We start from the raw sequence: 114,276 nt of genomic DNA, 5'->3' as shown, positions 1-114,276 counted from the left end.
GCGATGATCAGGTAGACCCCTGAAATGATGGTGGCCATGCCGGCGAACTGCTGAAGGAACAGGGTGCCGTTGGTGGCCAGCGAGGCAAGGAACTTGGCATGAGCGTCCAGGCGAGTGAGGGCGCCATGGGTCTGTTCCCACTGGTGCTGGCGTTCACTCTCGGCGCCACACACCTTGAGCATCTCCAGCCCGCCGAGCGTTTCAATCAGCAGGGCCTGGCGCTGCGAGCCGAGTTGCAGGCTTTTCTGCACCGTATCGCGCAGGCGCACCTGGATGATCCAGGCGAACAGAATGGTGATGGGGAAGGCCAGTACTGGAATGACCACCAGTGGCCCGCCGATCAGGCCGATTACCAACAGCATCAGCAGGGAGAAGGGCAGGTCGATCAGGCTGGTCAGGGTCACTGCGGTGAGGAAATCCCGCAATCCCTGGAAATCATGGATGCTCTGGGCGAAGCCGCCGATGGTCGCCGGCCGCGCCTTCATCGACATACCGGTGATGCGCTCGAACAGCGTGGCGGAGAGCACCACATCGGTCTTCTTGCCGGCGGTATCCAGCAGGTGCGCTCGCAGCACCTTCAGCAGCAGCTCGAAACCCGTGCCGATCAGCAGACCGATGGCCAGCACCCAGAGCGTCGAGGTGGCCTGGTTGGGCACCACGCGGTCGTAGGTCTGCATGACGAACAGCGGCACCATCAGGCCCAGCAGGTTGATCAGCAAACTGGCCAGCACCGCATCGGTGTAGAGCCAGCGCGACAGCTTGAGGGTGTCGCGGAACCAGGCTTCGATGCGCGGCACCAGTGGTGTACGGGCTTCCTCCAGCTCGTGCCGTGGACGCGCGAAGAAGGCCTGGCCGCTGTACTCGGCGGCCAGTTGCTCGCGGCTGACCCACTGCTCGCCGCCATCAGTCTCGCAGGGCAGTATCTGTGCCTGCTGCTTCGGTCCCCATTGGCGCAGCACTGCGCTGCGGCCATCCTTGAGCAGCAGCAGCACGGGCAGGTTGAGCGGCGAAATGCTGGCCAGATCACGCTGCAGCAGGCGCCCCTGCAGTCCGGCCCGTGCGGCTGCGCGGGCCAGCAGATCGGGGCTAAGGCGCTGGGCCGGCAATGGCAAGCCGGCGCTCAGGCTGCCACGACTGACGCTGCAGCCGTGCAACCGACAGAGGATCAACAAACCATCCAACAGCGGATCGTCGTGACTGAGCCGTGGATCACTGGCTGGCCCTGGCCGTTCCATGGTGGTCAATTTCTACTACTCCTCAGAGCCTGTTCAGCCCTTTGCTGCGCGTCGGTCCCGCGGGTATCCGCGCGGGGCCTTCGAGCCGGGATCACTTCATTTCCGGCAAGCGTGCTTCGCTCTTCACTTCGGTGAGGGCTACAGCTTCCGCCGGGACCACGACCTGTTGCTGACGCAGCAGATCCCCCATGGCCGCAACGACGCGGTACATCGAGAACTCTTCGCCGTAGCGAACCTCGGTGTAGCGGCGATTGGCGGTGAACAGTTCGTTTTCGCTGTCGAGCAGGTCGAGCAGGGTGCGTTGTCCCAGGCTGAACTGCTGCTGATAGGCCTCGCGAACGCGGGAGGTGTAGTCCGCGTAGTCACGTGCCTTGGGGGTTTGCAGGCGTGCGTTTTCCATGGCGTTCCAGGCCAGCGAGAGGTTTTCGTTGAGCACCCGCAGGGCATTGTTGCGGATGTCCATCGACTCGTTGATCTGGTGCGCAGCTGATTGCAGGCGAGCCTTGTCGCGCATGCCGTTGAACAGGTTGTAGTTCATCACTACGGCGGCCCGCCATGTGTTGTAGTGGCCTTCGTCGCCCTGCACGTTGTCATCGGCCGAGGTGGCCAGCTCCAGATCGAAGCGCGGGTAGAAGGGGGACTTGGCAACCTCGTACTGCTTCTCGGCAGCGTTGACGTCCGCTTGCGCCGATTTCAGGAAGGGGTTGTTGTCCATTACCGTTTGCCGAGCGGCCATCAGGTCGGCGGGCATGTTGCTCTTGATCGATGCAGGCGCTTCCAACTGATCCGGCAAGCGCCCGACGGCGCTGAAGAAGTTGGCTTCGGCGTCGGCCAGGTTGACCTCTTCGGTGTACAGGTTGTTCTGTGCCAGGGCCAGACGCGCTTCGGACTGGTCAAGGTCGGCGGTGCTGCCCACGCCCTGACGACTGCGCATGCCGATCTGATCGTTGATGCGCTGATGGGCCTGCAGGTTGTTGCGGGCCAGGGCGACCATCTCGCGGCGCATCAGCAGGTCCAGGTAGACCTCGACGGTGCGCAGCGCCAGGCTTTCGGACGTGCCCAGCAGGCGGTAGGCACGGGAGTTGACAACGGCCTGGGTGCGTTCCACTTCGTTGGGCGTATTGAAACCGTCGAACAGCATCTGGCGCAGGCGCAGCTCGGCGTTGCGATAGTTGAGGGTTTCCGTGTTGTGGTCACCCAGCGCTCGGGTGCTGGGACTATCGGTGTTCTGCCTGCCGTATCCGACCAGCAAGTCGACGCTTGGCAGGTAGCCGCCCTTGGCGAATTTCACATCTTCATCCGATGCGAGTCGGCTATTGGCGGCCGCGTGGATCTCCGGATGGTTATCCAGCGTGTTCTGAATGGCTTCCGAGAGATTCATGGCTTGCGCCTGACTGCAAACAGTCGCCAAAAGCATGGCGCTCCACAGCGGGGTTAAGGTGCGCATTGGCGTTTCTCCTGACTGAAGTTCTTATCCTGTCGCCATAAAAATGGCGTTTTTCCATGTCAAACCGTTTCAGGCTTGTAACATCAGAGCTAAGAACAACTTTTGGAGAAGCTAAGATGATTTTTTCACAAGGTATATTCAGAAAAAATCTTATGAACTCTGCGAAAAGCAGCACATTGTTTGAACCTATGAGCTGCTCGGGTCCGCATTTTTCGTGGGCTGTGCAGCTGAAATGGGCAGTCAGGCATCAAATGGGCGGGGATTCAACTGATGGAGTAGTTCGACGCATGCTGTGGTGACATTTTTTTGTCAGTAGCGTTTTTTGGATTTTGCGCCGTTCCATTTCAATCAGCTGTGTGGGTTCTCTCCTCTGCTTCGAAAAGGTGCTCTGACCCTTTCGGTAAGTACGTGTCGGCGGTGGTCGGCAGCTGTAGTGAGGATGGAATCATGGCTACTCTTATTGGTGTCGTCAGTCAGGTTGTCGGCGAAGTGTTCGCGGTAGCGAGCGATGGATCGCGCCGGCCAGTCAGCGAAGGTGATCGGCTCTATGCAGGCGAGCAACTCATAACCGGAATGTCCGGTGCGGTTGCGGTGGCTCTGACCAACGGTCAGGAGCTCACCCTGGGGCGTGACAGCGGCATCGCCCTCAATGCGCAACTCATCGCGAGTCGCGATGAGCTTCAGGCTCCCGTCGTAGAAGTTTCCCCCACAGCGCCGAGCGACGATGACCTCACCGATGTCGAGCGCCTACAGGCTGCCATCGAAGCCGGTGACGACCCGACCCAACAGGGCGAAGCTACAGCCGCTGGCCCAGGGGCTGGCGCAGGTGGCGCGGGGGGAGCCGGTGGCGGCCATTCCTTCGTGATGCTCAGTGAAGTCGGCGGGGCACTGGATCCGGTCATTGGCTTTCCCACTGGGCCGCTTGCAGCAGCCCCGCTGTTTCCCGAAGGCGAAGTATTCGCTCCTGCCGATTTCAGCCCCGAGCTGACCGTGGTCTTCCTGGACAAGGAGGGCAGTGTGGTCACCGGCCCCGGTGTGGTGGATGAGGCCGCACTGAATGGTGGCGAGAACGGCGGCGGTCAGCCGGGCAGCAACCCCGGCAGCGACGCCGAAACGACCTCGGGCACCCTGATCATCAACTCCCCCGATGGCATCGGCCGTATCGAAGTGCTGGACGCGAGCGGCAACTGGGTCAACGTCACTGGTGGGGGTGTCGTGCAGGGCGCTTATGGCGTGCTGGTGTTCGACGCCGCCGGCAACTGGACCTACACCCTGACCGACAATAGCCTGGATCACAGCAACCCCAATGCGATTGGGGCTGACGATCAGCTGTTCGATAACTTCAGCGTGCGCGTATTCGATCTCGATGGCGACGTGTCGCCCACCGTGCCGCTGATCATCGCCATCAACGACGACGGCCCCAGTGCCGGCCTGGAATTTTCCCGCGAAGGTGGTGAGGTGGTACTCGACGAGAGCGCCGGCCTGCAGCCGGGCAGTCACGACGTCGCTGGTCCGTTAGCGGTGTTCAATGGCGTAGCCAATCCGTCTTCCGACATGCGCGCCTACGCGCAAGGTACTGCTCCGGCGGTCGTGGCCAACTATAACTTCGGTGCCGATGAAGGTGGTGCTACCGCCGTCTATTCCCTGGCGCTGGTCGGAAGCGGTGAAGGCGAACAGGGCCCGCAGGTGCAGGCGGTTGGTCTCACTACTACCAGCGGTAGCCCCATCACCCTGAGTGTGGAAAACGGCCTGGTGGTTGGTCGCGATGCAGGTGGTAACGCTGCGTTCGCCATTTCCATCGACCCGGACACCGGCATTATCAGTGTTGTTCAGTACCAGTCCCTGCATCACCCCGATGCGAGCGACGCCAATGACAGTATCGACCTCAGCGGTCTGATCCGCGCCGTACTGACCGTTACCGACGGCGACGGCGATCAGGCCGTTGCCAGCGCCGATATTGGCCAGTTGATCCGCTTCGTCGACGACGCTCCGACCGCAGCCATCGAGCGAGTCGAGGGCGTGCGCGTTACCCACGACGAGAGTGCCGGCCTGCAGAATGGCATTGCCACACCAACCCCGGGCGGCGATGCCAACGACAACGACACCAACGCTGGGTCTGTGGTGGGCCTTTTCTCAAGCGTGAGCAATACCGGTACCGACCTTTCCAGCCCTGGCTATGCGACCAGCAATGGCGCGGTGGTGGACATCTCCGGCAGCAGCACTGGTGAGGACAACGAAGGGGCCACTACCGTGCTCAGCCTGTCCATCGTCGGTGGTGACGGCAGCGATTCCGGGCTCACCACCACCGATGGGCAGACCATCCGCCTGTATCTGGAGAACGGCCTGATCGTTGGCCGTGTGGACGGTGGTGAAACCAGTCCGGGCGCGGCGGCCTTCGCCATCGCCATTGGCCAGGACGGCAGTATCAGCGTCGCCCAATACATCTCGCTCCACCATCCAGACACCGGCAGTGCTGACGATGCCGTGAGCCTGGCCGGCAAGGTCCGCGCCGTGGTCACCGTAACCGACGGCGATGGCGATGTGGACACTGCGCAGGTTGGTATCGGCGGCGCCATCCGCTTCGAGGACGATGGCCCCACCGCGGTCATTCAGCGGGTCGAGGGTGTGCGTGTCACCCATGACGAGAGCGCTGGCCTGCAGAACGCCACCGAGACTCCGACGCCTCAGGGGGACGCCCTGGATGACGACACCGGCAATCCGGATGTGATCGCTCTGTTCGCCGGCGTGAGCAACGTCGGTACCGACCTGGAAGGTTATGCCGCCAGCGCCGGCCCCGTGGTCAGCATCGCCGGCACCAGTACCGGCGAGGACAACGAAGGCGCAACTACCGTGCTGAGCCTGGAGATCACTGGCGGCGACGGCACCGATTCGGGCCTCACCACCACCGACGGCCAGGTCATTCGCCTCTATATGGAGAACGGCTTGATCGTCGGCCGCGTGGACGGTGGCGACCAGGGCCCTGGCGCAGCGGTGTTCGCCGTCGCCATCGGCCAGGACGGCACCATCAGCGTCGCCCAGTACATGTCGCTCAACCACCCGGATACCGGCAGCCGCGATGAGGGTGTCGATCTCGGCGGCCTGGTCAGGGCCGTGGTCACCGTCACCGATGGTGATGGCGATGTAGACGTGGCCAAGGTCAACATCGGCGGCGCCATTCGCTTCGAGGACGATGCTCCTACCGCCAACATCCAAGTAGTCGAAGGTGTGCGCGTTACCCACGACGAAACCCCCGGCCTGCAGAACGGCACCGCCACTCCGACACCGGGCAGCGATGCCAATGACAATGACACCAACACCCCCAGCGTGATCGCGTTGTTCAGTAGCGTGACCGATGCCGGCACCGCGCTAACGACCGGCTACGCCAGCAGCAATGGCCCGGTGGTGAGCACCAGCGGCAGCAGCACCGGTGAAGATCAGGAGGGCGCGACCACCGTGCTCAGCCTGGCAGTGCAGAATGCAGACTCGGGCCTCAGTGCCCTGGACGGCTCGCCTATCGTTCTCAGCGTGGAGAATGGCTTGGTCGTCGGCCGCGTGGACGGCGGCATCTATAACGGCCAGGCCGCCTTCGCTGTAGCCATCGGCCAGGACGGTAGCATCAGCATTGCCCAGTACCTGCCCCTGCAGCACCCGGATACCACCAGCCATGACGAGGCATTGAACCTCTCCGGCAAGATTCGCGCCGTGGTTACCGTCACCGACGGCGATGGCGATGTCTCGGTGGACTCGGTGGGCATCGGTGGCGTCGTGCGTTTCGAGGACGACGGCCCCACCGCCACCAAGGTGACAGCTACCAATGTGTTTGATGACGAGGGCCTCAACGGTGGCATCAACGGCGGCCCTGGCGATGTCTCCGGCGCCCACACCAGCACCAGCGGCAACCTTGGCTACGACGCCGGCGCCGATGGCCTGAAGTCCATCGAACTTAGCGGCCCCAGCACCTTGGGCAGTGAGAACGTGACGTCTACCTGGGACCCGGACACCAATACCCTGACCATTAGCAGCGTCCGTGGCGACCTGATGACCGTGGTGCTGACCGACCTGGCCAGCGGCGCCTACACCGTCAACCTGCTCAAGCCGCTGATGCACACCGTGGACGGCACCGAGGACAACATTACCCTCAATGTTGGCTACAAGGTCACCGATGGCGATGGCGACACCGCCGACGGTTCCCTCACGGTCGCCATCAACGACGACACTCCGACCTTGCAGGTAGGGGCCCTGGACCTGAACTCCTCGGTGACCTTCCACGGCACCGATGCCGGCTACAGCAACAGCTACGGCTACTACATCAAGGGCGAGGATGGCACCCCACTTAGCGGCAAGGTGATCTGGGCCAACGTCCATGACCAGAGTAGCGGCGACACCTTCGACCTGGGCGACCTGGATCCGGCCAGCACCGGTTTCTTCATCATCCCCAATGGCGGCGGTAACGCCGGCTTGCTCAACGGTGCGGACGTCACCTTCCAACTGGTAGGGGGCAAGTGGCAGGCCTTCGTCGGTGGCACGCCACTGATCGGCGCCGACGGTGCCAACGTGCTGTTCAGCGATGCCACCCTCAACCCCGGTGGTTCGCACCTGCAGGACACCGGCAATGCCGGCAACCAGAACTGGGAAGACAAGACCGATACCTCCGACTACGACTACAACGACGTCAGCACCAGCGTCACCTGGGGGAGCACCTTGCAGCTGCAGGTGGACGAGACCCATCTCGGGCAGGGTAACATTTCCACCGCCACTGCCGATTTCAGTGGCCTGTTCAACGTGCAACCCGGTGCCGATGGTCTGGGCAGCCTGGACTACGAACTGCAGGTCACCAACCCGGCTTCCGGGCTGGTCGACACCGAGACTGGCGAAGATGTCGTGCTGTTCCTGGAAGGCGACCAGATCGTGGGCCGTGTCGGCGACGCCAACGGTGAGGCCGTCTTCACCCTGACCGTGAGCGCGGACGGCAAGATCACCCTCGAACAGCTACGTGCCATCGAACATCCGACCGCCGATCCGGACGAGGCGGCCTTCCTCGGCTCCGGTCACGTCGAGCTGAAACTGACGGTGACCGACGGCGATGGCGACAGCGTCAGTGGCGGCCTGGACATCGGCAAGGTCATCAGCTTCCGTGACGATGCCCCGAGCATCAGCGCTGGCGAGATTGCCACCGGCGAGCTTGAAGTGGATGAGACCAATCTGCTGGTGGACAAGACCGTCGACTACAGCGGTGCTTTCACCAGCAGCTACGGCGCCGATGGTGCCGGCAGCATCAGCTACAAGCTGGACATCAGCGCCAGTGGTACCGACAGCGGCCTGAAGGACTCCGCCAGCGGCGGCAACATCAAGCTATACCTCGAGGGTGGGCAGGTGGTCGGCCGCGTGGGTGGCCCTGCTGGAGCCATCTCCTTCACTGTCTCGGTGGATCCCGATGGCAAGGTGACTCTCGACCAGAAACTTGCCATCGTGCATTCGCCCAACACCGGACCTGACCAGGCCACTGGCCTGTCGGCTGCCGATCTGGTGAAACTGGTGGCGACCATCACCGACAAGGACGGCGACAGCAACAGCGCCAGCCTCAACCTGGGTAATGCCATCAGCTTCAGGGATGACGCGCCGACCATCACTGCCGGTCAGGCCGCCAACGGCAGCCTGGAGGTGGATGAAAGCTTCCTTGGGGTCGACGCCACCCGCGACTTCAGCGGCGTATTCACCCATAGCTTCGGCAATGATGGCGCGGGCACTATCACCTACGCGCTGGCCATCAGCGCCGAGGGCGCCAGTACTGGGCTGAAGGACACCGCCAGCGGCAGCGATATCAAGCTGTACCTTGAAGGGGGCGAAGTGGTAGGCCGCGTCGGCGACCAGAGCGGCGCCATCGCCTTCAAGGTCACGGTGGATGCTGTCGGTAAGGTCACTCTTGATCAGAAACTTGCCATCGTGCACTCACCCGACAGCGGGCCTGACCAGGCAGCCGGCCTTTCCGCCGCCGACCTGGTGAAACTGGTCGCGACCATCACGGACAAGGATGGTGACCCGGACAGCACCACCCTCAATCTGGGCAATGCCATCAGCTTCAAGGATGACGCGCCCAGCATCCGTGCCACGGCCATTCCGGCGGACAGCCTGCAGGTGGACGAAACCAACCTGCTTGGCAACGCTACCACTGACTTCAGCGGCGCTTTCATCAAGGCTTATGGCGCCGATGGTGCCGGCAGCATCAGCTACAAGCTGGACATCAGCGCCAGTGGTGCCGACAGCGGCCTGAAGGACACCGCCACCGGCAGCGACATCAAGCTGTACCTGGAGAACGGCGAGGTGGTCGGCCGCGTGGGTGACCAGAATGGCGCCATCTCCTTCAAGGTCACGGTGGATGCCGACGGCAAGGTCACCCTCGACCAGGTGCGCGCCATCGTCCATTCGCCGAACTCCGGCCCTGACCAAGAGAGCAGCCTGGGTGCGGCCGACCTGGTGAAGCTTGTGGCGACCATCACCGACAAGGATGGTGACTCCAACAGCGCCACCCTCAACCTGGGTAATGCCATCAGCTTCAAGGACGACGCGCCGACCATCAGCGCCGGCCAGGCAGGTGTCGCCAGCCTGCAGGTGGACGAGACCACCCTGGCGATCAACGCCACCACCAACTTCAGCGGCGCCTTCACCAGCAATTACGGCGCCGACGGTGCTGGCTCGATCAGCTACGTGCTGGACGTGAAGTCCCAAGGCGTCGACAGCGGCCTGAAGGACAGCGCCAGCGGCAGCGATATCAAGCTCTACCTGGAAGGTGGTGAGGTGGTGGGGCGTGTGGGCGACCAGAACGGTGCCATTGCCTTCAAGGTTACGGTTGATGCCTCCGGCAACGTCAGCCTTGATCAGGTACGTGCCATCGTGCACTCGCCCAACACTGGGCCTGACCAGGCCACTGGCTTGTCGGCTGCGGATCTGGTGAAACTGGTGGCGACCATTACCGACAAGGACGGCGACTCTAATAGCGCCAGCCTCAACCTGGGTAATGCCATCAGCTTCAGGGACGATGCACCGACCATCAGCGCCGGCCAGGCGGGTGTCGCCAGCCTGCAGGTGGACGAGACCACCCTGGCGATCAACGCCACCACCAACTTCAGTGGCGCCTTCACCAGCAATTATGGCGCCGACGGTGCCGGCACCATTGGCTACGCGCTGGAGGTCAAGGCTCAGGGCGCCGACAGCGGCCTGAAGGACAGCGTCAGCGGCAGCGATATCAAGCTGTACCTTGAAGGGGGCGAAGTGGTGGGCCGTGTCGGCAGTGACACCGGTGCCATTGCCTTCAAGGTCACCGTGGACGGCTCCGGCAACGTTACCCTCGATCAGGTGCGTGCCATCGTGCACTCGCCCAACACCGGACCTGACCAGGCAACCGGACTGTCGGCTGCCGATCTGGTGAAACTGGTGGCGACCATCACCGACAAGGACGGCGACAGTAACAGCGCCAGCCTCAACCTGGGTAATGCCATCAGCTTCAAGGACGACGCGCCGACCATCAGCGCCGGCCAGGCGGGTGTCGCCAGCCTGCAGGTGGACGAGACCACTCTGGCGATCGACACCACCACTGACTTCAGTGGCGCCTTCACCAGCAATTACGGCGCCGACGGTGCCGGCACCATCGGCTACGCGCTGAAGGTCAAGGCGCAGGGTGCTGATAGCGGCCTGAAGGACACCGCCAGTGGCAGCGACATCAAGCTGTACCTTGAAGGGGGCGCAGTGGTAGGCCGCGTCGGCGACCAGAACGGCGCCATCGCCTTCAAGGTCACGGTGAACGCCTCTGGCCACGTCACCCTCGACCAGGTGCGCGCGATCATCCATTCGCCCGACACCGGCCCGGACCAGGCCACTGGGCTTTCCTCCGCCGATTTGGTGAAACTGGTGGCCACCATCACCGACAAGGATGGCGACTCCAGCAGCGCCAGCCTCGAGCTGGGCAAGGCTATCAGCTTCAAGGACGATGGCCCGAAAATCACCGGGTTCGAGTTGCAGGGAGGCGGTCGGGTCTACGTCGACGAATCCGTCGGCACGGCTGGCTCCAGCCGGGACGAAAACGGCTATGTCGCCCCGAATGATGAGCAGGGCCACGGCAATGTGCTGGGCTACGCGCGCATCCAGGGTAGCGATCTGTTCAACCTGGCCACCAACGGTGGTTCGGATGGGCTGGACGCCTCGCGTACCCAATTTGCTCTCAGCCTGGTGAGCGAGGGCGTGGACTCCGGTCTGGACGCCACCGCTGGCGGCAACATCCTGCTGTATACCGACAGCAATGGGAATGTGCTGGGTAAGGTAGGCCTGGATACCATCTTCAAGATCAGCGTCAATACCGTCGACGGCAGCATCACCCTGGAGCAATACAAGGCCATCGCCCATGGCAACACTGCCAGCCATGACGAGCTCGCCTTGATCAGGGAAGGGCTGGTGAAACTGGGTGTGACCGTTTATGACAAGGATGGTGACTCGGACAGTGCCAGTCTGGATCTGGGCAAGGTAGTGGGGTTCGAAGACGACGGTCCCAGTGTGATCCAGCCCGATTGCGCCGAAGTCGAGGAGAGCAATGGTTTCACCACCCAAGGTGTGATCCAGGCCGACTATGGCAGTGATGGCGGCGGCTTCGACCTGTCCGCCAATGCTGGCCTGACCGACGATGGATTGTTCTACACCGTGGTCAAGGAGAACGGTGTTACCACTCTGACCGCCACGGTAGGTGATGCGCAGGGGGACGTGTTCTTCGTACTCAAGGTTTACGACGACCCCAATGTCCTCGGTGGTGGCAACAACTACGAGCTCACCATCGTCAATGCGCGTCCGGTGACCATCGCCGACTTCGACTTGCAGGCCATCGCCGCGGGACAACCGCAGGCCTCATTCCTGGTGCAGAGCGGCGAAGGCCTCGCCGTGACACTGACCGGCAGCGGTCTGGTCAACCCTTCGGAGCAGGGCGTCGGAGTGGGCGGCAACAACCTGATCAACGGCGCTGAGTCGTTGACCATGGCGTTCAGTGCAACGGTCTATTCGGCCGAGGTGAGCGTACAGAAGCTATCGTCCAGCGATCAGCTTTCGTGGACTGCGCTCGATGGCAATGGCCAGGTGGTCGCTGCTGGTACCTACAATGGTCAGGGTTCCGAGAACTCCCAGTTCAGTTTCGATCTGGCCGACTCGGCATTCACCACTGGCTCGGCCGCTGCCCTGGCGGGCGGCTTCACAACGCTGATCTTCGCCTCCAACGACGGTGACTACCGCATCCAGTACATCACGCTGGAGCAGCAGTTCCTGCCGCCAAGCCTGGATCTATCGTTCCAGGTCGATGTGGTGGATGGGGACAATGACGTGGCCAGCACCCAGCTTGACGTCTGCTTCGTCAACGATGAGCCAACTGGCGGCTTCGTCTTCGACCGTGTCGATGAAGATGGCCTGCCAGGCGGGATCCCCGGTGGCGTTCAGGATGACGAAGGGGCTACAACCCTCGTTACCGGCACCTTGGGTTACGACTACGGCGACGATGGCTTCGGCAGCTTCGCCTGGCAACCTTCCGGGCTGCCGAGCGTGACCTCCGGCGGCCAGGCGGTGGAGTATCAGGTCAGTGGCAACGGCCAGGTGCTTACCGCCCAGACCGTCGGCAGCCACCAGCCAGTGTTTACCGTGACGTTGACCAATCCGGCCACCGGTGCGTTCACGTTCGAGTTGCATGCGCCGTTGGATCATCCGGCACCAGCCTCGGGTAGCGTGGAAAACAATCTAGACTTCCAGTTCGCTTACCAGATGGTCGATGGCAATGGTTCCACCGCCCAGGGAACCCTGCATATCTCCGTGGATGACGACTCGCCGGCCCAGCCGAAGGACATCGCCAAATCCGCCAGTGAGCCCCAAGGCATCCATACCAACCTCATGGTGGTGCTGGATCTGTCCGGCAGCATGGACGATGCGCCGTCAGGCGTCAGTGGCTTCAGCACCAAGCTGGCGTTGGCCAAGGATGCCGTGCAACGTCTGATCGACAGCTACGACAACCTAGGCGACGTGATGGTACGTATCGTCACCTTCGCCAATACAGCCAGTGCCGTGGGCAATGTCTGGATGACGGCCAGCGACGCCAAGGCCTGGTTGACCGCGCTGGCCAATAACGCCGGCAACGGTTCGACCAACTATGACGATGCGCTGATCAAGGCGATGAATGCCTACGATTCGACCGGGAAGCTCACTGGTACCGGCGTGCAGAGCGTCTCGTACTTCCTCTCCGACGGGCAGCCGACGTTGTCCAACGCCAACCCTGGCAGCAACAACAGCGGCAGCCAGTACAACCCGGAACTAGGTGATGGCATCGGTGCCGGCGAAGAGGCGGACTGGATCGCCTTCCTAACGGCCAAGGGCATCAAGTCCTACGCACTGGGCATGGGGCTTGGCAGCGACCTCGACAAGACGCTGCTCAACCCGATCGCCTATGACGGCAAGGCTGGCGTCAATACCGATGGCATCCTGGTTTCCAATCTCAATCAGCTCAACGACACCCTGCAGGGGACGGTCACCGGTACGGTGATATCGGGCAACCTGATCAGCGAAGGCAGCAATGGCTTCGGTGCAGACGGCCCGGGTGTACTGCCGGTCGCGGCGATCACCCATAACAATGTGACCTATACCAGTGCCTCGGCGGCCTACGATGCGGCAAGTCATACGCTGACCTTCACCACCGCGGGGGGCGGCTCGTTCAGCGTCAACCTGCTCACCGGGGCCTACACCTACAGCTTCAACGGAGATGTGGCCGAAAACCGGACGGACACCATTCGCTACACGCTGGTCGACCGGGACGGCGATGCTGCGACCGCCGAACTCAAGTTGACCATCACCGATAGCAGCGAGGTGCATGCCTACGACAACTACAGCCAGGCTATCGTGGGGCAGACATGGGTTACGCCCGACCCAGTGACCAAGGTACTGGCGGACTTTTCCAGCACCAGTAATCCTGCGTCCTCAGGGCCCAACTACAATCCCTGGGTGTTCGACACGGTCAATGACTTCCTGCCCTCGGGTGACGAGCGCACGGTCGTTACAACCAACGACTGGGTCAACGTCGCGGCCGACAAGTGGGGCGTCAGCAGCATCGCCGTGAACAACACCAGTGGCAACAGCGGGGTCAACGGCGTACGTGTTGAAGGTGGCCAACTGCAGTTGCGGGACACGAGTAGCGCTGATGGCGTCAGTACCAAAGCCATCACGCCGTCCTTCCAGATCGCCGAGGGTTCGACGGGCACTCTGTCGTTTCAGGTCGGCCAAGCTGCTACCGGTTCCGGTGACAGCTTCACCTGGAAGCTGTACAGCCTGTCTGAAACCAATGTCTGGGATGAAGTCAGTGATGTACAAAGCCAGACCCAGGGCGCGACCATTAGCTTGCTGAACCTGGCTGGCGGCACCTACAGGGTGTATTTCGAGGCCAACGACCGCAGCTCGACCAACCAGACCCGTAACAGCAACCAGTACCGCGTGACGATCGACAACATTACTTTGGTCACCCTTGCCGCCGCGGTACTGGTCGATACCGCCACGGCAGTAGCGGGCAACGTACTGACCGACCCCAATAACTACCTCGGTAGCGATCAGCCGTGGGGTGCGGTGGACAGTAAGGGAAGCGAAGGAGCCGTACTCAGCGTGTTGGACAACGGCAATTTTGTCGCCGTAGGCACCTCGAAGGCTCTCGTCGGCCAGTGGGGAACCTTGCTGATACACGGTGACGGCGCCTACACCTATACCCCTGACCCCGATTACAGCAATCTGGGCAAGGAAGACGTGTTCACCTACCAGCTGACTCAGCCGGATGGTGACGTCAGCACGGCTCATCTGGTGGTCGGAATCGGCGCCGGTGCGGCGGTACAGCCTAACGTGCTAATGGGGAACGAGGGGCTCAACGACACCTTGCTCGGTAGCGAAGCAAGTGATGTGCTGCTGGGGTTGGGCGGCAACGACACACTCCGTGGGCTGGGCGGCAATGATCGTCTGGAGGGCGGTGATGGCAACGACACCCTGATCGGCGGCAAGGGCAACGATGTCCTGGTTGGCGGTATCGGCAACGATACCTTCGTCTGGACTGCTGACGACCGTGGCGGCAACTATCACGACATCGTCAAGGACTTCGGCAATGGCGACGACAAGCTGGACCTGTCGCAGCTGTTGCAGGGGATCGAAGGGCCCGCCACGGCCGATGTGCTGACCCAGTATCTGAGCTTCGACTTCGTCAGCGAGCCAGGCAGCACAGTGATCAACGTGGCCAGCGCGGGGAGCGGCACTCCGGTTGATCAGACCATCACCCTGGAAAATACCGTGCTGTCTGGCGGCAATGCGGCAGATATCATCCAGGGCATGCTGGATCACAACCAGTTGGTCGCCTGAGGTGCGAAGGAGCCGTTGGCCTCAGGTCAGCGGCTTCTCAGACAAACGGAAATGTTTATCAGAGTTTCCTTAGCTGGAGCACTCAACTAGAGTAAGCCCGCTACCCGTTCCGGGAGCGGGCTTTTTTATGGCGTTTGCTGGAGGCATCGATGGTTTACGTACAGCGCGACGCGGCCGGGCGTTTGTTGCGGGTTGAGCACGAGCCCTTCGAGGGGATGACGGAGAACCTGGCGGTCGAGAGCGAGGAGTTGCATAACTGGCTGGCTGCCAAGGAAGAGGTCAAGGCGCGTCTGGACAGCCTGAAACAATCCGACCTGGAGCTGGTGCGCGTTCTCGAGGACGTGGTCAGTGTGCTGGTCGAGCGTGGCGTGATCCGTTACACCGATCTGCCCGAGGCTGCGCGCCAGAAACTCGATCAGCGTGCCATCGCTCGTGCCGAGATCGAAGGTTTGAGCGGCCTGCTTGGCGACGACGAGCACCACCTCGTATGACCGGCGCCTTGCGCGCCGCGATGTATCGCCCCGGCAGGTCCATTGGCAGACGTTGAGCAAGCCCCCGTAAATCACTTCATTGCCAGGGCGTCGGCGCGCCGATCAAACGGCCCATGGCGCCGTTTATTCCCAGTTCGGTGAGCGCCTCGAGTTCGCCCTGGGTTTCCACCATCTCCGCAATCAACGGTAGATCGATGCTGTTGGCGGCACGGAACACTGCTTCGATGAACATCCGCTTGTCGCTCTCCAGGTCGATGGCGCGGATATAGGTGCCGTCGATTTTCAGGTAGGCGAGGCCCAGATGGGTCAGGTTGCCAATCAGGCTGAAGCGTCCACCGAAGTGCTGCAAGCCCAGGCCGTAACCGATTTCACGCAGGTTCTGGCTCAAGGCCTCCAGTTCTGCGGGTGGTGGCAGGTGGCGCTCGTCCACTTCCAGGGTCAGCAGGCTTGCCTGCTCGGGGTGGCTCCTGAGCAAGGCGAGCAGTCGTTCCCGCTGCACAGGTTCGCGCAGGGTCGCGGCGGACAGGCTCAGCGCCAGGGGCTCGGCGTGTTGACCCAGGTGGGTGAGGGCGTGTTCGAGCATCGCCAGGTCGAAACGGGCGCTCCAGCCTAGGCGTTCGATCCATGGCAGGAAGCGCCCGGCGGCGATGGCTTCGCCCTGCGGATCGAGCAGGCGCGCCAGCACCTTGCGGTGCCACAGACGCCCTGAAACGCATTCCACCACCGGTTGGAAGTACAGCTGCAGCTTGCCCTGGTTGAGTGCATCGTCGATCCAACCGCGCCAGTTGTGCAGTCCCTGAGCACCCTGCGCGGTGAAGTCGTCGAGGCGTTCCCAGCAGCGCACTGCATTGCTCTGTGCCTGGGCCAGCGCCTGATCGGCTCGGCCAATCACGCTGGCGGGGGCCTCGCCTGGGCGGAATGCGGCGATTCCCAGGTGGGCCACGGGGTTGCAGTCACTGGCGCCGGTCTGGCGCAGGTTGCTCAGGTGCTCGCTGATCTCTTCAGCGAGACGATCTGCGTCATCGCCGTTCAACCCCGGTGCAAGAAGGGCGAACTCGCCACCGCGGCTGCGCGAGGCCAGCCATTCGCCGCATTCCGGTGCTTCCAGTAGGCGCCTGAGCAGATCGCCCAGGGCGCTGATAAGCGCATCGGTACGTTGCCCGCCCAGACGCTGATTGAGCCCGCCGAGATCGTTGACACGCAACAGCAGCAGATAGCCCTCGGCATTCTGCTCGTTGACTACCAGTTGATTGTCCAGACGAATATCGAACTGGCGACGGTTGGCCAAGCCGGTCAGGCTGTCCTGGTACGCCTCTTCGCGGAGCTTTTCGCTGCGTGTGGCCTCTTCGGCGAACAGCGTCTTGAGCTTGTCGACCATCTGGTTCATGGCCAGGACCACGCGTTTCAGCTCCGGTGTACGTGGCACGCGGGGCAGGGTGAGGAACTCGCGGCGGGTAATGGCTTGCGCTTGTTGCACCATATTGTCCAGCGGGCGCAGTTGGGTGCGCAGCAGCCAGCCGCCGAGCACGGCGCTGACCAGGCCGCAGAGCAACAGCCAGATCAGGCTGCCAATGGCGCCGTCCCACAACTTTGCCAGGGCGAATTGCGGATGGCTGAGCACTTCGACCCTCGCGGCCTGTTCCCAGCCGCGCATGATCAGGGCGTCGCCACCTTCGGGTTCCAGATTCACCAGATCGACGAACCACTGCGGGACATTCTCTGCGCGCACCTCGGTGCTGCGTTCGACCAGCACCTTGTTCTCAGGGATGCTCACCACGCGGATGCTGGCGAAGTAGCCGCTGTCGAAGATCGAGCTGACCATCAGTTCGAGCATCGCCGGGTCATCCACATGGGGCGTCATCGACAGGCCCAGAGCCGTGGCCGCGTCCTGGGCATGGGAGCGTAGCTGGCTGAGTAGTTGTTCACGTGAAGTCTCGACACTGGCGACGAAGCTGCCGGTAAAGGCCACGACCAGGAACAGGCAGATGGCGAGGAACAGTTGTTTCAGTAGGGACATATTCTTTCTCCTAGCCTTCGCCCACGGCGAAGCCCTCGGCATGCATTTTTTTCAGAATGTCCTGCCAGCGCGAGAGCTTCTTCGAGTCGCTCTTGCGGGTGTTGGAACCAGGCAGGTAGAGGCCTTCGGCATTGAAGGCGTAGACCGGGAGCAGGTCCTTGCGCTGTGAGGCGGGGCGGATGTCGTTGATCAGGTTGTCCAGCACCAGCGGTTCGGCGCTCGGGCTGGCGTAGTAGGTCAGCACCATGTGCGCCTGGTTGTAGTTCAGCGCCTTGACGTAGGTGATGCGCAGTTTCTCGCTGGGGATGCCGAGGCGTCGCAGGGTGAAGTACTTGGCGATGGAGTAGTCCTCGCAATCGCCGGCGCCCTTGACCAGCATTTCCACGGGGGTGGCCCAGTAGTCGTTTTCGCGCCAGAGTTGAATGTCGTCGACGAAGCGCACCTTGCGGTTGAAGAAACGATTGACCTCGTTGAGCTTGTCTGGCTCCGGCAACGCCGCGCTGGTCTTGATCAGCTCTTCCCAGTCGAGCAGACGGGTTCGCGCTGGGCCGAGGTTGCCGTAGCGGTTCTCGGCATTCTTGATGATCAGGGCGAAGTCCCAATCCGCCTGGGATAGCGCGGCCAGCAACCCACTGCCGATCCAGAGGATCAGCAGTCGCCACCGCCATCGCTGAATGCGCAGCCGTCGCATGGGTCGAGTCTCAGTGCCTGATCGTCGAAGTCTAGGCGAGGTGTCGACTTCTTGCCGGTCGCTTCGCTGGAAAAAGAAAGCGGTGTCAAAAGGTTGTCGAGGTGTTGGCCGGCTTCGTAGCCCGGATTGCATCCGGGCCATGCAGAGCGCTTACGGATTGGGCAGGGTTTTCTGTTTGAGTATGTAGATGCTCACCAGCACCGCGCTGGTGAGCATGAAGGCGCGTGCCCAGGGTAAGGGCACCAGATAGCAGGAGAAGGCGATGCTCGCCCACATCAGCACCAGCGCGTAGACCTTGCCCTTGAGCGGGATGCCATGACCTTCGAGGTAATCGCGAATCCAAGGCCCCAGGTGCGGATGGGTGACCAGCCAGATGTAGAAGCGCCTCGAGCTGCGCACGAAGCACGCGGCAGCCAGGAGCAGGAATGGTGTGGTCGGCAGCACCGGCAGGAAGATGCCGAGGACCCCAAGGGCGACGCTCAGCCAGCCGATGCCCAGCAGCAGATAGCGGACACTGCGATGGCGGCTTGGCTGGATGTCATGCGGCATGGGCAGTCTTGGCGGCAGCCGGGGCAGTGCCCCGGCTCGCGGTCAGTGGCGGGGCTTGAGCAGCGCTGGTTTTTCTTCCGGAGCCTGGCACAGCAGGAACAGGGCGGTTAGCAGCTCGGGAATCTGATCGATCATGCTGTCCACCAGATCGCGGTCACGGGCAATCTCGGCGAACTCCTGCTGCTCGTCGAACAGCCCGGAGCCGACCATGATCGGCAGCAGCAACTCGCTGACTTCGTCTTCGGCATCCTCGAACCAAACCGCTTCACGCAGGAACACACCTTCCATGAAGCCGATGCACCAACCGCGCAGGTCGGAATCGTCCGGCTCGTCACCAAGATCGAGATCGCAGGGTAGTTCGGGTTCTTCTTCGCCAGCCAGCTGACGTGCGATATGCGCCTTCAGGTGGATCAGGGTGTTCTCGATCTCTTCGCGCTCGGCGTCGCTGCGATAGTGCGGCGGCTCGGCGAACAGCGCATCGATCCACTCGCGCTCCGGCACCTGATCCGGGCAGATCGCCAGGGCAGTGAGATAGCCGTGGGCGGCCACGTAGTCCAACGCCTCTTCGTGCAGCTCATCGGCATCGAGAAAGGCTTGCAGGCGGGACAGTTGCTCAGCGAAGGACATCGTGCGGTTACCTTGGGGCTTGGGATAAACGAGGTTGGATTCTAGTTCACCGCCGCCTCTGCGACCAGCATAGGCGCTCTGCAAGAGGCGATTGAGCGGCTTCGGACGGGTAGGCGCCCTGTTCGGTGCGTTCCTGCGGCATAATGCGCGGCTCGATTTGGAGGCCTTCATGCTCGACCACGCCCTGCGCATTCTCAAAGACGTTTTCGGCTACGACGCCTTTCGCGGCAACCAGGCCGCGATCATCGAGCGTGTGGCGGCAGGCGGTGATGCGCTGGTGCTGATGCCCACCGGTGGCGGCAAATCGCTGTGCTATCAGGTGCCGGCGTTGATGCGCGAAGGCCTGGCGGTGGTGGTTTCCCCGCTGATCGCGCTGATGGACGATCAGGTGGCGACACTCGACGAGCTGGGCGTGGCAGCGGTGGCATTGAACTCCACGCTCAGCGTCGATGAACAACGCGAGATTGCCGACCGCATCCGCCGCGGGCAGATCAAGATGCTCTACCTGGCGCCAGAGCGCCTGGTGCAGCCGCGTATGCTGAATTTTCTGCAGGGCCTGGACATCGCTCTGTTCGCCATCGATGAGGCGCACTGCGTATCGCAGTGGGGCCATGATTTCCGCCCGGAATACCTGCAGCTCGGCCAGCTTGCCGAGCTTTTCCCGCAGGTGCCACGCGTTGCCCTGACCGCCACGGCCGACAAGCGCACCCGCGAGGAGATCGTCCAGCGCCTGCATCTGGATAACGCCGAGCGCTTCCTGTCGAGCTTCGACCGGCCGAACATCTTCTACCGCATCCAGCCCAAGGATCAGCCACGCAAGCAACTGCTCGGCTTTCTCGCTGCGCGCAAGGGCGATGCGGGCATCGTCTATTGTCTGTCGCGCAAGAAGGTCGAGGAGGTCGCCGACTTTCTCAGCAGCCAGGGCTTTCCGGCGTTGCCTTATCACGCCGGCCTGCCCAACGAGCTGCGGGCCTACCATCAGAAGCGCTTTCTCAACGAGGAAGGCCTGATCATGGTGGCGACCATCGCCTTCGGCATGGGCATCGACAAGCCCAACGTGCGCTTCGTCTGCCACCTGGACCTGCCCAAGTCGCTGGAGGCCTATTATCAGGAAACTGGTCGTGCCGGTCGTGACGGGCTGCCGGCCGATGCCTGGATGGCCTATGGTCTGCAGGACGTGATCTTCCTCAAGCAGATGCTGGCCAACTCCGATGGCGACGAGCGCCACAAGCGCATCGAACAGCACAAGCTCGATGCCATGCTGGCCCTGTGCGAGGAAACACGCTGCCGTCGTCAGGCGCTGCTGGCCTATTTCGACGAGGAACTACCGCAGCCATGCGGGCACTGCGACAACTGCATCGACGGCGTTGAGACCTGGGACGCCACCGAGCCAGCACGCCAGGCGCTGTCTGCCATTTACCGCAGCGGTCAGCGCTACGGGGTCGGCCATCTGGTGGATATTCTCCTCGGCCGCGATAACGAGAAGATCCGCGCATCCGGCCACCAGCACCTGGCGGTGTTCGGTGTCGGCAAAGGGTTTTCAGAGGTCGAGTGGCGAACGCTGTTCCGCCAGTTGGTCGCCCGCGGCCTGGCCGATGTCGATCTGGAAGGATTTGGTGGCCTGCGTCTGGACGAGAGCTGCAGGCCACTGCTGCGCGGTGAGGTCAGCCTGCAACTGCGCCGCGAACCGAAGCCGGCGCAGGCGGCCAAGGCCTCCAGCAGCGCCGCCAGCCAACTGGTGCGTGGCCACGAGCGGGACATGTGGGAGGCCCTGCGCAGCCTGCGTCGCAAGCTCGCCGAGGAGCACAGCGTGCCACCTTACGTGATCTTCCCTGACGCCACGCTGCTGGAGATGCTGCGTAGCCAGCCCAGCTCGCTGAGCGAGATGGCCGAGGTCAGCGGCGTGGGTGCGCGCAAGCTGGAGCGTTACGGGCAGGCTTTCCTCGAGGTGCTCAATGGCGCCGCCGCGGATGCAGCACAGGCTCCGGTGGCCGATCTGCGCCACGAGCTGGTCAGTCTGGCACGTGCCGGCATGACGCCTGCGCAGATTGCCGGGCAGCTCAAGTGCACCGAGAAGAACGTCTACAGCCTGCTGGCCGAAGCCATCGCCGAGCAGCAACTGACCCTGGAGCAGGCGCTTGACCTTCCCGAAGAGCTCCTCGGCGAGATTCAGGAGAGCTTCCTCGACGGCGAGGGCGAACTGCCTGCAGTCAGTGAGATCGCGCCTTTGTTCGCCGGACGTGTCGACGAGGCAGTGCTCTACTGCGTGCGTGCGGCCCTGCAGGCCGAGTTCGAACTCTAAAGCATGGGTGGCGAACTCGCCGCTGCGCTTCTGGCGTCATCTCCATGACAAGGCTAAGGTGTCGAGCAGGCCGCCAGATGACGAGGTGACGGTGCCTAACTATCACGCCTGGCTCGATGAAGTTCGTCCGAGCCCCTATGCCGACCAGCTCAGCCTGGGGTTTCGCTGGTTGCGTTTTTCCCGCGTGCTCGAGCGCGAATACCGCGCCCACATGCTCGAAGACAGCTTCGAGCTCAAACGCATCGCGCTGAGCGTCGCCACGCTCATCTGGCTGGCTTTGGCTGCGCTCGACGTGCTGGTGGTGCCCGCATCGCATCTCGGCTGGGTGATCGCCATGCGGATCGTGGTGCTGGTCATCCTGCTGGTGTGTGCCGCGCTGATCCTGCAGCGCCGGCATATCCACCTGCTACTTCCATTGAGCATGACCTGCATCCTGGTGCTTGGCGTGGGCGCGGCAATTATCGTTGGCATCGCCCACCATGCCGATCCCAGCTATCCGTATGAAGGCCTGCTGCTGGTAAGCATGGCGGCGTATTTTCTGGTTGGCCTGCGCCTGAGCGAGGCGTTGGCCTGCTCGCTGGTGGTGCTGCTTGCGTACGTGTTGGCCGAATGGTTCGCAGGGCTGCCCGTACCGAGGCTGGTCAATAACGTGCTGTTTCTCGCGTTCGGCAACCTGATCGGCGCCGTCGGTTGCTATCTGCTGGAGTACAAGTCGCGCGAGCATTTCCTGATCAGCCGCCTGATGCGCCTGCTCGCCTATCACGACAGCCTCACCGGCCTGCACAACCGGCGCAGCTTCAATCGGCAGTTCGAGCGCCTGTGGCGCCAGGCGCAGCGCGACGGCAAGTCACTGGCGTTGCTGCTTTGCGACATCGACCACTTCAAGGCCTACAACGATTGCTACGGTCACCAGGCTGGCGACGTCGCGCTGCAGCGTGTTGGTGCGTTGATAGAGCAGGCCGCTCGGCGGCCACTGGACATTGGTGTGCGGCTCGGTGGCGAGGAGTTCGCTCTGTTGCTGTTCGATATCGGTGCCGACGAAGCTCGGCAGCGTGCCGAAGCCTTGCGCCAGTCACTGGAGGAGGCAGGCATCGCCCATCGTGGTTCCGACAGCGGCGACATGCTGACCATGTCCATTGGCGTCGCCTGCCTGTGCCCCGAGACCCAGCCCGAATTGAGTCAGCTCTACGAACAGGCTGATCGTGCCTTGTACGAGGCCAAGGCTTTCGGACGCAATCAGGTGGCGGCCTGACTTTCTGTAGTGCCGCAGACATTCGGTCGCATTCTGCAACGCTCGCGACGCAATCTGCGCTTGCCCTGCGCATCGGGTTATGGCTAGCTAGCTAATAATTAGTTTTTGACCTTTGTATGAGTCCGCTAGCCCATGTCTTACCCCGATCAACACCGTTTTGCCATGCAAGTCGCCCAGCTGTCACGTGCCTGGCGTTCCGAACTCGACAGACGTCTGGTCGGCCTCGGCCTGTCCCAGGCGCGTTGGCTGGTGCTGTTGCACCTGGCGCGCTTCACAGAAATGCCCACTCAGCGTGAACTGGCGCAAAGTGTCGGAGTGGAAGGGCCTACGCTGGCGCGGCTGCTCGACAGCCTGGAAAGCCAGGGCCTGGTGACCCGAGTAGCCGTACCTGAAGACCGCCGTGCCAAGAAGATTGCCCTGCGGCCCAAGGCGCAGCCGCTGATCGAGAAGATCGAGGCGATCTCCACCCAGCTCCGCCATGAAGTGTTTGCCGGTATCGATGAGGACGATCTGCGCCGTTGTCAGCAGGTGCATGCTCGAGTCCTCGGCAATCTGGTGAAGTGATTCCTTCCGTACTGTCAAATTTGCGATCACTTTTTTGATCGAAGGCATTTAGTGCCTAACTTTTGACTGATTAAGCTTGATGGCACCGTGCTTTCGTCGGCAAACTGGCGTCCAAACCGCTACTTTGTGAATTAGTAGCCATAATGCTATTCGAGACGGCCTCGACAAGGACCTTGTCGAGCGTTCTCGGAACTTTCAAGGGCGCCAACCTCCCGGCCAAGGGAAGCTCGGACAGGAAGTCGAGGAGGTGGCGTTCGAGCCGGATAACCCTGGAGGTCACATGGCTCGGGTGCGTCAGTTAATGTTGGGTTTGGCGTCGGGGTCCGCTCTGTACTCGGGGATGGCGCCGGCGCTTGGTTTGGGTGAGATCACGCTGCATTCGGCGTTGAATCAGCCTTTCGAAGCCGAAATCGAGTTGCTTGAAGTGGGGGACCTGGGCGCGCAGGATTTGCGCGTCGGTCTGGCGCCCGCCGATGTGTTCAATCGTTCGGGGGTCGAACGCTTCTACTTTCTCAATGATTTGCGCTTTACACCGCTTCTGCGCGGTTCGCGTAGCGTGATCCGCGTGGTCTCGAGCCGTCCGGTGCGCGAGCCCTACCTGAATTTCATCGTCGAAGTGGCACGCCCCAACGGTCAGTTGCTACGTGAGTACACCGTGCTGCTCGACCCACCGGGCTCCTCGGCTTATACCACCGTGGCGGCTGCGCCGAGTGCGGCGTCTGTGACACAGGCGTCCGCTCCCATTGCGGCTCCGGCTTCGTCGCTCAGAACGGTCACGCCGCCCAGCGCCGCTGCGGGCCATCGTCATCAAGTCGCTCGTGGCGACAGTCTCTGGCTGATTGCCGCGCGTCTGCGTGAACAGGGCAGTACGCTGTCCCAGCAGGCACTGATGGAGGGGATTCTCGCGCTCAACCCGAACGCTTTCGCAGGCGGCGATCCGAGCCGCTTGCAGGCCGGTGCCGACCTGCTGCTGCCGGATGCCGCTCGCACGGCAGCGCCTGCGCCGGCGGTTGCTCCGGCACCTTCCACGGCGGCAGAGGTCCCGCCTGTCGTTGCCGCAGACACCAGTGCCGAAGGCCCTGTGAGTGCGCCAGCAACATCTGTGGAGCCCGCGCCGGAGCAGGCTGACAGCCTGTTGCAACTGGCAGAAAAGCAGCGTCAGGTCGATCTGGAACTGGCCAATCAGGCCGCGGAGAATCTGCAGCTGCAACAGGGATTGGCGCAGCTTCAGTTACAACTTCAGCAGTTGCAGGAGCAACTGGCGCAGAAGGACGCTCAGTTGGCTGAGTTGTCGGCACGTACGCCGGTCGAACCCGTCGCTGAACCCGCTGCCGCAGCGCCGGTAACTGTCGAGGAACCGGTGGTCGCAGAGCGCGGCTGGTGGTCGACTTTCCTCGCCGGTGGCATTGGCCTGCTGCTATTGCTCGGCGCCCTGTTCTGGGCCGCTCGGCGGCGTGGCGAGAAATCCAGGGCGGTGGTGCAGGTTCAGCCCAAGAAGGAAACGCCGCCACAACCTGCCCGTGCGCAAAGCGCTGCGGCAGTCGCTCCCATCGCCGCTGCGCCTGTCGCAAAGGTGGCGCCGGCTCCGGCACCCGTGCGCGCGCAAGGGCAGGTCGATCCGCTCGAGGCTGCCAATGTCTACATCGCCTATGGGCGTATCAGCGAGGCGCGTGGCGAGCTGAGTAAGGCTTTGGCTCAGCAGCCGCAACGCAGTGACCTGCGTTTCCGTCTGCTGGAGGTTCTGGCAATGCAGGGTGATGGCGCAGGTTTCGCCCGTGAAGAGGCGGTGCTGCGTGCCGAGGAGTTCGACGCCGCACGCATCGATGCACTGAAGGCCCGTCATCCGAACCTTCAGGCATCACCGCAGGCAGAGAGCGAGCCGGTCGCGCCGCTGCAGCCAGTGGCCGAACCTGTTGCCGAGACCGACTTCCAGCTCAACCTCGATGACCTGTCCCTGGATGCTGACTGGGATCTGGTCAGCCCATTCCCGACCAAGGCCAAAGCCAAGCCCAGGGCGTCTGCCGAACCGGAGTTCGACGCGTCTTTCGCCAGCAACCTGCAGGAGCTGCCCGAGGTGTTCGAGCTGCACCACGAGGACGAACAGCTGAGCGCCTTCAGCGAGATGGAGATGGTGCTCAGCGAAGAGGTGGACGAGAACTTCCTCGATGCCTTCGCTGGCGACGCCGATGCCACCGCGGCACTGCAGGGTGATATCGATCAGTTGGCAGGCAACCCGGAGCACATGACCCAGCTCAACCAGGCCCTGGCCTATATCAAGCAGGGCGATATCGCGGCTGCCTGCGACATCCTCAATGAGGTGATCGATCACGGTGATGATGAGCAGAGGAAGGCCGCACGTCAGCTACTGGCAGAAATCGCCTGATTGGCTCTGTTGGACCCAACGAGGCCGCGCAACTGCGCGGCCTCGTCGTTTCAGAAACTCTTGCCGAGATTCAGGTACAGCGCCTTTTCCCGCTCGTCGTTGAAGCCGTAGCTGAAGTTGAGCGGACCGAGCGGCGTATCCAGGCCGAGGAAGATACTGGCCGCGTTGATGTAACCACTGTCGAAGGCGTTGTCATTGTTCCACGCGCGGCCACGTTCCAGCGACATGCCCAGGTACAGCGGGAAATTCAGCGGTAGCAGCGAATTCTGGGTCAGTCGTCGGTAGTAGATCATTCGCGCCAGTGCCATGTTCTGGCCGCTCAGCGAATCCTGACGAAAGCCGGACAGCTCCTGCGCACCGCCAAGGATAAAGCCCGAAGTGACCACTTGCGCTTCATCCAGGGTGCGTCCATAGCGACCGCCGAACAACCAGGTGTTGGGGCCGTGGCTGTAGGCCTTGTCCAGTTTCAGCTGCCACTGACGATAATCGTCGTCCGAGCCCAGGCCGCGGTCGTACTTGCGCAGCATCAGGCCGATATCCTCACCGGTACGCGGGAAGTCGAGGTTGTCGAGCGTGTCGAAGGAGTACAGCAGCTCGTAATAGCCCTCGCTGAAGCTGAAACTGGGCAGCTCGCGCTCACCGACGCGGACATCCGCTTCGCCCCAGGCCTGGCCGATGCCGAAGCGAATCTCCCCGTTGTTGGCGATCTGCCGACCCAGATTGAGGCCATAGCCGTAGCGTTCCAGGCGGTACTCGGCGATGGGATCGTTGTCCAGGATCGCTTCGACGTTCTGCGCCTCGCCGAATAGATAGGGTGCGACGAAGTAGCGTGAGCCGGCGTCCAGCGGTTGGTAGAACTCGCTGTAGAGCTCCTGGCGGTCGCCCAGCTGCAAGCGAGTCAGCCACTCGGCACCCAGTTCGTTGATGCCGTTGACGCGGTAACTGGCGCCGATGTTGAAGGCGCTGTCGCCGCGCATGTCATCGGACAGGTTCAGCCCCAGGCGCAGGTAGTCGGTGCCGGTGCGTTTGCCTCTGGCGTCGATCACCAGGGCACTGCCGCGCTCGTCCAGCGGCTCCACGCGGTACTGCACGCGCTCGAAGTAGTCCAGGCCGTAGAGCGTGCCCATGTCCTTTTGCAGGCGATCCATGTCCAACGGTTCGCCGAGAGGCTGGCGGATGTGTCGGCGAATTACCTCGTCGCCGACTTTAGAGTCGTTCTCTACGTGAATCTCGCGGATCACCGGGGTGCGCTGCTCGCGGGTGCGGGCCATGGCCAGTGCCGGGTTGCCGGCGCTGCTGGTACGCAGGCGGGCCAGCTGTTCGGCCCGGGCCTGCGCGGCGCGGTAGCCCGCATCCATCATTTGCTCGCCACGGTTGAAGTCAGCGACGCCGAAGCCGGCCAGCGGCGGCTGGATCAATACGTCATCGGCGGTCAGCGTCCGTAGCTGTTCCTCGGAGTTCTTGCGCATCATCAGGTTGATCGACTGGTTCATCACGTCGACCACGGTGAGCAGCTCCTTGGCTGGTTTCAGCGGCATGCCGAGGTCGACGACGATGACATGATCGACGCCCATCTGCCGCGCGACATCGATCGGCACGTTGTTGACCATGCCACCGTCGACCAGTAGACGGCCATCCACCTCGACCGGGGCGAATACCGCGGGAATCGACATGCTGGCGCGCATCACCTGCGGCAAGTGCCCAGTGCCCATGATTACCTGCTCGCCGCTGACCACGTCGGTGGCAACGGCGCGATAGGGGACCGGCAACTGGTCGAAGTCGCGCGTGGCGCTACGGTGCACCAGCAGGCTCTCCAGCAGCAGTGCCAGGTTCTGGCCTTGGATCACGCCCAGCGGAAGGCCCAGGCTGCCATCGTCACGGAAGCTGAGTTTCTGCTTGATCAGAAAATCGCGGTCGTCCTGCTTACGCCGGAAAGGTACGTCCTCACGGGGTGGCGAGTCGGAGAGCGCCTGCTGCCAGTCCAGCTCCAGCGCCAGTCGCTCCAGTTCGGGCACCGAATAGCCGGCGGCATAGAGCCCGCCGACGATGGCGCCCATGCTGGTGCCGGCGATGGCATCGATACGAATGCCTTGTTCCTCCAGGGCCTTGAGCACACCGATGTGTGCCAACCCGCGAGCGGCGCCGCCCGATAGCACCAGGCCGACGCGTTCGGCGGCGATGGCAGGCAGGCTGGACAGGGCGAGCAGGCAGATCAGTGCAACGAGCAGGCGACGCATGGCAGTTTCCGACAGAAGCAGAGACAAAGGCCGCTATTATAGGCACCAAGCCCCATCGTAGAGCCGTTGTCATGTCCGATCAGAAGCCTGAAATCGTCATCACCTATTGCACCCAATGCCAATGGTTGCTGCGCGCCGCCTGGCTGGCTCAGGAGCTGCTCAGTACCTTTGCCGATGAGCTGGGGCGGGTCAGCCTGGAGCCCGGTAATGGCGGGGTGTTTCGTATCCTCTGTGATGGCCGGCAGATCTGGGAGCGCAAGGCCGATGGTGGCTTCCCCGAGGCCAAGGTGCTGAAGCAGAGAGTGCGTGACCAGATCGACCCGGGGCGCGATCTGGGCCATAACGACCGTTAGAGCTTCAGGATCAGCGTGCCATTCGCGCTGAAACGAAGATCGCGCTGACGATCAGCAAACCGCCGGCCAGCATGCGCAGCGTCGGCTGCTCGCTGAACAGCCACCAGGCGAACAGAATCCCGTAGACCGGCTCCAGGGCGAAGATGACCGCCGTGGTGCGTGCCTTGAGCACGCGCAGGCTGGCGACGAACAGGCTGTGCGCCAGGCCCGTGCAAAAGATGCCGAGCATGGCCAGCCACAGCCAGTCCACCGGGCGCACGCTGGGCAGTGACGGCCAGGCCAACGGCAGGAAGCACAGCAGCACGGTGATGTTCTGATACAGCGCGGCCTTTACCGGGTCGAGGCCGCGCGTACTGGCTCGATTGAGCAGTGACAGCAAGGCGAACAGAAAACCCGACAACACCGCCCACAGCAGGCCGACGGTGGCGCCGCTGTCCAGGCTGAACTCCGGTGTGACCAGTATCAGCCCCACGCACACCACGCCGACCATGGCGAACTCGCCGGGGCGGGTGCGCTCGCGAAACAGCAACCCCTCCAGCAGTATGGTGAAGGCCGGGAAGCTGGCGAAACCCAGGGTAGCGATGGCCACACCGGAGACTTTCACCGCTTCGAAGAAGGTGACCCAGTGGGTGCCCAGCAGCAGGCCGCCGAGTGCCAGCAGGGCCATCTGCCGCAGACTCGGGCGAACCGCGTTGCGGCTGCGCCAGAGCAAGGCGGCCAGAGCCAGGGCGATGACGGCGAAGAAGGCACGGCCACCTGCGATCATGTTCGGTGTGGTAGCGGCCAGTTTGCCGAAGATGCCTGACAGGCCGAACAGCAGTGCACCCAGGTGAATCGCCAGTAGGGCGTTGCGCTCGCTCATGCCAGGCGCGCTCCGTTAGGCAACGGCTTGTCGAAGCCGGCCAGCACCACTCGGTTGTCGCTGTCATACACACCCGTGACCAGCACTTCGGAACGCACGCCGGCGATGCGTTTGGGGGCGAAGTTGCACACGCAAAGCACCTGGCGACCGACCAGCTCGTCGCACGTGTAATGCACGGTGATCTGCGCGCTGGAGGTCTTGAGGCCCAGTTCGCCGAGATCGACTTCCAGCACATAGGCCGGCTTCACCGCTTTTTCATTGGGACGGGCGCTGCGAATGGTGCCAACGCGCAGCTCCACTTTTTCGAAATCCTGCCATTCGATGGTTTGCATGAGGTACTCCTTCGATGATGCGGCGCAGTCTAGGACTGCGTGCGATAGCTGTCTGTCGCGGGAGTGGTGAGTTTTGTCGCCGGACTCTCGATTGCGTAGGTACGCCACGCGCACGGGGGGGCGGCCGATCGTTTTGCCGTACGCACGGCGCATCCCAGGATCTAGCTGGAGTCCAGGCGATTGCCGGGGTAATCGCGCCGACAAGCTCGTTAGCGAGCGCGACGCAATTGCCTCGGCGTCATCCCCATATGGCGGGAGAGGGCCGCAGTGAAAGCGCTTTGCGAGTTGTAACCGACACGGGAAGCGATTTCGCCAACCGCGAGGTCACTGCCACGCAACAGTTGCTCGGCCAACTGCAGACGCCGCTGGCGAATGTGTTCCATGGGCGTGCGCCCGATCTCGGTGAGAAAGCGGGCGTGGAAGCGCGCCACCGACAGACCGGCCAGACGCGCCAGGTCCGCTACCTGCAGAGGATGTGCGGCGTGCTGATCGATATAGCGGTCCAGGGCTGCCATTGGCAAGCCGGTCGTCTCGGTATGCTGGCGGCTGCAAGCCAGGCTGCCCAGCAGCAGGGCTGCCCCCTGGCCTGCGATGACAGGGTCGTTGATCGGGCTGCTGGCCAGCCAGTTGAGCAACTGGCCCTGCGACGGATCGAGCAGCAGGGCGTTGGGTTTGTCCAGCAGGCGCTGGATATCGCTCGCATGGTGACCTAGCTGACGCTCGAGCCAGTCGTTGGCCGGCAGGTCCAGTACCAGGCACTGACTACCGCGCGGGCTGCCGCAGGTGTGGCGCGATTCGGCTGGCACCACCGCCAGATGATGACGCAGAACCCGGCTGCCCTGACCGTCGACTTCGAATTGCAGCTCGCCAGCCAGACCGAACACGAGCTGGGCATGGTCGTGGCTGTGGCTGAGCATTTCGTGGCTGTAATGACGCAGGGACAGGATCGGGAGCATGACGATTTCCTCGGTAGCGGCGGCAGTGTAATGCCTGGCTGGCGATGATGCTGCGTCATCGAACGGTCTTTTGCCTGTCACATGCCTTTCACCGCAACGCCTCAAGCTCGTCTAAACCCAGCCGGAGGCCGCCCATGACCAGCGCCCAGCTCGCCAAGCCCAGCCGCAAGCAACGTGTCCGTACCCTGTGGATTTCCGACGTGCACCTCGGCACGCGTGACTGTCAGGCGGAGCATCTGGCGGCGTTTCTCAAGCGCTACCATGCCGACCGCATCTACCTGGTGGGCGACATCATCGATGGCTGGAAACTGCGCGGTGGCATCTACTGGCCACAGGCGCACACCAACGTGATCCGCCGCCTGCTGACCATGAGCAAGCGCGGCACCGAGGTGATCTACGTGACCGGCAACCACGACGAATTCCTCCGTCGCTACTCCAGCCTGCTACTGGGCAACATCCAGTTGGTCGACGAAGCGGTGCACGTCACGGCCGATGGACGCCAGTTGCTGGTGATCCATGGCGACCAGTTCGATGTGATCACCCGCTACCACCGCTGGTTGGCCTTCCTGGGAGATTCAGCTTACGAATTCACCCTGACCCTCAACCGCTGGCTCAACCACTGGCGCAGCCGCTGGGGCTATGGTTACTGGTCGCTGTCGGCGTATCTCAAGCACAAGGTCAAGACCGCGGTGAACTTCATCAGCGACTTCGAGGAAGCCATCGCCCACGAATGCGTCAAGCGTGGCCTACAGGGCGTGGTCTGTGGCCACATCCACCACGCGGAAATTCGTCAGGTCAGTGGCGTGGAATACATGAACTGCGGTGATTGGGTGGAATCCTGCACGGCGCTGATCGAACACTGGGACGGGCAGATCGAGCTCTATCGCCTGGCTGAAGCGCAGGCGCGACTGGCCAGCGAGGAGCAGGCCATCGCCCTTGAGACCGGCGCATGAGGATACTGATCGTCTCGGACGCCTGGTCACCACAGGTCAACGGCGTGGTCACCAGCCTGGCGGCACTGGCCGCCGAGCTGAGCGCGCTGGGGCATCAGGTCAAGCTGCTGTCACCTGCGGATTTTCGAGCTGTGCCCTGTCCAACCTACCCGGAGATTCCGTTGGTATGGGATCTCTGGCGAGTGGGCGGTGCGATTCGCGACTTTCGTCCCGACTGCGTTCATCTGGCCACGGAAGGCCCCTTGGGCTGGGCAGCTCGACGCTGGCTGGTCAAGCGTGGCCTGGCCTTCTCCACGGCTATCCACACGCGCTTCCCCGAATACGTCAGCACTCGCTGGCCGTGGATCTCGCCGCGCTGGGGATACGCCTATCTGCGCGCCTTTCACCGTCGCAGTCAGGCGGTACTGGTGACCACCGAACGCCTGCGCGAGGAGTTCGCCGGCTGGGGGCTGCGAAGGCTGCAGCTATGGCGCAAGGGTGTCGATACGCGTCTGTTCCGCCCGGACCCGGCGCGCCAACGGTGTGTGCGGCCGGTGTTTCTCTATGTCGGACGTATCGCTGCGGAAAAGAATCTGCAGGCCTTTCTCGATCTCGATCTGCCCGGAGAGAAACGCGTGGTCGGCAATGGTCCGCAGCGCGAGACGCTGCAACGGCAGTATCCGCAGGTGCGTTTTCTCGGTTATCGCCACGGCCAGGCATTGGCTGAGAGCTACCAGGATGCCTCGGTGCTGGTTTTCCCCTCACGTACCGATACCTACGGGCTGGTGATGCTGGAGGCGCTGGCTTGTGGTACACCGGTAGCGGCCTTACCGGTGGCCGGGCCGCTGGATGTGCTGCTGCAAGGGCTGAGCGGGGTAATGGACGAGGATCTGCGCAGTGCCTGCCTGGCGGCGCTGGAGCTGGATCGAGGGCGTTGTGCCGAGCTGGCTGCGGCGCAGTCCTGGCGTGCTTCGGCGTTGGAGTTTTTGGCCTTGCAGCCTCTGATCGATGGCGAGCCGGTGGTCGTGACTGAGGTGTTGCCAGATAGCGCGCTGTAGTCTGTTTTTTTGCGGCTGAAGCCGCTCCTACGTTCATGCCAGTGCCGACCTAAGTCATGTAGGAGCGGCTTCAGCCGCGAAGCGCTCTAGGTTATTCGCTCAGAGAATGACCTTGTCGCGCAGCTTCTCGGCAGCCTGGTTGAGCGCCTGGATCACTCGTTCCTTGTCGAAGTTCTGGATGCCGTTGGTGTCCAGGTACATGGAGAAGCCCGGTAGCTCGTGCTCGACGTAACTGGAGGTGGCGCCCAGATCGCGGCGGAAATCCACCACCTGGTAGATCTGCACGGGGCGGGTGAAGCCCTTGACGCTTATCTGGCCCTTGTCGCGACACATGATCACGTCCTTGACCAGCGAATAGGTCTCGTGGGAAATCAGGATCTCGCCAGACTCGGCGGCGCTTTCCAGACGGCTGGCGAGGTTCACGTCGCGGCCGATGATGGTGTAGTCCATGCGCGTGTCGGCGCCGAAGTTGCCCACGGTGCAATAGCCGGTGTTGAGGCCCATGCGGATTTCCAGCGGCTTGGTGATGCCCTGGGCGCGCCACTGCTGGCGCAGCACCTTCATGTGCTTGCGCATGGCGATGGCCATGGAAACCGCCGCGACCGCGTCTTTTCTAGCGCCGTTGCTGCTGGGGTCGCCGAAGAACACCATCACCGAGTCGCCGATGAACTTGTCGATGGTGCCGCCGTATTTCAGGCAGATCTTCGACATTTCGTTGAGGTAGGTGTTGAGCAGGTCGGTCAGCGCCTCAGCCTCCAGCTCCTCCGACAGCTCGGTGAAACCCTTGATATCGGAGAAGAACACCGTGAGCTTCTTGCGCTGAGTCTCCAGACGCACGCTCTTCTTGCCGGTGAAGATCGACTCCCACACCTGCGGGGACAGGTATTTGGCCAGGTTGCGCGCCAGGCGCGCGGCCTTTTCCTGCTCGCGCTTGATCTCGCTGCGCACCTGCGCCAGGCGCAGGCCCTGCTGGTTGACGAAGTACGCGGTGATGCAGATGTACAGGGTGGTAAAGAGGATGCTGACCAGCGCTACCAGTGTCGGGGTTTGCGGATTGGGTTGCACATTCACCAGCGCAGCGCACAGTGCCGTGCCGCTGCCGGCCACCAGCAGTGACAGGCCCAGATAACGCAGCCCACCGATGACCAGGGCGCTGAAACACAGGATCAGCAGGAACATCAGGCTGGGTACGACGGAGAAGCTCAGCAGCACGCAGGACGCGCCTGCGTGCAGGGCGTCGACGAATAGCAGGGCCAGGTCGGTCTGCTGCGGATAGTCGCGTTTGAAACGGCGGCTGAGATTGTGCGCCAGATGGGGATAGAGCAGGGCGTAGGGCACCATCCACAGGATGTCGTAGGCGAAGAAGCCCACGTAGGTGCCGGCGGCGATGCTGGCGGCCGTGGCGATATAGGCCAGCACGCGCGAATAGTATTCACGCAACGGCGGCGTCGGCAGCCCGTTGGCGCGACTGGTGGTTGCTGGCTTCATCTGCTGGAACTGTCCCTGCTGGATTTCTGGCGTCTCTGCTGGACGCCTGACTGGTCTGCAAGACCTGAGCCAGAGGCTCGTTGGGCGGGGATCATAACCAAGGGGTGGCGGCCAGCCAAGCACGGCCGCCGAACGGTGGCGTAACAGTGGCCAGCGGTCAGGCGCTGTCCATGGCAGCCAGGTAGATGGAATTCTTCGGTCGGGCGAAGACGCGCTGCAGCATGGGCTCGAAAAAACTCAGCGGCAGGCTTTGGTAATCCGGGTCGAAGGCCGCAGCGTCATACTTGGCGCAGAAGTCGATGGTCGCCTGGTATTGCGGGTGATCCTTGAACTGCTCGCGCAGGTGACGATCCATGCCCAGGTGATGGAAAAAGTAATAGCCCTGGAAAATGCCGTGTTTCTCCACCATCCAGAGGTTCTCGGCGCTGACGAAGGGCTTGAGGATGGCTGCCGCGATGTCCGGGTGGTTGTAACTGCCGAGGGTGTCGCCGATGTCGTGCAGCAGCGCGCAGATCACGTATTCCTCGTCTTGACCGTCGCGATGAGCGCGGGTAGCCGTTTGCAGTGAGTGGGTAAGGCGGTCGACCGGAAAGCCGCCGAAGTCGCCATCGAGCAGACGCAGGTGGTCGAGGATACGTGCGGGTAGCTGGGCGGCATAGGCGGCGAAGTCCTGGGCGATGATGGCCCAGTCTTCGGCCTGGCCATCCTGCATATGGGTGAAGCGGGCTCGGCTATTCATGGTTGTTCTCGTTCTTGTTTTCAGCGTGAGCAGCGAGGTTCTTAGAAACGGATACGGCCGGTAAAGGCATCCTTGAGCATCACCCAGTCGCCCATCAGGCTGTACAGCGGGTAGTCGAAGGTGGCGGGGCGGTTCTTCTCGAACATGAAGTGGCCGACCCAGGCGAAGCCGTAGCCAGCCAACGGCATCGCCAGCAGCCACAGCCATTGTTGGGTAAGCAGGGCATAGGCGAGGATCGCCAGCACCAGCAGGCTGCCAACGTAGTGCAGGCGGCGGCATACCGGATTGCTGTGCTCCTGCAGGTAGTAGGGGTAGAACTCGGCAAAGCTCTGGTAGCGTTCGGTGGTCTGGGCGGTCATGGCGCACCTCCTGTTATTGTCACTGTCAGTGTAAATGCGCTGTCTCCGTAGGCCACTGACTTAAGGTGCCAGTCTAGTATCCTTGCGCCGCCAACCATGGCCTTGCTGATTGATCATAAGAACAAGACGATGAGTGAAAGAACCACCTCTTCCAACTGGGCATTGGCCATCGTGCAGGCGCTGGAACTGGGCGGCGTAGACTGCGCCAGCCTGTTCGCCGAACTGGAGATGGATTACGCCGCACTGAACGATCCCGACGCGCGCTTCCCGCAGGATGGCATGACTCGCCTGTGGCAGCGCGCGGTGGCGCTGTCGGGCAACCCGGCGATCGGTCTGAACATGGCGCAGGTGGTGCGCCCGGCGTCCTTCCATGTGGTGGGTTACGCGCTGATGTCCAGTCGCAATCTGCGTGACGGCTTCACTCGTCTGGTGCGCTACCAGCGCATTATCGGTGAGGGCGCGGATCTGAATTTCCTGGCACAGCCCGACGGCTATGCCCTGACCCTGGCCATTCATGGTGACCGCCTGCCGCCGGCTCGGCAGAGCGCCGAAGCGTCGCTGGCCTACTGTCTGGCGTTCTGCCGCTGGATGACCGGCAAACCCATGCGCCCGCGCGAGATTCGCATGCAAGGTCCTGCACCCGCTGATCTGGCGCCTTATCAGCAGGTGTTCCAGGCGCCGCTGAAGTTCAATGCCGAGCACTATGGGCTGATCTTTGAGCGCGCCGACCTCGAGGCTCCATTGCCCAGTGCCAATGAGGCGCTGGCGCAACTGCATGATCGTTTCGCCGGCGAGTACCTGGCGCGTTTCTGCAGCAGTCGTGTCACCCATCAGGCGCGCCAGGTGCTGTGCCGCCTGTTGCCACAAGGCGAGCCGCGGCGCGAGGTGGTGGCGCAGACGCTGCATTTGTCGCAACGCACACTGCAACGGCGCTTGCAGGAAGAAGGCACCAGCTATCAGCAACTGCTCGACGATACCCGTCGGGAGCTGGCTGAGCAGTACCTTGGGCAGGTCGACCTGACCCTGCTGGAGGTCGCCTACTTGCTGGGGTTTGCCGATCCGAGCAACTTCTTCCGAGCCTTTCGCCGCTGGTTCGGCGAAACACCCGGCGAATATCGCAGCCGTCGCGGCCTTGCGTAGCGCGGGTGCTCAGTGGCGCCAGAAGGCCGGGAACAACAGCACCAGAACGGTGAGGATCTCCAGGCGCCCGAGCAGCATGCCGAAGCTCAGTAGCCACTTGGCCAGGTCGGGGATGGTGGCGTAATTGCCGGCCGGGCCGACCATCTCGCCCATACCCGGGCCAACGCCGGACACCATGGCCGCTGCGCCGGTCAGTGCGGTGATCCAGTCCACCCCGCACATGGCGACACCCAGCGCCAGAGCGGCGATGGTGATGGTGTAGAAGAAGGCGAAGGCGAGGATCGAGCGAACGATATCCTCATCCAGCCGGTGGCGATTGTACTGCTGCTTGATGACCGCACGCGGGTGGATGAGCTGCTTGAGGTTGGCCTTGAGCAGGATGTAGGCGACCTGAAAACGGAAAATTTTCAGGCCCCCGGCAGTGGAGCCGGAGCAGCCGCCGACGAAGCCCAGGTAGAAGAACATCATGCTGGCGAACGGGCCCCACAGGTGGTAGTCGCCCACGGCGAAGCCTGTGGTGGTCATGATCGAGGTGATGTTTACCGCGACCAGGCGCAGTGCATCGAGCCAATAGAGGTCGGTGGTCAGCCATTTCCAGCCGGCCAGCACGAACCAGCTGCTTACCAGCAACAGCAGAAACCCCTGCACCTGAGCGTCGCGCAGCAGCGCCCGGTAATTGCCGCGCAGGGCGCTGACGTAAAGCACGAAGGGCAGGCTGCCGAGCACCATCACCACGATGGCGACCCAGTGAATGGCCGGTGCCTGCCATTTGCCCAATGAGGCGTCCGACGTGGAGAAACCACCGGTAGCGATGGCCGACATGGCGTGGTTTATCGAGTCGAACAGCCCCATCCCCGCCAGCCAGAAGGCCAGTACGGCGAGGCTGCTGAGGCCGAGATAGGCCAGCACCATGTACTTGGCGACCATGTGCGAGCGCGGCATGACCTTCTCCGAGCGGTCCGAGGACTCGGTCTGGAACAGGCGCATGCCGCCGATGCGCAGGATCGGCAGGATCGCCACGGCCATGCCGATGAAGCCGATGCCTCCCAGCCAGTGCAGCAGCGAACGCCAGATCAGGGTGCCGGGCGACATGTCGTCGAGGCCGCTGAACACCGTGGCGCCGGTAGCGGTGATGCCGGACATGCTCTCGAAGTAGGCATCGGTGATGCTGGCGCGTTCGGCGAATATGAACGGCAAGGCTGCGAAGACCGACACCATCACCCAGCTCGACACGGTCAGCATGTACATATCGCGCGGGCGCAGTTGCGTTTGCTGCGGCCTGCCCTGAGCGATCATGGTGATGCCGACGAGCGCGGTGATCAGGCTGGACCAGAGAAAGGCATTGATCTTCTGCGGCTGCTCGAAGATCAGCAGGGTGATTACCGGCACGAGCATGCTCAGCGCCAGGGTGACGAGGAAGATGCCGTTGATGAAGGCGAGGATGCGCAGGCTGGCGATGGGCATCGGTCAGTGTTTCCAGAAGCTGCGGGTGACCAGCACCAGCACGGTCAGAATTTCCAGGCGGCCGAGCAGCATGCCCGCGCTGAGTAACCACTTGGCCGAGTCCGGCAGGCTGGCGAAGTTACCTGCCGGGCCGATGATCGGACCGAGGCCCGGGCCGACGTTGCACACTGCGGTGGCAGCACCGGTCAGTGCGGTGACCCAGTCCAGGCCGACCAACGTCAGGGCCAGAGCCAGCACACCGATGGTGATGGTGAAGAAGAAGGAGAAGGTGATCATCGAGCGGACGATCTCTTCGTCCAGGTTGTGGTTGTTGTACTGCTGCTTGATCACCGCGCGTGGGTGCACCAGCTGCATCAGGTTGGCCTTGAGTAGCACGTAAGCGACCTGGAAACGGAATATCTTCAAGCCGCCAGCGGTGGAGCCGGAGCAGCCGCCGACAAAGGTCAGGTAGAAGAACAGCAGCACGGCGAAGCTACCCCAGGTGGTGTAGTCGCCCAGGGCGAAGCCGGTGGTGGTGACCACCGAGGTGACGTTCACCGCCACGATGCGAAAGGCGTCGAGCCAGGTGTAGTCCGAGTTGATCCACAGCCAGGTACCGAACACCAGCCAGGTCAGCAACAGAAAACCGATGAAGCCGCGAACCTGATGATCCTTGAACAGCGCCTGGCGATTGCCGCGGACGAAGGCGACATAGAGCATGAACGGCATGCCACCGAGCAGCATCAGCACCACGGCCGTCCAGTGCACGGCCGGTTGTGGCCAGTGCGCCAGGGACGCGTCGGAGGTGGAGAAGCCGCCGGTGGAAATCGATGCCATGGAATGGTTGATGGCATCGAAAGGGCTCATGCCCGAGGCCCAGAACGCCAGGAAGCCGAGCAGAGTCAGGGCGACGTAGATCAGCAACAGGTACTTGGCGGCCATGTGCGAGCGCGGCATGACCTTCTCGCCCCAGTCCGATGATTCGGTCTGGAACAGGCGCATGCCACCGACGCGCAGCAACGGCAGAATCGCCACCGCCATGCCGATGAAGCCGATACCGCCCAGCCAATGCAGCATCGAGCGCCAGATCAGGATCCCCGGGGACATGGTGTCCAGGCCGGTCAGCACGGTCGAGCCGGTGGTGGTGATGCCGGACATGGTCTCGAACATGGCGTCCGTGTAGCTGATATGGGCGATCAGCATCAGCGGCAGGGCGGCGAAGCCGCAAACCAGGGTCCAGCTGCCCGTCGTCAGCAGATACATGTCACGTGGGCGTAGCTGAGCGTTCTCCGGGCGGCCAGGAATCACCAGCGCGAGGCCGGCGACCAGGGTGATCAGGCTGGACCAGAGAAACGCATTGAGATCTTCCGGGTGTTCGAAGATCAGCAGGGTCAGCATGGGAATGGCCATGCTCACCGCCAGGGTAATCAGGAATATGCCGATGATGAAACCGATTATGCGCAGCGTCGGCAAGGCCATGTAGAGGGCTCTGGCGGGTGGTAAAAGTGCGCCATTCTACCCGTGGACGGGCTGCTGTAAACCGGCGCATCCGGGCTGTGTGAAAACGTAGCGAGCGAAGGTCAGGCAAGGCAAAAACAGGCGAGAAAGCGCAGTGTACGAGCTGTAAATGAGCAATTTGAGCCTGTTTTTAACGCAGCCTGGCCGAGCGCAGTAGCTTTCACACGTGCCCGGTGAAGGGGCTTTACAAGCGTATGGCCAAGAATAGAATAGCCGCCAGTTGCCGGCGTCCGCCGGTTTCCGAGTCCTCCTCAAATGTCCGAAGCTAATCCCTGTCTCACGTGCGGCGCCTGCTGCGCGTTTTTTCGTGTGTCCTTCTTCTGGGGCGAGTGTCGATCCGCGGGCGGTAGCGTTCCGGACGAACAGGTCATCCAGATCAGCCCTCACTACGTGGCCATGCGTGGCACCGAGAGCAAGCCGGCGCGCTGTACCCAGCTGCTGGGCGACGTCGGCTGTGGCGTACGCTGCACGATGTACGAGCACCGCTCGAGCAGTTGCCGCGAATTCGAGGCATCCTGGGAAAACGGCGTGCATAACCCGCGTTGTGACGATGCGCGCAAGGCCCATGGCCTGCCGCCGCTGACGCCACCAGTGCAGCCGGTGATATCGCCCGACCGCGTCGCCTGAGCTGGCTGCCGCCTGAGCGTCAATCTGCAAGAAAGGACCGTCAGCCGGTTAGCTGGCAAGAGCCTGTTAGAATGCGCCATCTTTGGTTTTTTGGAGGTGGCCAATGGAGGCTCTCGAGGCTCTGCTCAATCGTGTTTCCGTTCCCCGCCTGGTGGACCCGGCTCCGGATGCGGCCCAGCGTGAGCTGCTGTTTCGCGCGGCGTTGCGCGCCCCCGATCATGGCCAGCTTCGCCCGTGGCGCTTTCTGACGGTCGAGGGGCAGGCGCGTGAGCGCATGGGTGAGCTGTTCGCCGAGGCCTTGCAGATCGCCGATGCGCAGGCTGCGCCTGAGGCCCTGAACAAGGCGCGTGGCATGCCGTTGCGCGCGCCGTTGCTGGTGGTGGTGATCGCCCGTGTTCAGGCTCATCCCAAGGTGCCTGCATCCGAGCAGGTAATCGCAGCCGGTTGTGCTGCCCATGGCATGCTGCTGGCTGCGCATGCGCAGGGAATCGGCGCCGTCTGGCGTACCGGTGACATGGCCTATAACGCGCATGTGGCCAAAGGCCTGGGCCTGGCAGCGGACGAGCAGATCATTGCCTATCTCTACCTTGGTACGCCGGAGCGCGAGCTGCGTCGCGCGCCGGAAGTCAAGGTCGAGGATTTCGTCAGCGCCTGGCAGGGCTGAGCGCGCTCAGGCTGTCTGTTGCTTGGCCGGTAGCCTGAGCGTCGCGACGAAACCGCCTTGGGGATGGTTGCTCAGCAGCAGCTCGCCACCATGACGCTGCGCCGCCCGACGCGCGATGGCCAGCCCAAGTCCATGGCCGGAACCGCTCTGGCCTGGCGCGCGGAAGAACGGCTTACCCAACTGCTGCAGGTGCTCGCTGGCCACTCCGGGGCCATGGTCGCGTACGCTTAGCACAACGTCTTGCCCCTGGCGCTGCACGGCGATGATCACGGGCTTGTCCTGCGGGCTGAAACGCAGTGCATTGCGCAGCAGGTTGTCGAGCGCGCGCTCCAGCATGTCCGGCCAGCCTTCCAGCTGAGCCCCCTGATCGAGATCGATCTGCAGCAGTTGCTGCGGGGTGGTCAGGCGCGCATCTTCCTGCAACTTGCCGAGCAGGGCGCTCAGATCTACGGGCTGGGCAGCGCCAGGGTCGGCGTCGAGGCGGGCGAGGGTGAGGATTTCGCTGATCAGCGCTTCCAGCCGATCGCATTCCTGACTGAGTCGTGGCCAGAGTTTTTCCCGTTCGGCGGTGTCTGCTCGCTCCGCGAGGGCCAGGGCGATGCGCAGGCGCGCCAGGGGCGAGCGCAACTCGTGAGAGACATCGCGTAGCAACTGGCGCTGGCTACCGATCAACCCCTGCAGGCGCTCGCCCATGCGGTTGAAATCCTTGGCCAGCAGGCCCAGTTCGTCACGGCGGGTGGCCAGGCGTGCCAGGCTGTTTTGCTGATAGGCGGTTTGACCCAGGTCGTGCACGGCGCCGCGCAGGCGATCCAGCGGGCGGGTGATCGACAGCGTCAGCATCAGGCTGAACAGCGTCAGCACCACCAGGGCGATGCCCAGGGCGCTAAGCGGCCAGAACAGGCTGCCGCGGTGCCATGCCGCCAGTTCGGGATGCGGTATACGGTAGATGAACAGATAGCTCTCGCCGCTTTCCGGGCTGGTGTATTCCGCGGTCAGGCGGCGCCAGGGGAGGCGGCGGTCATCACCGTGACGCGCCTCGAAAGCGGCTGCGCGCGATGGGAAGGTGCCTTTGACCAGTTGCTGACCGCTCTCGCCAAGCACCTGGGTGTCGATGCGGTACTCGCGCTTACGCTGTTCGAGAAAGTCCTGGGCGGCGGCCGGTCCCTGCTGTTCGTAGCGTTTGACCCACTTGCTGTCGAGGTCATCCAAACCCGGATGCAGGCTGAGAATCCAGGCGTCCTGATTGAGTGCGCGGCCGAGCAGCAGCGACAGGCCTGCCACCAGGGCGATGGCCAGCCAGAAGCTCGCCAGGATGCGCCAGAACAATGAACGCACGGTGAATCCTCATGCAAAAGCCGCCGGGCTCGGAGAGCGCGGCGGCGGGTCAGGGGCGACGGATCAGTTGGTCTTGCTGTCCTTCTCGGCCTTCCAGGCCTTGAATTCGGCCATTTCAGCGCGGCGAGCTTCCATTTTCTTCTGATGCTCGTCGAAGGCTTTCTGCTGCTCGGGGTTGAGCAGGTCACGCAGAGCCTTGTGCTGATTGGCACGGGCCTGGTCGAGTTCCTTCTTCATGGCCTGTTTCTCGGCTTCCGGCAGCTTGTCCAGGTAGCGCTTGGTGATGTCGCGATGGGTCTTCATCTGCTCGCCCATCAGTTTGCGGAACTCCTGGCGCTGTTCCTTGCTCAGGTTCAGCTCCTTGAACATGCCGTGGTCGCGGTCATGGTGACGTGGGCCGCCGTCCGGCATGGCGAAGGCCAGGGTCGGCAGAGTGGCAGCGAGCAGCAGAGCGGTGAGGGTCTTGCGCATGGTGAATCTCCTTGTCTCGAAACCGGTAACGACCGGATGGGCTCAGTATGCGGCGGTCAAGGTCAAGGGCAGTCAGGCGTAGGTAAAGCTTGGGTAAAGGCGATGTTGCAGGTCGTTTACGTACAGGCGGCAAACGATCACGACGCGTAGTAATAGCCGCGGCTACGCAGGGCGAGAATGCGTGGGCGGCCATCCGGGTGCGGGCCTAGTTTCTTGCGCAGGTTACTGACGTGCATGTCCAGGCTGCGGTCATACAGGGTCAGTTTGCGGCCCAGCGCCAGTTGTGCCAGTTCCTGTTTGTCCACCGGTTCGCCAGGTTGGCGCAGCAACGCCTCCAGCAGGCGGCTTTCGGAAAGCGTCAGCGGAACGTCATGCTCGCCGATACTGGCTACGCCGCGGTTGGGGCTGAAACTGAGATCACCCAGTTCCAATTGGCTGCTGGCCGGCGCGGGGGCGGTCCGCCGAAGTACTGCACGCAGGCGTGCGGTCAGCTCGCGAGGGTCGCACGGCTTGGCCAGGTAGTCATCGGCGCCCAGTTCCAGGCCAAGGATGCGATCCAGCGGCTCGCCGCGGGCGGAGAGCATCAGCACCGGCAGCTCCGGATGCTCGCCACGCAACTGCTTGAGCAGTTCCAGGCCGCTACCGTCCGGCAGCATCACATCGAGCACCACGGCGTCAGGCGCCTGTGCAGCAAGGGCCTGGCGCGCACCGCCCGCCTCATGGCAGGCGGTTACCTGGAAGCCTTCCTGGGTCAGCCAGCTGGCGAGCAGCTCGCAGAGTTCCTGGTCGTCATCGATCAGCAGCAGTCGGCTCATGGCGTCAGTTGATCCATTCGCGGCGAGTCTTGCGCGAACCTCGGAGCAGGGTGCCGAACAACATCGAAACCAGACTCAGAGCGGCGCCAAGGGCGAACCAGGTCTGCTCTTCACTGAGCAGGCGCGGCTGGCTCTGTGCCTGGCTTTCCTTGAGCTGCATGCGCAGGCGCTGGTTTTCCTGGCGCAGGCGTTGCAGTTGCACAGCGCTGCTGGATTGCTGCTCGTTGCGCAGTTGCTCGCTCTGCGCCAGGCGCTGCTCCAGTTCCTGGTTCAGGGTGTCCACGCTTGCCGCCTGAGTAGACGGTGGAGCGACTTCTTCTGCCTGCAGCGACGCGCAGGTCAGCAACAGGGTGACCAGCAGGGACAGCGGGATCGTACGCATCGCGATTCCTTGTATGCGAAAGCCGCGTGGGTGGTACCGCGTCAGGGCAGCACTTTCTTGAAGGGTTTGACTACAACGCTGGCATACACGCCTGCCGTGCGGTACGGGTCGGCGTCGGCCCATTTCTGCGCGGCTTCAAGGGAGTCGAACTCGGCAACCACCAGGCTGCCGCTAAAGCCCGCCGGGCCTGGGTCATTGCTGTCGATGGCCGGATGCGGGCCGGCCAGCAGCAGGCGACCCTCCTGCTTCAGCTGGTCCAGGCGGGCGAGGTGAGCGGGGCGCGTGGCCAGACGAGTTTCCAGGGAATTTTCGACGTCGGTGGCGATGATGGCGTAGAGCATCTCAATCCTTATTTGGGGTCGAAGAGGGAGAGGGGGAAGCGTTTGCGCCACACGACAAAGGCCTGCTTGCGGCGGATGTGGGGCATAATAACAAACATCAATCTCAACGAAAGCGCCGCCATGATTGTCGATCTGCACTGCCACAGCACCGCCTCCGATGGCGCCCTGTCGCCCGCCGTACTGGTGGCCCGGGCGCATGAGCGCGGTGTGCGGCTGCTGGCACTGACCGACCATGACACCCTCGAAGGGCTCGACGAGGCATGTCGCGCTGCGACTGCCTTGGACATGAAACTGGTCAACGGCATCGAACTCTCCTGCACCTGGGGCGGGGCGACCATCCATGTGCTGGGGTATGCCTTCGAGCGAGAGGCTCCCGCGCTGCGGGCTGCCATAGACGCTCTGCATCATGGGCGCTGGCAGCGTGCCGAGGAAATCGACCGACGCCTGGCGGCCAAGGGCATGCCCGGTGCACTTGAAGGCGCACGTGCTGTCCAACAGGAATTGGGCGATAGTGGCAACGCGCCGGCGCGTCCACATTTCGCCGAGTTTTTGGTGCGAGCTGGCCACGTGCGGGATCGCGCCGAGGCGTTTCGCAAATGGCTGGGCTCGGGCAAGTTGGGCGACGTCAAGCAGCATTGGCCTATGCTGGAAGAAACTATTGCTACCTTGCGTTCGGCCAGAGCCTGGATCAGCCTGGCGCATCCGTGGCAATACGACTTTACTCGCAGTAAGCGCCGACGTCTGGTTGCCGACTTCGCCGCGGCGGGTGGTCATGCCCTGGAAGTGGTCAATGGCATGCAGCCAGCCGAACAAGTCGGTGGCCTTGCGATTCTGGCGCGCGAGTTTGGCTTGATGGCCAGTGTCGGCAGCGATTTCCACGCGCCGGGCGACTGGTCCGAGTTGGGCATGTACCGCCCGTTGCCCGATGACCTGACTGCGCTCTGGGAGCGCTTCGAACATGCACAGCCATCCGCTGTCACTTCATGAGCAGGGAGCAAGCGTGAGTCAATTTTTCCAGGTTCACCCGGAAAACCCCCAGGCACGCCTGATAAAACAGGCCGTGGAAATCATTCGTGGCGGCGGGGTGGTCGTTTATCCTACCGACTCCTCTTACGCACTGGGCTGCGCCATCGGCGACAAGAACGCGGTAGAGCGTATTCGTCGCCTGCGACAACTCGACGACAAGCACAACTTCACCCTGGTCTGCCGCGACCTGTCGCAGATCGGCCTGTTCGCCAAGGTCGACACCGCTGCATTCCGCCTGCTGAAAAACCACACACCAGGGCCCTATACCTTCATCCTCAATGCGACCCGCGAAGTGCCGCGCATGCTGCTGCATCCCAAGCGCCGCACCATCGGTATCCGCGTGCCCAGCCATCCCATCGCCCTGGCGTTGCTGGAGCAGTTGGGTGAGCCGCTGATGAGCGTCAGCCTGATCATGCCGGGCGATGAGTTGCCGATGTCCGACCCTCACGAAATGCGCCAGATTCTCGAGCACCATGTCGACCTGATCATCGACGGCGGTTTTGGTGGGCTGGAGGCGTCCACCGTGGTCAACCTCGCCGACGAAAGCCCGCAAGTGCTGCGCGTCGGATGTGGTGACCCGACGCCCTTCAACGATCTCTGACGCCGGCTTTTCCGTTGTGGGCGCAGCTACCCTATAATCCGTGGTCTTGTCTGGATTTTGGATAGAACGGTTTGAGCCTTAACGACTCCGAACGTCGGGTGCTGTCAGGAATGCGTCCGAGCGGTCGTTTGCACCTCGGGCACTATCACGGTGTACTGAAGAACTGGGTCAGGTTGCAGCACGAGTACGACTGCTTCTTCTGCATCGTCGACTGGCATGCGCTGACCACCGAATACGCCGATGCCGGCCGGCTTTCCCAGCATGTCATGGACATGGCGGTGGATTGGCTGGCTGCCGGTGTCAGCCCCAGCTCCGCAACACTGTTCGTGCAGTCGCAAGTGCCGGAGCATGCCGAGCTGCACCTGTTGCTGTCGATGATCTGCCCGCTCAGTTGGCTCGAGCGCGTGCCCTCCTACAAGGAGCAGCAGGAGCGCCAGAGCGGCAAGGACCTCTCCACCTATGGCTTTCTCGGCTATCCACTGCTGCAGGCGGCGGACATCCTGCTGTATCGCGCCGGTCAGGTGCCGGTCGGAGCGGACCAGCTCCCCCACATCGAATTTGCCCGCGAAGTGGCCCGCCGCTTCAACCATCTGTATGGCAGCGAGCCGGATTTCGAGCTCAAGGCGGAGGCTGCCATTGGCAAGCTCGGCAAGAAAGTCGGCAAGCTCTACAGCAACCTGCGTAAGGCTTATCAGGAACAGGGCGATACCCAGGCACTGGAGACGGCGCGGGCCCTGCTCAAGGAGCAGACCAGCATTACCCTGGGTGATCAGGAGCGCCTGTACGGCTATCTGGAGGGTGGCGGCAAGGTAATCCTGAGCGAGCCGCAGCCACTTCTCACCGAGTTCTCAAGGGTTCCCGGGCTGGATGGGCAGAAGATGGCCAAGTCCAGCGGCAATGCGATATTCCTGCGCGACAGCGATGTCGAGATTGAGGAAAAGCTGCGGCGCATGCCGACCGATCCTGCGCGTGTGCACCGTGACGACCCGGGTGAGCCGCAGCGTTGTCCGGTCTGGTCGCTGCACCAGTTGTATTCCACTGACGAGCAATTGCATTGGGTCATCGACGGTTGTCGCAGCGCCTCGATTGGCTGCCTCGATTGCAAGAACGCGCTGTGCTCGGCCCTGCAGACCGAGCTGGCGCCGCTGCAGCAACGCGCTATCGATTACGAGGACAGCCCGGACCTAGTGCGCAGCATCCTCGCCGAAGGCGCCGAACGCGCACGTGACCAAGCCCGTGAAACCCTGGCCGAGGTGCGCATGGCCATGGGCCTGAATCATCGTTGAAGGAGCGCCAGTCAATGAGTGAAACCGTCACGCCAGTCGCGGACAGTCAGGCCGGCGCGCAGCAGGAGCTGCCGTTCGCCCTGGTCTATGGCGAGGCGGTCACCGAGCTGCCGCTGGACCTGTACATCCCTCCGGATGCCCTGGAAGTCTTCCTCGAAGCTTTCGAAGGGCCGCTCGACCTGCTGCTCTACCTGATTCGCAAGCAGAACATCGACATCCTCGACATTCCGGTGGCCGAAATCACCAAGCAGTACATGGGCTATGTCGAACTGATGAAGTCGGTGCGCCTGGAATTGGCCGCGGAATACCTGGTCATGGCGGCCATGCTTGCCGAGATCAAGTCGCGCATGCTCCTGCCGCGCTCGGCCGAGACCGAGGAGGAGGAGGACGACCCGCGCGCCGAGCTGATTCGCCGTCTGCAGGAGTACGAGCGCTTCAAGGCTGCGGCCGAAAATATCGATGAGCTGCCGCGTGTAGGCCGCGACGTGACGGTGCCGAAGTTGGACGCTCCAGAAGCCCGGGCACGCAAGCTGTTGCCGGACGTCAGCCTGGAGGAGGTGCTGCTGTCGATGGCCGAGGTGCTGCGCCGCGCCGACATGTTCGAAAGCCACCAGGTCACCCGCGAGGCACTGTCCACCCGCGAGCGTATGAGTGAGGTGCTGGAACGCCTCAAAGGTGGGGTTTTTGTGCCGTTCGTCGAGCTCTTCGCTGCCGAGGAGGGCCGGCTTGGCGTGGTGGTGACCTTCATGGCAGTCCTTGAGTTGATCAAGGAATCTTTGGTCGAGCTGGTGCAGAATGAGCCGTTTGCCGCCATCCACGTCCGAGCCCGTGCCGAATGAACCTGAACGATCCCAAAGACCTGGCCCAGTTGCTCGAAGCCTTTCTGCTGGCTTCCGGCAAGGCGCAGTCGCTCGAGCGCCTCTTCGAGCTGTTCGAGGAGGGCGAGCGGCCCGAGCCCGAGCAATTCAAGGCCGCTTTGGAGGTCCTGCGGCAGTCCTGCGAAGGTCGTGCCTTCGAGCTGAAGGAAGTGGCCTCGGGCTATCGCTTGCAGGTGCGCGAGCGCTTCGCCCCCTGGGTCGGCCGGCTCTGGGAGGAGCGGCCGCAGCGGTATTCCCGTGCGTTACTGGAGACCCTGGCGCTGATCGCCTACCGGCAACCTATTACACGCGGTGAAATCGAAGACGTGCGCGGTGTCGCAGTCAACAGCAACATCACCAAGACCTTGCTGGAGCGCGAGTGGATTCGCGTGGTGGGCTATCGCGATGTGCCAGGGCGCCCGGCGATGTTCGCCACCACCAAGGGCTTTCTCGATCATTTCAACCTGAAGAGTCTCGACGAACTGCCACCCCTCGCAGCCCTGCGTGAACTGGAGCCCGAACCGGAGCTGGCGCTGGATGAAGACGCCGAAGTGCCGGCAGGCTTGCAGGCGCGCGCCGACCTGGCTTTGCAGGCGGACGGCGAAGCTACTGAGCCGCGCGAGGAAACCAGTTTTCGCAGCCTTTTGGCCGAGCTGGACGACATGGAACAAGGGCTCAAGACCGACTTCGATGACCTGCGCCTGGCTGAAGAAGGGGCGGATGAAGCGGCCGAAAATGACTCGGTCGAGCTGGACGGTGATCAGCCGCTGCATTGACGGCGTTTAAGTCGCTCATCGAATACTTCAATCTCACCGCCTGTTACCTGGCCTTTATTCTGGCGCTCATCCGATTCTTGTCGTTCGAGGAGAGCCGATGAGCAAGAGCCCGTGTATCAAGGTGTGTGAATTCGAAAAAGACATCTGCCTCGGCTGTGGTCGTAGCCGTGAGGAGATCAAAGGCTGGAAGCGCCTGGACAAAGGCGAACGCCTGGCCCTGCTGGCCGAGGCCGATATGCGCCTGCTGGCGCTGGAAGCGACTGGGCGGCGCAAGTGGTAGCAGGTTTCAGCCGTTCCGCTGACGCTGATAGCGCCCCGGTGTCGTGCCTTTCCAGCGTTTGAATGCATGGATGAAATTGGACAGTTCGCCATAACCCAGGCGTTCGGCGATTTCCTCCAGGCTCAGGCCTCCGGCAGCAAGCAGTTCCTCGGCCAGGGCCTGGCGAACTTCGTCCTGCAAGGTGCGGAAACTGGTGCCTTCTTCGATCAGACGTCGACGCAGGGTGCGGCTGCTCAGGTGCAGATGGCCTGCTACCCGTTCCATGTCGGCAATCTGTCCTGGCGATTGCAGCAGCAACTGGCGTACGCGCCCGGCCAGGCCCTGGTACCATTGATGACGTGCCAGCAATGCCTGGCATTGCTGCTCACAGGCGCTGACCAGTTGCGGGTTGGCCCGCGGCAGTGGGTTGTCCAGCAGCTCGGCGGCGAATGCCATTCGATTGCATGGCGCGCCGAAGCGGGGCGTCTGGCCGAAGGCGGTGATGAAGGGTAAAAGATCGGCCGGAGCGGCCTGGCGCAGTTCCACGTCCAGAAGCCGCAGCGTGCTGCCGAGCAGTTCGCGCACGACCACCAGAGCGCCGAGCATGTCGCGTTGCACGATGAAGTCATGCTGCCGCGGAGGGAGTGCACTGTCGTCGAAGTTCAGGCTGGCGATGCTGTCATCCACGCTCAGGCTGATACGGGTGAACGCATAGGTCAGGCCGTGATAGCGCAGGCCCAGCTCGGCGGCCAGGCGCACTGTGGCGCTGCTGAGAATGGCGTAACCCCAGGCGCCGTAGCTGGTCACGTGATAGCGCCTGCCAGCTTGCAGCCCCAGATCGGCTACAGCGGGCAGTGCCTCGACCAGGTTGGCTATCAGTTGCAGTTCGCGCTGCGCTTCGATCTCCCCATTCAGGCTGGACAACTGCACTGGGCTGAGCCCTGTTTCCTGCAGGCACCTGTCCAGGCTTAGGCCAAGATCGAGCCCCAACTGAGTGAGCAACTGGATGCTAATGATGCTGCGTCGGGCGGGCCAGGGTGCTGACATAGGTTGTCCGAAAATCACAATATCCTGGCCGACTATGCCATAACCCGGGCAGGGCAAGGCAAGTAGCATCAGCTCATCGTCATACACGGGTCATCACAATGAATAACCACCCCCGTACGAACGCGCCATGGCGCGTGTTGATCATCGGCAGCGGTTTTGCTGGCCTCGGCCTGGCCATGCAGTTGCGCAAGGCCGGTGAGAAGGACTTCCTGCTGCTGGAAAAGGCTGGCGAGGTCGGCGGCACCTGGCGCGACAACAGCTACCCGGGAGCTGCCTGCGACGTGCCTTCGCACCTGTACTCCTTTTCCTTCGAGCCCAAGCACGACTGGTCGCGCAAGTTCGCGCCACAGGCGGAAATCCATGCCTATATCCTGCAGTGCGTGGAGAAGTATCAGTTACGCCCGCACATTCGCCTGAACAGTGAGGTGCTTGGCGCGGCATTCGATGCCGAGCGGGGCGTCTGGCAGGTCGAGCTGGCGGGAGGCGAGGTGATCGAGGCGCAGGCGCTGGTCAGTGCCTGCGGCCAGCTCAATCGCCCGGCCTACCCGAGGCTGCCGGGCCTGGAGAACTTCCGCGGCGAGACTTTTCACTCGGCGCGCTGGCGCCATGATCTGGATCTGGCCGGCAAGCGCGTAGCGGTAATTGGTACCGGCGCGTCGGCTATCCAGTTCGTGCCGCAGATTCAGCCGAAAGTTGCCAGCCTGCATCTGTTCCAGCGTTCGGCCGCTTATGTGCTGGCCAAGCCGGATCGCGTCTATCGGGGCTGGGAAATTGCCCTGAAACAGCATTTCCCCCTGTGGCAGCGTGTCGACCGCCTGCTGCAATACCTGCATCACGAGGGGCGGGCGGTAGCTTTCGTCCGCTTTCCCTGGCTGATGCGCCTGTTTCGTCACAGTTTCACTCGCCATTTGCGGCGCCAGATACCCGATGCCAGCAAGCGTGCACAGTTGCAACCGGACTATCCTATGGGCTGCAAGCGCATCCTGATCAGTAATGACTATTTCCCGGCGTTGGCGCAGGCCAATGTGCAGATCGTCGACTCGGCGATTCGTGAGGTGCGCGAGCATTCGCTGGTGACGGCTGATGGGCGTGAGCATCCTTGCGACGTGCTGATCTACGGCACTGGCTTCACGGCCACCGATTTCCTCGCGCCGATGCGTATTCGCGGCCTCGGTGGTGTAGACCTGAACCAGGCCTGGAAGGACGGCGCCGAGGCTTACAAGGGCATCAGCGTCAGCGGTTTTCCCAATCTGTTTCTGCTCTATGGGCCGAACACCAACCTTGGCCACAACTCCATTCTCTACATGCTGGAGAGCCAGTACGCGTATGTGCTGGGCTGCCTGCGGGTGCTACGTGAACAGGGGCTGCGCTATCTCGATCTGCGTCCGGCAGTACAACGCAACTACAACGCCGATCTGCAGCAGGCGACTCATCGAACGATATGGGAACAGGGCTGCGACAGCTGGTACAAGACCGCTACCGGCAAGAACACCAACAACTGGCCGGGTTTCACCTTCACCTATCGCCTCATGACCCGTACTCCGGAGCTTGTCGACTATGACTGCGTCCGCTGATTTCAAAGCCCCGGCCGCCGAGCAGATGCTGCTGCGCGGCTTGTTGCGCGGCTTTCTGCGCCTGTTCTTTCGCGGTCTGGTGCGGCCGCCTATGCCCGTGCCGGCGCAACGACGCATATTGCGCGTGCTTACCGCCATTACCCTGACGCCGCGCGGAGTCAGCCGTAGCGCCGCAACCTTGGGCGGACGGCCATGCGAATGGCATCGGCCGCCAGTCCGCAGCGGCAGCGTGCTGCTCTATCTGCACGGTGGCGCCTTCATGATCGGTGGGCCGGATACGCACCGGGGCATCTGCGCCAGCCTGGCCAAGCGCGGCTCCCTGGAGGTCTGTGCGCTGGACTATCGCCTGGCGCCGGAGCATCCCTATCCCGCTGCGCGTGATGATGTAGTGGCCGCCTACCAGGCATTGCTTGAGGCAGGCTATCGGCCAGAGCAGATCGCCATAGGCGGCGACTCGGCGGGCGGCAACCTGAGCCTGGTCGGCTGCCTAAGCATCATCGAAGGCGGCCTGCCGGCGCCCGCTGCGTTGGTGTGCTTCTCGCCTGCGACCGACTTCACTGGCGAGCAGATGCACGAGCCTCCAGCCGGCGATCCGCTGATCCACCCCAGCTGGATCGAACAGGCCGCCGAGCTTTATTGCCCACCTGAGCTCCCGCGTAACGATCCGGGCATCTCACCGGTGTTCGCCGATCTCAGCCGCTTGCCACCGACGTTGATTCAGGTCGGCGAAGACGAACTGCTGCTCAACGACAGCCTGCGTCTGGCCGAGCGAGCCAAGGCGGCTGGCGCGGATGTACGCCTGGAGCGATATCCGGGGCTGTGGCACGTATTCCAGGCCCATGTCGGCATGTTGCGCGCTGCGGATTACGCCATTGCCCGCGTGGCGGCCTTTCTTCGTGAGCGGGGCGTGTGATGGGTAACATCCTCATCAGCGGCGCTGCATCGGGCATTGGCGCCGCCACTGCGCGGCTTTTTCATGCGCGGGGCTGGCGTGTCGGGTTGCTCGATGTCGATGCGAGTGCGCTGGTGGCGTTGGCCGCGGAGTTGGAAGATGCCTGGCATAGCCGCCTGGATGTGGTGGATGCCGCGGCAGTGCAGGCCGCGCTCGCCGAGTTCTGTGCGCACAGCGGCGGTCAGCTACGGCTGCTGTTCAATGGCGCTGGCATTCTGCACACCGGCGCTTTTGCTGATATCGAGCTGGAGCAGCACACGCGCCTGGTCGAGATCAATGTCCTCGGCGTACTCAACCTCTGCCATGCGGCCTTTCCCTATCTCAAGGCCACCCCAGAGGCGCAGGTGATCAATATGGGCTCGGCTTCGGCGCTGTACGGCGTGCCGCAACTGGCCAGCTACTCGGCCAGCAAGTTCGCCATACGTGGCCTGACCGAGGCACTGGAGCTGGAGTGGCGCGAACATGGCATTCGCGTTGGCGACCTGATGCCGCCGTTCGTCGACACGCCGATGGTTCGCAACCAGGCTCAGCGCCCAGCGGTGATGCGCCGCCTGGGCGTGCGCCTGGAGGCCGAGCAGATCGCCGAAGCCGCATGGCAGCAAGCCCAACGCAGCCTGGTGCATCGCCCGGTTGGGCTGCAGTTCGGTGTGCTGTTCAACCTTGGGCAAATCGCACCAGGCTGGATCAACAGGCTGTTGATGGGCTGGCTCAGTCGCTAGCTGGGCATCCGGACTGGCCAATTGCCGCTGGTCGCCGGTTTTGTCACAAAGGTTTTGCGCATGGCGCGAAACCTTCATTCAGCGACTACGCTTGTGTAGACGGTTTCAGTCTGGCGTTCTGCTGGGCAGTCGTCGATACGCTTGCAGTAGACACATCGAGCACCTGCTCGATTCTCGGGGCGGCACCATCCGGGGACCTCCAGGATCCATTCAGAGGTGCTCGCAGGGGCCGCGACACCGTCCTCAGGGCGGTCGCATTGGGAAAGCGGTTAATCCATCCATAGCCTGAGAGGGGGTCGTTTATGAGCACAGCCTTCCACGAAGACTCCAGCACTTCGGTGTTGCGTCGGATGAAAGAGGGGGGATTCGACTTCGCCCGGTTTCACCCGATCGAGTTCTACGCCATTTTTCCCGATGAGGAACGGGCCAGAATGGCGGCCAGAAACTTTCGCGGCGAGTCGCTCAATGCCCAGATATCCGCCCGTGAGGACGGCGTCTGGCACCTGCAGATCAGCAAAGTGATGTACGCCACCCATGCCGGTATCGGCGAGTTCGAACATGACCTCGAGTCCATCGTCGTTCCGCTGGGCGGCAAGATGGACGGCTGGGGCGTAACGCAGGAGGTGAAAGCGTCAGCCATGCGTGAGGGGCTGTAAGAAAAGTTGCCGAGCGAAGGTGAGGCAAGGCAAAGCAGGCGAGGGCCGGTCGGAGTTGTGTACGGCTTTATGTGTTGCACTGAGCATTCTGATCGGACTCCTGCACGGGCCTGTTTAAGCCGCATCGTCGATGCGTAGGCACGTTTCCCAGGTAGCCAAAGGCGAATACAGCGGTATTCGCCAGTACAGACCACCGGCCGGTTATCCGGTCGGTGGCTTCAACCCCAGTCCATCTCGACTTGCCAACCCTTCTCGCGCAGACTGCGCGGCGGAGGTGCTTATGGCCGATGTTCTGATCCTGACTCATATCGATTATTGCCCGCCAGCGCACCTGGCGCAGGTATTGGAGCTCCGTGGTTGCAGCTTCGATGTGCTGCGCGTCGACCAGGGCCAACTGCATGGTTACGACCTGGAGCGGCCGAAGGCGGTCGCCGTGATGGGCGGGCCGATGAGCGTCAACGATCCGCTGCCCTGGATCGCTGAAGAAGTGGCTGCGCTGCAGCGTTTTATCGAGCGTGATATTCCCATCATCGGTCACTGCCTGGGCGGTCAGTTGTTGGCCAGGGCACTAGGTGCCAGCGTGCGCCGCATGCCTTATACCGAAGCCGGCTGGCAAATCCTCGAACGTCGAGCTGAGTCTGCTGGCAGCCCCTGGCTGGCGCATTTGCCCGAGTCGTTCAGCATCTTCCAGTGGCACGGAGACACTTTCACCATGCCGGAGGGGGCCCAGCCTCTGTTGAGCAGCCGCTGGTGCGACAACCAGGCGTTCGCCTGGGGTGATAAGGTTCTGGCGCTGCAGGGGCATCCGGAAATGACCGAAGATCTGATCGCGCTCTGGCTAGACGACTGGGCGCATTTGCTCGATGCCGGCCAGCCCAGTCAGCAGAGCATAGACGAGATGAGCGAAGGTCTGGGCGAGAAGGTGAGGGCATTGAACCATGTTGCCGAGGGCTTCTACGCGCACTGGTTGAAACTGGCTGGGCTTTGATGCCTGCCCGTTACTGGGCGCAACGCCTACGAGTCGGGTTGAGGCTTTGCCGCAGGAGCGTGCCATCAGGCGGATATGCTCGACTCTCTGCTTGGCTTCACCTGTTGCTCACGACTCATTGGTGGCTATGTCGGCTGCGCCAATCTTCGTTCAGCAAGCCATAGAGCGCAGAATCCGATACCTGACCGTCTATGATCCAGCGCTGGCGCAGCAGCCCTTCCTGACTGAATCCCAAGCGTTCAAGCGCGCGTCCGGAGGCGGCGTTGCTCGGATCGATTTCCGCTTCGACGCGGTTCAGCTCCAGGGTTTCGAATCCGTGGCGCAGCAGCTCGCCGGCCGCCTCCTGAACGTACCCCTTGCCCCAGGCTGAAGATGCAATGCCAAAGCCGATCTCCGCGCGGCGTGACTCGGGGTGGTAGTTGAAAAGCAGGCATTTGCCGATCAGCTCGGCGCTTATCCTGTCGACGATGGCCAGCGTCAGGCGCTGGCCATCGTGCATGGCCTGCTGTTCTTCGCGGATGTAATCCCCTGCCACGGCCTCGCAATCCCAAGGCGGCGTATTCCAGTACTGCATGACCTGCGGATCGGAAAAAATCGCGAATAGCGCCGGAGCGTCCGCCGCTTGTAGAGGACGCAGTACGAGACGCGGTGTCGTCAGGGTGACAGAAAGATCGGGCATCAATGTTCTCGCTTCAGAAACGTTCGTCGGCAATCGCTGGCAGCACCAGCTCGCGTACGTAACTGGCCTCGGACAGGTTCAGCAACACTTGCACCAAGGCCACCACATCGTGCAGCGGAATCAACTGACCCTCGCCATTTTGTGCGGCCTGTTCGACCGGCGTTTGCAAGCCATCCAGGGTATTGAGGTAGCCCAGTTGCAGGCAGGTGACGGCCAGGCGCTGATCGCGAAAACCTTCGCGCAGGCTTTCGGCAATGCCTTTGAGAGCAAACTTGCTGGCGCCGAAGGTGACTTCCGGGCGGCCACTTTGCGGCAGGGCCGAGGTGGAGCCGGTGAGGATCAGTTGCGGCTTGGCGCCGCCGAGCAGGCGCGGTAGCAGGCGTTTGAGCAGCAGCAAGGTCGCGCCGATATTGACGCTGACCATCTCGAGAATCTGTGCGTCGTCATCCTGCAGAAAACTGTAATCATCCTCGAACGCGCGAGCTTCCCAGATACCCAGGTTGTAGATGATCGCGTCCAGCTTTTGCGGTGCCTGGGTTTCGATGGCATCCACCGCTCGCAGCGGAGCGCTCATGTCCGCTTCGATCCATTGTATGTCCGGAGCCAGATCGGCCGGACGGCTACGGGAAACCCCGATCAGCTCATGGCTCTGCGCCAAGCCCTCTACCAGCGCACGGCCAAGACCCCGGCTCGCGCCGATCACCATGATGCGCATCCCATGCCTCCTTTTTGTTCATGCAGGTATCTTCCATGGTTCAGGCGAGGGCTATGCTCGCCCGAAAGCGGAAAGGCTGGGACGTTAATGGCGAGCTGGCTGGCGGTCAAACGACGGTCTGCAAACATAGGGCTTCAAGCGTTACAGATTGTCTCCGTCGTCGGTTCCAAGTACTCGCCTGCATATGACAGCGGCGGTGTTGCTCAGCGGTGGGACGACTATTGGTCGTCCGGCTCCGACCATACGGCGAACTCATTGCCGCCTGGTTCGACGAAGTGAAAGCGCCTGCCACCGGGAAAGGAAAAGATCGGTTTGACTATCTCCCCACCGGCAGCCTCGACCTTGGTCAGGGTGTCCTCCAGCTTTGCGCTGTAGAACACGACCAATGCGCTGCCGTTGTCGCTACGTGCAGACATCTCGGCGCTGAAGAAGCCGCCATCCAGACCTTCGTCGGCGAAGGCGGCGTAATCGGGACCGTAGTCCGTGAAGCGCCAGCCGAAAGCGGCCTGGAAGAAGGCCTTGGTGGCCGGCAGATCGCGGCTGGGGTATTCGACGTAATTGATCTTCTCGTGTGCAGGCATGCCGGACTCCTTGGCAGTGAAAGTGAGGGAGTTACTGGCGTGATTTGGCCAGATCGATGGCAGCTTGAATAGCTGCGCGTGCTTGCGGGCTGTTTTTCCAGCAGGTCGAGCCAAGTTGGCCCGCTACTGCGGTGACGATATCGCCGACGCTCGCTTTGGCCAGCTCGTGCAGCGAGTCGATGCCGATCTGCTCGAGGCGCTGCACGACGGTCGGGCCTACGCCTTTAACGTTTAGAAGGGCTTGGTGTTCGTTGGGCGAGAAGGGCATTGGGGGGCCATGCTTTGGTTAAGGGGCCGGCTTTACCCGGGTCCGAGTGAATGAAGAGAACGGTTTGGGCCAGTTGTTAGGAGGCATCTCGCACGATTTTTAGATTGTGAACGGAGTTGTTCATGAATTTAATTACCAGTAGAGAGTTATGCCAGCCTAAGCCAGAGCACTGCCCTAGCTCATATGAAAATGTTGAGTCAGAGATTTTATCTGGGATTCCGAGAGTTTCAGCGACCTGCTCTTTGGTTTTTCTTTTCAGAATTTCTTTTTGAATTAAATCCAATGCCATTCCTCCGCGCACGCAACCAGGGTCATTGGTGATTTTGTACGGATTAGAAAGATCCATCCAGTTTGATGAGCTGAATGGTTCTGTACCCGATGTCACATCAAAATAGTAACTCCATGTCAGTCCGGCAATAAAAATCACTATTGCTCCTATGGTGAGGAGTGCAAGCGCTTGTATGGCTTTGCAAACAGCACAAAACACCATGATGTTTCCTAACGTTTGATAAAGGGGCGGGCTTTAGCCCGTCCCTGTGAGCGCAGCGAACGACTTGAACCATTTGTTAGGCCGTTGATGTAGAGAATTTTATTCATAGGCCTCTTCGGTCGTACCAAATGCGTATTCATGGAATTGAGGGCCGTTAGGTTCAATAACTAACGATGGTTGTTCAGCATCGTCTGTGAAAGCGACGAATGGCCTGTAACTGCCACCCTTGTACTCGATCTCGCCTTTAGCGTGTCTCGCAATAGGGAGATCCACTGTCTTTGGAAATCACCACAAAGAGATTCAAGTTTCTCGTACGCTACGTCGTCCATGTATTTTCCTTTGTATGTCTAACTATAAATCGACACTAAATGGTACATGCCTGCGAATGACTTTGGTGGATAACCCTCCTGAACATGTTCAAGATCCTTCTCTAGCTCGCGGGATGCAGCGAGGCGGTGAGTTGTTTGGGAGGTTATAGACCATGTTAGATAACCGCTAGCTAGTAGTGGTTGGACTATGAAAGGTATCACGTGAGTCCAGGCTAATTGGCAGGGTGCAGTAAGGCTACCTCATTCCCGAGTAGCCGTTTTCCCGCCAGCATGTTCGTCTGTATTTTCAGTTTTCTCACGAGGGAGAAGCCAGCCTGTCAGGTCATTGCAGTTCATGGGGATCGGGGTGCCGAGCAGTTGGCTGAAGTAGTCCACTTGCTGCACACGCCAGGCCTCGGCCTGTTCACGGATTGCGGCATTGTGAGCGGTGGGATCTTCGCCGTCCTGCAGGACTGAGTGGACGACGGGCATGATCCATTCGGATAGCCCGTCGTTGTAGCGACGCTCTCCAGGCACTACGAACTGAGACTGCTCTTCATTCCATTGCCAGCGCTGATCAACGTCGTTTCCCCATGTGCTCCAGGCAACCAGTTCGCCATGGGCGCCATAATCGAGTCGTCCGCCAGAAGGCCGTTCGCCAGCTCTTTGTACCTCTAGATTGAAGTCGGGGAGCATCCCTCCCTCTCTCCGTTGATACGTTCTGCCGCCGAGGGAAACGTCGGCTGCAGTGAGAACCTCCCGATTTTTTGCAGCATAAATTTGGCAGGGAGAGCTGTGTTGGTTTTGTCGATAGAGAATCACGCTGACGCCGTTGCCACTCTCCGGTAGATCGCCGTAGTCATACGAGGAATTACGCCCTAGCAGCGTCAGCAATAAGGGGCAGGGCCCGTAGAAAGAGCTGAAGCGTTGGGCCTGTCGGCATCTGGGATGAATTTCGCCTGTCAGCGTCACTCCGTCAGCGCCGACATAACGCCAGTTTCCGTAGATAGGTGAATAGGTGATCGAGAACGTGAACAAGCCCATCAGTACTAAGAGGGCGATCAGGTTGGTGTATTTCATGAGCTGTTCTCCAGCACAACTTCAGCTCCGTATCATCGCAAATAGCTAGAACGGTGAAATCCTGGTTACGTAATGCACCCAAGCGAGGGGGAGGGGACAGCAGGGCGACCACGGAATGATTCGGCAGGGAACAGCCAGGAGTCGCCTTTGAGTTTCTTGGCGAGGAGCGCGCTCAGGCTCGCCTTTCCATGGCTTGTCGGCAATGCGCAATTCAAGGTTGCGAAACTTCTCGCGACCTCAGGCGCATGACGAATTTCAGTATTCCGCGATAGCCCAGCAGCAGCCACGCGGAGAGGCCCAACTGCATGAGCGTTGCGGCCATGCTGGCCAGGTCCTGCATGGGAATTATTTGCAGGCCCCATTCGTTATTCAGCGCGGCGATCAGGGTGATGACCCAGTAGGTCGAGTCCGACAGTGACGAGGCCAGCAGCCAGAGCCCTATGAGGATGCAACCGATCTCCAGTGCCGGAACCGTACCGGTCGAGAGGGCCGTGTGTTGCTGGTTAATGCCTGGCAAGAGTATCGCGGCGATACGCAATGGCAACAGCCAAAGCAGCGCGGCGATGAGTAGCGGAAAGATAATCGACAGGATAATGGCCACGATCAGGCTGCCGGTCGGGAGGTTGATGTCCGTGGCTGAAGCCTGTCCTACGAGCTGCAAGGCGCCGATCACGAGGTAGATGGCAAACAGACGTAGTGCAACGGTGAGAATGTCTTCTCGAGACATGCTTGGATTTCCTTTCCTCGGGTTGGTGAGCCTGTGAGCCCGAAACGGCATTGCCCGATAGCGGGCAAGCATCCATGCCATTGTGTTTTAAACTGCGGGGCGCCAACTTACTTTCTTTCAGGGCAGGGAGCTACAAGCGAACGAAAAAAGCGCAGCGGTTAAAACGCTGCGCCTTATGGTTCAGCGGTTGAAGCGTTCAACCAGAGCGTATTGGCCTTGTGCGGTGTTGGTCAGGGCTTCGCTGAGTTTGGCGGTGCTTTGCGCTTCGCCAGCGGTCTGGTCGGCCAATTGCGCGATGGTGGTGATGTTCTGGTTGATCTCGTCAGCGACGGCGCTTTGCTCTTCCGCAGCAGCAGCGATCTGGTTAGCCATGTCGGCGATATTGGCGACCGAGTCGCTGATGCCTGACAGCGCCTGATCGGCCTGCAGCACGCGCTCGACACCTTCGTCGGCCTGCTTGCGGCCGATCTCCATGGTCAGTACGGCCTCTTCAGCGGTGCGCTGCAGCTTGGCGATCAGGCCATGGATCTGCTCGGTGGATTCGGCGGTACGTTGCGCCAGCGAGCGAACCTCGTCGGCCACCACGGCGAAGCCGCGGCCCATTTCGCCAGCGCGCGCGGCTTCGATGGCGGCGTTGAGGGCGAGCAGGTTGGTCTGGTCGGCGATACCCTTGATCACGTCGACCACGCCGCCGATTTCGTTGCTGTCCTGGGCCAGGCGGGTCACGGTTTCACCGGTATCGCCCACCGATTGGGACAAACGCTGGATGGCTTCGCGCGTTTCCGCTGCGATGGTGCGGCCTTCGCCGGTCAGGCGGTTGGCTTCCTGAGTGGCGATGGCCGTACGGGCAACGTTGCTGGCCACTTCCAGGGTGGTGGCAGCCATTTCGTTGACGGCAGTGGCGACTTGCTCGGTCTCCTGGCGCTGGCGTTCGAGACCATCGGAACTGTTGTGCGCCAGCTTGTCGGCTTCACGCGCCTGCTGGGTGAGTTGTTCGGCGGTGTCCTGCAGGCGGGTGAGACAGGTTTTCAGTCGAGCATCCTGGCTGAGCATGGCCATTTCCAGGCGCGCTTCGGCGCCGCGGCTGTCGGTGTACATCTGCGCGATCAATGGGTCGGAGGTGGTTTGCTCGGCAATGCGCAACAGGCGTTTGATACCTCGGGTCTGCCAGGCGATACCGGCCAGGCCCAGCGGCACGGAGAGCAGGGCGGCGAGGATGAAGCCCCAGTTACTGCCGATCCAGTGACCGATCAGGAAGCCGATCTGGCTGACCATGATGAATGGCATCCACGCCTGGACTACGGGCAACCACTGATTGCTGGCAGGGACGGCCGACTTGCCGGCATTGACGCGTGCATACAGGGCTTCGGCGCGGCGCACTTGCTCGGCTGTCGGTTTGACGCGGACGGATTCGTAACCGACGACCTGGTTGTTCTCGGTCATCGGGGTGACGTAGGCGTTGACCCAGTAGTGGTCGCCATTCTTGCTGCGGTTTTTGACGATACCCATCCATGGGCGGCCCTTCTTCAGGGTCGTCCACATGTGGTCGAAGACGGCCGACGGCACGTCCGGGTGGCGCACGATGTTGTGCGGCGCGCGCAGCAGCTCTTCGCGGCTGAAACCACTGATGTCGACGAAGGCGTCGTTGCAGTAAGTGATCTGGCCCTTGAGGTCGGTAGTGGATATCAGGCGCTGTTGTGCAGGGAAGGTACGCTCACGCTGAGTGACCGGCTGGTTGTTACGCATGGCAGGTATCCGTCGTTGTAATGCCCCTGTAATCGGCCGACGAACGGCAAAGTTGAGGGCTGAATGCGTTTTGGCGAGTGTAAACGCTTTTTGAATGGCGTCACATTTCTGTCACGACATCGGCCATCCGTGGCCCGACGGAGGTTGGCATGCCCCACTACGCAGTAGCGGGGCGGGTCCATCAACTGGCGATCATCTGCCGGAGCACGTAATGCAGGATGCCGCCGGCCTTGAAGTACTCGACTTCGTTGAGGGTGTCGATGCGGCAGAGCACTTCGACTTCCTCATGCTTGCCGTCTTCGCGGGTGATGACCAGCGTCAGCGGCATCTGCGGGCGCAGCTCCACGCCTTCCAACCCTTCGATGGCCAGCACTTCCTTGCCGGTCAGTTTCAGGTTGTTGCGGTCGGTGCCCGGCTTGAACTGCAGCGGCAGCACGCCCATGCCCACCAGGTTGGAGCGATGGATACGCTCGAAGCTCTCGGCGATCACCGCCTTGACGCCCAGCAGGTTGGTGCCCTTGGCCGCCCAGTCGCGGCTGGAGCCAGTGCCATATTCCTTGCCGGCGATGATCACCAGTGGCGTGCCTTCGGCCTGATAGCGCATTGCGGCATCGTAGATCGCCAGCTTCTCGCCACTGGGCACGTGCAGGGTGTTGCCGCCTTCCTCGCCGCCGAGTATCTCGTTGCGGATGCGGATGTTGGCGAAGGTGCCGCGCATCATCACTTCATGGTTGCCGCGGCGTGAGCCGTAGGAGTTGAAGTCGGCCTTGTCCACGCCATGCTCGCGCAGGTAGCGTCCGGCCGGGCTGTCGGCCTTGATGTTGCCGGCTGGCGAGATATGGTCGGTGGTCACCGAGTCGCCGAGCAGGGCGAGGATGCGCGCCTCGCGGATATCGGTGATGCGTGGTGGGTCGCCGGCGATGTCCTCGAAGAACGGGGGATGCTGGATATAGGTGGAATCGCCCTGCCAGGCATAGGTGTCGGCCTTGGGCACGGCGATAGCCTGCCATTTCTCGTCGCCGGCGAAAACCTCGGCGTATTCCTTGCGGAACATGGCGGTGTCTACCTGGGCGATGGCCTGGGCGATCTCGCTTTGGGTCGGCCATATGTCCTTGAGGTAGACCGGTTGTCCGTCCTTGCCGGTGCCAAGAGCGTCGCGGGTCAGGTCGATGCGCACGCTGCCGGCCAGGGCGTAGGCCACCACCAGGGGCGGTGAGGCCAGCCAGTTGGTTTTCACCAGTGGGTGCACGCGGCCCTCGAAGTTTCGGTTGCCGGAGAGCACCGAGGCGACGGTGAGGTCGGCCTGGGTGATGGCCTTTTCGATGGGGTCGCGCAACGGTCCGGAGTTGCCGATGCAGGTGGTGCAGCCGTAGCCCACCAGGTCGAAGCCGAGTTTCTCTAGGAAGGGCGTCAGGCCGGCGGCGTCGAAGTATTCGGTTACCACCTTGGAGCCGGGCGCCAGCGAGCTCTTGACCCAGGGCTGGCGCTGCAGACCTTTTTCCACGGCCTTCTTGGCCAGCAGGCCGGCGGCCATCATCACGCTGGGGTTGGAGGTGTTGGTGCAGGAGGTGATGGCGGCGATCACCACGGCGCCATCTTTCAGGCGATGGGTATGGCCCTCGTCCTCATAGTCGATTGCGCCGCTCTGCTTGTCGCCGCCAACGGCGGTACCTCCGCCGCCTTCGCTGAGCATACGACCTTCTTCCTTGGCCGCCGGTTTGAGCTGCAGGCCAACGAAGTCGTCGAAGGCCTGGTGAACCTGGCCCAGCGAGACGCGATCCTGCGGGCGTTTTGGCCCGGCCAGGCTGGCTTCGACGCTGCCCATGTCCAGGCTCAGGCTGTCGGTGAACACGGGCTCGGCGCCAGGCTCGCGCCACAGACCCTGGGCTTTGCTGTAGGCCTCGACCAGTTGCACGGTGGCCTCCGGGCGGCCGGACAGGCGCAGGTAGCCCAGGGTGATCTCGTCCACCGGGAAGAAGCCGCAGGTGGCGCCGTACTCGGGGGCCATATTGGCGATGGTGGCGCGGTCGGCCAGCGGCAGGTCGGCGAGGCCGTCACCGTAGAATTCGACGAATTTGCCCACCACGCCTTTCTTGCGCAGCATCTGGGTGACGGTGAGCACCAGGTCGGTGGCGGTGATGCCTTCTTTCAGCTTGCCGCTGAGCTTGAAGCCGATCACTTCGGGAATCAGCATCGACACCGGCTGGCCGAGCATGGCCGCTTCCGCCTCGATGCCGCCGACGCCCCAGCCGAGAACGCCGAGGCCGTTGATCATGGTGGTATGCGAGTCGGTACCGACCAGGGTGTCGGGGTAGGCGAGGGTGATGCCGTCCTCTTCCTTGGTCCACACGGTGCGCGCCAGGTATTCCAGGTTGACCTGGTGGCAGATGCCGGTGCCTGGTGGCACCACGCTGAAGTTGTCGAAGGCGTGCTGGCCCCAGCGCAGGAAGGCGTAGCGCTCGCCGTTGCGCTGCATTTCCAGCTCGACGTTGTCGTGGAAGGCGCTGGAGGAGGCGTAGCGGTCGACCATCACCGAGTGGTCGATGACCAGATCCACCGGCGACAGCGGGTTGATCCGCTGCGGGTCGCCGCCGGCCTTGGCCATGGCATCGCGCATGGCGGCCAGGTCGACCACCGCGGGTACGCCGGTGAAATCCTGCATCAGCACGCGCGCCGGGCGGTACTGGATCTCGCGGTCGGAGGCGCGCTTATCCAGCCAGTCGACCATGGCTTGCAGATCCTGTGGCTGTACGGTCTTGCCGTCTTCGTTGCGCAGCAGATTTTCCAGCAGCACCTTGAGCGACTTGGGCAGGCGGTCGATGTTGCCGAGGCTCTGGGCGGCTTCTGGCAGGCTGAAGTAGTGGTAGGTGGCGTCGCCGACTTTCAGTTCGCGGCGGCAGTTCAGGCTATCGAGGGAGGGCATTGCACATCTCCTTGGGCCCGCACGGTTCGGGCTGTGTCTGATGGCGGCAGACCTTCAAGCTAGTTCGGCTTGGGCGGTCTGGCTAGCGCATATCCTTTCGGTTGTTATGCGCTGCCTGTCTGTTGCGACGACGCGGGGCGGCCAGCTTGCCGGTCCGTAGCTGCAGACAGCGCATATGTAGCTGGACAGGTTTAGCGGCTCGGGGTTCCGGTCTCGGGTATCATGCGCGCCTCGAGGATACCCTTTGATGAATACCCTGTTTCTGCATTGCCGCCCCGGTTTCGAGGGGGAGGTTTGCGCCGAGATCACCGACCTGGCCGCGCAGCTGGATGTGCCCGGCTACTCCAAGGCCAAGCCCGGCAGCGCCTGCGCCGAGTTCGTCTGCAGCGAGGCAGCCGACAGCGAGCGGCTGATGCGCAGCGTGCGCTTCAATCAGCTGATTTTCCCCCGACAGTGGGCGCGCGGCGCGTTCGTCAGCCTGCCGGAGAGCGATCGTATCAGCGTGTTGCTCGAAGCCCTGGCCGATTACCCGGTGTGCGGCAGCCTGTGGCTGGAAGTGGTGGATACCAACGACGGCAAGGAGCTCTCGACCTTCTGCAAGAAGTTCGAGGCGCCGCTGCGCAAGGCGCTGCTCAAGGCCGGCAAGCTGGTGGACGACGCGAGGAAGCCGCGCCTGCTGCTGACCTTCAAGAGCGGCCGCGAGGTGTTCGCTGGCATCGCCGAGGCGGACAACCAGGCGATGTGGCCCATGGGCATTCCGCGTCTGAAGTTTCCCCGTGAGGCGCCGAGCCGCTCGACGCTCAAGCTGGAAGAGGCCTGGCACCATTTCATCCCGCGCGAACAGTGGGACCAGCGCCTGGCGCCCGGCATGACCGCCGTGGACCTGGGCGCCGCCCCGGGCGGTTGGACCTGGCAGCTGGTCAATCGGGAAATCCGCGTGACCGCCGTGGACAACGGGCCGATGGCCGAAAGCCTGATGTACTCGGGGTTCGTCGTGCACCAGCGCGCTGATGGTTTCACCTTCCGCCCGCGCCATCCGGTGCACTGGATGGTCTGCGACATCGTCGAGAAGCCGGCCCGTACGGCGGCGATGATCGAAACCTGGCTGGGCGAGGGCCTGTGCCGCGAGGCGGTGGTCAACCTCAAACTGCCGATGAAGCAGCGCTACGCCGAGGTTCGGCGTTTGCTCGATCGCATCGAGTCGGGGCTGGTCGAGCGTGGCCTGAAGGTCAGCATCGGCTGCAAGCAGCTGTATCACGATCGCGAGGAAGTCACCTGCCACCTGCGTCGGCACGGCAAATAACGGAGTGAACCGGGCGCGGACATTCGTCCGGCCCGGACTCCCGCGTCGCTTTGGGCTCCGCCCGAAGCTGGCGTGCGAACCTTCCATGATTCGCTGGAGCGCAGGCACTTTGCCGCAGTTGCCAGGCATGCGCTGCCCATCCAAGGTTGTGCGCGCAGGGTGACCTGAAGGTCAGCTTTGCGCGACAATGCGCGCCTGCCTGTGGAGCCCCCTATGTCCGAAGCCCTGACCCTCAACCACGATGACCTGCTCGATGCCAGCGGCCTGAATTGTCCGGAGCCGGTGATGATGCTGCACAACAAGGTGCGCGACCTGTCGCCGGGCGGCTTGCTCAAGGTGATCGCCACCGATCCCTCGACCCGTCGCGACATCCCCAAGTTCTGCGTGTTTCTCGGCCATGAGCTGATTGGCCAGGTGGAGGAAGACGGCACCTACCTCTACTGGATTCGCAAGAAAGCGGATTAGTTAGGTTTGGCGGGCTGTTCGTTTCGCTCCTGAGCCCGCCCTACGACTCTACTGCGTTATTCCATCCCGCCTGTCCCGGCGCCAGGCCGCAGCTGTTCAGTAGCGTTTGCCAGGCCTTGACGTGGCGCGCCGTGGCCGCGCGGAAATCCTGCCATAACGAATCCTGCTCGCCGGCCAGATGCTGCAGATGCATTCGGGTGGCAGGAGGAATGCCCGCTATAGGCTGCAGTTGCAGCAGCGCCGCCTGCCACTGCTGGCCGCGCTGGTCGACCTGTGCCAGATAGGGCTGCAGGCCGCCGGCGTAGAACTTGATGAAGATGTTCTGCAGGATGCGACCGCGTGGCGTCGGCTGGCCCATCGGGCAAAGGGGGCGGTTCTGTTGGCGTTGCTCGAGCATTTCGCTACCGGTGTCGAGGGTGTGGCGCAGGCTGGCCAGGCTGGTGATCAACTGGCCGCCCTGTTCGCTGGCGTAGAGGGCGAAGAACAGCGGGTCCAACTCCCCGGCACTCGGCGGTAGCTGGGTTGGCAGGCCGTCGCCGATGCTGGCCAGCCGTTGTAGTGCGTCCAGTGCGGCGCTGTCTTCCTGCGTGTCCACCGGCAAGGCCTGATCGGCAAAGCGCAGATAGTTCTCGAATTCCGGGCTGCCGTTCAGGGCATTCCAGAACACCGCTGGCAGTTGCTGGCGCTTGTCGCTGGCCAGGCGCTGCAGAGTGGTCTTGAGGCTGGAGTCGTCCTGCAGATGTGGCAGGCAGTCATCGATGGCGCGCAGCAGGTCGCCTTCGTAGCCCAGGCGCTGGCTAGGCATCAGCTGCTTGCCCAGGCTGCTGTTGCGCTGGCTGATCAACTGCTGCAGATGCGGACAGCGCCGCGCATCGATGACCAGATCGAGCAGGCCGATGCGCAGCTCGGGAATCTCGCTAAGCCGCTCACGCCGGGCCGGCAGGCGGTACTGGCTGACACTGCGACTGTCGAAGGCGTCGACGTCAGCAGCATCGAGCGAACGCTGCAGGCGTTCGAGGTAATCGCTCTGCAGGGCCAGGCCGTCGTTGGCCGGGCCGCATGCAGCGAGCAGAAGCAAGCAGAGGAGCAGGGCTGGTCGAATCATGCGCTCAGTCTAGAGCTGATCTCCTGCCTATCCAATCACTCAGGCGGCTCGGCGAATGCGCTTGCGTGCACTGCGCGCAAGGCGCACGGTGAGCATCGCCGCAGCGCAGGTCAGGCCCACCACCAATCCTTGCCACAGGCCGCTGGGGCCGCTCGGCTCGCCGAACAGGTCGGACAGTCCCAGCGCATACCCCACCGGCAGGCCGATGCCCCAGTAGGCGAACAGGGTCAGCAACATGGTGATTCGGGTGTCCTGGTAGCCGCGCAGCGCGCCGGCTGCAGTCACCTGAATGGCATCGGAGAACTGGAACAGCGCGGAGTAGACAATCAGCGTCGCTGCCACGGCGATCACCGTCTTGTCCGGAGTGTAGATCTGCGCGATCTGCTCGCGCAGCAGGAACATCAGGCTGGCCGACAGGCAGGCATAACCCAGTGCCGCGCCCATGCTCACTCCGGCAGCGAAGCGTGCTTCGCGCGGCCGGCCGCGACCCAGTGCCTGGCCAACGCGCACCGTGGCGGCCATGGCCAGTGAGTAGGGGATCATGAATACCATGGAGCTGAAGTTCAGGGCGATCTGGTGGCCGGCGACCACGGTGGCGCCCAGGCCGCCGATCAGCAGGGCGATCACCGCGAAGATGCTCGATTCGGCAAATACTGCCACACCGATCGGCACGCCGATGCTCAACAGGCGTTTGATCACCGTCCACTGCGGCCAGTCGAAATGGGCGAACAGGGCGCTGGCGCGGTAATAGGGCGCCCATTTCACCCAGACCAGCATGCCGATCAGCATGAAGCCCATCACTAGTGCGGTCGCCCAGCCGCAGCCGACGCCGCCCATGGCCGGCACACCGAACTTGCCATAGATGAAGATGTAGTTGGTCGGAATGTTGAGCAGCAGGCCGATGATGCCCAGCACCATGCTCGGGCGGGTATGGCCCAGTCCATCGCTGAAGCAGCGCAACACGTGGTACAGCGCCACTGCCGGAAAGCCACAGGCCACGGCGCGCAGGTAACCCATGGCCGGAGCGATCAGCGCCGGGTCGACGTTCATCGTGCGCAGGATGAATTCGGCATTCCACAGCAGCGCTGCGGCGCTGCCGCCCACGGCCAGCGCCAGCCAGAGTGCCTGACGCACCAGCGGGCCGATGGCTGCTTCCTCGCTGGCGCCGAAGCGCTGCGCCACCTTGGGCGTGGTCGCCAGCAGGATGCCGGTCATCAGCAGGAACACCGGCACCCAGATCGAGTTGCCCAGCGCCACGGCCGCCAGGTCCTGCGGGCTGACGCGCCCGGCCATCAGGGTGTCGACGAAACCCATGGCGGTATGCGCCAGCTGGGCGATGATGATGGGCGTGGCCAGGATCAGCAGGCTGCGCAGTTCCGTGCGCACGCGGCCAAGGCGGGTGTCGGTGGACATTTCGACTCTTCGGGATAACAGGAAACCGCGTAGTCTACGCCTTGACGCAGCGGTCAGGAAAGTGTGGCGTGAGGCTCTGCCGGGCGCCCTGCGGGGCGACGCTGGGGACCGCGCTGGCATAGAATGGCGACCTGCCCGATGGAGCCTGTCATGCACATAGTCGCCGACGAGAACATTCCCCTGCTCGATGAATTCTTCGCTGTGTTCGGCAGCATCCGCCGTCTGCCTGGGCGCAGCATCACGGCGGCCGATGTGCGCGATGCCGACCTGCTGCTGGTGCGCTCGGTCACTCAGGTAAACCGTGCTCTGCTCGAAGGCAGCCGAGTCCGCTTCGTCGGTACCTGCACCATCGGCACCGACCATCTGGATCTCGATTACTTCGCCGAGGCCGGTATCGCCTGGAGCAGTGCACCAGGCTGCAACGCCCGTGGCGTGGTGGATTACGTGTTGGGCAGCGTGCTGACCCTGGCCGAACGTGAAGGCGTCGATCCGGCGGTGCGCGTCTATGGTGTGGTGGGCGCGGGGCAGGTCGGTGGGCGTCTGGTCGATCTGTTGCGTGGTCTTGGCTGGCAGGTGCGGGTGTGCGACCCGCCACGCCAGGCTGCCGATGGCGGCGACTTCGTCAGCCTGGAGCAGATCATCGACGAATGCGATGTGATCAGCCTGCATACGCCGCTGGACGCTTCGACGCGCCATCTGTTCGATGCGACTCGCCTGGCGACGCTGAAGCCGGGAACCTGGCTGATCAATGCCAGCCGTGGTGCGGTGGTGGACAACGCCGCGCTGCGCACGTTACTGCCGCAACGTCCCGACCTGAAAACGGTGCTGGACGTCTGGGAAGGCGAGCCGCAGGCCGATGTCGAGTTGGCCGCCCTGTGCCAACTGGCGACGCCGCACATTGCTGGCTACAGCCTGGACGGCAAGCTGCGCGGAACCGCGCAGATCTACCAGGCCTGCTGCCGCGTGCTGGGCGTACCTGAGCAGGTGAGTCTGGCCGACCTGCTGCCGGCGCCCTGGCTCCGCGAAGTGAGCATCGATGGCAGCGCCGATCCAGCCTGGGCGCTGGCCAGCCTGTGCCGCGCCGTCTACGACCCGCGCCGCGATGATGCGGATTTCCGCCGTAGCCTGGTCGATGATGCCGATACCCGTCGCGCGGCGTTCGACCGCCTGCGCAAGCATTACCCGATGCGCCGCGAGATCGATGGCTTGCGCGTGCGTATTCAGGGGGATTCAGCTCCGCTGGCCGCGCTGGTGCAAGCCCTGGGCGCCACCGTTTTGTAGGGCGGGTTAGCCGCCTGTCGCGCTTGTTGATCAACTTGGAGCTCGATGCGGCGGATGGCCGCCCCGCGATAACCACCATCGGTGCAACGCGATACATCGCCTCGTGGATTACGCAGCGCGCAGGGTTCATCTGTGGCAGCAATAGCGATGCGCGGCGCCGCTAACCCATCCGGATAGTACGATATCTGCATGCCTTATCTTGCAGCAATTAAATTGCATGCAATTTAATTGCTCGCTATTTTGCCCGTCACTTTCAGCCCATTCAGGACGACTCTCCATGAGCAATGCGCTTTTCGATATCCCGGTCACCACCATCAAGGGCGAGCAGAAGACTCTGGCCGACTTCGGTGGCAAGGCCGTACTGGTGGTCAACACCGCCAGCAAGTGCGGTTTCACCCCGCAGTACAAGGGCCTGGAGAACGTCTGGCAGCAATACAAGGACAAGGGCCTTGTGGTGCTGGGCTTTCCCTGCAACCAGTTCGGCAAGCAGGAGCCGGGTGACGAGGGCGCCATCTCGGAGTTCTGCGAGCTGAACTTCGGCGTCAGCTTCCCGCTGTTCAAGAAGGTCGACGTCAACGGCGCCGATGCCCATCCGCTGTTCGTCCAGCTGAAAAAGCGTGCGCCCGGCCTGCTGGGTAGTCAGGGTATCAAGTGGAACTTCACCAAGTTCCTGATCGGCAAGGATGGCCAGGTGGTCAAGCGCTTCGCCCCGACCACCAAGCCGGAAGAACTGAGCAGCGAGATCGAAGCGCTGCTGAAATGACCGCGTTCGATACCGCTACCCTGCAGTTGGACAACCAGCTGTGCTTCAAGCTGTACGCAGCCTCGCGCGCCGTGATTCGCGCCTACAAGCCGATGCTCGATGCCCTTGGCCTGACCTACCCGCAGTACCTGGCGATGCTGGTGTTGTGGGAGTGGCAGGAGCGGGCGCCCGAGCAGCCGACGCTAAAGGCGCTTGGGCAACGCCTGCAGTTGGACTCAGGGACCCTGACGCCGCTGCTCAAACGTCTGGAGCAGATGGGCCTGGTGCAGCGCCGTCGTGCGCAGGTGGACGAACGTGAGGTGCATCTGGCACTGAGCGAGGCCGGCAGGGCACTGCAGGCGCAGGTCCTGCCGCTGAAGGCGCAGTTGCTCTGCCAGTTCGGTGATCAGGACCTGCTGGAGATGGAGGGGCTGCGCCGCAGCCTGGATCGTCTGCTGGCGAGACTCAGCGAGTGACGTCGCTGGGCAGCCAGGCATCGAGCATTGCTGCCAGTTCCTCACGACGGAAGGGTTTGGCCAGGTAGTCGTTCATCCCGGCGGCGCGGCAGCGTTCGCGCTCGTCGGACAGCGCATTGGCCGTCAGGGCAACGATTGGCAGTTCCGGCCAGCGGCCGTTACTACGGATGCGCCGGCTGGCCTCGTAGCCGTCCATCACCGGCATGTTGCAGTCCATCAGGACCAGATCGACAGGCTGCTGCTCCAGTATTTCCAGTGCTTCACCGCCGTGACCGGCGACCAGCACCTGATAGCCGAGCTTGGTCAGCATGCCCTTGGCGACCATCTGGTTCACCGGGTTGTCTTCGACCAACAGCACGCGCGCCAAGCTTTCCCGATTGGTTTGCGCCTGGGTGCTGCTGTCCAGGTCGCCCTCGTCGCTTTGCAGGATGTGTCGCAGCATCTGTAGCAGCCCGTTGCGCGCCAGAGGACGGGCGATCTGCAGCAGGGGCATGAGCCGTTGAGCCTGGTCATGCGGCAGGAAATTGCCGTAGGCCGTGACCAGCAGCACGGGGGTGGTGATCGTTGGGCGAATACCGAGCAGGCACTCGGGGCAGTCGCTGATCAGCAAATCGGCCTCTACACCGAGCAGGCTGGCGTCGGTGTCCAGGCGCTGGTAGCTCAGGCCCCAGGTCGGCAGCCATTGGCTGAGCATTTGCTGCAGGCCGCTGCTGGCCGGCGTCATGGCGACGATGCGGCCTTGCAGGGAGGGCTGCATGGCAGCTTGGGCATGGGCTGGCAACGGTAGCTCGGCGCAGAACTCGCTGCCGAAGCCTTCCTTCGATTGCAGGGTCAGCTTGCCGTGCATCGCCTCGCAAAGACGCCGTGTCAGCGCCAGGCCCAAGCCGGTGCCGCCGTACTCGCGGGTAATGCCCACTTCGGCCTGGGCGAAGGGCTGAAAAATGCGCGCCTGGGCATCTTCGGCAATGCCGATGCCGGTATCGCGCACGCGAATGCTGATGCCGTCCGTACTACTGGCGACGATCAGGTCGACACGACCGAAGCGGGTGAACTTGAGGGCATTGGACAGCAGGTTGCTGACGATCTGGCGCACCCGCGTCGGATCGCCCAGCACCTGCGCCGGCAGTGCGGGATCGATCAGGCAGGTCAGCTCCACGGCGCTGGCGGCGTTCTGCGACAGCAGACTGGCGGTTTCTTCGGCCAGGACGCCGAGGTCGAAGGGGATTTCTTCCAGCTCGAGCTGGCCGGCTTCGAATTTCGACAGATCGAGGATGTCGTTGAGCAGTTCCACCAGTACCTTGCCGGAGTCATGGGCGATACCCAACTGCTGACGTTGTTCGGCGCTGAGTGGCCCGTCCAGCGCCAACGCCAGCATACCCAGCAGGCCGTTGAGCGGTGTGCGGATCTCATGGCTCATATTGGCCAGGAAGGCCGAGCGTGCCTGCGCCATGTTCAGCGCGGTGGTGCGCGCGGTCTCCAGCTCGCTGTTGGACTGACTGAGGCGGACGTTGGTGGCCTTGAGTTCGGCGGTGCGTGCCGAGACGATGTTCTCCAGCTCGCCGAGGTATTGGGTCAGCCGGTCTTCGGCGTTGCGTCTTTGCTCGATCTCCTGGGCGATGCTCGACAGCTGGCGGTTGGTGACTTCGACCAGGATGCCGATTTCATCGCGCTCATGGCCCTTGGGGCAGGGCACCGGGCGGTGCTGCGGCGCTTGCGGATTGCGTTGGCTGAGTGCGCGAATCACGCCGGTCAGGGGTTTGGTCAGCATGAAGTAGAACAGCACCAGCAGGATCAGCGATAGCAACAGGCTGCGTGCGAAACCGGTGAGCAGGGTCAGCAGCGAGCGCCGCAGAAAGTGACTGCCGAACGCGTAGGTATCGATCTCCAGACGGAGGAAGCCCAGGGGCTCGTGGGGCGCATGGGATACGAACAGCGGGTCCTGAAATGCACGCTCGGCGCCAAACAGGCTGTCACTCAGGAAACGGTAGCGACTCTCGCTGCGCGGACGACTGACGCTGGCCAGCACCAGGCCGCTGTTGTCGATCAGCTCGGCACGGGTCACCGCTGGAGAGCGGAGCAGGCCGAGTACCAGTTCCTGCGCCAGTTCCGCGTCGATGTTGTAGGCGATACGGGCGGCGGGGTTGTGGCTGATCTCCAGCAACGCGCGAATCTCGCGGTTGATGGAGGCCTCTTCGCTGGCATAATCGATCGCCACCTGGGTAAGGCTCAGCAGCGTGCCAAGGATAAACGCCACCAGCACGGTTAGGCTGGCCTGTTTGAATGACAGGCGGTTGGTGAGCGAAATATCCATAAATGCGTGCGTAGTCTCTGATCCTTGGCGCCTTGCCAAGCATAGCTGATAGCGACCTTGTACCGGCAGAGCCTGCAACGTGCGGCTCTGCGCAATAAGGAGTAGTAGACCGTGGATTCCCGATTGCTGGATTTTCTCGCCCGCGCCGAGCAGGTGCTGGAGCGTCTCGAGCCCTTGCTGCCTGCGCTGCGCCCGCAGGTGGACTGGAATAAATGCGTGGCCGCGCGCTGGGTGCGTGATGGCCGCAGCGGCTATCTGATGCCGCTGGAGGTCAGCCTCGACCTGTCGTTGAGCGACCTGCTGGGTGTGGACGCGCAGCGCGAGCAACTGGCACGCAATACCCGCCAGTTCGTCAGCGGCATGCCGGCCAACCATGCGCTGCTCTGGGGCGCGCGCGGTACCGGCAAATCTTCCCTGGTGCGTGCGCTGCTGGCCGAGCACGCCAAGGCCGGTCTGCGTCTGATCGAGATCGAGCGCGATCATCTGGCCGACCTTCCGCGCGTCGTGGAGTTGTTGGCCGGTTTGCCACAACGCTTCGTGCTGTTCTGCGACGACCTGTCATTCGAGGCGGGCGAGGGCGACTACCGGGTGCTCAAAAGTGTGCTCGACGGCTCGCTGGAACAGGCGCCGGACAACGTGCTGCTGTATGCGACTTCCAACCGTCGACACCTGGTGCCCGAGCGGCAGAGCGACAACGAGAACTGGAAAATGGTCGACGGCGAACTGCACCCCAATGAAGCGGTGGAAGACAAGATCGCATTGTCTGACCGATTCGGTCTGTGGCTGTCCTTCTATCCCTTCAGCCAGGATCACTTCCTGATCGTGGTGCGCCACTGGGTGGACGTGCAGGCGCGCCAGGTGGGGCTGAGCTGGAACTGGGACGAAGCGCTGGAGAAGGCAGCCATTCGTTGGGCGCTGGGGCGCGGTAACCGCAATGGGCGCTGCGCCTATCAATTCGCCCGTCACTGGGTCGGGCTACAGCTGCTGGAGCAACAGGCATGATCGATCTTTCTCAGGCCGGTGGTGATCTCAACGGCTATCCCCTGTTGAGCGCGCAATTGCAGGCGCTGCTGTCCGGTGAACGTGACTTCATCGCTAATGCCGCGCAGTTCTCCGCCTTCCTGTTTCACGAGCTGGCCGACCTCAACTGGGCTGGCTTCTATCTGGTCAAGGATGGTGAACTGGTGCTTGGCCCGTTCCAGGGCAAGGTGGCCTGTGTGCGTATCGCTTTCGGTCGCGGCGTTTGCGGTGCGGCAGCGGCGAGTTTGCAGACGCAGCGAGTCGAAGACGTGCATGCCTTTGCCGGGCACATTGCCTGTGACAGCGCGTCGAACAGCGAACTGGTGGTGCCCCTGGTCAAGGATGGCCGCCTGATCGGCGTGCTGGACCTGGATAGCCCGTCGGTAGGGCGTTTCACCGAAGAGGATCAGGCTGGTATCGAAGCGCTGGCGGCGATCTTCCTGGCCGCCAGCGACTGCTGAGTGCGCCTTTGGCGATGCGGGGGGCTCGAGCCGGTAGGGTGCGCACGACGCACCCTACGATGCTGGCTCAGCGCTTGGCGCCGATCTTCTCCAATGTACGCAGCTCGCGCGGCAGTAGTTGCTGCATGGATGCACTGGTCTTGATGCGCTGAAAGTGCGCGCTCAGGTTTGGCCAGCGTGTAGCATCCAGTACCTCGCTGCCGTGCTCCATGTTGATCAGCTGGCAGGCCAGCGCCAGATCGGCCATCGATAGCTGTTCACCAAGGAAATAGGGCGCATCGCCCAGCGTGGCCTCGAAGTAGTCGAAGTGGTTCGGCAGCTTGTCCCTGAGCGCCTGCTGCACCTTTTCCTCGTCGCAGGGCTGGCCCATGGTGGCTTTCAGCACGCGGTTGCGGAACACGGTGAAGGTGCACAGTGGTGCCAACTCGTAGTCGGCGTATTTTTCCAGCCAGCGCACCTTGGCGCGTTGCTCGGCATTGGCGCCGTACAGCGGCTTGTGCTCGGGGTAGCGCTCTTCCAGGTACTGGCAGATGACGCTGGAGTCAGCCAGCTTGAGGTCGCCGTCGCGAAAAGCAGGAATCCGCCCCAACGGGTTCAGCTCGCGAAACCAGTCGGGCTGGCCGAAGGGCATGACCACTTCGAGTTCGTAAGCCAGACCCTTCTCGACCAGGCACAGACAGACTTTACGGACGAACGGGGAGAGTGGCGCCCCGTAAACGGTCATGCTCATTGCAGCTCCTAATCTTCGGTCAGCGTGTTGGGCTGAGCGAAGGCGAACGTTGTCCTGCCGCCGCTCAGTCGTAGATGTTCTTCTTTTTCCAGCCGTCGTCTTCCAGGTCTTTCAGACCTTCGGTCAACTGGCTCGGTTCTTCCGCTGTGGGAGTGTTCTTGTTGAGGACCATGGCGTTGGCACGCGCCAACTGCTCCTCGAAGCGTTTGAGTTGCGCCTGGTAAGGTGCAGGCTCGGGTTGCTTGCGCAGGTACTGCACGCCGCGCTCGAAGGCCAGACGCGCCTGGCCAGGCTGATTTTGCTGCATCGCCGTCTGGCCAAGGGTGCTGAAGAACTCGATATGCACCAGCACCAGCATATGGCGGATTTGCTTGAGCCACTGCTTGCCTTCGCTGGCCGGCAGCAGGCCGCCCTGTACCGAGCCGGTGATCAGCGCATGGAGGTTTTCCAGGAGGAAGCGCACATCCTTGGCCTTGGCCTCGTTGATGATGGGCTGTGGCGGGTTCTGCACTGTAATGGATTCACCCTTGGCGACCTCGCTCTTCAGTGTGGCGATATCGTTCTGCAGCGTGGCGTTCTGCTTATCCAGCGGCAGCAGTCGTTCGCTGACCTGAAGTTGCAGCTGGCTCAGCAGCAGCTTTAGCTGCGGCGTCATCAGTTGGCCGGGCATGCGTTCGGAAATGTCCTGGCAGCGACGAATGCGGTCTAGCAGGTCGGCGCGCTGGCGGGCTTTTTCCAGTTTGCTGTTTTCGACGGCATGGTTGATGTAGGCAATCACCATCAACAGGGCGATGCCGCCGACTATCAGCATGGTTATCACGAGTGCGGACACTGCTTGGGACCTCTCGAGAATCGACTTTTCGACCGAGTGTAGTGGCTTGCTCGCATCGCTCCTAGTGTCATGTCAATTTATGGGCTGAAGTCTTTGATTTTAAAAATTTTTTATAGAGTGGTTGACGACCTCTCAAAGCCTCCATAGAATGCGCGCCACTTCCAGCGCAAAGCCAAAAGCGAAGCGAAGGAAGCCGGAAAGTTGCTTGATGTTCCGGGGTGTGTCCCCTTCGTCTAGTGGCCTAGGACACCGCCCTTTCACGGCGGTAACAGGGGTTCGAGTCCCCTAGGGGACGCCACTTTCAAGCTGTAATGCGGGAATAGCTCAGTTGGTAGAGCACGACCTTGCCAAGGTCGGGGTCGCGAGTTCGAGTCTCGTTTCCCGCTCCAAAATTTCGAAATGCTGCTTCGGCAGGGTTTCAAACGAAGTTCCAGGTCCCCTTCGTCTAGTGGCCTAGGACACCGCCCTTTCACGGCGGTAACAGGGGTTCGAGTCCCCTAGGGGACGCCACTTCAAGTTGTACTGCGGGAATAGCTCAGTTGGTAGAGCACGACCTTGCCAAGGTCGGGGTCGCGAGTTCGAGTCTCGTTTCCCGCTCCAAATAAACGAAAACGCCGCTCAATCGAGCGGCGTTTTCGTTTCTGTTGTTTGTACAGGCGCAAAACAAAAGGCCCGCCGGTTTACCGTGCGGGCCTTTTGTTTATTGGCCGATCAGTGCTTGGCGCCGTCGGTGGGCAGGGCCAGCAGCTGTTTTTCCTGGTTCCAGTCGAACGGCTCGTCGTTCTCTTCAGCTTCGAAGCGACGCTCGTCGAGGGCCTGGTAGAGGGCGATTTCCTCGTCCGGCATAAAGTGCAGGCAGTCGCCACCGAAGAACCACAGCAGGTCACGTGGTACCAAATGGGCGATCTGCGGGTAGCGGTGGAATACCTGGCTGATCAGGTCCTGGCCCAGATACTGACTGGATACTGGGTCACGCGGCAGTTCGGCGAGCAGTTCGTCGTAGCGCTCGAGGAATAGGGCATGGCTGTCGTCGAGCACCTGTTCGGCTTCGCCCAGGGCGACGAGAATGCCGCGCAGGTGGTTGAGCAGGGCGAGGTGGTGTTCGAGATGGCTGGCCATTGCAGTGTCCTGAAAGGTAAAACGGGCGCAGGAGTATAGAGTTCCTGGCGCCCGCTGTCCTGCATAGCTTGCCTTCGTGTAGGAGGCGCTTTCGGCTCGGGCATCCCGCTTCGTTCTACCTCCTGCAGCCCTGCAGTCATAGACGCGAGCTGCTTGAGTAGCGGTAAAACCCCTCCCACTAGCCGTTTGTCAACGCACCTTGCCAATGCCCAGTTCGAGCTCTTCCTTGGCGAAGTCGTCGACATCGATCACCCGGCGACGTGCCGCTTCGGCCGCCTGCAGGCGTTGACCCTGCTCGCCATCGAGAATGCCGGCAGCGATCGCCGCTTCGATGGCATCCTGGCCTGGTGCCGGTTGCAGGCTGCCGTCCTTGAGCGCCTGCTGCAGGCGTTTGCGCGCGTCGTGGCTGGCCTGTACCAGGTTCAGTGCATGCTGCAGGGCGCCGACCGAGTCCTGATCGGCCTGCGGGCGATAGCAGCCTTCCAGCACCGATTCCAATGCCGGGTCGCCAGCCTGGCGGCCGATGATCGCGGCCACTTCGGCATCCAGCTCATCGCTTGGGCCGTTATGACGACGACCCAGCGGGAACACCAGTACCTTCAGCAGGCAACCGAACAGGCGGTTGGGGAAGTTGCTCAGCAGGTCATCGAGTGCCTGCTCGGCGTGGTAGAGGTTTTCCTCCATTGCCCAGCGCAGCATCGGCCTGACGGATTCCTGATAGTCCAGATCGTGGTAGCGCTTGAGTGCAGCCGAGCCCAGGTAGAGGTGGCTGAGCACATCGCCCAGGCGCGCAGACAGGCGCTCGCGGCGCTTCAGGTCACCGCCGAGCAGCATCATGCTGCTGTCGGCGCACAGGGCGAAGGCGGCGGCCAGACGGTTGAGAGCACGGTAGTAGGGCTGGCTGAGGTCGTCACCTGGGACGGTGCCCAGGCGGTTCAGCGTCAGGCCCAGCAGCAAGCTGCTGGCGGCATTGCTGACGGCGAAACCGATATGACTCATCAGCAGCGAGTCGAACTCGACCTGTGCCTGATCCTTGTCCTCCCGCTCAGCCAGGGCCATTTCCTTGAGCACATAGGGATGGCAGCGGATGGCGCCCTGGCCGAAGATCATCAGGTTGCGCGAGAGAATGTTGGCGCCCTCGACGGTGATGAAGATCGGCGCACCCTGCCAGGAGCGGGCCAGGTAGTTGTTCGGGCCCATGATGATGCCCTTGCCGCCGTGCACGTCCATGGCGTGGCTGATGCACTCGCGGCCGCGTTCGGTCAGGTGGTACTTGAGCACCGCCGACAGCACCGAGGGCTTCTCGCCGAGATCGACGGCATTGGCGGTGAGAATGCGCGCGCTGTCCATCAGCCAGGCGTTGCCGCCGATGCGTGCCAGGGCTTCCTGGATACCCTCGAAGGCAGCCAGCGGCACGTTGAACTGTTCACGCAGCTGGGCGTACTGGCCGGTGGTGAGGCTGGTGAACTTGGCCGCGCCGGTGCCGACGGCGGGCAGGGAGATGGAGCGACCGACCGACAGGCAATTCATCAGCATCATCCAGCCCTTGCCGAGGTATTCCTGGCCACCGATCAGGTAGTCGAGCGGAATGAATACGTCCTTGCCCGAATTCGGCCCGTTCATGAAGGCCGCGCCCAGCGGCAGGTGGCGACGACCGATCTCCACGCCGGGGGTGTCGGTGGGAATCAGCGCCAAGCTGATGCCCAGGTCTTCCTTGTCGCCCAGCAGGTGATCCGGGTCGTAGGCCTTGAAGGCCAGGCCGAGCAGGGTGGCTACCGGACCGAGGGTGATGTAGCGCTTTTCCCAGTTCAGGCGCAGGCCGATCACTTCCTCGCCGTTGTACTGGCCCTTGCAGATGACACCGGTGTCCGGCATGGCGCCGGCGTCGGAGCCGGCCAGCGGGCCGGTAAGGGCGAAGCAGGGAATATCTTCACCGCGCGCCAGGCGTGGCAGGTAGTGGTTGCGCTGTTCTTCGGTGCCGTAGTGCAGCAGCAGCTCGGCCGGGCCGAGGGAGTTGGGCACCATCACGGTGGAGGCCAGGTCGCCGCTGCGTGTGGCCAGCTTCATCGCCACCTGCGAGTGGGCGTAGGCGGAGAAGCCCTTGCCGCCATATTCCTTGGGAATGATCAGGGCGAAGAAACCGTGCTGCTTGATGTGCTCCCAGGCTTTCTCCGGCAGGTCCATCTCCTGGCCGACCTGCCAGTCGCTGATCATCGCGCAGAGTTCTTCGGTGGGGCCGTCGATGAAGGCCTGTTCCTCCTCGGTCAGCTTGGCCTTGGGGTAGGCCAGCAGCTTGTCCCAGTCTGGCTTGCCACTGAACAGCTCGCCATCCCACCACACCGTGCCGGCTTCGATGGCGTCGCGCTCGGTGGCCGACATTGGCGGCAATACGCGCTGGAACCAGGCGAACAAGGGGCGAGTGAACAACTGCCTGCGCAGATCGCCAAGCAGGATGAAGGCGGCGACTGCGCCTGTGATGATCCATAGCAGCAGTTGCAGCCAACCAGGCACCGGACTGAACAGGGCCATGGCCACCAGGTAGGCCGCGGTGATGCCGAGGGCGGGGCGTGCGGCGGTACGGCTATGGGCCAGGTAGATGACCCCGAGCAGCAGCACCAGCAACCAGATGACGAGCATGTGCATTCCTCCATGATTCGAGCGGGCAACGCCCCGAGCATAGCCATTAAATGGCGCGAGGGGCGGTGAGCTTGGCCGGATCGTCCTGAGCGTCGCGCAATTGGCGGATTAGACTGAAGCGAACTTCAGGAGCCCCCATCATGCAGACCTATCTACGCCCCGGCCGCTTCATTGACAGTGACCATCCATTGGTAGTCGAGTTCGCCGAACGTTGGCGTGGTGCCTCACGAGAACCGATCAGTCAGGCCGCGGCTCTGTATTCGGCAGTGCGCGATGAGATTCGCTACAACCCCTATGCCTTCAGCCTCGAGGCGCAGACGTTGAAGGCCAGCCACGCGCTGACGGTCGGGGAGTCCTACTGCGTGCCCAAGGCCAATCTGCTCGCCGCGTGTGCAAGGCATTGTGGCATTCCCGCGCGTATCGGTCTGGCCGATGTGCGCAATCACCTGTCGACGCCGCGCCTGCTGGAGTTGCTGCGCAGTGAGGTGTTCGCCATGCACGGCTACACCGAGCTTTACCTGGACGGGCGCTGGGTCAAGGCCACGCCAGCGTTCAACGAGGCGCTGTGCCGCGTATTCAAGGTCGCGCCGCTGGAATTCGATGGTGTGCATGACAGCGTCTTTCATCCCTACAACGAGCGGGGCGAACGCTATATGGAGTATCTGCAGGACCACGGCCAGTTCGAGGACCTGCCGGAGCAGCTGTTCTTCGCGCACTTGCGCGATTGCTATCCGCATCTGTTCGAAGCGGACGCGGCCTCGATCAGCGGCGATCTTCATGCCGAGGCTGCCACCGTTAGAACGGAGTAACGAGGCTGTCCTGTGTCGGGCTTCTTGCCCTAGCCCAACCTGCGTTCATCCCAAGCATGCATTCGTCCATCCGCCACCCCGCTCGGGTCGATATGCGTTATCAACGCAAATCCTTGGCCAAGCAGGGGGGGATTGCCTCTAGAATCGACGCCTCGTGAAACGACAGGACAATCACAGATGCTGAAAATCTGGGGCCGCAAGAATTCGTCCAACGTGAGAAAGGCGCTATGGGCCGCCGAGGAAGCCGGTGTCGCTTACGAGGCGATCGATGCCGGGGGCGCCTTCGGGCTGGTCAACGATCCCGAATACCGGGCGAAGAACCCCAACGGCCTGGTGCCGCTGGTAGAGGATGGTGAGCTGGTGCTCTGGGAGTCCAACGCCATCGTCCGCTACCTAGCCGCGCGGTACGCCGCGGGCGATCTCTATCCCGAGGACCCGGCACTGCGTGCCCGTGGCGACAAGTGGATGGACTGGACCACTTCGGCCTTTGCCCCGGTCTTTCGCGATCTGTTCTGGGGCACACTGCGTACCCCACCGGCAGAGCGCGACCCGGCACGCATGGCCGCTGCTCTGGCCCGTTGCGGCGAGCTGCTGGCCATGCCAGAGCGCGCCCTGGCCGAGCAGCCATTTCTTTCCGGCGAACGCTTCGCCATGGGTGACATCCCGTTGGGCAGTTTCATCTATGCCTGGTTCGAGATGCCGATCCAGCGTCCCGAACTGCCGGCCCTGGAGGCCTGGTACGGACGGTTGAAGGAGCGCCCGGCCTACTGCAAGGCGGTGATGACCGCGCTGACCTGATGATAGGCTCAACCCATCTAGCGTCCTGTTTGTGTTCATAGCCATCAGGACCAACTTCCATTCATTTCGCAAAGGCATGTCATGACATCTGCTTTGTCCATTCGGCAGTTGACCAAGACCTACGGCAACGGCTTCCAGGCCCTGCACGGCATCGATCTGGATGTCGCCGAAGGTGATTTCTTCGCCTTGCTCGGCCCCAATGGTGCCGGCAAATCCACCACAATCGGTATTCTCTCCACGCTGGTGAACAAGAGCGGCGGTACGGTCAGTGTGTTCGGCCATGATCTCGACCGTGAGCCTTATGCTCTCAAGCGCTGCCTGGGCGTGGTGCCGCAGGAATTCAATTTCAACCAGTTCGAGAAGGTGTTCGACATCGTCGTCACCCAGGCGGGCTACTACGGCATTCCGCGTTCGATCGCCAAGGAGCGCGCCGAGCAGTATCTGACTCAGCTCGGCCTGTGGGAAAAGCGCGACGTCGCTTCGCGTGAGCTGTCCGGCGGCATGAAGCGCCGCCTGATGATCGCCCGCGCCCTGGTGCATCAGCCGCGCCTGCTGATCCTCGATGAGCCGACCGCAGGGGTGGATATCGAGCTGCGCCGTTCGATGTGGAGTTTCCTCACCGACCTGAACAAGCAGGGCATCACCATCATCCTCACCACCCACTATCTGGAGGAGGCCGAGCAGCTCTGCCGCAACATCGGCATCATCGACCATGGCCGTATTGTCGAACTGAGCAGCATGAAGGATCTGCTGAAGAAGCTGCACGTCGAGACGTTCCTGCTCGACCTGAAGGACTCCTACAGCGAGGCGCCGAACCTGAGCGGTTATCCGGCACGTCTGCTCGACCACCACACCCTGGAGGTGCAGGTGGAGAAGAGCCAGGGCCTCAACGCGCTGTTCCAGCAACTGGCGCAGCAGCAGGTGCAGGTGCTGAGCCTGCGCAACAAGACCAATCGCCTGGAGGAGCTGTTCGTCTCCCTGGTGGAAAAGAACCTGGCGAAGGTGGCGCAATGAATACCCAGTACCTCAATAGCGAGTTCGCTGCCAACCTGATCGCCCTGCGTACCATCGTCCATCGCGAAGTACGCCGCTTCGTGCGCATCTGGCCGCAGACCCTGCTGCCGCCCGCGATCACCATGGTCCTGTACTTCGTCATCTTCGGTAGCCTGATCGGCCGGCAGATTGGCGACATGGGCGGCTTCACCTACATGGAGTACATCGTGCCGGGGCTGATCATGATGTCGGTGATCACCAACAGCTACGGCAACGTGGTGTCGAGCTTCTTCGGCAGCAAGTTCCAGCGCAACGTCGAGGAGCTGCTGGTCTCGCCGGTGTCGCCGCACACCATCCTCATCGGCTTTGTCGTCGGCGGTGTGCTGCGCGGGCTGGCGGTGGGGGTGATCGTCACCATCCTGTCGCTGTTCTTCACCCATCTACAGGTGCACCACTTGGGCGTGACCGTGCTGGTGGTGTTGCTGACGGCGACGATCTTCTCCCTCGGCGGCTTCGTCAACGCGGTCTATGCGCGCAACTTCGACGACATTTCGATCGTCCCTACCTTCGTGCTGACGCCGCTGACCTACCTGGGCGGAGTGTTCTACTCCATTACCCTGCTGCCGCCGTTCTGGCAGACCGTGTCGATGGGCAACCCCATCCTGCATATGGTTAACGCCTTCCGTTACGGCATTCTCGGGGTGTCCGACATCCGTATCGGCGTAGCCATCGGTTTCATGCTGCTGGCCACCGCTGCGCTCTATACCTTGTGCATCCGCCTGCTGATCAGCGGCCGTGGCATGCGCCAGTGACGGTTTTGTGGGAGCGGATTCATCCGCGATTTTCGCGGCGCAGGCCGCGCCGGTAGCCCGGATGAAATCCGGGGTATGGCTGCTGTGTTCCCGAGGGTTCATCCGGGCTGCCGTTGAATGCTCGCGGCTGAAGCCGCTCCTGCTGGACGTGCTGGCGACCGAAAAAATATAGCGAAATAACTTGCGCACCTGTCAGTAACGCAGGAGCCGGTTAGACTCCGCCTCTACCAATAAGAAGGGGCTGATCATGACCGGGCTGTTACGTGCGCTTCCGTGGCTGTTGCTGGGCTTTTGTGCGTTGCCTGCAGTGGCTGCCGAAGGGCCGATGGTCGAGGTGGTGCCGGTGCGCCAGATGGAGGTGCGCGACGAGCTGATCACCTTCGGCTCGCTGCGTTCCGACGAGTCGGTGATGATCCGCCCGGAAATCGAAGGGCGTCTGGCCACCCTGCATTTTCGTGAAGGCCAGGCGGTAACTGCGGGGGATCTGCTGGTCAGTCTCGACGACGCCATTGCCCGCGCCGAATTCGCTCAGGCCCGCGCCAACCTCGATCTGGCCGAGAAAAACCACCAACGGGCGCAGATGCTCTTCCAGCGCGGCGCCAGTAACGCCCAGGCGCTGGACGAAGCGCAAAGCCAGTTGCAGGCCGCTCGAGCCGCGCAGGCGTTGGCCCAGGCACGGCTCGACAAGACCCAGATCAAGGCGCCCTACGACGGCACGCTCGGCCTGCGCCAGGCCAGCGTCGGCGACTACCTCAGCGCCGGGCAGAACATCGTCAACCTGGAAGTGCTCGACCCGCTCAAGGTCGACTTCCGCATTCCGCAGAAGGCCGTGGCCCAGGTGCGCCTGGGCCAGACTGTGGAAATCACCCTCGATACCTACCCTGGCGAGCGCTTTCGCGGCGAGATCTACGCCATCAACCCGCGCCTGGACGAAGCCGGCCGCAGCCAGGCGATCCGCGCACATATCGCTAACGATGACCGCCGCCTGCGCCCGGGCCAGTTCGTCCGCGTTTCGGTGATTCTCGACGTGCGGCCCGACGCGCTGGTGATCCCTGAAGAAGCGGTGATGCCGCAGGGCGACAAGCTGCTGGTCAATCTGCTGGTCGATGACAAGGTCGAGCGCCGCGATGTGAAGCTGGGCAAGCGCTTCGATGGCCTGGTCGAGGTACGCGAAGGCCTGCAGGGTGACGAGACCATCATCAGTGCCGGCTGGCAGCGGGTGCGCGAAGGCTTGGCCGTGCGCAGCAAGAGCGGGGAGCGCCAGCTGTGACACTTTCCGACGTCTGCATTCGCCGGCCGGTATTCGCCACCGTCCTGTCGCTGATTGTGGTGCTGCTGGGGCTGATGGCCTATGACCGCCTCAACGTGCGCGAATACCCCAATATCGATGTGCCCATCGTCACTGTGCAGGTCACCTATCCCGGCGCCAGCCCGGAGATCATGGAGTCGCAGGTGGCGCAGCCGGTGGAGGACGTGCTCTCCGGCATCGAGGGGCTGGATTTCGTCACCTCCATCAGCCGCGCGGAGAACACCCAGATCACCGCGCAGTTTCGCCTCGGTCGTAGCGCCGACGAGGCGGCCAACGATGTGCGCGACCGTCTCGGGCGGGTGCGCAGCCTGCTGCCGGACGAGGTCGACGAGCCCATCGTGCAGAAGGTCGAGGCTGACGCCCAGCCGGTGGTGTGGATCGCCTTCCATAGCCAGCAGCACAGCGCCATGGAGATCACCGACGTGCTGGAGCGGGTGATCAAGGATCGTCTGCAGACCATTCCTGGCGTCTCCGAAGTGCAGGTGCGCGGTGCGCGTACCTTTTCCCTGCGCATCTGGCTCGACCCGGAGAAGCTCGCCGCGCACAACCTCACCGTGCAGGACGTGGAGGACGCCCTGCGCCGGCAGAACGTGGAGATTCCAGCAGGCCGCATCGAGTCGCGCGAGCGTGAGTTCAGCGTGCTGTCGGAAACCGATCTGCGTACCCCACAGCAGTTCAACGAACTGATCCTAGATGACTCGCAAGGCTATCTGCTGCGCCTGTCCGATGTCGGCCGCGCCGAGATTGGCCCGCGTGACGAGCGTAGCGTAGTGCGCTTCAACGGCCTGCCGGCGGTGACCCTGGGCCTGGTCAAGCAGGCCACGGCCAACCCGCTGGACATTTCCGATGGGCTCCAGGCGGCCTGGCCCGAGATCAAGACGTTGTTGCCCGACGGCATGAAGATGACCGTGGCCAACGACAACTCGCAGTTCATCCGCGAGTCCATCGATAACGTCTTCACCACCATCTGGGAAGCCGTAGCGCTGGTCATCCTGATCATCTTCATCTTCCTGCGTTCGCTACGCGCCACGCTGATCCCGCTGGTGACCATCCCGGTATCACTGATCGGCGCCTTCGCCCTGATGTCGCTGATGGGGTTCACCATCAACACCCTGACCCTACTGGCCATGGTGCTGGCCATCGGCTTGGTGGTGGATGACGCCATCGTCATGCTGGAGAACATCCACCGCCATATCGAGGCGGGCATGAAACCCATGCAGGCAGCGTTCAAGGGCAGCCGCGAGATCGCCTTCGCGGTGATCGCCATGACCCTGACGCTAGCTGCAGTATTCGCGCCCATCGGTTTCATGCAGGGCACCACCGGCAAGTTGTTCACCGAGTTCGCCTGGACGCTGGCCGGCTCGGTATTGGTGTCGGGCTTCGTCGCCCTGACGCTGACGCCGATGATGTGTGCGGTGCTGCTCAGGTCGCACCAGCACGAGCAGCGCCACGGTCGCGTGTACAACCTGATCGAAGGTTTCCTCAATGGCCTGACCTATAGCTACAAGCACAGCCTGGATCGCGCTCTGCGCGCCTGGCCGCTGGTGCTTGGCGTGTTGCTGGGGGCCTTCGTGCTGTGCGCCTGGCTGTTCAGCGGCCTGCGTTCGGAGCTGGCGCCAACCGAGGACACCGGAACCATCGTTGGCGTGTTCAATGGCCCGGATGGTGCCACCATCGACTACACCGCGCGCTATGCCCGCGAGGTGGAGGCGGCCTACGCCAGCATTCCCGAGACCAATCGTTATCTGGTGGTGGCCGGCTTCCCGACCGTGGCCCAGGGCATTTCCTTCATGAAGCTGGAGGACTGGGGCGACCGTGCGCGCAGCCAGTTCGAGATCCGTAACGAGCTGCTGCCCAAGTTGCAGGACATCGCCGGCATGCGTGTCACCCCGGTCAACCGCCCGCCCCTGGGGCAGAGTGCGCGCAACCAGCCGATCAACTTCGTCATCCGCTCGTCCATGGAATACGCCGAGCTGCAGGGCTACGTCGACCAACTGATGGAGCGCATGCGTGATTATCCCGGCCTGGAGGGCTTGGACAGCGATCTCAAACTCAACTCGCCGCAGCTCAAGATTACCGTCAATCGCGAGCAGGCCGCCGCCGTGGGCACCGACGTGTCGGTGATCGGGCGCAGCCTGGAGAGCCTGTTCGGCAGCCGCCAGGTGACTCGCTTCAAGCAGAACGGCGAGCAGTACGACGTGCTGGTGCAGTTGCAGGATATCGACCGCAGCAACCCGCAGGATCTGGACCGCGTCTACGTGCGCGATCGCGAAGGCGGCATGGTGCAGCTGTCCAACCTGATCGAAGTGCGCGAGACGGTGGCGCCGCGCGAACTCAACCACTTCAACCAGCTGCGCGCGGTGACCATCAGTGCCAACGTCGGGGCGGGCTACACCTTGGGCGAGGCGCTCAATCATCTGGAGGCGGCCGCCCGCGAGGTATTCCCGCCGGAGACGCAGTACGACTACACCGGCACCTCGCGGGATTTCAAGGAATCCAGCTCGGGCATTCTGCTGATCTTCGCCCTGGCCCTGGCCTTCATCTTCCTGGTGCTGGCGGCGCAGTTCGAAAGCTTCAGCGATCCGCTGATCATCCTGTTCAGCGTACCGCTGTCGATGGCCGGCGCCTTGCTGGCGCTGAAGCTGTTCGGCGGCACCTGGAACATCTATTCGCAGATCGGTCTGGTGACCCTGATCGGCCTGATCACCAAGCACGGCATCCTTATCGTCGAGTTCGCCAACCACCTGCTGCGTGAGGGCAAGGCACTGCGCGAGTCGGTAATCGAGGCATCGGTGCAGCGCCTGCGGCCGATCCTGATGACCACCGGCGCGATGGTGCTGGGTTCGCTGCCCTTGGCCATTGCCACGGGGGCGGGGGCCGAAAGCCGCCAGCAGATCGGCCTGGTGATCGTCGGTGGGCTTTTGGTCGGCACCTTCTTCACGCTCTACGTGATTCCGACCCTGTATCTGCTGCTGCGCCGCTGGGCGCCGCTGCGCAAGATCGAGGACGAACCGGTGGCGGTCTGAACCCTGTAGGAGGCGCTTCAGCGGCGAGCTTTTGACGCTGTCGCGGCTACGACTGCAGGGGTAGAGCGAAGCAGGATGCCGGAGCCGAAAGCCCCTCCCACAGTTTGTCTGCGGGTGCGGCCTGGCGCGCAACCCGTTAAACTCGCGCGGTTTTTCGCCACCCTGGATTGCGCGCCATGCAGCACCCCGCCGAACATTCCCCGCTGGGCAAATCCAGCCAGTACATCGCAGAGTACAGCCCCGAGTTGCTGTTTCCCATTTCACGCAGCACCAAGTGGGCGGAGCTAGGCCTGGATGGTGCCAGCCTGCCGTATCAGGGCGTGGACTACTGGAACTGCTACGAGCTGTCCTGGCTGCTACCGTCCGGCAAGCCGGTGGTGGCCATCGGTGAATTCGCCATTCCTGCCGATTCGCCGAACATCATCGAGTCGAAGTCCTTCAAGCTCTATCTCAACTCGCTGAATCAGACGGTATTCGCCAGCTGGGACGAGGTGCAGGCAACCCTGGCGCGCGATTTGTCGAAGGTGGCCGGCAAGCCGGTGGCGGTGCGCCTGCGCTCGCTGGGCGAGGTGTCGGCAGAGGGCATGGCGACGCTGCCGGGCCAGTGCATCGACGAGCTGGAGATCAGCGTCAGCCAGTACCACCAGCCACAGCCGCAGTTGCTGCGTTGCGACGCCGGGCGTGTGGTGGAGGAGAGCCTGCATAGCCATCTGCTCAAGTCCAACTGTCCGGTCACCGGCCAGCCGGATTGGGGGAGTCTTGTCGTGCAGTACCGGGGCGCGGCCCTGGATCACGCCAGCCTGCTGGCTTATCTGGTGAGATTCCGCCAGCACGCCGACTTTCACGAGCAGTGCGTGGAACGTATCTTCCTCGATCTGCAGCGCCTGCTGCAGCCGCAGTCGCTCACCGTCTATGCGCGCTATGTGCGCCGCGGTGGGCTGGATATCAACCCGTACCGCAGCACCGAGGCAATCACCCCGGACAATGCTCGCCTGGCGCGCCAGTAATCCATGAAAAATGCCGCCATTGGGCGGCATTTTGTTTGAGTTCTCGGGCTCTATCTGCGGTAGGGCGTTCAGATGCCCATGTTGGCCAGGGTCTGCATGATATTGCGCAGGGTGCCGGCGAGGGTGGGATGGCTCGCCTCGAAACGTTCCACCGCCAGATTGACGCCATCGACCAGCGTGGCGTCGGGCGCCGCTGCGGCTTCGCGTGCCAGTTGCACTTCGATTTCCTGAGTCAGCAGGTAAAGCGATGCGCGTTCTTCCTCACTGAGCGGCGTGTCCTGGGCCAGGTGCTGCTGGAGGGCTTCCAGTTGCTGCTGCAGGTCGCTTGCGGGCATAGAGTTCTCCTTCTCGAATCGGCATAGGCATTGACCCCCAGCGTCGCCGGAAGTTTTCAGCCCGTACCTGAAGGTTAATCCAAGCAGGCCGGCTTTGCCTGATCCTGATCAAGCGCTCAGGGCTTTTCGCCCTTGCTGCGGCGCATACCGATATCTTCGAGGCTGGCCGCGATCTCGCCCAAGTGATCGACTACCGAATGTACGCCCAGGCGATAGAGCTGCAGTGTCGCCTCGGCCCGCAGTCGTTCCTGCTCGCTTGCACCGAGCGCTTGCCAGTCGGCTGGGGCCTGGCCGCACAGAGGCCCACAGGTTGCCAGGCCGATGGTCCAGCAGCCGGCATTGAGCCCAGCCTGCAGCAGCAGGGGATTGCCGCTGACGACAATACAGCCATCCAGGCGCTCCACGCTCAGGTGGCTCAACGCTTTCCAGCAGTTGTCTGGCGCCGGCCAGGGCCTGGCCTGGTGAGGTATCACTTCCTCGATGTGGGACGGCAGTGCCTGCGCCAGGCGCAGGCTGGCCTCGGCGGGTAGGTTGTCCAGCCATGCGCAGGGTGTACCTGTGTCATGCAGGGTTTGCAGCAACTGTGCGGCGCCAGGGGTCAGCTCGGCATGTTCGCCTGCAACTTCACCGAGCATCTGTTCCAGCGCCTGCAGTTGCGCTGCCGTGGCGGGTTTGCCGAGCAGGACCTCCAGCGCCTGCTGAGGTGCGCCAATGGTGGGCTTGGTCGTGAGCTCGGGATACAAACGCTGCAGGGCGACAGGCAGCGTACGGGCGCCGAAGTCGACCAGGCAGCCGGACAGTTGAAAGATCAGGGCAGTGCAGGAGGAGGGCATGGGATCATCCGCGGCAATGGCCCAAGCCAATCTAGCGGCAGCGGATGACCGCCATGTGACCGTCAGGTGACGGCGAACAGGGCGCGAACGTGCTCGGGCAGGGCGACCGACTTGCCGCTGTCGTGGTCGATCCATACCAGTTTGCAGTAACCCTCGCCGTAGATCGTCAGCGGATCCTCGACAGTGCTCAGACTATGCTCGATAACCAGGCTGCTACGGCCTACTGCACCAGCCCTCAGTTGCACCACCACGGTAGCGGGATGGACCACGGGTTTAAGGTAGGTGTGCTGGGTCTGCAGTACTACCGGGCCGAATGGCACGTTGCTCATCGCCACGCCGGCCAGCTCGAACCAGGCGACACGGGCTTCCTCCAGGTACTGCATGTAGATGATGTTGTTGACGTGCCCATAGCTGTCCATGTCGCCCCAGCGAACGGGGATGTGTGCGGTGTGCAGCAGGGGTTTATCAGTCATCGCTTTTCTTCGCTATGCTGCCCAATGCGGGCTTCAGGCTTTATACTACGCGGCCTTCAGGCCACTGGCGTTGGCCACCTTATTTCCCTCAAGGAGAGATTTCAATGCATGTGATCGGTGCTCGCTGGATCGCGCGCCTGGGTGGCCTGATGGCCCTTGTTGGCCTGGGCTTGTTGCCTGCCATGGGCCAGGCTGCTTCGGAAGAAGATCCTTGGGAAGGTTTCAACCGCCCGATCTTCCGTTTCAACGACGCGCTCGACACCTATGCGTTGAAGCCCATCGCACAGGGTTACCGTGCGGTGACGCCGCAGTTTCTCGAGGACGGTGTGCATAACGTCTTCGGCAACATCGGCGACGTCGGCAACCTGGCCAACAACCTGCTGCAGGGCAAGGTGCACGATGCTGGCGTCGATACCGGTCGTCTGATCTTCAACACCACCTTTGGCGTTCTGGGCTTCTTCGATGTGGCGAAACACATGGGCCTGCAGAAGAGCAACGAAGATTTCGGCCAGACCCTGGGCGTCTGGGGCTTGGAAAGCGGCCCGTATCTGGTCATCCCGTTCCTCGGCCCAAGCACCGTGCGCGACGCTGCCGGGCGTGTACCGGATAGCTTCCTGACCCCCTATCCGTACATCGACCATGTGCCGACCCGTAACGTCACTCGTGGCGTCCAGGTGGTCGACACCCGGGCCAGCCTGCTGCAGGCCGAGCGCCTGATCAGCGGCGACAAGTACATCTTCATCCGTAACGCCTATCTGCAGAGCCGTGAGTTCAAGATCAAGGATGGGCAGGTCGAAGACGACTTCTAAGTGCAGATGAGCTCACGAGGGCGGAAGCAACGCTCCGTGGATACGAAAAAGGCGGCCCTCGGGCCGCCTTTTTCGTAAATGCAGATTTCAGCTCATGGAGATGATGGCCAGGCCCAACGACTGCCGGCCGTCGCCCAGATCACTTACCCGAACCACTTCCGCCTGAGCATCGAGACCGGCCAGCTCGCTGTGCTCGGAGGGGATGTGGACCTTGACCTTGTCACCCATGCTCAAGGCGACTTCAGCCTCGATTTGCATGCCGGTGCTGGAGAGATCCAGGCACATTGCAGGGATTTCCCGGCCAGCGTGATGGAGGACGACTGCTGCTTCCAGTCGCATGCGGATATAGTCGCGTTTCTCGCTGTACGCTCGATCATTCTGACTCATGGACCCTGTCCTCTTCTTATGAGCTCTTCCGCGGCTCTTATAACCCTCGTCGATTTGACCTGTAAAGCTGCCGAACGACGACCGGTCCCGGCTTGAATCGGCCGGCGGATGGGAGTACCGTCTGCCCCTTGAAATCGCCCTGGCGCCAATGACGCGGCGCCGCGCCACGGGCAGTGACCAAAATTGCCCTGGCGCAGTTTGCCTGGATACCCCATGCACAAAACCAGTGCCACTCTGCTGATCATCGACGACGACGATGTCGTGCGTGCAAGCCTTGCGGCCTACCTCGAGGACAGCGGCTTCAAGGTGTTGCAGGCCAACAATGGTTTGCAGGGGCTGGAAGTGTTCCAGCAGGAAGGCCCCGACCTGATGATCTGCGATCTGCGCATGCCGCAGGTCGACGGTCTTGAACTGATCCGACGTATCAATGCGCTCGGCGTCGAAGTCCCGGTGATCGTGGTCTCCGGCGCTGGCGTGATGAACGATGCCGTCGAAGCCCTGCGTCTCGGCGCTGCCGACTACCTGATCAAGCCCCTCGAAGACCTTGCCGTGCTGGAGCACTCGGTGCGCCGTGCGCTGGATCGTTCACGGCTGCGTGTCGAGAACCAGCGTTACCGCGAGAAGCTGGAGGCGACCAACCGCGAGCTGCAGGCCAGCCTGCACCTGCTGCAGGAAGACCAGAACGCTGGGCGCCAGGTACAGATGAACATGCTGCCGGGAACGCCCTGGCAGACCGATGGCCTGACCTTCGCACACCAGATCATCCCGTCGCTCTACCTGTCCGGCGACTTCGTCGATTATTTCCGTATCGACGAGCGGCGCATCGCCTTCTATCTGGCCGATGTTTCCGGCCATGGCGCTTCCTCGGCATTCGTCACCGTACTGCTCAAGTTCATGACCACGCGCCTGCTCTACGAGTGGAGACGTGGCGGCACGCTGCCCGAATTCAAGCCATCCGATGTCCTTGGCCACATCAACCGTGGCCTTATCAACTGCAAGCTGGGCAAGCACGTAACCATGCTTGGCGGAGTGATCGACGAGGAGAGCGGCATGCTCACCTACAGCATCGGCGGGCATCTACCGCTTCCGGTGCTGTTCGAGAATGGCCAGGCGCGTTACCTGGAAGGCCGTGGCCTGCCGGTCGGCCTGTTCGAAGAAGCGCAGTACGGTGATCTGGTAATGAAACTACCGGAGTCGTTCAGCCTGACCCTGCTGTCGGACGGCATTCTCGATCTGCTGCCGGGGGACACGCTTAAAGAGAAGGAATTGGCGTTGCCACAACTGGTTAGCCAGGCTGGCGGTACGCTGAGTGGTTTGCGTCAAGTTCTCGGTCTGGCCAATCTGGGCGAGATGCCGGATGATATCGCCTTGCTGGTGTTGAGCAGGAACCTTGCATGAACCCTGGGATTAGCCCCGGTCGCATCCAATTTGCCGAGCAGGATGGAACATTCGTCCTGAAGTTCGTCGGTGAAGTCCGTCTGACCCTGTGTTCAGCGCTGGATGCCACGATTGAAAAGATTTTTACCGCGTTGAATTTTTCGGCCATCGTCATCGACCTGACCGAAACTCGCAGTATCGACAGTACTACCCTTGGTTTGCTGGCGAAATTGTCCATTTTGTCGCGGCAGAAGGTTGGTCTGTTGCCGACCGTTGTCACCACTCACGACGACATCACCCGCCTGCTGGAGTCCATGGGCTTCGATCAGGTGTTCAATATCGTCGATCGGCCAATCCCGTGCCCCGAGTGCCTGGATGATCTGCCGTCGCAGGATCAATCCGAGGAAGTGGTCAAGGCCAAGGTGCTGGAGGCTCACCGTATTCTGATGGGGCTCAACGATTCCAACCGCGAGGCGTTCCACGATCTGGTCAGCGCGCTCGAACGGCATTGATCGATCGCTTTCCGTAGGGTGCGCGCAGCGAACCCTACCTTCGAACTCGCAATGTAAAGGGGCGTCAGCTTGGCTGGCGCCCCTTTGTCATTCAGGCCTTGGCGGCCAACAGTGTTTCGAGCTTTTCCTGATCTCGGGCGAATAGGCGGATGCCCTCGGCCAGTTTCTCGGTGGCCATGGCATCCTCATTCAGGGCCCAGCGGAAGGCGCTCTCATCGAGACTCTGGCGCGGCTGGCTGGTCGCGCCGGGGTTCAGTTGGCGACTCAGGACGCCGTCATCCTCGGCCAGTTTCTGCAGCAGATCCGGGCTGATGGTCAGGCGGTCGCAGCCAGCCAACGCCTCGATCTGGCCAAGGTTGCGGAAGCTCGCGCCCATCACCACGGTGTCGTAGCCGTTGGCCTTGTAGTAGTCATAGATGCGCGTGACCGACTGTACGCCTGGGTCTTCGCTGCCCGCAAAGTCACGGCCTTCGGCCTTCTTGTACCAGTCGTAGATGCGGCCAACGAACGGCGAGATGAGAAACACGCCAGCGTCGGCGCAGGCTTGCGCCTGGGCGAAGGCGAACAGCAGGGTGAGGTTGGTCTGCACGCCGGCTTTTTCCAGTTGCTCGGCCGCGCGGATGCCTTCCCAGGTGGAGGCGATCTTGATCAGCACGCGGTCGCGACCGATGCCGGCTTTTTCATACAAACCGATTAGGCGCTCGGCGCGGCGCAGCGTGGCCTCGGTGTCGAACGACAGGCGCGCATCAACCTCGGTGGAAATACGCCCAGGAATGACCTTGAGGATCTCCTGGCCGACGGCTACCCCGAAATGATCGCAGGCCAGACCCAGGTCGCCCTGGCCAGCGCTTACCGCCTGTTTCAAGAGGTCAGCATAGCGGGGCAGCGCGGCAGCCTTGAGCAGTAGCGAGGGATTGGTCGTGGCGTCCACCGGTTGCAGGCGGGCAATGGCATCGAGGTCGCCGGTGTCAGCGACTACGGTGGTGAACTGCTTGAGTTGTTCCAGCTTGGAGGTCATGACATAGCCTTGTCGTTGCAGATGAAGCGACCTTACCCGAGGCGCTCTAGGCGCTCAACGGGTAGGGCGCTGACACAATATTTACCATTTGCGGATGCGTTTTTTCCCATCTCGTTCGTCTCTATTGAAGAGACCCGAAAAAACGCTCGAAGTCGGTGGAGTCCGGCTTTGTTACACAGCCAAGGAGCCCGAACATGTCGACCCAGCACAACCCGTCTCGTTCACTGAACTCTGCCGAGAATGCGCCGGACAGTCGCCAGTGCCGCGCTTTGCTGCAGGCCGTCGGGCTGCGCTTCAGCATGCCACGGCAGAAGGTGGTGGAGGCACTGTACGGCGCCGACGAGGATGAAGGGATTTCCAGCCGCGAGCTGCACCAGCAATTGAATCAGGCCGGCGAGCCGCTCTCGCTGGTGAGCGTGCGTCAGGTACTACGGCGCATGGAGGAAGGCGGCATGATCCAGGCGACAGGGCGCAGCCGCTATCGCCTGACGATCACGGCTCAGTGCCCGCGCAACAGCTCGGCGGCCTGATCGAGCAGGCCGAGCGGATCCTGAACCTTGTGGATGTCCACCGACAGCAGTTGGCGGAAGCGTCGTGCGCCGGGAAAACCCTGTGCCAGACCGAGCACGTGGCGGCTGACGTGATGCAGGGTGCCGCCCTCGCGTAGATGTTGTTCAACATAGGGCTTGAGGGCGAGCAGGGCGTCCATGCGTGTGATGGGCGTGGTATCCGCCCCGAACAGCCGATTATCTACCTGGGCCAGCAGGAAGGGGTTGTGGTAGGCCTCGCGGCCGAGCATCACGCCGTCGAAGGTTTGCAGGTGCCGTTCGCATTCCTCCAGCGTCTTGATCCCGCCGTTGAGGATGATCTCCAGGTCGGGGAAATCCTGCTTGAGCTGCGCGGCGACGTCGTAGCGCAGCGGCGGAACCTCGCGGTTTTCCTTCGGCGACAGGCCTTCGAGGATGGCGATGCGGGCATGCACGGTGAAGCTGCGGCAACCGGCATCGCGTACCTGGCCGACGAAATCGCACAGCTCGGCGTAGCTGTCACGGCCGTTGATGCCGATGCGGTGCTTGACCGTCACCGGTATGCTCACGGCGTCCCGCATGGCCTTCACGCAGTCGGCCACCAGCGCCGGGTGGCCCATCAGACAGGCGCCGATCATGTTGTTCTGCACGCGGTCGCTGGGGCAGCCGACGTTCAGGTTCACTTCGTCATAGCCATGTTCTTCAGCCATCCGCGCGCAGGTCGCCAGGTCCTGCGGGTTGCTACCGCCCAACTGCAGGGCAATCGGGTGTTCACACTCGCTGTAACGCAGGAAACGCTCACGGTCGCCGTGGATCAGCGCGCCGGTGGTGACCATCTCGGTGTAGAGCAGGGCATGGCGCGACAGCTGACGGAGAAAGAACCGGCAATGACGATCCGTCCAGTCCATCATCGGAGCAACGGAAAAGCGGCGGGACAGGGCAGGGCGGTTGGAATCCTGGGACATGGGACGCTGTGACGGGCTGGAAAATGGCCGCGTATTCTAACAGCAAGCCCGCGTGGCACGGGCTTTTGTTGCTGGCCGGCCAGCGGCTTTGCATCAGGCGGTCGGCCCGGACTCGGTCCAAAGCAGCATTGCCGGACCGAGGGGCAAGGGGCAAGCTAGCGACAAGCAGCCCAGAGAACTGACGATGTCCAATCAAGCTCCCGTTACCCGGCGCCTGGCCAATGGCGCCGAACTGCGCGCGCAGCAACAGCCCTGGGCGCAGCAGGCAGGGGTGTGTCTGCGGGTGGCGGCGGGCAGTCACGATGAGCCGCCAGCCTATCCGGGTCTGGCGCACTTTCTCGAACACCTGCTGTTTCTCGGTAGCCGCAATTACCCGGTCGATCAGGGTTTGATGGCGTTCGTCCAGCGCCACGGTGGGCTGGTCAATGCCTCGACCCAGGCTCGGCACACCGATTTCGTCTGCGAACTGCCGGCCGAACTTCTGCAGCCGGCGTTGACGCGTCTGCTGGATATGCTCTGCCAGCCGCTGCTGGATATCGACGCGCAGTTGCGCGAGCGCGAAGTGCTGCACGCCGAATACCAAGCGCGCAGCCAGGATGTGAACTGCCGCATCGATCATGCCTTGGGCCAGGCGCTGGCGGTCGATCATCGCTGCAGTGACTTTCTGGCAGGTGATCGCAACACGCTGCTTGTCGAATCCGAGGCGTTTCAGCAGGCGCTGCGTGCGTATCACCAGCGCCACTACCAGGCCGGACATATGTGCCTGAGCCTGGTGGGGCCGCAAGCGCCAGAGCAACTGCTGGATATCGCCGAGGCGCTGCTGGGGCCATTGCCGGGCGCACAGATCGAAGATTCCAGACCTGTGGCCGATTTGCTTCCGCTGCGCGCCTCACGCCTGAGTCTGCAACACGATCGGCCTGCCGTGCATTTGGGCTTTGCCGCTCAGGTCGATGCGTGCCAGTTGCAGGCACCACTGGAGTTATTGTTGGACACCCTACATGACCCCGCATCTGGCGGCCTGCTGGCTGGCTTGCGTGAGCGGCAGCTGTGTCGGCAATTGCAGGTGCGGGAGTTGTATCGGCATCAGGGCCAGTGTCTGCTGCGCTTCGATTTTCCCGGCGCCACGACGGAGCAGGGCCCGGCCTTGCGTGCAGCGGTGCAGAGTTGGGCGGCGCAGCTGCAGGGCCATGAACATTGGCCGCAGCGGCTGCAGGGTCATCAGCAGGCGGTCGCACTGAGGTTGTTAGGGCTTAGCTCACTGGCACTGGCTCAGCACCTGCAGGCCCCCGAGCAGGAAAACGACACCACCTTGCGCTCCCTGGCCGCGCTGCTCGGGCAGTTGGCGCAAGGCGACGGATTGATAGAGCTGCAATGCAGCCAGCGTACACAATCAGAGTGGCCCGCGACTGGATTGGCGCTGCCCCTACAGGCCTTGCCGGCCCAGGCGCCGCTACCCTTTGAGCACGAATGGCAGCTGTGCTGCGACGAGCTACTGCTGGATGAGCGGGGCTCTGTCTCGGCCGTTTTGCCGCTGGCTGAGCTGAGGCATTACCCTGGGCAGCCCGAGGGCGGCCCGGCCGCGCTTTACTGGCGCGGCGCGTTTGTCGGTAGCGGCGATATGACGGCCATCGAAGCCGCCCTGTTGGCGCGTAGCGCTGATCTGCGCTGGCGTGGAGAGCGACTTGGCATCGCCAGTCAACTGAGCGTGCATGTCTCTGGCTGGACCTTGGCCTTGCGGGGGGCTGCGGCATTGTTGCCGACTTTCAGCACGCAACTGCTGCCGTTGCTGTTGGCCCCCGTAAACGAGCCTGTCGAATTCACCTCGCAGGGGATGCTGTTGCGGGTGCTGCTGCAGCGTTTGCCGCAGCTGTGCGAGTTGCCCGCTACATCGAACCTGCAAGGACTGAGCGTCGGGCTGGGCGAGCGGCAGCAGGCGCGACTCGCAGAGTTGTGCACGGCGGTCGAGCCCCTGGCGGGTTTGCCGCCAGCATCAGGTACCTGGAGAGGAGTCGACTGGCACGAGGTCTCGCAGCCCGGCGCGGATGCGGCACTGCTGCTGTTCTGCCCGCTGCCTGACGCTACCGCTCCTACCGAGGCGGCCTGGCGGGTGCTCGGGCAACTGCTGCAGGGACGTTTCTACCAGCGCCTGCGAGGCGAGCTGCAACTGGGTTATGCCTTGTTCGCCGGCTTTCGCCAGGTGCTGGGCAGCAGAGGCCTGCTGTTCGCCTTGCAGTCGCCGGTCTGCGATGCGGCCGGTATCTTCGCCCATGTCCGTGCCTTTCTCGATGAGCAGCGCTCACTGCTCGAAGGGCTGGATGATGCGACGCTGTCGGGCGCCCTTGATGCGTTGCAAGCTGCGTTGAGTCCGGCCAGGTCCAACCAGGCTCGCGCCGAGCAGCTGTGGCATCTGTATCTGGCGGGCTTGCCCGAGTTGCATCCGCAGCAGGTTTTACAGGCATTGCAGGCACTGTCCACGAGCGATCTGCTGCGGACGCATGAGCAGTTGCTGCTTGCCCGCGATTGGCGAGTATTGGCCAGCGGAGCTCCGGCGCCCGTCTAGGCAAGCGCTGCTTCCCACGCATCACCATGAACCCGGCCCGGAACGGCCAGGCGCTCTGCCGTGGGCGTTTTTCTGTATCCCTTCTTGAGAACTTCTGCGCGCCTTGTCTGCACGTCTACGCCCTAGGGCTGGCCAGGTACTACGACCTTTCTCCCGCTACCGGTAGCAAGTCGGTCGCGAGCCGGCGGGAGCGGGCCGGTAGCGCCCGGCCAAAGCAGCAGTGAATCGCTGCCAAGGCAGCGTATGGCCCGTCTGACCTGCTTTCGATAATCGCCTCCGACACGACTGCCCTGGCGGTCGCCACTCAAGCGGAGAGCGTTATGCACAACAACAAGATCGCCATCACTCGATTTCTGCCCCTGACCTTGGCCACGGCCGTCGCCCTGGCGACCGCGCAGCAGGCCGCCGCCGAGATCGTCCTGTACGACAAGGACGACACCACTTTCTCTACCGACGGCTATATCAACGCCTTCTACGTCAACAGCGACGTGGACCGTGACGGCGAGCAGTTCGACCGTCGCCAGTCGCGGGTGAAGATGGGCTTTCTGCCCAACTGGATCGGCTTCAACTTCGGCAAGCAGATCGATGATCTGAAGCTGACCGGTCGCTCGTCCTTCTGGGTCACCATCAACGACAGCGAAACCAATGGCACCGATACCGCCATCGACGTCCGTCAGTTCTACGGCACCGTTTCCAGCTCGGAGTGGGGCGAAGTGCTGGTGGGCAAGGACTTCGGTCTGTTCTCGCGCTCCAATATCTTCCTCGATGAGCTGCTGGCCGGGTACGGCAACGTCTCCGATACCCTGGGCCTGGTGGACGGCAACGGCGTGTCCTTCGGCAATATCGGCACCGGCTACCCGTATCCGTTCCCGACCTCGCAGATCACCTACCGCAACAACAACCTGGCCGAAGGCCTGCGTGTCGCGGTGGGCATCATGGACCCGGTAGACACCAACGACGACAGCCCGACCGGTAAGGCCTACCAGGAAAACCCGCGCTTCGAATCGGAAGTCAGCTACCAGTTCGATCTGGGCGGTTCGACCATCTACACCTGGGTCAACGGTGCCTACCAGACCTCCGAGAATACCGACGACACCGTCGACAAGGTCACCTCCAAGGGCCTCGGCTATGGCGTGCAGGCCAAGTTCGGCGGCCTGTCGCTGACTGGTTCGGGCTTCCAGGCCAAGGGCATCAACCCGTTCTTCACCAACAACCTGGGCGAGCCGACCCTGCGTGACATCGACAGTGACGGCTACCTGCTGCAGGGCTCCTACACCTGGGGCAAGAACCGCGTGGCGCTGTCCTATGGCAAGACCGAGGACGACGGCAACGGCCTGGGCGTGGCAGCGGACTACGAGACCCGCGGCATCGCCTACTTCCGCACCATCAACGACAACCTCAAGCTGGTCGCCGAGTACAACCAGTACCAGATCGACGCCGCCGCCGGCAGTGGTCTGAACGAGGACACCGACACCTTCGCCGTGGGTGCGGTACTCAGCTGGTAAGCCACATGGCTTGCGGACGACGGGAGGCCCATGGGTCTCCCGTTCTTTTTATGAATCGAAAGGAAGAATTCAATGATCGGACTCTGGAGCGAATCGGCTCAAACCTATCTGCTGGTGCTGGCGATCAGCACCACGCTGGTCTTCGCGCTCCCCATCTTCCTCCTGCCGCTGACCTGGGCGCGCCTGATGCGCTGGCGCATCCCGCAGGACATCGACCTCGCGGTGTACTTCGGACGTTGCCTGGGCGCCTTCATCCTCATTGTCGAGGCGCTGATGCTGCGCGCCGCGCTGACTGGTGAAGCGCTGCACACCACCTTCGAGGTGCTGGCCGCGGTGGCCCTGCTGATGGTTCTGGTGCATGTGCATGGCGCGATCAAGCGCATCCAGCCGTGGACGGAAACCCTGGAGATCGGCTTCTACGCTGGGATGTTCGTGCTGACCCTGATGTTCTGGCCGGTGCATTGAGGGTCATGGTGCGCGAGGCGCACCCTACACAAGCATGGCGGCGTCCCAGGTAGGGTGCGCCATGCGCACCAGCGATTCCGGGCCGTGATGGAGAGCCGGGTAGGGCCCGATGGCAGACTCTGTCATTGCCCTTGGCGCCGCCGTACTGCTTCGCGAGTACGTCCTACGGATCTACTACCCAGTACTCAAGTAGCATGGGGCGGGCAGCGCCGGCTTCGTAGAATTTCCCCATGATCAGCACGTGAATTGGGGCGTGATATGGCCTTGGAACAGTCGGAGGGCGTGCTCAGCGCTGTCTCCAGCACGAAGGATGTGGAATTGGCCGCCCAGGAACTGGCACGCCAGCTGATCCATCCCTATCTCGGTTTCGTGCTGTTCTTCTGCTCGGCCGAATACGATCTCGACGGCCTCGGCCAGGCGCTGGAAGCGCATTTCGGCGGTGTCAGCCTGGTGGGCTGCACCAGCGCCGGCGAGATCACCCCACAGGGCTACGACCGTGGCTGTGTGGTGGCGTTGGGCTTCGACCTGCGCTGTTTCTCCATCGCCAGCGTGCTGATCGACGAGATGGAACGCTTCAATCTGCTCGATGCGCAGCATCTGGTCGATGGTCTAGTCAAGGATTGCCGCAGCAACGAGCTGGCCTCGATCAAGGGCCACAGCTTCGCCCTAACCCTGCTCGACGGACTTTCCAGCCGCGAAGAACTGGTGCTCGGCGCACTCAGCGCGGCGCTGGGCAGTATCCCGCACTTTGGCGGCTCGGCCGGCGACGACAACCACCTGACCCACACCCACGTCTATCACGGCGGCCGCTTCCACAGCGGCGCAGCGGTCGTGGTGCTGTTTAACACCTGGCTGGAGTTCGAGGTGTTCAGCACCCACCACATCCAGCCCAGCGCGGAAAAGCTGGTGGTGACCCGCGCCGACAGCGCCACGCGCCGGGTGTTTGAGCTCAATGCCGCGCCGGCCGCGCAGGAATATGCCGAGCTGATCGGCGTGCCGGTCGAGGCGCTGGATCTGCGCGCGTTCGCTGCCTATCCGCTGGCGGTTCGCATCAGCGATCACTACTACGTGCGCTCGATCCAGCAGGTGCACGACGACCTCAGCCTGACCTTCTACTGCGCGGTGGAGAACGGCATCGTCCTCACCGCCATGCACCCCGGCCCCTTGCTGCCCAACCTGCAGCAACTGTTCGCCGGGCTGGAGCAGCGCCTCGGTCCGCTGCTGCTGACCATCGGCTGCGACTGCTTCCTGCGCCGCCTGGAGATCGAGAACGATGGCGGCGTCGAGTCGGTCGCCACACTGCTGCGCCAGCAGCGGGTGATCGGCTTCAACACCTACGGAGAGCAGTTCAATGGCATGCACATCAACCAGACCTTCACCGGTGTCGCCATTGGCCGACCTGTTGGGCGTGGCGAGCGCTGAGCTGCAGGCACGCTGTACGGCGCTGGAGCAGGAAAACGCCAAGCTCAAGCGCATCAACGCCGCGCTGATCGAACGGGTCGAGTCGATTCATTCCCGTGGCGACGATGCCTACGCGGCCTTCCAGCATTCGGTGGTGCTGTCCGAACAGGTGCGCGAGCGCACTGACGCGCTGAACCAGGCGATGGCCGAACTGAAATCCAGCAATCAGTTGCTCAGTGATGCGCGGTTGCGGGCCGAGACAGCGCACCAGCATTTGATCGACGCCATCGAGAGCATTTCCGACGCCTTCGTGCTGTTCGATGATCGCCAGCGCATCGTGCTGTTCAACAGCCGTTTCAAGGCGCTGTGGGCGCGCAGCCGCGCGCGCATCGGCACCGGTACGCGGTTGGAAGAAATTCGCCGGCTGAGCCGCAGTACCGGCCTGGTGGCGGAGGCACAGTTGGGCAAGGAGGGCGAGCCGAGCCTGTTCCGCCTGCAGGACGGGCGCTGGGTGCAGGTCAGCGAGCGGCCGACCCGCGAGGGCGGGCTGGTGATCCTCTACACCGACATTACCGAGGTGAAGCAGAGCGAGGCGTTGCGCCGCGAGCAGGCCCTGGCGCAGAAGTCGCGCCTGCTGCAGCGCGCGGTCGACAACCTGTCGCAGGGCATGGCCATGGTCAATGCCGAGGGCGCGCTGGAGTTGTGGAACCACCGTTTCCTCGAACTTTGCGGCCTGGCGCCGATCAACGCCCATCGGCCGTTCGCCGAAGTGATGGCGGAAAGCGAACTTGAGCCGCTGACCCCGGACAGCCGCGATGCCGCCGGCAAACCGCTGCGCCAGGTGGAGGTGCGCCTGTTCGACGGGCGCATGCTGGAAGTGCGTACTCATCCGTTGCCCACCGGCGGCTTCGTCAACACCTTCACCGATATCACCGAGCGCCATCGCCAGGCTCAGGCGCTGAGCGACAGCGAGCGCTGGATTCGCCTGATCACCGACCACGTGCCGGCGCTGATCGCCTACCTGTCGGCTGATCTGGTCTACGAATTCACCAACAAGGTCTACGAGGAATGGTACTGCTGGCCGCGCGGCGCCATGCTCGGCCAGAGCCTGCGTGAAGTGCACAGCGAGGAGCATTGCCAGCGCCTGGAGCCCTACGTCGAATTGGCTCTGTCCGGCGAGAGCGTAACCTTCGAGTTCGCCGAAACCAACCACAACGGCCAGGAGCGCTACATGTTGCGTTCCTACGTGCCCAACCGTCAGGCCAGCGGCGAAGTGGTCGGCATCTTCGTATTGATCCGCGACATCACCGAGCGTCGCCGCACTGCCGAGGCATTGCACCAGGCTTATCAACATCTGGAGCAGCGCGTGCGTGAGCGCACTGCCGAGTTGACCACGGTGAACGACCAACTGCGCCGCGAGATCGACGAGCGCACGCAGATGGAGGCGCGCCTGCGCGAAGCCAAGGGCGAGGCCGAGCAGGCCAATCTGTCCAAGACCAAGTTCCTCGCGGCGGTCAGCCATGATCTGTTGCAGCCGCTCAACGCGGCGCGGCTGTTCACCAGTGCCTTGTTGGAGAAGAAGGACCTTTCCGGCTGCGCGCCGCTGGTACGTAATGTCAGCAACTCGCTGGAAGACGTCGAGAGTTTGCTCGGCACGCTGGTGGACATTTCCAAGCTCGATGCCGGGGTGATCAAGCCCGATATCGCGCCATTCGCCGTCAGCGAGTTGCTGGAGAACCTGGCCGCCGAGTATCACCAGATCGCTGGTAGCGAGGGTTTGCGCCTGGACTACCTGCCCAGCTCGGTGCTGGTGCGCAGCGACGTGCAATTGCTGGCACGGATTCTGCGCAACTTCCTCAGCAACGCCATTCGCTACACCGCCAGCGGGCGCATCCTGCTGGGCTGCCGGCGGCGCGGCAACAGCCTGTCCATCGAAGTCTGGGACACCGGCATCGGCATCGCTCAGGACAAGCTGGTGGAGATATTCCAGGAGTTCAAACGCGGCGATAACGTGCAGCGCAAGCAGGATCGTGGCCTGGGCCTGGGCCTGGCGATCGTGGAGAAGATCGCGCGCATGCTTGGCCACCGCATTCGCGTGGCGTCGCAGCAGGGCAGGGGCTCGATGTTCGCCGTCGAGGTACCGCTGACCCGCCGCGCGCCGCGCGTGCGTACGGTGCAGGACAGCCCGGATCAGTTGCTCGAACGCCTTAGCGGTACACGGGTCTGGGTGCTGGATAACGACGCGGCGATCTGCGCCGGCATGCGCACCCTGCTCGAAGGCTGGGGCTGCCGGGTAGTGACTGCGCTGAGTGAAGAAGACCTGGCGTGCCAGGTGGACAACTACCACGCCGAAGCCGACCTGCTGATCGCCGACTACCACCTCGACGACGAGCGCAATGGCGTCGACGCCGTGGCGCAGATCAACGCCCGGCGTAGTACACCGCTACCGGCGCTGATGATCACCGCCAACTACAGCAACGAGCTCAAGCAGCAGATGCGCGAGCTGGGCCACAGCCTGCTGCACAAACCGGTGCGACCGATGAAGCTGAAGGCGGCGATGAGTCACCTGATGGAGCGTGGGGCAGGGGCTTGAAATCCGGTGCGCACGGCGCACCCTAGGGTTTACCCGAGCGAGCAGAGCGCAGGAACTGTAGGGTGGATGTTGCTTTTTACATCCACCGCAGCGGTGGATCGGTACAGCGTGATCCACCCTACGACACTGCGTCGATCATCCTGTAGGGTGCGCTGCGCGCACCGAGGCGAGCCCGTAGCCCGGATACAATCCGGGAACGATCACGCCGTTCTACCCCGGATTTCATCCGGGCTACGATAAGGGCGCCTCGTCAATCATCCGCGATCAGGCGTTTGCCCAGACTGACCGACGCGTCGATCTTGTAGCCAAGCCGCTCGTAGAAGGCCAATGCCGCCGCGTTGGTGTCGCGCACCTGCAGGCTGAGCTTGGGGCAGCCCAGAGCGAGCAACTGTTCTTCGATATACGCCATTAACTGACGGGCCAGGCCTTGCTGGCGTTGCTCGGGGCACACAGCCAGGTAGTTGACCCAGCCGCGATGCCCCTCGTAGCCGGCCATGGCCGATGCCACCAGCTTGCCGTCGATCTCACCCACCAGAAACAGCTCGGGCTGCACCGTCAGCTTGCGCTGGATGTCCTTGTGTGGGTCGTTCCACGGGCGGGTCAGGTCGCAACGTTGCCAGAGATCGATGACGGCGGCTTCGTCAGCGAGCCGGAAGGGGCGGATGTGCATGGTGGACTCCAATCGGTGAGGCCGCCGTTTTAGCACGGCTTGATGACGGGAGTCAGGACAACCTCGTTCGTCACTCCCGCGAAGGCGGGAGCCCAGGTGCTTCTTGGGTTCTGGCTTCCCGCCTGCGCGGGAATGACAGTCAACCTATCGGGCGCTAGCGGCGCAGGTAGGAGGCGAAGTCGATATCGCCAGCCGAGAGGATCGCCTGCACACGGTTATGCACGCCCAGCTTGCGCAGGATGGCCGAGACGTGGGCTTTGACCGTGGTTTCGGCGATATCCAGGCTGTAGGCGATCTGCTTGTTCGACTCGCCCTTGGTCATGCGCTCGAGCACCAGCAGTTGCTTGCGCGTCAGGGCTTGCAGCAGTTCCGGGGCGATGCTGTGGTTGTCGTGATGCTGGCGCGAGCTGCCGCTCTTCTGCGAACGGATGATGTCCGGCGGCAGGTAGACGTTGCCGTCGAGAATCTGCGCGATGGCGTCGGTCATCTGCGCACGCGGTGAAGACTTGGTGATGAAGCCCACCGCGCCATAGGTGATGGCCTGCAGCACGATCTGCTTGTCCTGCTCGGCGGAAACGATCACCACCGGGATGGTTGGCGCCTCGTTGCGCAGGTTCATTAGCCCGCCTAGACCATGCATACCGGGCATGTTCAGGTCGAGCAGGATCAGATCCAGATCGTCGTGGCTCTGGGTCAGCTCCAGGGCGCTGTCCAGGTCGGCGGTTTCCATGATCTCGCTGCCGGGAAAACCGTCGGCGATGACGTTATGGATGGCTTCACGAAACAGCGGATGGTCGTCGGCAATCAAAATCTTGTACATGGCCTTGCACCTCGTTGTTGTGATTATGGTGTGGCAGTGGGCGTGAGGAAAGCAGCAGGCAGTTCGGCGGGTTGGGCGGGCACCAGGGGCAGGCCGGCCTGTTCCCAGGCATCGACGCCGTCACGGTACCAGTAGAGTTGGCGATAGCCCATGGCATGGGCGCGACGTGCGGCGTTCCAGCTCAGCCAGCAATCGGAGCGGCAGTAGAACACGAAGGGTTGGCGCACGTCGCCACGGCTCTGCTGGTGCAGGTAGTGGGTGAAGTAGCGCTGCCATTGTGGGGCCAGGTTGCCGTCGCCGGAGTTGGCCAGCCACAGGCTGCCGGGCAGGTTGGCGTGGGGTGCGTCCTCGACGAAGCGGTCCTGCACGAAGGGGCGTCGATACACGTCGATCAGGCGGGTATCCGGGCGCTCGGCGAGCAGCTTCTGCAGGGCGGGAGTATCGACGATCTGCACGCCGTCCAGGCTGGATGGCGTGGGGCTGCGGTACTGGCTGCTGCGATAACCGTCGGCGTCGAACAGATCTTCGGCATGCGCAAGGCAGGCCAGTAACACCGAGGCGAGCATCAGGCCTGCTTGCACGGGCAGACGGTACTTCATGGCAAGGTCTCTACTTATTTTTGTAGCGGTATTACAGGCCATGGTCGCAGGCTTGGGAATTCTACGTTGGAGAGGAAAACCAGTACCAAAGTAGTAGAAGGGCTGCTGAGACGTTGATGGCTCCCACGCTCTGCGTGGGAGCAGATGAAATGGCGCTCTGCGCCCTTGCTGACTGACGGCAAGTTCGACAGCGGACACGGAGCGTCCTGGGATGCATTCCCACGCGGAGCATGGGAACGATCATGTTCAGCCCGCCTTGCGCAGCGCCGCGTGCTGCGGGTTGAAGCTGGCTACGGCGAGCAGCGTCAGTAATACCGTCAGGCCGGCGCAGATCAGCAGCGCCTCGATATGCAGGCGCAGGTACAGCGCATTGCGCACCAGCTCCACGGCATGGGTGAAGGGGTTGAACGCGCACAGCCAGTACAGCCACTCGCTGGACTCGCGCATCTTCCACAGCGGATACAGCGCAGACGAGAGGAAAAACATGGGGAAGATGACGAAATTCATCACCCCGGCGAAGTTCTCCAGTTGCCGGATGCCGTTGGACAGCAGCAGCCCCAGCGCACTGAGCAGCAGCGCCACCAGCAGCAGCGCCGGCAGTGCGGCGAGCAGGCCCCAGGCTGGCGGTTGCACGCCGTACACCCAGGCGATGACGAGAAAGGCATAGACCTGCAACAGCGAGATCAGCGCCGTGGCCAGCAGCTTGGCCACCAGCAAAAAGGCGCGCGGCAGCGGGCTGGTGAGCAGCACGCGCATGCTGCCCATCTCGCGGTCGTAGACCATCGACAGCGAGCCCTGCATGCCGTTGAACAGCAGGATCATGCAGGCCAGGCCCGGCACGATATAGGTGTCGTAGGTGATGTAGGTGTCGTACGGCTCGATGATGGCGATGCCCAGCGCGGCGCGAAAGCCGGCGGCGAACACCAAGAGCCACAGCAGCGGGCGCACCAGGGCGCTGAGAAAGCGCGAGCGTTGCAGCACGAAGCGCAGCCATTCGCGCAGGACGATACCGCGCAGGCATTCCCAGTAGGCGGTCATGGTTGCGGCTCCTTTGTGGAGTCTGTGGGTGGTGTGGACGGAGTGGGAGGGGCTTTAGCCGCGATACCCTCGATATTGGAAATCTCGCGGCTGAAGCCCCTCCCACCGTTCGGTCGAATCGCCTCACGCACATGCCCACGACCCAGCGCCTCGTCACCGGTGAGACGGGCGAAGCTGATGGCCAGGTCGTCGCCGAACTGGCTGGCCTTGCCCCAGGCCACGCGCTCGCCACGATGGAGGATCAGCAGGTCATCGCTGGATTCGATCTCGTCCAGCAGGTGGGTCGTCCACAGCACGCACAGGCCCTGCTCGCGGCACAGGTTGCGCACATGTCGGCCCAGCGCCAGACGGCTGGCCGGGTCGAGCCCGGCGCTGGCTTCGTCGAGCAGCAGCAGGCGCGGTTGATGGAGTAGGGCGCGGGCAATCTCCACGCGGCGGCGGTGGCCGCCGTTGAGCGTGCGCACCTTGTCGTGACGGCGCTCAGCGAGATCCTGGCGCAGGAGCTCCTCGTCGATACGCGCCTGTGCCTCGCGGCGCGGCATGCCGTGCAGCGCGGCGTGATAGGCGAGGTTCTGTTGCACCGACAGGTCGAGATCCAGCGTGCTTTGCTGGAACACCACGCCGAGCTGGCGTAACGCCTGGCGCGGCTCATTGCGCAGGCTGTGGCCGAAGATGCGGATATCGCCCTGCTGTAGGTCATAGAGGCGAGTGAGCAGGGCGATCAGCGTGGACTTGCCGGCGCCGTTGGGGCCGAGCAGGGCACCGAAGCGGCCTGGCGCCAGCTCGAAGGCCAGATCATTCAGGGCCTGGCGGGCCCCATAGGCGAAACCGACGCCGCTCACCTCCAAGGCGTTCATGGCGTCACCACCACGCCCCAGGGATAGCGGCCGACCTTGATCGACTTGGTCACCTTGAGTGAATCGATGTCGATCACCGATACGTCGCCACTGACGCCATTGGTGGTCAGCAGGCGCTTCTGATCCGGGGTGAACGCCAGGTGCCAGACGCGCCGACCCACCAGCAGGTAGTCGAGAATCTCGAAGGTCTTGGCATCCACCACGGCCACATGGTTGGCCGGGCCGAGGGCGACGAACGCGTACTTGCCGTCGTCGGTCAGCTTGACTCCGACCGGCTGCACCTTGTCCGGGTGTACGCCCTTGATGGCGAAGTTGAGCACCTTGAGCACCTGGCGCGAGTCGACGTCCAGCACAGTCACCGTGCCGCCGATCTCGGCCGAGGCCCACAGGCGCTTGCCGTCCTTATCGAATTCGACGTGACGCGGGCGCTGGTCGACCAGGGTGTTGTCCACCAGTTGATTGGTGCTGGTGTCGATCCAGTGCAGCATGTTGGTGGTTTCGCTGGTATTGACCGCCCACTTGCCGTCCGGGCTCACCGCCATGCCCTCCGGCTCCACGCCGACTTCGATCTGCGCCAGCACCTCGTCGCTCTGGGAGTCGACCACCGTGACCAGCGCATCGTCCTCGTTGGAGATGTACAGCCAACGGTCGTTGGGGTGCAGGGCGAACTGCTCGGGGTCGGCGCCGGAGGGAAGCTCCTTGATGATCTTACGCGTGGCCAGGTCCATCACCTGCACGCGATCCGAATCGCTGGCGCAGATGTACAAGAGTTTGTTGTCGGAAGACAGCAGCAAGCCGCGCGGGCGCATGCCCACGTCGAGTGTGGCCGTGACTTCGAGGCTGTCGAGGTCGATGACGCTGATGCTGTCATCCTTCTCGTTGGACACGTAGGCGGTGGCGGCAAGGGCCGAGTGGCAGGCCAGGCCGAAGGCGACGGCGCAGGCGAGACGGGTCAGGTGCATGGGGTTGAGCCTCTTGTTGTAATGATTTGCAGCCGTCGGCTGGGCGCTTTTTGTGGGAGGCGCTTTAGTGGCGACTGTCGCGGCTAAAGCCCCTCCCACAGGTGTTCTCCTACAGGGATATACCCGCCAGATCGCAGCTCACCTCCGGCTGGTCATAACCGAGGCTGTCCATCTCGTTGCTGGGGTGGAGAAAACCGTCCTGCGGCGAGGTGCTGACCAGCGCGCGCGGGTGCACCAGCTCGATGGGCTGGCGCAGCTCGCCATTCCACGGGCGAAAACTCAGCTTGCGGCCCTTGAAGCCGTCCAGCGGCAGGTCGGCGGACAGCGCCAACATGCGAATGGCCTGCGGCTCGGCGGCGCGCAGCTTGGTCACGGCGGCGGCGATGCTGCGCACGGCCATCCAGGCAGCGAAGTCGCGGTCGTTCATCCAGCGTCCGGCCAACTCCTCGAAGCGTTTCTGCAACTGCGCGGCGCCGAAGGTTTCCACCGTCTTGTGCCAGGCAGTCGGGGTCAGGCCCTGGGTTCCGGCCACCGGGCGTGGGTACCAGGTGTTGTAGGGCAGGTATTCGCCGAAGTCGCCGCGCTCGTCGGCCACCAGCACTACGTCGTACTCGCTGGCCTGGGTGAACAGCGGTATCTCCGCCTGGGCGCTACGGCGCTGGTCGTTGTCGAAGCTCCACGGCTTCTCGGCGACGATCTTGTGGCCGAAGCGTTTGGCGGCGCGCTTGAGTGCGTCGGCGTAGGCGATATCGTCCTCGGTGCTGCCGGTTATCAGCAGCCAGCGCGTCCATTTGCGCACGGCGAGGAACTGCGCCAGGGCGTCGGCCAGCATGGCGCGGCTGGGCAGGGTATGCAGCACGTTGTCCAGGCACTGTTCGCGGCGCAGGCCGTCGTCGGGGCTGCCGGCATTGAACAGCACGCTGTCCGGCAGGCGCGCGCTGAGCTGGCGTAGGGTAGCGGCGGGGGCGTTGACCACGAACAGGCGAATGCCGGCCTGGTGCTGTTGTTCGGCAGCGGCAAGCAGCTCGGTTGCATCCTCGCTCTCGGCGCTTTGCAGTTCGAACTGCTGCTTGAGGAAGCGCCCGGTGCTGTTGCTGTCGATGATCGCCAGCTCGGCGCCACGGCGGCCGGCGTCCAGCGGTTCGGGGATGACGTTGGACAGCAACGGCCCGCGTGGCGGCAGATGTGCCAGGTAGCCGATGCGCACCTGCAGCTCGTCCGCGCTGGCGCTAGCCGCTACGCCGAACGCGGCGGCGAGGCATAACAACAGGCGGCAACTGATCCGGTGCATGGGACGACTCCTGCAAAGGGTGTCGCCAGCATAGGAAGCGCTTAGGTCTCGGGAAATATGCCCAAGGTAGCGCCGGACACGTACGAAGGTAGTAGTCCGCCCGGTCGCAAGAGCCTGGGCGGCGCGGCGGCATGCCGGGAAATCTGCCCAAAGTACCAGCCCGCCAGTACCAAGGTAGTAACCCGGCGCAGGCCTTTAGTTTCTAGCATGGCAGGCAACGTCCAATAACAAGAACAGGTGAACGTCATGCGTATTTTCAAGGCTCTGCTGCTGCCGCTGTTGCTGATCATCAGCCTGCTCGGCGTCGATCAACTGCACGCCGCCGGTGATATGACCCGCCGCCCGGTGGCATTGCCTGACCTGGTGCTGGGTAACGATGACAGCGACTACTTCATGTCGCAGACCGAATACCAACTGGAAACCGGCCAGGCCTACCAGCTCAAGATCATCGCCAGTGGGCAGAAGGAATACGCCTTCCAGGCGCCGGAGTTCGCCACTTCCATCTACCTGCGCAAGGTCGAGGCAGGCGGCGTTGAGGTGAAGGCCGTCACCCTGACCGAACTGGAATTCGAAGAGGCCGGTGAGGCGGAGATCTTCTTCCTGCCGGTCAAGCCAGGCAAATATCGCTTCTACGCCAAGGGCCTGGAAGGCAAGGGCATGCTCGGTTACTTCGTGGTCAAGTAGCGCGGCCAAGTAGATGACCACCCTGGGCCGTATCAATCTTGGCGTCAGCCTGCTGTTCGTGCTGGTGACCTTGTCTGGGCTGGCGCTGCTGCTGCGCCAGGCCAGCCACGATGTGCAGCGCGAGCTGCTGGCTGCCGAAGCTGTGGTCGAATACCTCGGTGAAGTGGCGCGCAGCAACCCCGGTAGCCTGCGCCCGGAGCTGACCGAGAACCTGCGGCATATTCGCGTGAGCTGGCTACGCCCGGGTGAAGAGCCCGAGCAGCAGAGCGAAAGCATCATCGAGCACTGGATCGCCGAACGCCTGCTGGGCTCGGCCTCACTGGTGGCTGATGCCTGGCCACTGGAGGATGGCCGGGAGCTGCGCATCGCCCTCGATCCCTACGACGAGATCGAGGAAATCCAGGACTCGCTGCTGCAACTGCTGCTGCTCAGCGCCTTCGCCCTGATCCTCAGCCTGCTCACCATCCGCTTCGCCGTAAACCGGGCTCGGCGCGTGCTGGACGAGCTGCTTGCCGGCCTGCGCGAAGTCGGCGCCGGTCACTTCGATACGCGTTTGCACGACCACGGCCTGGCCGAGGCCAAGCACCTGGCGGCGCACTTCAACGAGATGACCATCACCCTGCAACAGGTGCAGGCGGACAACGCCGAGTTGACCCAGGCGCTGCTGGAACTGCAGGAGCGCGAGCGCACGCGCCTCGGTCAGACCCTGCATGACGACCTCGGGCAATACCTCAGCGGTATTCGCGCTCAGGCCTGCCTGCTCAAGGTAATTGCCGACCGGCCGCAGCAGGTGCAGGACACCGCACGCCTGCTCGACGACAACTGCGAGCGCCTACAACAGGGCTTTCGCAGCCTGATTCGCGACCTCTACCCGGTGGTGCTGGAGCGCCTGGAGCTTGGCCCGGCGCTGCAGCAACTGGCCGCCGACTGGCAACAGGCGCAAGGCATTCGCTGCCGCCTGCAACTGAGCGAACAACTGCCGAGCCTGCCGCTGGCGAGCAAGGCCCACCTCTATCGCCTGGTGCAGGAGGCGCTGACCAATGTCGCCCGCCATGCCGAGGCCAGCGAAGTACGCATTCGCCTGCAACGCCGTGGCCAGGGCCTGCGCTTGTTGGTACGCGATAACGGCCAGGGCACTGCTTTACCGCTGCGCCCCGGCATCGGCCTGCGCTCGATGCGCGAACGCAGCCGCAGTTTGGGCGGTGAGCTGCGCCTGCATAGCCGCCCGCAAGCCGGCTGGGCGCTGTGCCTGAACATTCCTCTGGAGGTAACCCCATGAAGGTATTGTTGGTGGACGATCACGCCGTGGTGCGCCAGGGCTACGCGAGCCTGCTGCGCGCCCTGTTGCCGGACGTGCAGCTGCGCGAGGCTTGCGACGGCGAACAGGCCCTGCAGCGGGTGCAGGAAGAGATACCCAACCTGGTGATCATGGACATCGGCCTGCCCGGTATCAGCGGCCTGGAAACCACCCGCCGCCTGCGCCAGCGCCTGCCGCAACTGCGCGTGCTGTTCTTCAGCATGCACGACGAACTGCCCCTGGTACGCCAGGCACTGGACGCTGGCGCCATCGGCTACCTGACCAAGAACTCCTCACCGGAAGTGCTGGTAGAAGCGGTCAAACGTACCGCCGCCGGCCAAGCCTATATCGAGCAGCAACTGGCCACCCAGCTGGCCTGCAACCCCGCCAGCAGCGATGGCCTCGACCCGCGCTTGCGCGAACTGACCCAGCGCGAGTTCGAAATCTTCGTCATGCTCGCCCGCGGCCTGCCACCCCGGCAGATCGCCGAGAAGCTGTGCATCAGCGCCAAGACCCTGTCCAACTACCAGACCCTGGTAAAGAACAAACTGCAAATCGCCTCGCAGGCGGAGCTGGTGCATTTGGCGATTGATAGTGGGGTGGTAAGGGTGGGGTTGGAGAGTGCCTGAGGCCGCAATGGTTGGCTCACTGGGCTGCTTTTATCGCGTGGTATGCAGCTCTTGACGCTCCGCCTCCACTGGCGAGGCGCAACTGAATTCGCAGGCGACGCAGAGCGCCGCAGGCTGGTTCCCACGCGGAGCGTGGGAGCCATAGGCGATAGGTGTGACCGCTTGCTTAGCCTCACTCGCTACCTTCTCGCACCACCCGCCAAACCGTATTGGCCAGATCATCCGCCACGATCAGTGCGCCGCTCGGATCGACCGTTACGCCCACCGGGCGGCCGCGGGTCTTGCCGTCTTCGGTGCGAAAGCCAGTGACGAAGTCGATGGGGTCGCCTGCAGGGCGGCCGTTTTCGAAGGGCACGAAGATCACCTTGTAGCCCACCGGGTTCTTGCGGTTCCAGCTGCCGTGCTCGCCGATAAATACGCCGTCGGCATATTGCTCGCCCATCACTTCGCTGGAGAAGTCCAGGCCCAGCGCCGCGACGTGGGCGCCGAGGGCGTAGTCCGGGACGATGGCGCTGGCGACCTTGTCCTCGTCCTGCGGTTTCACCCGTGGGTCGACGTGTTGGCCGAAGTAGCTGTAGGGCCAGCCGTAGAAGCCGCCTTCCTGCACCGAGGTGAGATAGTCGGGTACCAGGTCCTCGCCCAGTTCGTCGCGCTCGTTGACCACCACCCACAAAGTGCCAGTGCCCGGCTGAATGGCCAGTGCGGTGGGGTTGCGCAGGCCGGTGGCGTAGGGCTTGTAGGCGCCGGTTT

The 114,276-nt window shown here is 62.8% G+C and carries 100 protein-coding genes and 4 tRNA genes (2 of these 104 cut by a window edge); 53 read left to right on the top strand and 51 right to left on the bottom strand.

The window, feature by feature from the left end; translation table 11 throughout:
• Positions 1–1,235: the 5' portion of a type I secretion system permease/ATPase gene (locus tag EL191_RS14235; protein WP_085982473.1), read on the bottom strand. Its footprint begins 916 nt before the window's first position; 1,235 of the gene's 2,151 nt are visible here — the first part of the coding sequence; the start codon lies at positions 1,233–1,235; its stop codon lies off the left edge, out of view.
• 91 nt (positions 1,236–1,326) lie between these two features.
• Entirely contained in the window at positions 1,327–2,682 is a 1,356-nt protein-coding gene (locus EL191_RS14230; RefSeq protein ID WP_041980940.1) for a TolC family outer membrane protein, read from the bottom strand.
• Between the two features lie 447 nt (positions 2,683–3,129).
• On the opposite strand from EL191_RS14230, the gene EL191_RS14225 reads away from it, so the two are divergent.
• Entirely contained in the window at positions 3,130–15,084 is an 11,955-nt protein-coding gene (locus EL191_RS14225) for a retention module-containing protein (protein ID WP_126403485.1), read from the top strand.
• Positions 15,085–15,233: 149 nt separating this feature from the next.
• Positions 15,234–15,575 (top strand): hypothetical protein, encoded by a 342-nt coding sequence (locus EL191_RS14220; RefSeq protein WP_013716143.1) that lies wholly within the window; start codon positions 15,234–15,236, stop codon positions 15,573–15,575.
• 76 nt (positions 15,576–15,651) lie between these two features.
• Here the strand turns inward: EL191_RS14220 and lapD are convergent, their stop codons facing one another.
• The 4 genes from lapD to EL191_RS14200 all read right to left on the bottom strand — a co-directional run bounded on the left by lapD (position 15,652) and on the right by EL191_RS14200 (position 19,459).
• Entirely contained in the window at positions 15,652–17,592 is a 1,941-nt protein-coding gene (lapD, locus tag EL191_RS14215; protein ID WP_041980942.1) for a cyclic di-GMP receptor LapD, read from the bottom strand.
• A 10-nt stretch (positions 17,593–17,602) separates the two neighbouring features.
• Complete coding sequence (gene lapG / locus EL191_RS14210; RefSeq protein ID WP_041980944.1) at positions 17,603–18,283, bottom strand: cysteine protease LapG; 681 nt, start codon at positions 18,281–18,283, stop codon at positions 17,603–17,605.
• A 150-nt stretch (positions 18,284–18,433) separates the two neighbouring features.
• Positions 18,434–18,832: a YbaN family protein gene (locus EL191_RS14205; RefSeq protein ID WP_013716140.1), complete on the bottom strand. Its 399-nt coding sequence runs from the start codon at positions 18,830–18,832 to the stop codon at positions 18,434–18,436.
• Positions 18,833–18,874: 42 nt separating this feature from the next.
• Positions 18,875–19,459 carry a UPF0149 family protein gene (locus tag EL191_RS14200; RefSeq protein WP_013716139.1) on the bottom strand — a complete coding sequence of 195 codons (585 nt, stop codon included), beginning with the start codon at positions 19,457–19,459 and terminating at the stop codon, positions 18,875–18,877.
• A 169-nt stretch (positions 19,460–19,628) separates the two neighbouring features.
• On the opposite strand from EL191_RS14200, the gene recQ reads away from it, so the two are divergent.
• The 4 genes from recQ (at position 19,629) to EL191_RS14180 (ending at position 25,960) form a co-directional block, all read left to right on the top strand.
• The gene (recQ, locus tag EL191_RS14195; RefSeq protein WP_013716138.1) at positions 19,629–21,761 is read left to right on the top strand and encodes a DNA helicase RecQ; all 2,133 of its coding nucleotides are present in this window, start codon (positions 19,629–19,631) and stop codon (positions 21,759–21,761) included.
• 91 nt (positions 21,762–21,852) lie between these two features.
• Positions 21,853–23,013, top strand: a complete 1,161-nt coding sequence (locus EL191_RS14190; protein ID WP_026042119.1) for a GGDEF domain-containing protein — start codon at positions 21,853–21,855, stop codon at positions 23,011–23,013.
• A 132-nt stretch (positions 23,014–23,145) separates the two neighbouring features.
• Complete coding sequence (locus EL191_RS14185) at positions 23,146–23,577, top strand: MarR family transcriptional regulator (protein WP_041980945.1); 432 nt, start codon at positions 23,146–23,148, stop codon at positions 23,575–23,577.
• Between the two features lie 358 nt (positions 23,578–23,935).
• A complete protein-coding gene (locus EL191_RS14180) occupies positions 23,936–25,960 on the top strand; it encodes a FimV/HubP family polar landmark protein (RefSeq protein WP_455580178.1) in 2,025 nt (674 codons plus the stop codon).
• 50 nt (positions 25,961–26,010) lie between these two features.
• On the opposite strand, the gene EL191_RS14175 is transcribed toward EL191_RS14180, so the two are convergent.
• A complete protein-coding gene (locus EL191_RS14175; RefSeq protein WP_041980947.1) occupies positions 26,011–28,197 on the bottom strand; it encodes a patatin-like phospholipase family protein in 2,187 nt (728 codons plus the stop codon).
• A gap of 71 nt (positions 28,198–28,268) precedes the next feature.
• Here EL191_RS14175 and EL191_RS14170 point away from each other — a divergent pair, with 71 nt between their 5' ends.
• Positions 28,269–28,550, top strand: coding sequence for a SelT/SelW/SelH family protein (locus tag EL191_RS14170; protein ID WP_041980948.1), 282 nt, complete (start codon positions 28,269–28,271; stop codon positions 28,548–28,550).
• Between the two features lie 10 nt (positions 28,551–28,560).
• Here the strand turns inward: EL191_RS14170 and EL191_RS14165 are convergent, their stop codons facing one another.
• The 3 genes from EL191_RS14165 to EL191_RS14155 all read right to left on the bottom strand — a co-directional run bounded on the left by EL191_RS14165 (position 28,561) and on the right by EL191_RS14155 (position 30,700).
• A complete protein-coding gene (locus EL191_RS14165; protein ID WP_041980949.1) occupies positions 28,561–29,412 on the bottom strand; it encodes a DMT family transporter in 852 nt (283 codons plus the stop codon).
• On the bottom strand, positions 29,409–29,744 hold the full coding sequence (locus EL191_RS14160) for a tRNA-binding protein (RefSeq protein WP_041980950.1): 336 nt from the start codon (positions 29,742–29,744) through the stop codon (positions 29,409–29,411). The genes EL191_RS14165 and EL191_RS14160 overlap by 4 nt, the downstream gene beginning before the upstream one ends.
• 209 nt (positions 29,745–29,953) lie before the next feature.
• Positions 29,954–30,700, bottom strand: a complete 747-nt coding sequence (locus tag EL191_RS14155; protein ID WP_013716130.1) for a helix-turn-helix transcriptional regulator — start codon at positions 30,698–30,700, stop codon at positions 29,954–29,956.
• 134 nt (positions 30,701–30,834) lie between these two features.
• Here EL191_RS14155 and EL191_RS14150 point away from each other — a divergent pair, with 134 nt between their 5' ends.
• Together EL191_RS14150 and EL191_RS14145 are read left to right on the top strand one after the other, a co-directional pair.
• Entirely contained in the window at positions 30,835–31,653 is an 819-nt protein-coding gene (locus EL191_RS14150) for a UDP-2,3-diacylglucosamine diphosphatase (protein WP_013716129.1), read from the top strand.
• Positions 31,650–32,690, top strand: a complete 1,041-nt coding sequence (locus EL191_RS14145) for a glycosyltransferase family 4 protein (RefSeq protein ID WP_041980951.1) — start codon at positions 31,650–31,652, stop codon at positions 32,688–32,690. The genes EL191_RS14150 and EL191_RS14145 overlap by 4 nt, the downstream gene beginning before the upstream one ends.
• Positions 32,691–32,789: 99 nt before the next feature.
• Here the strand turns inward: EL191_RS14145 and EL191_RS14140 are convergent, their stop codons facing one another.
• The 3 genes from EL191_RS14140 to EL191_RS14130 form a co-directional block, all read right to left on the bottom strand.
• Positions 32,790–34,178 (bottom strand): adenylate/guanylate cyclase domain-containing protein, encoded by a 1,389-nt coding sequence (locus EL191_RS14140; protein WP_013716127.1) that lies wholly within the window; start codon positions 34,176–34,178, stop codon positions 32,790–32,792.
• Between the two features lie 157 nt (positions 34,179–34,335).
• Complete coding sequence (locus tag EL191_RS14135) at positions 34,336–34,917, bottom strand: HD domain-containing protein (protein ID WP_013716126.1); 582 nt, start codon at positions 34,915–34,917, stop codon at positions 34,336–34,338.
• A gap of 41 nt (positions 34,918–34,958) precedes the next feature.
• Complete coding sequence (locus EL191_RS14130) at positions 34,959–35,276, bottom strand: Mpo1-like protein (protein ID WP_013716125.1); 318 nt, start codon at positions 35,274–35,276, stop codon at positions 34,959–34,961.
• Between the two features lie 129 nt (positions 35,277–35,405).
• Between EL191_RS14130 and EL191_RS14125 the strand changes: the two genes are divergently transcribed.
• Complete coding sequence (locus EL191_RS14125) at positions 35,406–36,416, top strand: AraC family transcriptional regulator (RefSeq protein WP_041981027.1); 1,011 nt, start codon at positions 35,406–35,408, stop codon at positions 36,414–36,416.
• A 9-nt stretch (positions 36,417–36,425) separates the two neighbouring features.
• Here EL191_RS14125 and EL191_RS14120 read toward each other — a convergent pair whose 3' ends face one another.
• Together EL191_RS14120 and EL191_RS14115 are read right to left on the bottom strand one after the other, a co-directional pair.
• Positions 36,426–37,880 (bottom strand): TrkH family potassium uptake protein, encoded by a 1,455-nt coding sequence (locus EL191_RS14120; RefSeq protein WP_041980952.1) that lies wholly within the window; start codon positions 37,878–37,880, stop codon positions 36,426–36,428.
• A gap of 3 nt (positions 37,881–37,883) precedes the next feature.
• A complete protein-coding gene (locus EL191_RS14115) occupies positions 37,884–39,338 on the bottom strand; it encodes a TrkH family potassium uptake protein (protein WP_013716122.1) in 1,455 nt (484 codons plus the stop codon).
• Between the two features lie 294 nt (positions 39,339–39,632).
• Between EL191_RS14115 and EL191_RS14110 the strand changes: the two genes are divergently transcribed.
• On the top strand, positions 39,633–40,004 hold the full coding sequence (locus tag EL191_RS14110; protein ID WP_026042117.1) for a YkgJ family cysteine cluster protein: 372 nt from the start codon (positions 39,633–39,635) through the stop codon (positions 40,002–40,004).
• Positions 40,005–40,107: 103 nt separating this feature from the next.
• Positions 40,108–40,668: a nitroreductase family protein gene (locus EL191_RS14105; RefSeq protein WP_017362853.1), complete on the top strand. Its 561-nt coding sequence runs from the start codon at positions 40,108–40,110 to the stop codon at positions 40,666–40,668.
• A 6-nt stretch (positions 40,669–40,674) separates the two neighbouring features.
• Here EL191_RS14105 and EL191_RS14100 read toward each other — a convergent pair whose 3' ends face one another.
• The 5 genes from EL191_RS14100 to EL191_RS14080 all read right to left on the bottom strand — a co-directional run bounded on the left by EL191_RS14100 (position 40,675) and on the right by EL191_RS14080 (position 44,012).
• Positions 40,675–42,003 carry a sensor histidine kinase gene (locus tag EL191_RS14100; RefSeq protein WP_041980953.1) on the bottom strand — a complete coding sequence of 443 codons (1,329 nt, stop codon included), beginning with the start codon at positions 42,001–42,003 and terminating at the stop codon, positions 40,675–40,677.
• Between the two features lie 63 nt (positions 42,004–42,066).
• Positions 42,067–42,474, bottom strand: coding sequence for a Spy/CpxP family protein refolding chaperone (locus EL191_RS14095; RefSeq protein WP_041980954.1), 408 nt, complete (start codon positions 42,472–42,474; stop codon positions 42,067–42,069).
• A 137-nt stretch (positions 42,475–42,611) separates the two neighbouring features.
• A complete protein-coding gene (locus EL191_RS14090) occupies positions 42,612–43,289 on the bottom strand; it encodes a response regulator transcription factor (RefSeq protein ID WP_013716117.1) in 678 nt (225 codons plus the stop codon).
• A 4-nt stretch (positions 43,290–43,293) separates the two neighbouring features.
• The gene (locus tag EL191_RS14085) at positions 43,294–43,671 is read right to left on the bottom strand and encodes a hypothetical protein (RefSeq protein WP_013716116.1); all 378 of its coding nucleotides are present in this window, start codon (positions 43,669–43,671) and stop codon (positions 43,294–43,296) included.
• 41 nt (positions 43,672–43,712) lie between these two features.
• On the bottom strand, positions 43,713–44,012 hold the full coding sequence (locus EL191_RS14080) for a YciI family protein (RefSeq protein WP_017362848.1): 300 nt from the start codon (positions 44,010–44,012) through the stop codon (positions 43,713–43,715).
• 120 nt (positions 44,013–44,132) lie between these two features.
• On the opposite strand from EL191_RS14080, the gene EL191_RS24760 reads away from it, so the two are divergent.
• The 6 genes from EL191_RS24760 to EL191_RS14050 all read left to right on the top strand — a co-directional run bounded on the left by EL191_RS24760 (position 44,133) and on the right by EL191_RS14050 (position 48,838).
• Positions 44,133–44,999: a PHP domain-containing protein gene (locus EL191_RS24760; RefSeq protein ID WP_026042116.1), complete on the top strand. Its 867-nt coding sequence runs from the start codon at positions 44,133–44,135 to the stop codon at positions 44,997–44,999.
• A gap of 13 nt (positions 45,000–45,012) precedes the next feature.
• Positions 45,013–45,639: an L-threonylcarbamoyladenylate synthase gene (locus EL191_RS14070; RefSeq protein WP_041980955.1), complete on the top strand. Its 627-nt coding sequence runs from the start codon at positions 45,013–45,015 to the stop codon at positions 45,637–45,639.
• Between the two features lie 110 nt (positions 45,640–45,749).
• Positions 45,750–46,925, top strand: coding sequence for a tryptophan--tRNA ligase (locus EL191_RS14065; protein WP_041980956.1), 1,176 nt, complete (start codon positions 45,750–45,752; stop codon positions 46,923–46,925).
• Between the two features lie 14 nt (positions 46,926–46,939).
• Positions 46,940–47,764: a segregation and condensation protein A gene (locus EL191_RS14060; protein ID WP_041980957.1), complete on the top strand. Its 825-nt coding sequence runs from the start codon at positions 46,940–46,942 to the stop codon at positions 47,762–47,764.
• The gene (scpB, locus tag EL191_RS14055; RefSeq protein WP_041980958.1) at positions 47,761–48,558 is read left to right on the top strand and encodes an SMC-Scp complex subunit ScpB; all 798 of its coding nucleotides are present in this window, start codon (positions 47,761–47,763) and stop codon (positions 48,556–48,558) included. Before EL191_RS14060 ends, scpB begins: the two co-directional genes overlap by 4 nt.
• A gap of 97 nt (positions 48,559–48,655) precedes the next feature.
• Entirely contained in the window at positions 48,656–48,838 is a 183-nt protein-coding gene (locus EL191_RS14050) for a DUF1289 domain-containing protein (protein WP_013716109.1), read from the top strand.
• 6 nt (positions 48,839–48,844) lie between these two features.
• On the opposite strand, the gene EL191_RS14045 is transcribed toward EL191_RS14050, so the two are convergent.
• Positions 48,845–49,864 (bottom strand): AraC family transcriptional regulator, encoded by a 1,020-nt coding sequence (locus tag EL191_RS14045; RefSeq protein ID WP_232005479.1) that lies wholly within the window; start codon positions 49,862–49,864, stop codon positions 48,845–48,847.
• A 98-nt stretch (positions 49,865–49,962) separates the two neighbouring features.
• Here EL191_RS14045 and EL191_RS14040 point away from each other — a divergent pair, with 98 nt between their 5' ends.
• The 5 genes from EL191_RS14040 to EL191_RS14020 all read left to right on the top strand — a co-directional run bounded on the left by EL191_RS14040 (position 49,963) and on the right by EL191_RS14020 (position 54,753).
• Positions 49,963–51,438 carry a flavin-containing monooxygenase gene (locus EL191_RS14040; RefSeq protein ID WP_041980959.1) on the top strand — a complete coding sequence of 492 codons (1,476 nt, stop codon included), beginning with the start codon at positions 49,963–49,965 and terminating at the stop codon, positions 51,436–51,438.
• Positions 51,422–52,351: an alpha/beta hydrolase gene (locus tag EL191_RS14035; RefSeq protein ID WP_041980961.1), complete on the top strand. Its 930-nt coding sequence runs from the start codon at positions 51,422–51,424 to the stop codon at positions 52,349–52,351. Before EL191_RS14040 ends, EL191_RS14035 begins: the two co-directional genes overlap by 17 nt.
• Positions 52,351–53,109 carry an SDR family oxidoreductase gene (locus tag EL191_RS14030; RefSeq protein WP_041980962.1) on the top strand — a complete coding sequence of 253 codons (759 nt, stop codon included), beginning with the start codon at positions 52,351–52,353 and terminating at the stop codon, positions 53,107–53,109. The genes EL191_RS14035 and EL191_RS14030 overlap by 1 nt, the downstream gene beginning before the upstream one ends.
• A gap of 302 nt (positions 53,110–53,411) precedes the next feature.
• Positions 53,412–53,765, top strand: coding sequence for a ribonuclease E inhibitor RraB (locus tag EL191_RS14025; RefSeq protein WP_017363211.1), 354 nt, complete (start codon positions 53,412–53,414; stop codon positions 53,763–53,765).
• Between the two features lie 280 nt (positions 53,766–54,045).
• The gene (locus EL191_RS14020; protein ID WP_041980963.1) at positions 54,046–54,753 is read left to right on the top strand and encodes a type 1 glutamine amidotransferase; all 708 of its coding nucleotides are present in this window, start codon (positions 54,046–54,048) and stop codon (positions 54,751–54,753) included.
• A 115-nt stretch (positions 54,754–54,868) separates the two neighbouring features.
• Here the strand turns inward: EL191_RS14020 and EL191_RS14015 are convergent, their stop codons facing one another.
• From EL191_RS14015 to acnA, 9 genes are all read right to left on the bottom strand, one after another.
• Complete coding sequence (locus EL191_RS14015) at positions 54,869–55,432, bottom strand: GNAT family N-acetyltransferase (RefSeq protein WP_041980964.1); 564 nt, start codon at positions 55,430–55,432, stop codon at positions 54,869–54,871.
• A 13-nt stretch (positions 55,433–55,445) separates the two neighbouring features.
• Complete coding sequence (locus tag EL191_RS14010) at positions 55,446–56,147, bottom strand: SDR family NAD(P)-dependent oxidoreductase (protein ID WP_041980965.1); 702 nt, start codon at positions 56,145–56,147, stop codon at positions 55,446–55,448.
• A 218-nt stretch (positions 56,148–56,365) separates the two neighbouring features.
• Positions 56,366–56,728 carry a VOC family protein gene (locus EL191_RS14005; protein ID WP_041980966.1) on the bottom strand — a complete coding sequence of 121 codons (363 nt, stop codon included), beginning with the start codon at positions 56,726–56,728 and terminating at the stop codon, positions 56,366–56,368.
• Between the two features lie 31 nt (positions 56,729–56,759).
• Positions 56,760–56,996 (bottom strand): helix-hairpin-helix domain-containing protein, encoded by a 237-nt coding sequence (locus EL191_RS14000; RefSeq protein ID WP_026042165.1) that lies wholly within the window; start codon positions 56,994–56,996, stop codon positions 56,760–56,762.
• A gap of 76 nt (positions 56,997–57,072) precedes the next feature.
• Positions 57,073–57,486: a hypothetical protein gene (locus EL191_RS13995; protein WP_126403484.1), complete on the bottom strand. Its 414-nt coding sequence runs from the start codon at positions 57,484–57,486 to the stop codon at positions 57,073–57,075.
• 569 nt (positions 57,487–58,055) lie between these two features.
• The gene (locus EL191_RS13990; RefSeq protein WP_041980968.1) at positions 58,056–58,874 is read right to left on the bottom strand and encodes a hypothetical protein; all 819 of its coding nucleotides are present in this window, start codon (positions 58,872–58,874) and stop codon (positions 58,056–58,058) included.
• 211 nt (positions 58,875–59,085) lie between these two features.
• Positions 59,086–59,601 (bottom strand): hypothetical protein, encoded by a 516-nt coding sequence (locus tag EL191_RS13985; protein ID WP_041980969.1) that lies wholly within the window; start codon positions 59,599–59,601, stop codon positions 59,086–59,088.
• A 180-nt stretch (positions 59,602–59,781) separates the two neighbouring features.
• The gene (locus EL191_RS13980; RefSeq protein ID WP_017363219.1) at positions 59,782–61,347 is read right to left on the bottom strand and encodes a methyl-accepting chemotaxis protein; all 1,566 of its coding nucleotides are present in this window, start codon (positions 61,345–61,347) and stop codon (positions 59,782–59,784) included.
• 181 nt (positions 61,348–61,528) lie between these two features.
• Positions 61,529–64,270, bottom strand: coding sequence for an aconitate hydratase AcnA (gene acnA / locus EL191_RS13975; RefSeq protein ID WP_041980970.1), 2,742 nt, complete (start codon positions 64,268–64,270; stop codon positions 61,529–61,531).
• Between the two features lie 247 nt (positions 64,271–64,517).
• Here acnA and rlmM point away from each other — a divergent pair, with 247 nt between their 5' ends.
• Both rlmM and tusA read left to right on the top strand, forming a co-directional pair.
• Complete coding sequence (gene rlmM / locus EL191_RS13970; protein WP_041980971.1) at positions 64,518–65,573, top strand: 23S rRNA (cytidine(2498)-2'-O)-methyltransferase RlmM; 1,056 nt, start codon at positions 64,518–64,520, stop codon at positions 65,571–65,573.
• Positions 65,574–65,786: 213 nt separating this feature from the next.
• Entirely contained in the window at positions 65,787–66,038 is a 252-nt protein-coding gene (tusA, locus tag EL191_RS13965) for a sulfurtransferase TusA (RefSeq protein WP_017363222.1), read from the top strand.
• 40 nt (positions 66,039–66,078) lie between these two features.
• Here the strand turns inward: tusA and EL191_RS13960 are convergent, their stop codons facing one another.
• Together EL191_RS13960 and EL191_RS13955 are read right to left on the bottom strand one after the other, a co-directional pair.
• Entirely contained in the window at positions 66,079–67,143 is a 1,065-nt protein-coding gene (locus tag EL191_RS13960; RefSeq protein ID WP_041980972.1) for a DUF3080 domain-containing protein, read from the bottom strand.
• Between the two features lie 39 nt (positions 67,144–67,182).
• Positions 67,183–68,556: an MATE family efflux transporter gene (locus EL191_RS13955; RefSeq protein WP_041980973.1), complete on the bottom strand. Its 1,374-nt coding sequence runs from the start codon at positions 68,554–68,556 to the stop codon at positions 67,183–67,185.
• 150 nt (positions 68,557–68,706) lie between these two features.
• Here EL191_RS13955 and pdxB point away from each other — a divergent pair, with 150 nt between their 5' ends.
• From pdxB to EL191_RS13940, 3 genes are all read left to right on the top strand, one after another.
• The gene (gene pdxB / locus EL191_RS13950; RefSeq protein ID WP_013716090.1) at positions 68,707–69,837 is read left to right on the top strand and encodes a 4-phosphoerythronate dehydrogenase PdxB; all 1,131 of its coding nucleotides are present in this window, start codon (positions 68,707–68,709) and stop codon (positions 69,835–69,837) included.
• Positions 69,838–70,114: 277 nt separating this feature from the next.
• A complete protein-coding gene (locus EL191_RS13945; RefSeq protein ID WP_013716089.1) occupies positions 70,115–70,600 on the top strand; it encodes a glutathione peroxidase in 486 nt (161 codons plus the stop codon).
• On the top strand, positions 70,597–71,055 hold the full coding sequence (locus EL191_RS13940) for a MarR family winged helix-turn-helix transcriptional regulator (protein ID WP_017363226.1): 459 nt from the start codon (positions 70,597–70,599) through the stop codon (positions 71,053–71,055). The genes EL191_RS13945 and EL191_RS13940 overlap by 4 nt, the downstream gene beginning before the upstream one ends.
• On the opposite strand, the gene EL191_RS13935 is transcribed toward EL191_RS13940, so the two are convergent.
• Positions 71,045–73,366 (bottom strand): response regulator, encoded by a 2,322-nt coding sequence (locus EL191_RS13935; RefSeq protein WP_041980975.1) that lies wholly within the window; start codon positions 73,364–73,366, stop codon positions 71,045–71,047. The genes EL191_RS13940 and EL191_RS13935 overlap by 11 nt on opposite strands.
• A gap of 111 nt (positions 73,367–73,477) precedes the next feature.
• On the opposite strand from EL191_RS13935, the gene EL191_RS13930 reads away from it, so the two are divergent.
• Both EL191_RS13930 and EL191_RS13925 read left to right on the top strand, forming a co-directional pair.
• A complete protein-coding gene (locus EL191_RS13930; RefSeq protein WP_041980976.1) occupies positions 73,478–74,368 on the top strand; it encodes an ATP-binding protein in 891 nt (296 codons plus the stop codon).
• On the top strand, positions 74,365–74,847 hold the full coding sequence (locus tag EL191_RS13925) for a GAF domain-containing protein (RefSeq protein WP_013716085.1): 483 nt from the start codon (positions 74,365–74,367) through the stop codon (positions 74,845–74,847). The genes EL191_RS13930 and EL191_RS13925 overlap by 4 nt, the downstream gene beginning before the upstream one ends.
• Before the next feature lie 67 nt (positions 74,848–74,914).
• On the opposite strand, the gene EL191_RS13920 is transcribed toward EL191_RS13925, so the two are convergent.
• Positions 74,915–75,577 carry a glutathione S-transferase family protein gene (locus tag EL191_RS13920; RefSeq protein WP_041980977.1) on the bottom strand — a complete coding sequence of 221 codons (663 nt, stop codon included), beginning with the start codon at positions 75,575–75,577 and terminating at the stop codon, positions 74,915–74,917.
• 64 nt (positions 75,578–75,641) lie between these two features.
• Complete coding sequence (locus EL191_RS13915; protein ID WP_026042167.1) at positions 75,642–76,409, bottom strand: hypothetical protein; 768 nt, start codon at positions 76,407–76,409, stop codon at positions 75,642–75,644.
• Positions 76,410–76,631: 222 nt separating this feature from the next.
• Here EL191_RS13915 and EL191_RS13910 point away from each other — a divergent pair.
• The 4 genes from EL191_RS13910 to EL191_RS13895 all read left to right on the top strand — a co-directional run bounded on the left by EL191_RS13910 (position 76,632) and on the right by EL191_RS13895 (position 77,009).
• A tRNA-Glu gene (locus EL191_RS13910) sits at positions 76,632–76,707 on the top strand.
• Positions 76,708–76,722: 15 nt separating this feature from the next.
• Positions 76,723–76,798: transfer RNA gene (locus EL191_RS13905), tRNA-Gly, on the top strand.
• A gap of 45 nt (positions 76,799–76,843) precedes the next feature.
• Positions 76,844–76,919: transfer RNA gene (locus EL191_RS13900), tRNA-Glu, on the top strand.
• Between the two features lie 14 nt (positions 76,920–76,933).
• Positions 76,934–77,009: transfer RNA gene (locus EL191_RS13895), tRNA-Gly, on the top strand.
• A gap of 111 nt (positions 77,010–77,120) precedes the next feature.
• On the opposite strand, the gene EL191_RS13890 is transcribed toward EL191_RS13895, so the two are convergent.
• Entirely contained in the window at positions 77,121–77,528 is a 408-nt protein-coding gene (locus EL191_RS13890) for a PA2817 family protein (protein WP_013716082.1), read from the bottom strand.
• Positions 77,529–77,717: 189 nt separating this feature from the next.
• Positions 77,718–80,165: an acyl-CoA dehydrogenase gene (locus EL191_RS13885; protein ID WP_041980979.1), complete on the bottom strand. Its 2,448-nt coding sequence runs from the start codon at positions 80,163–80,165 to the stop codon at positions 77,718–77,720.
• 140 nt (positions 80,166–80,305) lie between these two features.
• Here EL191_RS13885 and EL191_RS13880 point away from each other — a divergent pair, with 140 nt between their 5' ends.
• The 7 genes from EL191_RS13880 to queF all read left to right on the top strand — a co-directional run bounded on the left by EL191_RS13880 (position 80,306) and on the right by queF (position 88,919).
• The gene (locus EL191_RS13880; protein WP_041980980.1) at positions 80,306–80,974 is read left to right on the top strand and encodes a transglutaminase-like domain-containing protein; all 669 of its coding nucleotides are present in this window, start codon (positions 80,306–80,308) and stop codon (positions 80,972–80,974) included.
• 177 nt (positions 80,975–81,151) lie between these two features.
• Complete coding sequence (locus EL191_RS13875) at positions 81,152–81,772, top strand: glutathione S-transferase family protein (protein WP_041980981.1); 621 nt, start codon at positions 81,152–81,154, stop codon at positions 81,770–81,772.
• An 81-nt stretch (positions 81,773–81,853) separates the two neighbouring features.
• A complete protein-coding gene (locus EL191_RS13870; RefSeq protein WP_041980982.1) occupies positions 81,854–82,786 on the top strand; it encodes an ABC transporter ATP-binding protein in 933 nt (310 codons plus the stop codon).
• On the top strand, positions 82,783–83,577 hold the full coding sequence (locus tag EL191_RS13865; protein WP_041980983.1) for an ABC transporter permease: 795 nt from the start codon (positions 82,783–82,785) through the stop codon (positions 83,575–83,577). Before EL191_RS13870 ends, EL191_RS13865 begins: the two co-directional genes overlap by 4 nt.
• Before the next feature lie 247 nt (positions 83,578–83,824).
• Positions 83,825–84,847, top strand: coding sequence for an efflux RND transporter periplasmic adaptor subunit (locus EL191_RS13860; protein ID WP_041980984.1), 1,023 nt, complete (start codon positions 83,825–83,827; stop codon positions 84,845–84,847).
• Positions 84,844–87,912 carry an efflux RND transporter permease subunit gene (locus EL191_RS13855; RefSeq protein ID WP_041980985.1) on the top strand — a complete coding sequence of 1,023 codons (3,069 nt, stop codon included), beginning with the start codon at positions 84,844–84,846 and terminating at the stop codon, positions 87,910–87,912. Before EL191_RS13860 ends, EL191_RS13855 begins: the two co-directional genes overlap by 4 nt.
• Positions 87,913–88,088: 176 nt before the next feature.
• Positions 88,089–88,919: an NADPH-dependent 7-cyano-7-deazaguanine reductase QueF gene (queF, locus tag EL191_RS13850; protein ID WP_041980986.1), complete on the top strand. Its 831-nt coding sequence runs from the start codon at positions 88,089–88,091 to the stop codon at positions 88,917–88,919.
• A 68-nt stretch (positions 88,920–88,987) separates the two neighbouring features.
• Here the strand turns inward: queF and EL191_RS13845 are convergent, their stop codons facing one another.
• The 3 genes from EL191_RS13845 to EL191_RS13835 form a co-directional block, all read right to left on the bottom strand.
• Entirely contained in the window at positions 88,988–89,254 is a 267-nt protein-coding gene (locus EL191_RS13845; RefSeq protein ID WP_013716073.1) for a DUF4404 family protein, read from the bottom strand.
• A gap of 116 nt (positions 89,255–89,370) precedes the next feature.
• Positions 89,371–90,087 (bottom strand): phosphatase, encoded by a 717-nt coding sequence (locus EL191_RS13840; RefSeq protein WP_041980987.1) that lies wholly within the window; start codon positions 90,085–90,087, stop codon positions 89,371–89,373.
• Between the two features lie 62 nt (positions 90,088–90,149).
• A complete protein-coding gene (locus tag EL191_RS13835; protein ID WP_017363238.1) occupies positions 90,150–90,560 on the bottom strand; it encodes an acyl-CoA thioesterase in 411 nt (136 codons plus the stop codon).
• Between the two features lie 104 nt (positions 90,561–90,664).
• Between EL191_RS13835 and EL191_RS13830 the strand changes: the two genes are divergently transcribed.
• Positions 90,665–91,369 (top strand): MlaA family lipoprotein, encoded by a 705-nt coding sequence (locus EL191_RS13830; protein ID WP_041980988.1) that lies wholly within the window; start codon positions 90,665–90,667, stop codon positions 91,367–91,369.
• Between the two features lie 87 nt (positions 91,370–91,456).
• Here the strand turns inward: EL191_RS13830 and EL191_RS13825 are convergent, their stop codons facing one another.
• Positions 91,457–91,756: a PilZ domain-containing protein gene (locus EL191_RS13825; RefSeq protein WP_041980989.1), complete on the bottom strand. Its 300-nt coding sequence runs from the start codon at positions 91,754–91,756 to the stop codon at positions 91,457–91,459.
• Positions 91,757–91,969: 213 nt separating this feature from the next.
• On the opposite strand from EL191_RS13825, the gene rssB reads away from it, so the two are divergent.
• Together rssB and rssC are read left to right on the top strand one after the other, a co-directional pair.
• Positions 91,970–93,154, top strand: a complete 1,185-nt coding sequence (gene rssB / locus EL191_RS13820; protein WP_041980990.1) for a two-component system response regulator RssB — start codon at positions 91,970–91,972, stop codon at positions 93,152–93,154.
• Between the two features lie 8 nt (positions 93,155–93,162).
• Positions 93,163–93,645, top strand: coding sequence for an anti-sigma factor antagonist RssC (gene rssC / locus EL191_RS13815; RefSeq protein ID WP_024308595.1), 483 nt, complete (start codon positions 93,163–93,165; stop codon positions 93,643–93,645).
• Between the two features lie 91 nt (positions 93,646–93,736).
• On the opposite strand, the gene tal is transcribed toward rssC, so the two are convergent.
• The gene (gene tal, locus EL191_RS13810) at positions 93,737–94,663 is read right to left on the bottom strand and encodes a transaldolase (RefSeq protein WP_041980992.1); all 927 of its coding nucleotides are present in this window, start codon (positions 94,661–94,663) and stop codon (positions 93,737–93,739) included.
• Between the two features lie 194 nt (positions 94,664–94,857).
• On the opposite strand from tal, the gene EL191_RS13805 reads away from it, so the two are divergent.
• Positions 94,858–95,193, top strand: a complete 336-nt coding sequence (locus EL191_RS13805; RefSeq protein WP_041980993.1) for a winged-helix domain-containing protein — start codon at positions 94,858–94,860, stop codon at positions 95,191–95,193.
• On the opposite strand, the gene dusA is transcribed toward EL191_RS13805, so the two are convergent.
• Positions 95,163–96,155: a tRNA dihydrouridine(20/20a) synthase DusA gene (dusA, locus tag EL191_RS13800; RefSeq protein WP_080764315.1), complete on the bottom strand. Its 993-nt coding sequence runs from the start codon at positions 96,153–96,155 to the stop codon at positions 95,163–95,165. The two genes, EL191_RS13805 and dusA, sit on opposite strands and share 31 nt — an antisense overlap.
• Positions 96,156–96,339: 184 nt before the next feature.
• Between dusA and pqqF the strand changes: the two genes are divergently transcribed.
• The 5 genes from pqqF to nahK all read left to right on the top strand — a co-directional run bounded on the left by pqqF (position 96,340) and on the right by nahK (position 104,679).
• A complete protein-coding gene (gene pqqF, locus EL191_RS13795; RefSeq protein ID WP_041980995.1) occupies positions 96,340–98,715 on the top strand; it encodes a pyrroloquinoline quinone biosynthesis protein PqqF in 2,376 nt (791 codons plus the stop codon).
• Between the two features lie 320 nt (positions 98,716–99,035).
• Entirely contained in the window at positions 99,036–100,220 is a 1,185-nt protein-coding gene (locus EL191_RS13790; RefSeq protein WP_041980996.1) for a porin, read from the top strand.
• Positions 100,221–100,292: 72 nt separating this feature from the next.
• Positions 100,293–100,685 (top strand): hypothetical protein, encoded by a 393-nt coding sequence (locus EL191_RS13785; protein ID WP_041980997.1) that lies wholly within the window; start codon positions 100,293–100,295, stop codon positions 100,683–100,685.
• 258 nt (positions 100,686–100,943) lie between these two features.
• Positions 100,944–102,107, top strand: a complete 1,164-nt coding sequence (gene nosP / locus EL191_RS13780) for a nitric oxide-sensing protein NosP (protein ID WP_041980999.1) — start codon at positions 100,944–100,946, stop codon at positions 102,105–102,107.
• Positions 102,037–104,679 (top strand): hybrid sensor histidine kinase/response regulator NahK/ErcS', encoded by a 2,643-nt coding sequence (gene nahK, locus EL191_RS13775; protein ID WP_164722333.1) that lies wholly within the window; start codon positions 102,037–102,039, stop codon positions 104,677–104,679. Before nosP ends, nahK begins: the two co-directional genes overlap by 71 nt.
• Positions 104,680–104,929: 250 nt before the next feature.
• On the opposite strand, the gene EL191_RS13770 is transcribed toward nahK, so the two are convergent.
• The 7 genes from EL191_RS13770 to EL191_RS13740 form a co-directional block, all read right to left on the bottom strand.
• Positions 104,930–105,349 carry a GNAT family acetyltransferase gene (locus tag EL191_RS13770; RefSeq protein ID WP_041981001.1) on the bottom strand — a complete coding sequence of 140 codons (420 nt, stop codon included), beginning with the start codon at positions 105,347–105,349 and terminating at the stop codon, positions 104,930–104,932.
• Between the two features lie 154 nt (positions 105,350–105,503).
• Positions 105,504–106,169, bottom strand: a complete 666-nt coding sequence (locus tag EL191_RS13765; RefSeq protein ID WP_017363255.1) for a response regulator transcription factor — start codon at positions 106,167–106,169, stop codon at positions 105,504–105,506.
• A gap of 23 nt (positions 106,170–106,192) precedes the next feature.
• Entirely contained in the window at positions 106,193–106,768 is a 576-nt protein-coding gene (locus EL191_RS13760; RefSeq protein WP_017363256.1) for a PQQ-dependent catabolism-associated CXXCW motif protein, read from the bottom strand.
• 246 nt (positions 106,769–107,014) lie between these two features.
• The gene (locus EL191_RS13755; protein WP_017363257.1) at positions 107,015–107,806 is read right to left on the bottom strand and encodes an ABC transporter permease; all 792 of its coding nucleotides are present in this window, start codon (positions 107,804–107,806) and stop codon (positions 107,015–107,017) included.
• Positions 107,803–108,663, bottom strand: coding sequence for an ABC transporter ATP-binding protein (locus EL191_RS13750; protein ID WP_041981002.1), 861 nt, complete (start codon positions 108,661–108,663; stop codon positions 107,803–107,805). The genes EL191_RS13755 and EL191_RS13750 overlap by 4 nt, the downstream gene beginning before the upstream one ends.
• Entirely contained in the window at positions 108,660–109,625 is a 966-nt protein-coding gene (locus EL191_RS13745) for a YVTN family beta-propeller repeat protein (protein ID WP_041981003.1), read from the bottom strand. Before EL191_RS13745 ends, EL191_RS13750 begins: the two co-directional genes overlap by 4 nt.
• Positions 109,626–109,734: 109 nt before the next feature.
• A complete protein-coding gene (locus EL191_RS13740; protein WP_041981005.1) occupies positions 109,735–110,916 on the bottom strand; it encodes an ABC transporter substrate-binding protein in 1,182 nt (393 codons plus the stop codon).
• Between the two features lie 246 nt (positions 110,917–111,162).
• Between EL191_RS13740 and EL191_RS13735 the strand changes: the two genes are divergently transcribed.
• From EL191_RS13735 to EL191_RS13725, 3 genes are read left to right on the top strand one after another with little or no spacing between them, the layout of a single operon-like run.
• Positions 111,163–111,600: a cupredoxin domain-containing protein gene (locus tag EL191_RS13735; RefSeq protein ID WP_013716050.1), complete on the top strand. Its 438-nt coding sequence runs from the start codon at positions 111,163–111,165 to the stop codon at positions 111,598–111,600.
• A gap of 13 nt (positions 111,601–111,613) precedes the next feature.
• Positions 111,614–112,879 (top strand): HAMP domain-containing sensor histidine kinase, encoded by a 1,266-nt coding sequence (locus EL191_RS13730; RefSeq protein ID WP_041981006.1) that lies wholly within the window; start codon positions 111,614–111,616, stop codon positions 112,877–112,879.
• The gene (locus tag EL191_RS13725) at positions 112,876–113,526 is read left to right on the top strand and encodes a response regulator (protein ID WP_041981007.1); all 651 of its coding nucleotides are present in this window, start codon (positions 112,876–112,878) and stop codon (positions 113,524–113,526) included. Before EL191_RS13730 ends, EL191_RS13725 begins: the two co-directional genes overlap by 4 nt.
• Positions 113,527–113,698: 172 nt before the next feature.
• On the opposite strand, the gene EL191_RS13720 is transcribed toward EL191_RS13725, so the two are convergent.
• A protein-coding gene (locus EL191_RS13720; RefSeq protein ID WP_017363263.1) for a PQQ-dependent sugar dehydrogenase crosses the window boundary here: on the bottom strand, positions 113,699–114,276 show its 3' portion. 724 nt of this gene lie beyond the right edge of the window; 578 of the gene's 1,302 nt are visible here — the last part of the coding sequence; its start codon lies off the right edge, out of view — the gene reads right to left on this strand; the stop codon is at positions 113,699–113,701.

The sequence above is a fragment of the Pseudomonas mendocina genome, assembly GCF_900636545.1.
Lineage (GTDB): Bacteria > Pseudomonadota > Gammaproteobacteria > Pseudomonadales > Pseudomonadaceae > Aquipseudomonas > Aquipseudomonas mendocina.
The sequence above is the reverse complement of the archived record's forward strand: the minus strand, read 5'-3'. Positions and strand labels throughout refer to the sequence as shown.

Coding starts and splice junctions, on each gene's coding strand:
- EL191_RS24760 (WP_026042116.1), top strand. CDS start 44,133: ATGATTGTCGATCTGCACTGCCACAGCACCGCCTCCGATGGCGCCCTG.
- EL191_RS13990 (WP_041980968.1), bottom strand. CDS start 58,874: ATGAAATACACCAACCTGATCGCCCTCTTAGTACTGATGGGCTTGTTC.
- EL191_RS13845 (WP_013716073.1), bottom strand. CDS start 89,254: ATGCCCGCAAGCGACCTGCAGCAGCAACTGGAAGCCCTCCAGCAGCAC.
- EL191_RS14220 (WP_013716143.1), top strand. CDS start 15,234: ATGGTTTACGTACAGCGCGACGCGGCCGGGCGTTTGTTGCGGGTTGAG.
- EL191_RS14085 (WP_013716116.1), bottom strand. CDS start 43,671: ATGCGTACGATCCCGCTGTCCCTGCTGGTCACCCTGTTGCTGACCTGC.
- EL191_RS14020 (WP_041980963.1), top strand. CDS start 54,046: ATGGCCGATGTTCTGATCCTGACTCATATCGATTATTGCCCGCCAGCG.
- EL191_RS13945 (WP_013716089.1), top strand. CDS start 70,115: ATGAGCAATGCGCTTTTCGATATCCCGGTCACCACCATCAAGGGCGAG.
- EL191_RS14145 (WP_041980951.1), top strand. CDS start 31,650: ATGAGGATACTGATCGTCTCGGACGCCTGGTCACCACAGGTCAACGGC.
- lapG (WP_041980944.1), bottom strand. CDS start 18,283: ATGCGACGGCTGCGCATTCAGCGATGGCGGTGGCGACTGCTGATCCTC.
- EL191_RS14155 (WP_013716130.1), bottom strand. CDS start 30,700: ATGCTCCCGATCCTGTCCCTGCGTCATTACAGCCACGAAATGCTCAGC.
- EL191_RS14090 (WP_013716117.1), bottom strand. CDS start 43,289: ATGAGCCGACTGCTGCTGATCGATGACGACCAGGAACTCTGCGAGCTG.
- EL191_RS14225 (WP_126403485.1), top strand. CDS start 3,130: ATGGCTACTCTTATTGGTGTCGTCAGTCAGGTTGTCGGCGAAGTGTTC.
- EL191_RS14095 (WP_041980954.1), bottom strand. CDS start 42,474: ATGCGCAAGACCCTCACCGCTCTGCTGCTCGCTGCCACTCTGCCGACC.
- EL191_RS14165 (WP_041980949.1), bottom strand. CDS start 29,412: ATGAGCGAGCGCAACGCCCTACTGGCGATTCACCTGGGTGCACTGCTG.
- nosP (WP_041980999.1), top strand. CDS start 100,944: ATGGCCTTGGAACAGTCGGAGGGCGTGCTCAGCGCTGTCTCCAGCACG.
- EL191_RS14000 (WP_026042165.1), bottom strand. CDS start 56,996: ATGCCCTTCTCGCCCAACGAACACCAAGCCCTTCTAAACGTTAAAGGC.
- EL191_RS13730 (WP_041981006.1), top strand. CDS start 111,614: ATGACCACCCTGGGCCGTATCAATCTTGGCGTCAGCCTGCTGTTCGTG.
- EL191_RS13750 (WP_041981002.1), bottom strand. CDS start 108,663: ATGAACGCCTTGGAGGTGAGCGGCGTCGGTTTCGCCTATGGGGCCCGC.
- pdxB (WP_013716090.1), top strand. CDS start 68,707: ATGCACATAGTCGCCGACGAGAACATTCCCCTGCTCGATGAATTCTTC.
- EL191_RS14035 (WP_041980961.1), top strand. CDS start 51,422: ATGACTGCGTCCGCTGATTTCAAAGCCCCGGCCGCCGAGCAGATGCTG.
- EL191_RS14135 (WP_013716126.1), bottom strand. CDS start 34,917: ATGAATAGCCGAGCCCGCTTCACCCATATGCAGGATGGCCAGGCCGAA.
- EL191_RS13740 (WP_041981005.1), bottom strand. CDS start 110,916: ATGCACCGGATCAGTTGCCGCCTGTTGTTATGCCTCGCCGCCGCGTTC.
- EL191_RS13880 (WP_041980980.1), top strand. CDS start 80,306: ATGCAGACCTATCTACGCCCCGGCCGCTTCATTGACAGTGACCATCCA.
- EL191_RS13890 (WP_013716082.1), bottom strand. CDS start 77,528: ATGGCCAGCCATCTCGAACACCACCTCGCCCTGCTCAACCACCTGCGC.
- EL191_RS13785 (WP_041980997.1), top strand. CDS start 100,293: ATGATCGGACTCTGGAGCGAATCGGCTCAAACCTATCTGCTGGTGCTG.
- EL191_RS13830 (WP_041980988.1), top strand. CDS start 90,665: ATGCATGTGATCGGTGCTCGCTGGATCGCGCGCCTGGGTGGCCTGATG.
- EL191_RS13985 (WP_041980969.1), bottom strand. CDS start 59,601: ATGTCTCGAGAAGACATTCTCACCGTTGCACTACGTCTGTTTGCCATC.
- EL191_RS14175 (WP_041980947.1), bottom strand. CDS start 28,197: ATGCGTCGCCTGCTCGTTGCACTGATCTGCCTGCTCGCCCTGTCCAGC.
- EL191_RS13840 (WP_041980987.1), bottom strand. CDS start 90,087: ATGCCCTCCTCCTGCACTGCCCTGATCTTTCAACTGTCCGGCTGCCTG.
- EL191_RS14160 (WP_041980950.1), bottom strand. CDS start 29,744: ATGCAAACCATCGAATGGCAGGATTTCGAAAAAGTGGAGCTGCGCGTT.
- EL191_RS13835 (WP_017363238.1), bottom strand. CDS start 90,560: ATGACTGATAAACCCCTGCTGCACACCGCACACATCCCCGTTCGCTGG.
- tusA (WP_017363222.1), top strand. CDS start 65,787: ATGTCCGAAGCCCTGACCCTCAACCACGATGACCTGCTCGATGCCAGC.
- EL191_RS14050 (WP_013716109.1), top strand. CDS start 48,656: ATGAGCAAGAGCCCGTGTATCAAGGTGTGTGAATTCGAAAAAGACATC.
- EL191_RS14105 (WP_017362853.1), top strand. CDS start 40,108: ATGGAGGCTCTCGAGGCTCTGCTCAATCGTGTTTCCGTTCCCCGCCTG.
- EL191_RS14060 (WP_041980957.1), top strand. CDS start 46,940: ATGAGTGAAACCGTCACGCCAGTCGCGGACAGTCAGGCCGGCGCGCAG.
- EL191_RS13770 (WP_041981001.1), bottom strand. CDS start 105,349: ATGCACATCCGCCCCTTCCGGCTCGCTGACGAAGCCGCCGTCATCGAT.
- EL191_RS13940 (WP_017363226.1), top strand. CDS start 70,597: ATGACCGCGTTCGATACCGCTACCCTGCAGTTGGACAACCAGCTGTGC.
- EL191_RS14200 (WP_013716139.1), bottom strand. CDS start 19,459: ATGTCCTTCGCTGAGCAACTGTCCCGCCTGCAAGCCTTTCTCGATGCC.
- EL191_RS13870 (WP_041980982.1), top strand. CDS start 81,854: ATGACATCTGCTTTGTCCATTCGGCAGTTGACCAAGACCTACGGCAAC.
- EL191_RS14140 (WP_013716127.1), bottom strand. CDS start 34,178: ATGAAGCCAGCAACCACCAGTCGCGCCAACGGGCTGCCGACGCCGCCG.
- EL191_RS14040 (WP_041980959.1), top strand. CDS start 49,963: ATGAATAACCACCCCCGTACGAACGCGCCATGGCGCGTGTTGATCATC.
- pqqF (WP_041980995.1), top strand. CDS start 96,340: ATGTCCAATCAAGCTCCCGTTACCCGGCGCCTGGCCAATGGCGCCGAA.
- EL191_RS13875 (WP_041980981.1), top strand. CDS start 81,152: ATGCTGAAAATCTGGGGCCGCAAGAATTCGTCCAACGTGAGAAAGGCG.
- EL191_RS14170 (WP_041980948.1), top strand. CDS start 28,269: ATGTCCGATCAGAAGCCTGAAATCGTCATCACCTATTGCACCCAATGC.
- EL191_RS13860 (WP_041980984.1), top strand. CDS start 83,825: ATGACCGGGCTGTTACGTGCGCTTCCGTGGCTGTTGCTGGGCTTTTGT.
- EL191_RS14080 (WP_017362848.1), bottom strand. CDS start 44,012: ATGCTCTACGCCATCATCGCCACCGACGTCGAAAATTCCCTGGAAACT.
- queF (WP_041980986.1), top strand. CDS start 88,089: ATGCAGCACCCCGCCGAACATTCCCCGCTGGGCAAATCCAGCCAGTAC.
- dusA (WP_080764315.1), bottom strand. CDS start 96,155: ATGTCCCAGGATTCCAACCGCCCTGCCCTGTCCCGCCGCTTTTCCGTT.
- EL191_RS13760 (WP_017363256.1), bottom strand. CDS start 106,768: ATGAAGTACCGTCTGCCCGTGCAAGCAGGCCTGATGCTCGCCTCGGTG.
- EL191_RS14185 (WP_041980945.1), top strand. CDS start 23,146: ATGTCTTACCCCGATCAACACCGTTTTGCCATGCAAGTCGCCCAGCTG.
- EL191_RS14030 (WP_041980962.1), top strand. CDS start 52,351: ATGGGTAACATCCTCATCAGCGGCGCTGCATCGGGCATTGGCGCCGCC.
- EL191_RS13995 (WP_126403484.1), bottom strand. CDS start 57,486: ATGGTGTTTTGTGCTGTTTGCAAAGCCATACAAGCGCTTGCACTCCTC.
- EL191_RS13920 (WP_041980977.1), bottom strand. CDS start 75,577: ATGAGCATGACCGTTTACGGGGCGCCACTCTCCCCGTTCGTCCGTAAA.
- EL191_RS13935 (WP_041980975.1), bottom strand. CDS start 73,366: ATGGATATTTCGCTCACCAACCGCCTGTCATTCAAACAGGCCAGCCTA.
- EL191_RS13805 (WP_041980993.1), top strand. CDS start 94,858: ATGTCGACCCAGCACAACCCGTCTCGTTCACTGAACTCTGCCGAGAAT.
- tal (WP_041980992.1), bottom strand. CDS start 94,663: ATGACCTCCAAGCTGGAACAACTCAAGCAGTTCACCACCGTAGTCGCT.
- EL191_RS14065 (WP_041980956.1), top strand. CDS start 45,750: ATGCGTCCGAGCGGTCGTTTGCACCTCGGGCACTATCACGGTGTACTG.
- EL191_RS14025 (WP_017363211.1), top strand. CDS start 53,412: ATGAGCACAGCCTTCCACGAAGACTCCAGCACTTCGGTGTTGCGTCGG.
- EL191_RS13960 (WP_041980972.1), bottom strand. CDS start 67,143: ATGATTCGACCAGCCCTGCTCCTCTGCTTGCTTCTGCTCGCTGCATGC.
- EL191_RS13745 (WP_041981003.1), bottom strand. CDS start 109,625: ATGCACCTGACCCGTCTCGCCTGCGCCGTCGCCTTCGGCCTGGCCTGC.
- EL191_RS13925 (WP_013716085.1), top strand. CDS start 74,365: ATGATCGATCTTTCTCAGGCCGGTGGTGATCTCAACGGCTATCCCCTG.
- EL191_RS13980 (WP_017363219.1), bottom strand. CDS start 61,347: ATGCGTAACAACCAGCCGGTCACTCAGCGTGAGCGTACCTTCCCTGCA.
- rlmM (WP_041980971.1), top strand. CDS start 64,518: ATGAATACCCTGTTTCTGCATTGCCGCCCCGGTTTCGAGGGGGAGGTT.
- EL191_RS13955 (WP_041980973.1), bottom strand. CDS start 68,556: ATGTCCACCGACACCCGCCTTGGCCGCGTGCGCACGGAACTGCGCAGC.
- EL191_RS13885 (WP_041980979.1), bottom strand. CDS start 80,165: ATGCTCGTCATCTGGTTGCTGGTGCTGCTGCTCGGGGTCATCTACCTG.
- rssB (WP_041980990.1), top strand. CDS start 91,970: ATGCACAAAACCAGTGCCACTCTGCTGATCATCGACGACGACGATGTC.
- EL191_RS13825 (WP_041980989.1), bottom strand. CDS start 91,756: ATGAGTCAGAATGATCGAGCGTACAGCGAGAAACGCGACTATATCCGC.
- EL191_RS13725 (WP_041981007.1), top strand. CDS start 112,876: ATGAAGGTATTGTTGGTGGACGATCACGCCGTGGTGCGCCAGGGCTAC.
- EL191_RS14230 (WP_041980940.1), bottom strand. CDS start 2,682: ATGCGCACCTTAACCCCGCTGTGGAGCGCCATGCTTTTGGCGACTGTT.
- EL191_RS13790 (WP_041980996.1), top strand. CDS start 99,036: ATGCACAACAACAAGATCGCCATCACTCGATTTCTGCCCCTGACCTTG.
- EL191_RS14005 (WP_041980966.1), bottom strand. CDS start 56,728: ATGCCTGCACACGAGAAGATCAATTACGTCGAATACCCCAGCCGCGAT.
- EL191_RS14120 (WP_041980952.1), bottom strand. CDS start 37,880: ATGCCCATCGCCAGCCTGCGCATCCTCGCCTTCATCAACGGCATCTTC.
- EL191_RS13755 (WP_017363257.1), bottom strand. CDS start 107,806: ATGACCGCCTACTGGGAATGCCTGCGCGGTATCGTCCTGCGCGAATGG.
- EL191_RS14150 (WP_013716129.1), top strand. CDS start 30,835: ATGACCAGCGCCCAGCTCGCCAAGCCCAGCCGCAAGCAACGTGTCCGT.
- lapD (WP_041980942.1), bottom strand. CDS start 17,592: ATGTCCCTACTGAAACAACTGTTCCTCGCCATCTGCCTGTTCCTGGTC.
- EL191_RS14205 (WP_013716140.1), bottom strand. CDS start 18,832: ATGCCGCATGACATCCAGCCAAGCCGCCATCGCAGTGTCCGCTATCTG.
- EL191_RS13735 (WP_013716050.1), top strand. CDS start 111,163: ATGCGTATTTTCAAGGCTCTGCTGCTGCCGCTGTTGCTGATCATCAGC.
- EL191_RS13865 (WP_041980983.1), top strand. CDS start 82,783: ATGAATACCCAGTACCTCAATAGCGAGTTCGCTGCCAACCTGATCGCC.
- acnA (WP_041980970.1), bottom strand. CDS start 64,270: ATGCCCTCCCTCGATAGCCTGAACTGCCGCCGCGAACTGAAAGTCGGC.
- EL191_RS14015 (WP_041980964.1), bottom strand. CDS start 55,432: ATGCCCGATCTTTCTGTCACCCTGACGACACCGCGTCTCGTACTGCGT.
- EL191_RS14130 (WP_013716125.1), bottom strand. CDS start 35,276: ATGACCGCCCAGACCACCGAACGCTACCAGAGCTTTGCCGAGTTCTAC.
- EL191_RS14125 (WP_041981027.1), top strand. CDS start 35,406: ATGAGTGAAAGAACCACCTCTTCCAACTGGGCATTGGCCATCGTGCAG.
- scpB (WP_041980958.1), top strand. CDS start 47,761: ATGAACCTGAACGATCCCAAAGACCTGGCCCAGTTGCTCGAAGCCTTT.
- recQ (WP_013716138.1), top strand. CDS start 19,629: ATGCTCGACCACGCCCTGCGCATTCTCAAAGACGTTTTCGGCTACGAC.
- EL191_RS14110 (WP_026042117.1), top strand. CDS start 39,633: ATGTCCGAAGCTAATCCCTGTCTCACGTGCGGCGCCTGCTGCGCGTTT.
- nahK (WP_164722333.1), top strand. CDS start 102,037: ATGGCATGCACATCAACCAGACCTTCACCGGTGTCGCCATTGGCCGAC.
- EL191_RS14115 (WP_013716122.1), bottom strand. CDS start 39,338: ATGGCCTTGCCGACGCTGCGCATAATCGGTTTCATCATCGGCATATTC.
- EL191_RS14045 (WP_232005479.1), bottom strand. CDS start 49,864: ATGTCAGCACCCTGGCCCGCCCGACGCAGCATCATTAGCATCCAGTTG.
- EL191_RS14010 (WP_041980965.1), bottom strand. CDS start 56,147: ATGCGCATCATGGTGATCGGCGCGAGCCGGGGTCTTGGCCGTGCGCTG.
- EL191_RS13765 (WP_017363255.1), bottom strand. CDS start 106,169: ATGTACAAGATTTTGATTGCCGACGACCATCCGCTGTTTCGTGAAGCC.